This is a genomic window from Lachnoclostridium phytofermentans ISDg, from assembly GCF_000018685.1.
Classification (GTDB): Bacteria; Bacillota; Clostridia; order Lachnospirales; family Lachnospiraceae; genus Lachnoclostridium; species Lachnoclostridium phytofermentans.
On sequence record NC_010001.1, the window covers coordinates 1,891,788 to 2,007,130 of the forward strand.

A 115,343-nucleotide genomic window follows, 5' to 3' on the forward strand; every position below is an offset into this window, starting at 1 on the left:
TATGAAATATAATCCCAAAATCAATGAATACATAGCATCACTTCCTGGATTTGCGCAGATTCATCCGCTACAACCGGAGCATACGGTGCAGGGCTGCATGGAGGTATTAAAAACTACAGAGCAATATTTGTGTGAGATAACCGGGATGGACCGGATGACCTTTCAGCCAGCAGCAGGAGCCCATGGTGAATTTACCGGACTTTTGCTGATAAAAGCATATCATGAAAGTCGTGGTGACGGAAAAAGAACGAAAATCATAGTACCGGATTCTGCACATGGAACCAATCCTGCAAGTGCGTCAATGGTCGGCTATTCGGTTATTAGTATCCCATCAGGGGAAGATGGTGGAGTAGATTTAGAGGAATTAAAGAAAGTAGTTGGAGAAGATACGGCGGGACTGATGCTGACTAATCCTAATACCTTGGGACTTTTTGATAGAAATATACTGGAAATTACCAATATCATTCATGAAGCCGGAGGACTTACTTACTATGATGGAGCAAATCTAAACGCCATCATGGGGATGATAAGACCAGGAGATATGGGGTTTGATGTAGTCCATCTGAATCTTCATAAAACCTTTTCCACACCTCATGGAGGCGGAGGTCCGGGTAGTGGACCTGTAGGCTGCAAGAATCTCCTGGCTGAATTTTTACCAAATAATCTGGTGGAGGAAAAAAACGGATATCTGTTCAAAAGTCCTGTTCAAAGTACCGGACAGGTGAAAAGCTTTTACGGAAACTTTCTGATTGTGGTTAGAGCCATGACATATCTGTTCATGCTCGGAAAGGAAGGGATCCCGGAAGCTTCAAAGCATGCGGTATTGAACGCCAATTATATGATGGCAAAATTAAAGGATGTATATGACATGGCATATCCTAGAACCTGTATGCATGAATTTGTCATGAGCCTCTCCAGGCTTAAAAAAGAGAATGGGATATCAGCTATGGATATAGCAAAAGGACTTTTGGACCATGGAATCCATCCACCGACCATGTATTTTCCTCTGAACGTATCCGAAGCGCTAATGGTGGAGCCTACGGAAACGGAATCAAAAGAAACTTTAGATCAAGCAATTACTGTATTTCGCAGCTTATATGAAACAGCTAAATTAAATCCGGAAATTCTTCATCAGGCCCCTGTCAATACGTCAGTCACCAGGCTTGATGAAGTAAGAGCAGCCAGAAATTTAATATTAAGATATGACTTCTCAGATAAGGAAACAGATAAAGATGATACAGAAAATTAAATATTTAAACGGAAGCAGTAATGACCCTTATCTGAACCTTGCCATAGAGGAGTACTTATTAGAGACAGTAGAGCAGGATACTTGCTTTCTTTACCTCTGGCAGAATGAAAATACTGTTGTAATCGGTAGAAACCAGAATCCATGGAAGGAATGCAGAATTCAGGAACTTAAAGAGGATGGTGGACATCTGGTGAGAAGGCTTTCAGGTGGAGGCGCCGTATTCCATGATCTTGGGAATCTTAATTTTACGTTTCTTGTTCACAAGTGTCATTATGATCTGGATAAACAGCTGGAGGTCATTCTATGTGCGGTCAAGAAACTGGGAATCCATGCAGAAAAATCAGGACGAAATGATATTACCATATCTGGAAGAAAGTTTTCTGGCAATGCCTTTTATACCAGAGGGGAGAAGTGCTATCATCATGGAACCCTACTAGTAAGTGCAGATATGCAGAAGCTTTCTAAATATCTGCAGGTTTCAAAGGATAAGCTGGCTTTAAAAGGAGTGGATTCCGTTAGATCCAGGGTAGCTAATCTTTCTGAATATCAGACAGGGCTGACCATTACTATGCTTAAGGAAAAGCTTCTGGAGGCATTTGAGGAAACCTATGGACATAAGGCGGTTTACTGTAAACAGGAGGATTTGGATCAGGAGGCAGTGTCAAACGGAAGAAGGAAATTTTCGGATTTCTCCTGGCTGTACGGACGTACCATGGATTTTCAGTATGAACTGTCAAAGCAGTTTGCATGGGGAAATGTAAGCTGGCAGTTTCAGGTGAGCTGCGGAATCATAAAGGATTTGCAATTATTTTCTGATTCCATGGAGCCGGATCTTGTGGAAATGCTCCCTAGGTTTATAAAGGGAAGCAGATATGAGAATAAGGATATCTGTAATAGACTGAATCAGGTGTCTGCTATGACCCAAGTGCAATCAATCATAATAGAAGATTTAATTGAGTTTTTTGCTACTGCCAAAATTTAGAAGCCAATTGTGGAAATCAAGATTTTTTATGCGGATATTTGTGCCTGTATCGTTCACAGCACAAATATCCGTTACAGTTCTGCCTATAGTCATATAGTAAGTAATTTTTCTTCTATTAGTCCTGAAAGGAGACAAAGCGAAAGCGGTCTTTGAAAGAACAATAGAAGATAAGTTACTTTCAGTAAATGCACAAAGAAAGCGTAGAAAGAGAGGATAGGATGGAGAAAATATATGATTTGCTTGTTATTGGTGCAGGCCCTGGAGGATATGTAGCAGCGATTAAGGCTGCAAAGCTAGGAATGAAGACAGCAGTGATAGAAAACAGGGAAGTCGGCGGTACCTGCTTAAACCGCGGCTGCGTTCCTGCGAAAGCCATGCTGCATGCTGCAAAATTATATCAGGAGGTTCTGTCCGGAGAACAGTTCGGAATCCTCGTGGAAGAGGTAAGCTTTGATTACGGCAAAGTGATGTCCTATAAAAATGAGACTTCTGAAAGTCTCAGACTTGGAGTAGAACAGCTCCTAAAGGGAAATAAAGTGGAACGCTTACAAGGGATCGGGACGCTTTTGAAGGATGGAAGAGTTAGAATTAAGACAAAGGAAGGTGAAGAAATTCTCCAGGCGAAAAATATATTGCTGGCAACAGGATCGAAGCCTGTTCTTCCGCCCATTGAAGGAATCCATCTTCCCGGAATCATGACCAGCGATGAGATGTTTCAACTTGATCATGTACCGGAAAGTCTACTTATTATAGGCGGCGGGGTCATAGGGGTAGAATTTGCCACAGTATACTCATCATTTGGTTCCAAAGTTACATTGTTGGAGGCGGAAGAAAGACTTCTACCTGGTCTAGATAAGGAAATCTCACAGAATATAAAGCTGCTTTTGAAAAAGAGAGGCGTTGATATTCATACCAGAGCATTTGTTCAGAAAATAGAAAAGGTGGACTGTGAGTTTATCTGTACCTTTTTAGAGAAGGGAAAGGATCAAGAAAAAGCCGAGGTCCGAAAGATTCCATACTTGCTTTCAGCTACCGGACGTATCCCAAATACTCATGGTCTGCTGGAGGAGACAACATTACTGGAAATGGACAGAGGTAGGATTTTGGTAAATGAAAATTTTGAAACAAGCATGCCTAACGTGTTTGCTATCGGTGATGTTATTGGAGGAAGCCAACTAGCACATGTTGCAAGTTCTCAGGGTATCTGTGCAGTGGAACGAATGAATGGGAAAGAACCGTCAATTGATTTATCCGTAGTTCCATCCTGTGTTTATACAGATCCTGAAATTGCATGTGTTGGAATAACAGAACAGGAAGCGAAAGAGAAAGGAATCGAGACCGTTACTGGAAAGTTTTTAACACATGCCAACAGTAAATCATTGATAACAAAGGAAGAGAGAGGCTTTGTTAAAGTTGTTATAGATAAGGAAACGAACGTATTGCTGGGAGCGCAGATGATGTGCGCCAGAGCGACAGATATGATCGGTGAGATGGGAACTGCCATTTCCAATAAACTTACTGCGATGCAGCTTTTAAAGGCTATGCGGGCACATCCTACCTATAATGAGTCCATAGCGGAAGCATTGGAGGATTGTAACCATGGTGCGATTCATGCGTTACCGCGCAGGTAATTAATTTAACCTCATAAGCGGATTTCGAATATCCGCTTTGACAAATTAGATTGGGTAGACGTAATATACAGGTTCTTCTTGTTGAGGATATAGATATTACGTTTGCTTTTTTGGTGCTATGCCAATGCTAGATACTGAATAGCATATCGTTACGGTTGTTTAAGGTTCTATAGTGAAAGTTAGAATTAAATATTTCTAATTGAACACAGCTTTAGTTTCATGTATACTTATACTATATAAAGAAAATTAATGAGATTTATAAATAATCCTCTAATCACCTAAATGGGAATAGAGGATTATATTTGTTATTAGAAAAATGTTTGATAAATTAGCTTAAAGTTACAGATTGAGAACTTAAGTTAATTATTGATAGCGATATAGGAGAAACTGAAAACATGTGTGCAAGAAGAAAAGAACCCTTTGATTATAAGAATAAACAAGAATTTCAAGTGAATTTAGTTGAGTGGATTGGTGATGTGTTGTATGACCTTCTGCCTGAACATGGTTATGAGATTCGAGATGAGCAAATATTTACAGCTTTTAAAATTGCAGATGCCGTTTGCAATAAAAAAGTTCATTTAGCGGAGGCAGGGCTTGGAACAGGGAAAACATTTGCCTATTTGCTATCAGCAATTCCTTATGCTCGTTTTACTGGAAAACCCGTAGTGATTGCGTGTGCTACAACAGCACTTCAGGAGCAGCTTGCAGGCTCAGAAGGAGATATTAGAACGCTATCGAGACTACTTGGATTAGAAATCGATGCCCGGATGGCCAAAGATCCACATCAGTACATCTGTGATGTTCGAGTGGATGAAAATATGGAAGAATTCGGGGCGATGTCTAGTGAAATCAATGAGTGGTTGAGCAATACAAAGCTAGGTGAACGTTCGGAGATACCATACATCTCAGATCATGAGTGGAAGAAGATAAAATGGGTAGAATATATGGCTTGCGATATATGTTCTAGTCGAGGTTTTTGTAAACTTGTGAAAGCAAGAGAACAGTATAGACTTACAAAAGATTTGCTTATTGTGGATCATGAAACATTCTTTCATGATTTATGGACACGAGAGGAGCGATTAGCCAATGGGTTGTTGCCCATTCTTCCAGACTATTCCGCGGTCATTTTCGATGAGGGGCATAAAGTCCTTCTTCCTGCATCCATGCAAGCAGGACAACAGATTAATAAGGATGAAATTGATACTATGATTTCTGATCTTGAAGAGATACAGGGAGCTAGAGCTTCGCTAGCTTCAATAATTACTACGCTAGAAAATGCCACAAATTCATTTTTTACGCAGCTACAGCAGTCTGTAATAGTAGAAGAAAGCACAGAAAGGGTATCAATTCAAAGGAGTGACGCCTTACTAAAGGCTGCAACTACCTTTCGTAAGACCTTAGACCATCTTCTTCTAGAGATGCAAATAGAACAAGAACTATATACTGATTCATTATCATCGAATCAAATACAGGCATACGAGGGGCAGATAGAAAGAGCAATATGGGCACTAGACAAATTCTGTAGAAATCAGGGGAGTAATATAGTTTCTTGGGTAGAACAAAAGGATGGTAGCTTTTGGGTTGTTCCACGAAGGATTGGTGATATGTTAAATAAACATTTATTCCAGAAAAAAATACCAGTAGTCTTTACCTCCGCGACCTTAAGTAATAAAGGTGATTTTGATTATTTTATAAGAACACTCGGGTTAGAAGAGCCATCCAAATCCACGATTGGAAGTCCTTTTGATCTGGAAAATCAAGTCGTTGTCTACTTACCAAAGACAACGAATAAAATTAAGCACTTAGTATCTTTATTAAATGAGAACGGTGGACGAGCGCTTGTGCTTACCAATTCCTTGCATGAAACAAAAAAAATCAGAAGGAAATTACAAGGGTATCACTTCCCATTTGAAATGATATGGGAAGATACAGGGGAGCGTGGATATCTTGTCCGAGAATTTAGAGAGGAAGAAACCTCAGTTTTAATCGGGTCTAATTTTTGGGAAGGAATCGATGTACCAGGTGAGGCATTGAATTTGCTAATCATCTGGGAACTACCTTTAAATGTTCGGGATCCTCTCATTGAAATACAACGTAAGGAAGCAAGAGAACAGGGCTTAGATCCCCTTGTTATAGTTGATTATCCTGAAATGGTTCTAAAATTAAAACAAGGCTGTGGTAGATTAATTAGAACAGAGGAGGATAATGGAGCAATCGTTATCCTAGATCCTGTGATAGGAACTCCTTGGGAAAGCTACGTGATGGGAGCGCTGCCTTCGGGTGCAAGAATAGAGAAACAGTGAATAGGAAATATACTATAATATAAAAGGTGACATAGCGGTATACTTAATGAAATATTTCAAGTAATGGGAGATTTCGATATGTTTATAGGAACTGTAAAAATAACATTGTATGCGTCTTGGGTACATTCCTTAAAGGAAAAACGAATGATTGTAAAGAGTTTATGTGCGAAGGTAAGAAACAAATTTAATGTTTCAGTTGTTGAGATTGAGGAACAAGACATTCATCAAACGATTGTAATTGCAGTAGCCTGCGTTACTGGAGCTGCATCCTTAGCAGATAGTGTGATTGAGAATGTAATCCAATTTGTTGAAGATAATACGGAGGCTGAGATTACAAATATAGAAAAAGAACTAAGATAGTGAATTACAATCAATTAAAAATAAAATCGAGGGTGAAAAAAATCAAGTCACAAAATCGAATGAAAAAAATTAAGTTAATATAAAACTTGGGTAACTGAGAGAAGGAATTCACAAATCTTAATTCTTAGTTCTAAATGAAATTTTGTATAAGCACAAAACGGAAGGAGGGGAAACCCTCCTTCTTAGTACGCGACAATAAAAAGTTCGCAAGTCGTATTTAATTTTAGGCAAAAAAGCTTGCGAAGTACTTTTTCATATTTTAATAGCTATAGTAGATAAAATTAAAATACTTGCTTAATATTCTCCTTTTTAAAAACACTAGGAGATATTCCGCAGTGTTTTTTAAATTGTTTGGAGAAGGTAAATGCATCGGTATAACCAAGACGCTCTCCAATTTCTGCAATTGTAAGCTCACTAAGTAACATCGTTTTTGCAGCATACATTCGTTGCTGATTACGATAAACCATAGGAGAAATTCCGACATCTTTCTTAAAAGTTTTACGAAAATTTTCGCAGCCAAGACCTAGGATATCGGCTATGTCATGTTCTGAATAATTTACGTTTAAATTACTACTTAATAAATCTTTAGCTTTTGAAATTATTCTTTTTTGCCTGGTTGTAATTTGAGTATTTGAAAGAAGATTCAGTATACAATTTTGCATTTGTTGGGAGATAGAAAATAGCATATGATTCTCAGCATGTTTTAAAAGTGATAGCAATTCGTCAAATTCATTTTGCGTGTCTTCTGAAATAACACAATCCAGTACTGGAAAATTCGGATCTAACAGCCCCATAGATAATAAAGCATAGTAGGTACTTGAACCAAAACTAATAAAGTATTCCTTCCATTGAATATTAGTATTTATCACAATACTATGCCTGATTCCTGGTAAACGTTGAACTAATTTTCCAGGTGATAATTTGTATTTCCGACCAAACTCATCACTATATTCCCCTTTTCCTTTTAACACAATAAAGCAACTGTAGTAAGGGTTTTTTACCTCAATCTGCGTAATGTTTGATGGATTAGTTATGTAACCACAAGCGATGATTCCATCTTTTTCAGTATTACCTAAGTATTTGTAAACACTGTTACTAATACTAGACATAGTTCACCTACCTATTTTTGTAAATAGTCATGAATAACGAAAAAATTTCGTACCAAAATGGACATCCTTTGTACCAATTATAACCTATTATTTCCATGTTGTATAGTGTAAAATTATATGTGTATAGTTTGTTTATTCATTGTACGAAATAACTGTAACTAAGCGGGGTTTACAACAGAAAAATTGTTATCAGACAGGAGAAAGAATAGTATGAAGGTAAAAAAAGTTACAAGTAGTCTTTATTTTATTCAGCGGATCAGTAGTCTCATAGGTGTGATTCTTCTATTCATTCCTGCAATTAATCCTTCACGGATTAGTGGATTAATTGGTAAAAATTTATCTATTTTCACCAGTGGATTTTTTTACTCTCGATTAACCCAGAATTTTGGGAGAGCGTTTAGTAAGGGCTGGGTTGGGACAATGACTACCCAAGTTTTATTTCTTTCTAGCATGATAGTCTGCATTGGATTTATTATTTGTGCAGCAGGTGCTTGCTTATCACCGGGATGTCTTAAGATGAAAAAGCAAGGTAATATACTAAGCGTTATTGGTACAGTACTTGCTTTAATAGGAGCTTATGGAATTCGGTGGTCACAGATTGATATCAAAGGTACCTCCAATCCAGATAAGGTTCAGCCGATGGAAAGCAATGCCCTTCTAATTTTTATTGTACTTACATTACTTATTTTATTAACATCACTCTTCTTATTAATTTTATTACCAAAACCAGATAAGAATGAAAAATACGAAATGGAAACCAAATACAAGTTATTCCTATTAATAATGCCGTTTCTTATTCTTTGCTTTGTATTTTCATATTTACCGTTGTTTGGATGGCGCTATGCTTTCTTTGATTACAAAGCAGGTGATTCCTTATCTTTGGATAATTTCGTTGGATTTAAGTGGTTTACATATTTATTTCAAAATAAATCAACCAGAGGAGATATTGTAAGGGTTCTAAGAAACACTCTGGCTATGAGCGGTTTAGGGCTAGCAACCAGCTGGTGCGCTATGGCATTTGCTATATTTTTATGTGAGATTAAGAGTCTTCGTTTACGAAGATTTATTCAAACCATTACAACCATTCCTAATTTTATTAGCTGGGTATTAGTATTTGCGGTTGCCTTTTCTATCTTTTCTACAGATGGTTTTTTAAGTTCTATCTTAATTAAGTATGGTGTTATAGATAATGGTGTGAACTACTTAATGAGTAATAATCATATGTGGTTAAAGATGCTAGCATGGGGAATGTGGAAGGGACTTGGATGGAGTGCGATTATATATATTGCTGCGATTTCAGGAATTGATCAGCAACTTTTTGAGGCAGCTACGGTAGATGGAGCCGGAAGGTTTCAAAGGATGTGGCATATTACGGTTCCTTCCTTGCTACCAACATTCTTAGTACTACTTGTTATGGCGATTGCAGGTATATTAAGTAATGGTATGGACCAATATTTAGTATTTCAGAATGCCTACAATACTGACACTGTTACAGTTCTTGATTTATATGTGTATAAATTAGGTATTAACAATGGTAAGATTCCTCTTGCTACTGTAGTTGGTATGGCAAAATCCATTGTTAGTATTATCTTGTTATTTGGCGCTAATAAAGTCTCAAAAATAATTCGTGGCAACAGTATAATATAAATAGTACGAAAAAAACTCACAATAGAATTTCAATTTACTTTGCAAATATTGTGTCTGCAGTCCAAAATTTGCAGGCTATGGAAAGGCTGGTAATTAATATGGCACGACGAACAAAGCAAGAAAAGATAGAAATGAAATTAGAGATGGAATATGAAAAGAAACATAAAAAGAGATTCAAGATGACTGTAAAAGATTTGATTTTTGAAATTATCAATCATAGTTTCTTTCTTATATTTACCTTTGCATGTATTTTCCCTTTTTACTACATCTTTATTAATACAGTCAGCGATAATGATTTAGTTCGTAAAGGTGCGGTTAACTTCATACCGCAAGGATTTCATATAAAAAACTATCTGGCATTAGCGAATGTGAATGATTTAATTACTTCATTAACAGTAACCTTATCAAGAACCATAATTGGTACAATATTAATGGTTGTCGCATCTGGATTTGTTGGTTATTTGGTAACAAAAAATGAAATGTGGGGAAGAAAGATTTGGTATCGTTTTATTGTTGTTACAATGTATTTTAATGCAGGTTTGATTCCATGGTATATCAATATGTCGATGCTAGGTTTAACAGATAACTTCTTAGCTTATATAATTCCGGGGATTGTAGCGCCTTATAATATTATCTTGGTTAAGACGTACATAGAATCGATACCAGCAGAACTTGAGGAAAGTGCCCAGATAGATGGCGCAAGTTATATGACGGTATTTCGCAAGATTATATGGCCTCTAAGTAAACCTATACTAGCAACAATAGCCATCTTTGGAGCTGTTGGTAACTGGAACTCATTTATGGATTCTCTGATCTTAATGCCAAATGCACCACAGCTTCATACCTTACAGCATAAACTATACTCCTACTTAAATGCAGCTACAAACCTTAAAGGTGTTATGAGTTCCGGCGGGGGTTCAGTTTCAGGTTCTGCTTTAAATAATATACTGAATGCTAAAACAATCAAATATACCATTTCTATGGTTACAATTATACCAATTCTATTGGTCTATCCTTTTATGCAACGTTACTTTGAAAAAGGCATTATGCTAGGTGCTGTAAAAGGATAAGAGTTGCTTTCTCACGTCATCATGATGTGAGAATATATGATGTTAACATCTCAAAAGTTTTGTAGGGTTCTTTTTGAGGTGTATATATAAGATAAATAAGGAGGAATTAAGATGAAACTGAGGAAGATTTTAGCGTTAGCACTTGCGTCTACCATGGCATTTTCTTTAATTGGTTGTGGATCAAAAACGACGTCAAATCCAAGTGTTACAGACACTCCAACAGCAACACAAGCACCAAAGAGTACGGACGCTCCAGAAGCAACCGCTACACCAACACCTGAATTGACAGAGGCAGCTGATCTGTCAGATATTATACCAAAAGATACACTCACATTAAATGTATATTCACAGCTTGCAAATTATGAGGGAATCCAAATTGGATGGTTTGCAGATGTAATTCTTGAAAAATTTAATGTAAAATTAAACATTATTAACGAAGGTGACGGTGTATTTCCAACCCGTATGGAATCCGGAGATTTGGGAGATCTTGTTGTATTTGGTAATGATGGAGATCAATACAAACAGGCAGTAGATAAGGGAATGCTTTTTGATTGGGAAGACGAAGATCTTGTGAAAAACTATGGGCCATCCATTTATAAGAATATGAGTGCTGCGTTAGAAAAAAACAAGAAAGTCTCAGGCGGAAATACATATGGTTTTGGATATAATGTAGCATTAAGTGGTGGAAACTTTGGTGACTTCGATTACCATCCTGACCTACGCTGGGATTTATATCAACAGATTGGTAGCCCTGCAATTAATACATTAGAGGATTATGTTGATGTATTAAAGAAAATGAAAGAAGTATGCCCTACTTCAGATTCTGGTAAAGAAACCTATGGCGCATCCTTATTTAAAGATTGGGATGGCAATATGGCTATGTTCGTAAAGGCAACAGCAACAAACTTCTTTGGTGTTGATGAATTCCATTTCGGATTTTATAATGCAGATGATGGATCATTCCAAGATTGTTTAGCTGACAATGGTTATTATTTAAGATGCTTAAAGTTCTATAATACTTTATTCCAAAATGGTTTACTTGATCCAGACTCCATGACTCAAGGGTATTCAGGATGTATGGAAGATTATCAAGACGGTGGCGCTTTCTTCTGTATCTTTGGTTGGATGGCAGCTCCTCAATTTAACACGGATGAACACATCGCAGAAGGAAAGAAGATGCTTCCTGTAGCAGCAAAAGATCAGGACACCTTAGTTTATGGTCTTAATACCAATGGTGGTAATCGTATCTGGTCAATTGGTGCTAACACAAAATATCCAGAGCTTTGTATGGCGATTCTTAACTGGTTATGTACTCCAGAAGGTTTTATAACCTCTGAATATGGTCCAAAAGATATTTGTTGGGAGTACTTACCAGATGGTTCTGTTGATTTAACCGAGTTTGGTTTACAGTGCAGAATTAATCAAAAAACGACTATGCCTGCTCCATATACTGGATACTGGGAAGATGGATGTCAACAAATCAATAATTTAACTTGGGATAGGAACACAGAAATCCTAGGTGGTGTAAATGGTCAGACATATAATTATTTATATTGGCCACGTTACTTAAATCTTCCTGTTTCTGATGTTGATCAGAGTTGGAGAGATGCTACCAAGTCCGATAGTATTAGAGAGTATTTATCTAAATTTAACTATTCCGTAGCAAAGGCGCATACATATTCTGATAGTGTAAGAAGCGATGAACTTGATACTATATGGAATCAGGTAAAAGAATGTATTAAGAATGGTTCTTGGAAAGCTATCTATGCAAAGACAGATGCTGAATTTGATGAGATCGTTAATCAGATGAAAACAGAAGCTTACAATTATGGTTTCCAACAGTGTGCAGATTGGAGTGCGAATGAAGCTACTCTTCGTCATGCTGCAGAAAATAAATAAAAGATAAAAATTGTAGCTGCTGCATTTACTGTGGCAGCTACTTTTCGAAGGGAGAACACGATGCAATTATTTCAAGTTGACAGTCCATTGTATAAATTCTTACAGCGCTTATTAGATGTGTTAATCTTAAATTTCTGGCTGATTGTTTGCAGTATTCCGATTATAACAGCAGGTGCATCTATTACAGCAGCCTACAGTGTTGCATTAAAGATGGCAAAAGAGGAAGAAGGGTATATTACAAAATCATTCTTTCAGGCATTCAAAGAAAATTGGAAGCAAGGAACTGTTCTATGGCTTATTACTATGGTTTGTAGTTATATCATATATCTTGATTTTGAAGTGTATTTCTCATATGAAGATGGGCCAGTATTACTTTTAATAACTGGAATTTTAGCTAGTATTGCATTGTTTTGTTCTGTAATTTATGCGTATCCACAAGCAGCACGGTATGAGAATACGATTAAGCAATATATTAAGAATTCGAGGCAAATTACAATCCGTTTTATCGGAAAAACATTACTGTTAATAGTCATAGTTACGATTGAACTATTACTAGCTATCTTTAACTCGGTTACTATATTTTTTGCTATTTTAATTGGCCCGGCTATTATTATTTATACGATTAGTGGAATTTGTGTTAAAATATTTGAGGAAATTGAATCAAATGAATAAGAAAAGAGGCATATTCCATGGTGAAAGCAATATTCTTTGACTTGTTTTTTACACTAATTGTACCAAATTACCTAGAAGAAAATAACGAATATGATGTTCTTAAGCTTAGTAAAGAAGAATGGGAAAGTTATGCAGAAAATGATGTACTCTATCAAGAACGAGCGTTAGGCATTGTAAACGACGAAGTTAGTATAGTGAAAAAAATCTTAGAACTTATGTCTTATGAAGCGACAGAGGAGCAGATCACTGAGATAATAAATCGGCGAAACGATAGAATGAAAAGAGCTTTAGATACTGTGGATGAAGAAATAATTGATACCTTAAGGTCTTTAAAATCGATGGAGATTAAGATATGCCTAATCAGTAATGCAGATTGTATGGATTGTAAGTTTTGGAATCAATCCCCGTTATCAAAGTTTTTCGATTATGCTGTATTTTCTTGCAACGTTGGTATGTTAAAGCCAGAGAGTGGAATTTATAATTATGCGCTTAATCGTATCGGAGTTAAACCTGAGGATAGTTTATTTGTTGGGGATGGAGGATCAGAGGAACTATTCGGGGCAAAACGAGTTGGTATGAAAACTGTATTCACTGAATATTTAGATAAAAAAGAAGATAAAAAAGGAAAAGAATTAATGTTAGAAGCGGATTATTACATAGATAAATTTAGTGATTTATTAAAGATAATTTGAAATATAATTTGAGTTAATTTTATATCATATAATGGCAACAAAAGAAGACCCCGAGTTTGAGGTCTTCTTTTTAGGGATAAAATATAAGTAACCGATGAAAAGGTAGTAGTCTTATTATAAATATTGTTTGCAATATTTTCTGTCTGCAATATTTTCATTAGCACCGCACATAGATATCTTCCTGACGCTGTATCCGTTGTTTCCTAATTAGGGAAAACAACATTTAAAAGCATTTTAAAAGCTTCTTTCGCATAGACAGCGTGTGGCTTTTTGGCTGGCATGATAAGACTCTCACCAGTATTTAAAATATATATAGTACCATCAACAGTAAACTGACCAACACCTTCAAGGACAGTTACCATTGCATCACCACTAGAATCATGTGTACTGATTTCTTCGTCTTTGTCAAATCCAAATAAGGTAATGCTAATAGCAGAATTTTGAGCAAGAGTCTTACTCACTATCTGGCCTGGTTGGATCGATACCTCATCAGTAAGTTTACATATTTCTTCGTGTGGTAAATTCTTAATATAAACACTCATGGTATGTTCCTCCTTTAATTTGTTTTGATTGCTCCAACTGGACAATTATCAACAGCATCTAATACATCAGCTTCTAGATCTTTTGATACATCCTCATCTATCGCCTTAGCAAGCCCTTCCTCAGTCATTTGAAACACACTAGGGCAACTATTTGCACAAAGACCACATCCGATACAATCTTCATTAACATAAGCTTTCATAATATTTCCTCCTTGCAATTATTTCCTTTTATAGTTATATTATAATATGGTTTGGAAAATATTTCAGTTGCAAAAACAACAAAGTAACAAATTATACTAAGGGGGAATTATAGTGAATCATTTTGGTATTTTAATAAGAGAATATCGTGAAAGTCTTGGTATAAGCCGAAAGGAGTTATCAGAGGGCATTTGCACGGAAAAGTATATTTACCTTATAGAAAAAGGAGATCGTACACCATCCGTCGACATCCTTAGCGTTATCAGTGAGCGATTGGGTGTTGATTTGTTTGATTATTATCAGTATCTAGGGTGTAATAATCCTATCGTTGTACGTGATGCACTAAGACAATTTAATATTTGTCGTAGGAAGTTTGATTTTATTGAACTTGAGAAGATTACAAATACTGTTATTCAATATCCGGATTTTAAATCAAAACCATGGCTTTATGAGATAGAAGTCAATTATCTCTTCATTAACATATTTAAGAAGAGAAATTATATAGACGGAAAAGAAAAAATTATTAATTTGTTGAATGACATGGAAGCAAAGTATTCAAACAGTTATTATGCATTATTCCTATATACTTTATTAACGGTATGTTACGAATTTATAGATGATTTAACGAGTGCCAAAGAGACATTACAGATTGCAGAAAGAATTATTGATAACAAAGAGAATATTGATAAGTTTAATATTTTAATTATAGCAGTAAAAGTGTGCTCAATTTCAACATCCTATCATTCTGGTGAATATGAATTAGTAATACAAAAAGGAAATGAATTTCTGCTATATTTATATTCTTTAAGTGTTTATTTGTACATATATTATGCGTATTTTTATCTATCTTTTGCCTATTACAACCTTGGAAAATATGAGGAAGCAAGTGAATATTTTAAAAAAGGATTTAATAGTCTAATGGTGGAAGATAAACAAACGGATGTAAATATACTATATGAGATAGAAGAATTTAAGATGTTATTATATCGTAGTAATCTAAAGCAATATAGTATTGATGAATTTTTAAAAAGATATAAGTTAATTTAGTCAGAAATAGTTTCCATTTATTACTTCTTTTTAATTTTTAGAATGCCAAACTAGTAAATTAGTACCATTTTGGAACAATTGTTCCATTTAATGATCCTATAATTTACTATATGATGTACTTAACATCAAATATGTTACAAGGAATTACGTAACATATAATAAAGAAAGGGACATAAATAGTCAGTTTAATAGATTTTTATAAATGGATATGGGCTATCTCTTAGTAATATAAACCTCTGCAGAAAAAAGTAAACAAATGAATCTTTGAGGTAGCTTAATAAATCAAGATATTTTAGGATTTAAGCTGTTAATGATAAGATCATTTTGTTATAACTCCTTTCTATGATTTATGTTTGATATTATACCATAAATCACAGAAGGGTTTTTTTAAGCTTAAAAATAATATATCTATGTAGACTGATTATACAAAAAATTAAAAGGAGGTTACATAATGGCTTTATTGAAGAATGTAAAGAAAAAGCTATGCTTATTATTCGTTTTGATGTTGGTTGTTAATATGATTAGTAGCAATATATTAGGAAATACCAGCATAGTTAATGCAGCGACTGTGCCAGAAGACTTTCGATTAACATCTGTTGCTATGACAAAAAACGGAACAGAGATACCGTGGGATCTGCCAATTGAGATTGAAGAAAATAACAGAATTTCTCTTACACTTGCTTGGGAGATTGATAACGGTGCACCTCTGGTGAATGGAGACCAGAAGACAATACCAATACCGGATATATTCATACCAGTAGCTAGTACCCATGGGCCTATGATGATGGAAATAGATGGTGAGAATTTAGAGATTGGAACGTATTTAATAGATAATAATCTTCTTACTCTAACCTTTAATGATGTACTAGAGACAGGCGGAAGCTATGAGGATGATCGAAATGGAGAGATAATCCTCGATTTTAAAATAGATGTAACAAAGTTTAGTGATGATGCATCTAAAATAATCGATTTTGGTTATGAAGCATTTCGTTTCCCGATTACGGTAAAAAGTCCTTCAACTAAGGGAAGCCATATAACCAAGAGTGAGACACATGAACTTGAGAATCCTTTTTATGTTGATTGGACAGTTGATATCAATACTAGATTGGACATAATACAAGATGCCTTTTTATCTGATCAGATTCCAGAGGGATTATCCTTGATACCTGATAAAATTAAGGTAAATAAACTTAAGGTTTCCTATAATGGAACAGTAACCGGCATAGGTGAGGATGTGACGGATTTAGTTCAAGCTGCAAGCGGGACTTCAATTTCACCAACTGAGTTTACATTAAGTCTTGGTGAGATTAGTGAGGCATATCGAATTACTTATCGTACTAACATAACAGAGTATGGTAAAAAAGGTTATACCAATAAAGCTGAATTAAAGAATGGTACAATAGCATTAGGTACTGATTCTAAGAAAATTCCTAGTTTAATCAGAGGATCTTTGATTGAAAAGTCTGGAGTAGCTATTAAGTATGATGGTACTAATTCTAAAATAATAGAATGGACAATTGATATTAATAAGGCTGAAATGAATCTTACTAATGTACAGTTGGATGATCCTCAGATTACAGCTATCAATCAGACAATTAAAAATAGTACAATTAAAGTTTGGATGCTTAATAAGAGCGGAGGAACTTGGAGCAAAGGTACTGAAGTAACGAATACCATCAAAGTGCTTAACGGAATAGAAGGTAATGACGACTTAGCTTTTCCTATTCAGTTAGGAAATCTTGATAAGAAAGCATATCGGATTACGTTTGAAGCAGACATTGATTATCCTACGGACTACACACCAGAAATCACTTGTACCAATCAAGCTGAATTGACTGCGGATGGAGAAATAAAAGAAACAGTAAGTAATTCAGTCAAGGTAACTAGAGGTGCTCTTCTTACTAAGGAGACGACGGGAACTACCATTAACTATACTACGAAGGAAATTTCATGGAAATTGGTGGCAAATCAAGGAAAACATACGATTACAAGTGCTACACTACATGACAATTTACCAGTAGGATTAACCTTAAAGCGTAACAGTATCAAAATTAGAATAGGTGGTGTCGATAGAAGCTTATCAGAATTCAGTGTAACTCCTCCTAATGGTGATATCACTGGTAGTGCAGCTAATCCGGAATTCACGATAAATTTTGGTAACATTAGTGATGTTGTAATTATTGAATATGTTACAGAAATTAATGACCCAGAGCTTTATGGTGAAAAATTTAATAATGAAGCATGGCTCACCGGAGGTGGAATTGGCACTGGAAGCGGTCCTGGTAGTGGTTATGGGGGCTATTATGAACCTATAAAGAAAGATACTACTCCAAATATTCAGAATTACTTTACGAAACTAAAAGTAGGTAGCTTATCATCATCAAAAAAAGTTGACGGGGTAACTTATGATGGTCTGAATTATGAAACGAAGACTATGAGCTGGAAATTTGAAATCAAACCTATTAAGGAAGGAATTACGGCGTTAGTAATAGAAGATACCTTCCCTAATAAAGGGCAATACTTTTTAAAAGACACTTTGAGGTTTGAAAAGCAAGACGGATCTTTATTAGCGCTGGGAACCGATTATACGATTAGTGACCTTGATGGCACAGATGTGAATTATCAGAATGGTTTCAAATTAGTATTAAATGCAGGTGTTACTCTTAAGGACCAGGATTATTATATTTACTATAAAACAAGCTTTAATAAGAATGAACATCCTGAAATTATAGCAAATCCTTTAGAAGTAAATAGTGGAAATGCTGTTTACAATAATAAAGCTAGCTTTACTTATATCCCGGAGAATAAAACTAAAAGAACATCTCCATTTGAATCTACAGCTTACTACGACGTGAGCTATATTACCCACAACCAAGGTGACAAAAAAAGTAAAGGTTTTAGTCTTCAGGATAGATGGATTAGTTGGGAGATACTTGCTAACCATCAAGGAAGAACAATAAGTGGAAGCGAGCTTGTAGTTACTGATAAATTCTCAGAAGGTCAGGAACTTGACGAAGATTCCATACAAGTAATCCAATATAAGGTAATTGCTGATGGTACTCGTGAAGATGTTAAAACCCTAAATAAGGGAACGGACTATACGGTTGAGAAAGATTCCGATGATCTTGGTTTTACTGTGAAAATTGGAGGAACTGGTAGGAATAATCCACATCGAATCGTGTATAAAACTAAGATCGTCGGATTATCAAAACAAGAATACACTAACACTGCAACGATTGAAGGGATTTCTTATAGTGATAAGGTAACAAACCCAAAATATGATAAGTTCCTAAGTAAAACCACAGTGGATGATAAAATTACAACAGCTTATCAGGATGACGAAATTCAATGGAAAGTAGTTCTTAATGAGAGTCTTTCTGAAGTTAAGAATGCTAAGTATGTGGATAAGATTAGCGGTGGTCATGCGTATGTGATCGATAGTCTTAAGGTATATGAGATTGACCGTAACAACGGAGGGAAAAAGCTAGAGCCAGCCCTAGTGGAGGGCCCGACAACTTATTCCTTAGATGCCGTAAAAGATCCAGACACTAAAAATTGGACCCTAACCCTTACATTTAATCAAGACATCCATAAACAATATCAGATTGAGTATTCAACTGTTGTAACCGGAGGGACAGGAAGTATTGTTAATGCCGCTACATTTGAGGGAACAGAAGTTTCTTCTAGCGATTCAGGTGCACATGAAACAAAGACTTTCAATATATCTCAATCTTCCTCTGCTACAGGTACTGGTAGCAGCTCTAGAGGAAGTATAAGGATAGAAAAGGTGGATTTAGCTACAGGAAGGATAATTACCGATACTCCGGCAAAGTTTGAACTATATTACTTGCTAAATGGCGATCCGATTATTGTTGGTGAATCAGCGAAGGAAACTATTAACGGTGTGTTAATCTATGACTCTGTACCTATCAATAGAGATTATTACCTTAAAGAAATAGAGGCTCCAGAAGGATATCTTATTGATGACACACTTCAACCAATGATAATTAAAAATGGTTCTATAATAAAAAATAATACATTTACTGTTCAAGTAAAGAATGAGAAGATAGAAAAAGAATTAAGAATTACCAAAGTAGATATGGATAATTCAGCCTTAAAACTTTCTGGAGCTGAATTTAGATTATACCAAATATCATCCTCAGACCCTCTCGTAAGAACACAAGTGGGTGGAGTTTACACAACGGATGGCAGTGGCATGGTAACCATAGGCGGTCTAAAAGATGGTGACTACGAGTTAGAGGAAATTACAGCACCAGCAAATTATCAGTTACCAGTGAATCGTATTACCAAAGTCACAATTAGTAAAGAAAAGGACTATGAAGATTTGGTAAAGGATAACATAGTAAACTATACCGTTGCCAATGAGAAACAGTTAGCACTTGATATCACAAAGGTAGATTATGATGATAGCAGTAAAGGTTTAGCTGGGACTGAGTTTAAGTTATATCGAATTGATATTACTCCTGAAGTGCAAATCGGTGGAATCTATTCGACAGGAACTGATGGTAAATTGCTAATTACAGGATTAGACAATGGAACCTACCGCCTAGTTGAAACAAAAGCTTCTTGGGGATATCAGTTACCTGAAAATCCGAGAACAGTGATTATTGTTAATGCAGCACACGATATTTCATCGGATGGTGTAAAGGATTATGTCATTACTGTAGATAACATAGTGAATAAGAAACTAAAATCAGTAATAGTAAAAAAAGTGAGTGCAGAAAATCCAAGCCTTGGACTTGAAGGTGCAGAGTTTAAACTTTATGATGCTTCTAATAATCAAATCGGAGGAACGTATAGAACGGATGAATTTGGTGAGTTTATAATACATGATTTGGAAGTTGGAGTTTACAGACTCGTGGAAACAAAAGCTCCAGCAGGATATTTTCTTCCAGAGCCTGCTCTAAGAGAAACTCCTATTATCATTACTCATCATACGGACTATGACTATATTCTTCCGGGAATTACGAACCAAATGCTTAGAACTATTAAAATAGTAAAGATTGATGAAGATAGTCTGAATCCATTAGAAGGAGCAAAGTTTGATGTTTATAAGGATGGTATTAAAGTTGGAACTTTGACTACTGATGAAAATGGTGAGGCTGAAATCGATGGACTGTTATTAGGTGAGTATAGAATAGCTGAAACAACTCCACCGACAGGATATCAGTTGCCAGTAGATCCTAACACTACAGTAAGTTTAATGGCAGGTGCAGCAGCTACAGTAACAGAAACTATCACCAATAACAAGTATAGAACTCTTGAAATTACTAAGGTAGATGCCAATGACAGTGGATTACTCCTAGAGAATGTCGGTTTTGAACTTTATGATTCAAAAGGTCAGCTTGTTGGAAGAGGTGAAACAGATAAATTGGGTAATCTTACCTTTGAAAATTTGGTATTTGGTACCTATACCCTAAAAGAAGTAAAATCTCCTGCTGGGTATCAGTCAATTAGCAAACCGATTGAGATAGTCCTGGATAGAACTTCCCCGCTTCTATACGAGCTGACAGTTAAAAACAACAAGATACAGGTAATACCGGAAGTTCCTGTTTCTCCTGGAACAGGTACTCCGACGCCTACGCCAGAACCAACAAAGCCAGTAACTCCAACACCAACACCGAAGCCAGTAAAACCAGTAACACCAACGCCGACTCCAAAGCCAGCAAAGCCAGTAACACCGACACCGACTCCGAAGCCTGAGACTGAAGAGAAGGTTACTACCCCTAAGGAAGAACCAAAAGAAGGTAAAGTTCCTGTTCCAGATAAAGGGAAGCCTAAGGTTACTGAGAAACCTAAGCATGGTAAGGTAACAGTGGATGAAAAAGGTAAGTGGATTTATACTCCTAAAAAAGGATACACCGGTAAGGATAAGTTTGTAATAAAGGTTATTGATGGAGATGGAAAAGAAGAGGATTTCTTCTTTAATGTTGATGTCGAAGATGTGCCTTTAGGTAATATTGACGTAGATCATAAAGAGAAGGATAAGGGTGTTAAAGAACTTCCAAAAACAGGTGAAACTGGCATCCAGATTGAGTTTTTATTAGGTTCCGTATTGATAATACTTGGAGCTGTTATTAGAAAAAAAACTAAATAATGATGAAAATCGAGATACTCGTTAGGAAGTCAACCTATTATCTCATGATGAATCATCCTGTAAAATAATTAATGCTAAAAGAAATAATGGTAAAAGGAATAATGGAATGGAGCAATGACTATTCCATTATTCCTTACCAGAAATGATAAAAAACATGTCTTTTCTTTTTGACTTTAAAGAAATCACCTGTAAATGGAACATTAGACCTATTTCGTAAATTTTACAAAAGGTATAAAATAGAAATAAGAAAAACTACATATAGACAAAGTTGGTGCTTTCCAACGATAATAGCAAACCTAGTGAAAACTAGCGACGCAAAACTATAGGGTCTTCCTTAGATATTCTAAGATGATAGCCAGTTACCGAAAGGAGAGTTTTTATGAGCTCAAACCAAATTATAAAGAAATTATTTCTCTTCCTGTTTTCTTTTTTATTATTATTTAGCTCTGTGAAAGGACAAGCAAGTGTCATCGTCGAGTTAGATGAAAGCCATTTGTCAGAAGGCTATGTATCAACAAGTATTAAGGAAACGAAGACAACAGTAGCATATGTAATTGTGATTAGTAAAGATAAGGTATCTTACAATTATCCTGTTGTAGACGGAGGAAAATATCCTTTCACTTTAGGCAATGGAACCTATCAAATTATGATAGGTGAAAAAGTAGAAGGTAATAAATATGTAGCTACCCTACAAAAAGAAATCAAAGTAAAGATAAAGGATGAAACTACCGTATATCTTCAATCCAATGAAGCAATCAATTGGGAAAATGAAGACAGCAGAATACTTAAGAAGGCACAAGAATTAACGAAAAATGCTAATACCAATATAGATAAAGCAAAAGCAATACATAGTTATATCACAAAAAACTATTCTTATGATAATAAAAAAGCGGATAAAGTAACAAAGGATTATACCCCTGATTTAATATCTTTTTATAAAACAAAAAAGGGGATTTGTTATGACTATGTTACTTTAACAGCTGTAATGCTTCGTAGCGTAGGTGTTCCTACAAAAATAGTAAAAGGATACGAATCCAGTAATCCTGATACTTATCATGCATGGAATCAAGTATATAATGAAACTACAAAACAATGGGTTACTATAGATACTACTTATGATGCTACCTTACAGGCAGCAGGCAAAAAAATTAAATTTGAGAAGAATGAAAAAAATTATATGTTAGATAAAGCGTATTAATATAATGAAAGTAAATGGCTCTGTATTAAGTTGAAAGTGGGATTTTATTTAAACCGATCAACTAGGTACAGGGCTATTTTTATTGGTACTTTGGGAATGAAGAGGTTTTATTGGGATTAAGTCATTTTATTATTAGTACTACTAAAATGGAGCGCCACTTCATAGCTATGTATCAGCTATTTTGCGACCCTCCCTGTTTATAACTAAGAAAAATAAAACCACCAGTGTTAAATGCGAAAGGAAAGAAGAATAAGAGATAGTCCAAATGCAACTATACAGGAAAGAGCCCATGACTAGATCTTTCACTGTATGACGCTTGAGTTCTATGGAAGACCATACAACGGCAGCATAGATAAGTATACTAGGGAAAATACACCAGGTACCTACAAAATATATTAATAATATTAAAGGGCCTGTTATACTACAGGAATGACCACTAGCACGTATATGAAATAATTTATTGAAAGTGGTTAAAATAACGATAGAAATAAAATATGCCATAAAAATTAGTAGCAAATTATGAGTTACATTTTGTATAAAGCCCAATAGCAGTGCTGTAGTGTATCCAATTATATTCATGATAAAAGCAAGAGTTCGCTGGCCAGCGCGTCCCTTATCTTTAAATCTTGGAAGTGCATATTGCAACGGGTATCCAAGAATAGGAATTATACCAAGAAAAATGACAGCAATAAAGAAATTTGCATTATTCTTGAAGATATCAAATCTAGTAAAATAAAGGATAATTAGCAATACAGTTACAAGAAGGGAGGGTATGGTAGTTATCCGAATAATCTTTGCAATATGTTCTTTCCTAGTCAACACGCTCACCTCCCCAGAAGAAAAGGGCAACTGTATTAGGTCCGGTATGACTTCCAATCGTAGTACCTACATAATTTATTTCTACATTTCCAATTAAATTAGGAAATGTTTTTTGAACTAAATCGGCAACTGCTCTGGCATCTTCATAACAATCAGAATGTGAGATATAACATTTTCCAGAGTACCCCAAACCACCAGAAGCGTTTTCTACCATTTTGTTCACAATTTCCTGAATTACTTTTCTTTTTGAACGGATTTTATACCTTGGAACGAGATGTCCCTCATGATTCATATTTAGTAAAGGACATATATTAAGAATATTCCCGATCATTCCTTCGGTCTTAGAGATTCTACCACCCTTAACATAGAAAGATAAATCAGTCGAGAAAAACCAATGATGCATATGAAGTCGATTAGCATTAATCCAATCGTAGACCTCATCGATTGCCTTTCCATTATCCTTAAGACTTGCAAGTGTATCCATAATTAGTCCGTAGCCGGAGGAGGCACCTAAGGAATCAACAATGTAGATTTTACGTTCAGGGTACCGCTCAGCAAGATTGCTTCTAGCGATATTTGCAGAGTTTATTACCCCCGAAAGGCCAGACGATAAACAAATGTGTAGAATATCTAACCCATTTTTAAGAAAGGATTCAAAATAGGATTCAAATTCATCTACGTTAACTTGTGATGTTTTTGTATCAGCCCCCTGTTTCATTTTATCATAAAATATAGAAAAGGGTATTGTCTGACCTAAATCATCAAGATACTGTTTGCCGTCTAACTCATAGTGAAAACATATATATGAGATATTTCGATGATCAAGATGTTCTTTAGAAAGATCTGCTGTAGAACAACAGCTAAGGATAAATTTGTCCATATGAATACATTCCTTTCGTTGATTGTGAGTATAGAAGCTTATTTTATAGGTTATTTACTGATGATACAGTAGATATTAACATTGTGTAAGTAAAGATGTTTATATGTAGTATACGAAACTATGTCATACGTGTAATATATAACATATAGTGGTTTTGATGTCAAGATAAAAATATAAAATATGCAGAGACAAAATAATTACGAAAAACTAAAAATACTACAAAAATAATTAAGAAATGGTCTATTGCATTATTTCAATATAGTAGATTATCTTTTCACGAGCAAGTCTAAGAAGAAATCGAAAATATTTCTTTGAAAAATCAAAATATCAATGTATTAAAACAAAAGAAAACTTGGTTATATCTATTCTCTCTCTATTTTTCTCTTGCAGCTATGCTATACTTATATTAAGTTAGATGCGCGCTGACATTTATACTTCAGATAATTAATAAAAGTATAGAAAGGGATATTATGTGCTGTTATGAGCATCAAAAAGAGCAGTAAGAGTGAAAGACGCTGAGATGAGAGGTGTATATGAAAAAGGATCAATTATTGAAAGAAAGATTACCAGACACCATTAACATGACACCGGAAGGATATTTATCCGATGATTTATCATTTGAGGATTTTCAAAGAATCCATCAAGAGTTTTTTAGAAAAATCTTTGAGATTAGTACCGTTGATATATCAGACCTTCGTGGATATGGAGAGTTTACTGAAGATGCGAGCTTGCCATTTGAAACATGCAGAGAGTTCTTAATTAATACCTTTACAGAGGTTGAGGAAGGATATTGGTACCATTGGAAAGAAATGTTCCAAACTATACTATTAGAGGAAACTGTGTTTTATCGCTATTATGAAAAAATGATAGAACTTATACCTTATTGTGAGGGAAGACGATTTCTGATCTATAACAATACCTTTTTTTGCAATATGGTAACCAATGGTGAAACCGTAACAGGATTTCCGGATTGGAGCAGAGCTGGTGTCAGTGACTTTTTACTTGATTTTGCGATTATGGATTTGAATAAACCATACCTTCTTATTCCTGAATTGTTATGGGAATACTGTAAGGAAGAAGGAATTGAGATACCAAATTTTAAGGAGCGTTATCTATGCATGGCATATTTTAAAGCAATCGATTGTTTACGTTGGCACGCTTCTATCGATGATGAGGAATCCTGTATTTCTATCGTAAAATACTTAAATGAATTAGAAGAACGTATCAATAAAATATCCTAAGAGGTCCTGAAATGAGATACGAAAATGCAAAAAATATTCTACCAAAGGAGTTATTAAAAGAAGTACAGAAATATGCAGAAGGTAAGATTTTATATATTCCCTCTGGAGAAGAGAAAAAAGAGTGGGGAGAAATAACAGGGTATCGTAAGCGTTTACAAAAAAGAAATCAGATGATTTGTAACAAATATAAGAATGGTATTACGGTAACCGAGTTGTCAGAAGAGTATTATTTGTCGATTGATTCCATTAAAAAAATCTTGTATTCAAAAAAGAGGGATGAATGCGAGTATACTCCTACAGTTGCATCAGCACTTGCTTATCAAAATGCTGGCATGATAGAAGAATGGATTCATACATTTCTTCAATTTTCATGTAGTAATTGTATTATATTGGAACATTTATTCAGGGAACAGGGAGTATTTAGTACGCTTATAAAACTACCACTGAGATTGGTTCGAGTTGAGAGCGAAGAAACGGAAGTTAAGAAAGTAGAGATAGATAAAAAGGAAATACAAAGTACATATGATAATACACCACCGCTTCTAATCCTTTTTGAAAAGAAAACATTTATACTCTTAGAACAAGAGGAAGTATTTCATAGATTAAGGCGATTGCGGACGAATGCCTGGCCGGTAGTGATATGGATAAAAAAAGGGGTAGATTATGAGTTATTTCAGAAGCAATATGGAAGCATATTACGTACGTTAGGTGATTCCCAAGTTTAAAATGCTTTCTAAATCTAGATTTAGTAATTATATATTAATTCCACAGTTATTAAAAAGAACATACGGGTAGGATTTTGGAATGTGAGTTAACATTCTGAAATTACCCTGTATGTTCTTTTTTGTCTTAATAATAAATCGGCCGATTTCCACTAATCGTGTCATTAATGGAATGCTTTAGCCATTCCACCGCTTTTTCAGTTTTCCGCTCTGTAATGTAATCGCATAGGATTTCAGTATTTTTATGAAGTGCTTCTAAGCCATAGAGACAGACAAAACGTTCCCACAAAAATAGTACAGGAATCTTAAACGAAGAAAAGATTAATGGCATTAAGGTATTACCGGATAGATAAGCTAGCTCATGCTGAAAATGAAAGGCGATTTCGCTTGCAGCTTCTGGTGACTTTGCTTCACCCAACTGCTTCACATAATCTTTTAATCTTAAAATGTCTTCCTCTGTAATCTTTGGAATGCAGTGTTCTACTGCAAGGGTGTCCAAAGCAATTCTTAGTTCTAAAATCGAGCGAACTTCTCCATCACGTAAGACTCCTCCATTATAATTCAAAATAGAAATCAAGGTTTCAAGAGTACCGTTTCTGCGATAATCAGCAACAAAGGTGCCTACTCTTGGTTTTATAGTTAAAAATCCTTTCCGTCCAAGTTCGGCAATACCAGCATTGACTACCGCACGGCTAACTTGCATGGATTGAGCCAAATCTCTTTCTGGTGGGAGTTTTTCACCGATAGGTAATTTCCCGGATAATATCATTTTTTCTAATTCATGTATAAACAATTCCTTTAAGGAGGGAGCACTAAGTTTTGTAAATTCCATAGGTGGTTTCCTTTCTTATAGATTGGCTGTGGTTCAGTCACATACCATAACTGATTATATAGAAAATTAAGGTAAAATACAAGTGCAAAATATATAAAAGATTAGAAAATGCGAGTTTAATTTAGGTAAATATTGACTATAAAATGTAAATATGTTAAGATTTTATCAAATCTTTGATACTGTGGTATGACCAGAAAAGATGAGGGGATAGGGAATGGTCCATCAGTTACATTGATGTAAATTTAAATTGCGTATAAAGCAAAGGAGGAACTAAAAGTGTTTACGTTCAATTATGGAAGTGGGGCAACAGCATTATCTGTGTGGCTCGTCTGGATTCTAGTATTTGTGTTGTTATTTGCACTTAATGAATTTACCAGAAGATCCACAGTGGGAGGGTTTGTCTGTTTTATCGTTTTGCCAATCGTTCTATCGGTTCTATGGTTTACTGTATTAAGTGATACTACATATACAGACTGGTTCCATTTAGCCAAGGTATATTCCGCAACAGCAGGATGTATAGGTTTTTGGTGCATTCGTAATCTACATGGAACAAACAAAAAGACAGGTAAGGAATGGAGGTTGGCAAACAATCGTATTGCGTTATGTTTTCCACCACTAATCCTAGCAATTAATATTTTAGAAGCAGTGGCAAGAGATATTGAAATTGGACTTCAGTATTCAAAAGGCGGTATTCTAACAGATGGTTCTATGTATGTTTTAGGTGGACCTTGGAACTTCATGAATGCAGCTGCGGGTATACTAAATATCATAACAATCACTGGATGGGTTGGCATCTGTATTCGTAAGAAAACAAAGACGGATAAAAGCCAAGACATGTTATGGCCAGATATGATGTGGTTTTGGATTATCGCCTATGATTTATGGAATTTTGCTTATACATATAACTGTTTGCCAGGTCATGCTTGGTATTGTGGATTTGCATTATTATTGGCACCAACCGTATGTGCTTTCACACTAGGAAAAGGTGCATGGTTACAGCACCGCGCTCATACCCTGGCATTATGGTGTATGTTTGCACAGACAGTACCAGCATTTATCGATAAAGGTAGATTTGCAGTATCTTCGACCTACAATAGGGGAGCATTGTTTATTTGGAGTTTTGCAGCATTAGCTGTAAATATTGCGGTTGCAATCTTTATGATTTACCGCGCAAGAAAGACTAAGAGACATCCATACAAACAAGAATTGTATGTTGATATGAAGAAATTTCAGGAAGTGAAAGTGCTTGCTGATCCATCTACAGTAAACTAAGTATAGAAAACTATAGGAGATAGAGAATTAGCAAGCTTGTGTTTGCGCTGCAACCACAAGCTTGCTCTACATAAAAAGCAGCGCAGAAATGAGGTAACTTATGAAAGAATTTAAGATACTTGAAATTAAGCAAAGCGTGTTTGAAGATAATAATAAGGATGCAAATCTTCTTCGTGAGGAGTTAAAGCAAAAGGGAGTATTTTTACTCAATTTAATGTCTTCTCCAGGAGCAGGTAAGACTAGTACCTTAAAAAAGACAATTTCAATGTTAAAAGAGGAGATGCACATTGGAGTTTTGGAGGCGGACATTGACTCTGATGTGGATGCAAAAACTATTGCTGAAACAGGTGTTAAGGTAATTCAGTTACATACTGGTGGGATGTGTCATCTTGATGCAGATATGACAAGACAGGGGCTTCTCGGACTTGATACTTCAGGGCTAGACCTTGCTATCTTAGAAAATGTTGGAAACTTAGTCTGCCCTGCAGAATTTGATACAGGCTCTAGTAAGAATGCTATGATACTTAGTATTCCAGAAGGGGATGATAAACCTCTGAAATATCCATTGATGTTCTCTATTGTGGATGTGTTATTAATAAATAAAATGGATGTGTTAGAACATTTTGATTTTGACTTAGAAGCTTGTATGGAACGTGTAAGAAAAATAAACCCAGACATTAAGATTATTCCGATATCGGCTAGAACTGGTGAAGGAATTGAGATTTTCGCGGATTGGTTACGAACAGAAGTTAAGAAGTGGAAGGAAGTAGATTGAAAAATAAAAATTTTCAACCAGCGCAAAAGAAAGTGTACGGGAATAGGAATATAAAGAAAATTCTATTTGGAGGAATCGTATGATTAAAGAAAAAGTTCTAGACCTTGCCAATCATATTAGTAGAAAAAAACGTGGTTCTAAAAATGAAATTAATGCAACCGATCCAGAATATAGGATACTTGAACCGGTTGTAACTGAGGAAATGGCTGAAGTAGCCCTATGCATGGAAATAAGAAAAAAAGCAACAGCGAAAGAACTTTCCGTAAAGTGTGGTAAAAGCGAGGAAGAAACAGCTAAATTATTGTGGGAGTTAGCAGTAGCAGGTGTTTTATTCGTTAACAATATCGATGGAGTGGATCATTATTGGTATGATACCTGGGTTCCTGGTATTATGGAAATGATGGTGAATAACAAAGAAAATGTGGCTAAATATCCTCAGATAGCAGAAAGTTTTGAAGCATATGGTAGAGTGCGTGGTCCTAAAACAGCAGGTAGTTTCCCGGTAGGTGTTGGGTTAATGCGTGTAATACCAATAGAAACAGCAATACAGGGTGAAACAAGAAAAGCTTCCTATGAAGAAGTATCAAAATATTTGAATGAGAATGATATCTTTTCAGTTTCTGACTGTTCTTGCCGTACCGCAAGAGAAGTCATGGGCGAGGGGTGTGGGCATCTGAAAGAAGATATGTGTATTCAGATGGGGCATGCCGCAGAGTATTACATACGTACAGGAAGAGGAAAACGAATTACAAGAGAAGAAGCCTTTGAGATTATCAAGCGTGCAGAAGAAAATGGCTTAATGCACCAGATTCCAAACTTAGATGGCTCTGGAAAAACGCATGCGATATGTAATTGTTGTGGTTGTTCCTGTTTATCTTTAAGAACAGCAGAAATGTTTATTAATGCAGATATGGTTCGTTCCAACTATGTTTCTCATGTTGACAAAGACAAATGTGTAGCTTGTGGTGAGTGCGTACAGCATTGTCCAGTAAATGCACTACAGCTAGGTCAGAAGCTGTGTGGGAAGACACCAGTAGCAGATAAAATAATTCGTAAAGATACTCCAAGAGATACCGAATGGGGACCGGATAAATGGAATGCTGATTATCGTATTAACCGAAAGAATGTTGTTGATACTGGTACTAGCCCATGTAAAACGGAATGTCCAGCGCATATCTCAATTCAAGGATACATAAAACTTGCTTCTCAGGGAAAATTCCGTGAGGCATTGGAATTAATAAAGCATGAGAATCCATTTCCAGCGGTTTGTGGTAGAATCTGTCCAAGAAGATGTGAATCTGCTTGTACCAGAGGGGATATCGATGAACCTATCGCAATTGATGATATAAAAAAATTCATCGCAGAGCAGGATTTAAAGGAAGAGAATCGCTATGTTCCAAAGAAAAGACATGATTATGGAAAGAAAATTGCAGTCATTGGGGCAGGACCATCGGGATTATCCTGTGCATTTTATTTGGCATTGGACGGATATCAAGTCACAGTCTTTGAAAAACAACAAGTAATAGGTGGTATGTTAACTCTAGGAATCCCATCATTCCGTCTTGAAAAAGAAGTTATCGAAGCAGAGATTCAAGTGATAAAAGAACTTGGAGTAGAATTTAAGACAGGTATTGAAGTAGGACGTGACATAACTATATCGGAGTTAAGAAAACAAGGATACGAAGCCTTCTACATTGCTATTGGTGCTCAAGCTGGCAGAAAGTTAGGCATTGAAGGGGAAGATGCAGAGGAAGTAATTACAGGTATTGACTTCTTAAGAGAAGTAAACCTAAAGAAGCATAAGAATTTAAGCGGTAATGTCGTTGTGATCGGTGGCGGAAATGTCGCGATTGACGTGGCAAGGACTGCGGTTAGAGTTGGTGCTGCGAATACTAAGATGTATTGCCTTGAAAGTAGAGAAGAGATGCCAGCGTTAGAGGAAGAAGTAGAAGAGGCTCTCCATGAGCAGATAGAGATTCATAATTCTTGGGGACCGAAACGAATTGTTTTGAAAGATGGGCGCGTTGTGGGTGTTGAATTCAAACGTTGTCTCTCCGTATTTAATCAAGAACATCGTTTCCAACCAGTATATGATGAAGAAGATACTATCGAGGTACCTGCAGATTATGTTCTGCTTTCTGTAGGCCAGGCAATGGATTATGGCATGTTGCTTTCAGGTACAAACCTTGAACTTAATCCGAATAAGACGATAAAAGCAGATTCTACTACGCTACAAACAGGTGAAAAAGATATCTTTGTTGGTGGTGACGTTTATACCGGTCCTAGATTTGCAATTGATGCAATTGCTGCGGGAAAAGAAGGAGCTATTTCTATCCATCGTTATGTACAGCCTGGTCAGAGCTTAATTATTGGTCGTGACCGAAAAGAATATCATTCCTTTGATAAATCCAATACGATTACCGAAGGGTACGATACCACACCTCGTCAAAAGGCGAATGAGAATGAAGCTGTTTCTTCCTTCAAAGATTCCAGAGGGGTATTTACAGAAGAACAGCTAAGAATGGAAACCAAACGTTGTTTAGGTTGTGGTGCAACCGTTGTGGATGAATTCTTATGTGTAGGATGTGGTCAATGTACAACAAAGTGTATGTTTGATGCAATCTCTCTTGTTCGAACTTACGATGGAGAAGGAGTTGCTTTCGAAGATCTCAAACCAGTAGTCGTAAAGCAGATTCTGATGAGAAAAGGAAAGATAATGGCTAAGAATGTTAGGAAAGCATTGACGAGGAATTAAGAGAAAAATGCATGAACTAGGAGTAGTTATTGAAGTAGTGAAGACAGTGGAACGGGTTGCTCTGGAACAGAATCTTACAACAATAGATACTGTAGTATTACAAATTGGAGAGCTGTCATCTATGATACCAAAATATGTAGAGCAATGTTATCCAGCAGCGATAGATGGAACTATCTTAGAGAACACGAAACTTGAGATTGAGATTTTACCAGGAAATGCGCTTTGTAAAGATTGTAAAAAGGTGTTTCGGTTGTTAGAACATCATCATCAATGCCCAATATGCAATACTAGAAACTGGGAGTTACTGAGTGGTAGGGAGTTCTTTATTAAAGAAATTGTAGCTTACTAGGTTTTGAAGTAGAAAAATAATAGCTTCAGTTAGTAATCTAACAAAGAAAGGTCTTAATAGAATTAAAATCGTGGCTGGTAAGGATTGTAGTGTAGAATTTGACATTACGATTTCACGTGTTAAGTTTAAGGAATTAGGAATGTAAAATTCAATTCATCAGAGTTGAAAGTATGTTATTTCTTGCTATAAATGAAATGTTATATTAAAGATTAAGGTCAGCACTTTTCATGTGCTGACCTTGTTGTTATATAAACATTAATAATAGGATTTCTGTATAGTTATGACTGGTTCTCAGCATTACCCTATTGGTATCATTTCTTATGTCTGTAATTCATGTCTGTAATTTTTTATTGGGATGCAGGGAAGGAACCCCCTCTACCTATATATCCGTTTCTTTAAAAAAGAAGTCAGCTGCCAACTTAACTAACCAGAATACCAACACGCTAAACGCTGCGCCTAGTAGCAGGACTGTGATACCTGTCCCTGCAAGTGTATTAAAATCAAACATGCGTCGGAACCTAAGTACCGCGAATGTAAAAAGTACAGACAGGGATACCACTAGCCAGAACCGGAAACGGTCGAGTGGGAATGAAATAAACAACAGCCCGAACAGAGCGCAACCACCTGTCAATATGACGCTGATTGTTGAAATCTGTAGGTCGGATAGTAAGAAATAACCTGACAAATACTGCACAAACATCACGGCAAAAAAGATGGTCACGCCACCGGGAAGGGCTTTGTACAAAACGTTCCGGATAAATCGACCTGATACCCGCTTCTTGTCCGGTCGGAATGCAAGCAGAAAAGAGGGAATACCGATGGTAATGGGGCTAATCAGTGAAAGCTGGATTGGCGAAAAAGGATAGGGAGCGGGTGAAAATAGGAACGCCAACAGTAGTAAGGTCGAATAGATGGTCTTAGTCAGGAAAAGTGAGGCGGTACGCTGTATGTTGTTGATGGAGGAACGTCCTTCTTCAATGATGGCCGGAATCGCCTTAAAGGAGGAATCCAGTAATACCATATCCGCCACTGTGCGGGCCGCATCCGTTCCCTTGGCGACCGCGATGGCGCAGTCGGACTCTTTCATGGCGAGAACATCATTCACTCCGTCGCCGGTCATCGCTACCACGTGTCCACGGTCGCGCATGGCCTGGATCAACAGTTGTTTCTGGACCGGTGTCGTCCGACCGAAAACAACATAATCCTCGCAGATATTTTTAATTTCGTTATCGTCGGTCAACTCGGATAGGTCGATTGCTTTTTCAAAATTTTCTACCCCCACTGCCTGTGCAATGTGTGAGACTGTTGCAGGGTTATCACCCGAAATAATTCGTACCGAAACACCCTGTTCCTTTAGATAAGAGATGGTTTCCTTTGCATTCTTCCGGATGGTATCGCTGAGCAGTAGCAAGCAAACCGCGGTCCGATCGGGCATATCATTTAGTTCCTCGGACAAACTGCTGTTTACAGCGAGGCAAAGCACGCGGTACCGCTTGGCAAGTTCCTTCGCTTTTGCTCGAAGTTCGGGTTGGCGTTCGGTAATGATACGCTCTGGAGCTCCGAGCACATATGCCCCGGTACCTTCAAAATATGCACCGCACCACTTCTTCTTGCTGGAAAAAGGAACCGTACGTGAGGAAGGGGTAATTTCGCTTCCGATGCAGTAGATATTAATCGCGGACATTGTTTCGTTTGCATCCATTGCCATACCGAGACTGGCAAGCGCACTTAGAATCTTCGATTTATCGTCTGGAATAAAATAAAGAATATCCTCCAAGGTCATACTGCCCTCAGTCAGAGTACCGGTCTTATCAAGACAGATAACGTCGGCACGGGCGAGCATCTCAATACTGTACAGTTCGTTGACCAAAACCCGTTTGCGAGCGAGCTTGACCACAATAACAGCAAAAACAGTGCTGGTCAGCAGAATCAGTCCACTCGGAATCATACCGATCATCGCAGCAACCGTCCGTTTTGTCGCCTCGACGACATTGTTATCGAGGTTTGAAATTTGGCTATTAAAGAACAAAAGTCCAAATGGTATGATAACCACCGATATAAATTTTATGATTTTCTGCAAACCCTTGACAATCTCAGATTTTCGGGTCTTAACCTTCTTCGCGCCTGCGGTAATCTCATAGACCGCATTATCTCTACCCACCGCTTCCGCAATGGCTATACAATTGCCTGAGGAAATAAAGCTTCCGCTGTAGAGCATGTCCCCGGTTTCCTTGTAGACAGGTTCACTTTCACCGGTCAACATTGCCTCGTTGACTTCACAACCACCCTTCAAAATCTGGCTGTCGGTGACAATCTGTTTTCCAGGATTGTAGTACAGAATATCGTCCAGAACTACTTGATCCCCAGGGATAACTTCCTTTTTTCCACTACGTAGAACTTGTGCGGTGGCAGATGTGAGGATAGAGAGTTTGTCCGTAGCGCGTTTGGCGCGCAGCTCCTGAAACAGGTCGATTCCTACGTTGGTGAGCATAATGCCGGCAAATAGGATATGCTTGTACTCCCCGATGTATATGAGCGCCCCGGCGAGGAACAGGATGATAAGATTGAACAAGGAAAACGTACTGTCACGCAGAATTAGCCATATACTCTTGGTTGACGGGGCTGCGTTGATGTTGGTTCTTCCTTGGGAGATGCGCTCACGCACCTGCGCTTTGGATAGCCCGACCTTTGGGTCAGGATTGAATCTCTGTATATCGTCATAATGCTTGTGTTTCAAGCGAAACTTTTTGATAGTTTTGGGATACTCAGGCATAAAACTCCATTCTGCTGTGCAAGCAGCACAAATAGGAAGGAAAGAAGGTGCTACTGTTAACACAGCGTTTTAGTAAATTAAATTCAGCTATTTCTAAAGCTGTATCTGTTTTCTGAACTTTCTTAGGTTTGTGTATAGGTTTTCCACTTATAATTAAATATTTTAATTTATTATTTATTCAAAGTCCATTAAAATTTGATTAGATGTACATTAATGGAATCTTGTATTTTTAATTCTTCTTTTACAGTATTCCCAGACAGGAGACTAATAACTCTTGACTATAGTAGCGTTGTATGAAAAGTCTATCTGTCCCTGTTTGTGTGGCAATTAAAAGAGCGAAAGCAGTAGAATGCTTTCGCTCACTACTATAAACAGTCTAAAGTTTAGGATAAATAACCTTGCTGTATATTATAAATATGCTTTAAAAATAAATGGTACCTTCACTTGTACGAACTTTACATTGGCAACAATTATCTGTTGTTCCGCAATCGGAAGTTTCACTTGGAGTACATTCAGGAATACGAGCAAGGGTAACATTATCTACACAACGATCACGAAGTTCTGGCAATGGATGTGGAGAAGTTTGGAAGCGATAATCCTTTCCGAAACAATCAATACGTGCATCGATGACGTTATGACTTGGTACACAACAAACGTCATGATTCACAATATCTTGATATCTAAAGAATGGAGCACAAGGATCTAAGCAACCTAGTGGTACTATGCTGGAACAACTCTGGGTATTACCAGTGGTGGCTTCAATGATAGCACGAACATAGTCAATGTTAGGACGAAGACATACGATTTGAGGGAAGTCTCCACAAGGGATAACTTCTTGCCAATCCTTACCTTCATATTTGCAAAGGAGGTCTTTCGCTTTATGCAAATGTGCAATTTCATAACAGAGGAATTCCTCCCAGATACTACGAATGCAAGGATCGCACTCTGTAAGGAGGCAGGAATAGTAAAGATAACACTCGGTATATTCATGTAGTAATAAATCTTCCAGCCATGTTGCAGTCGTATCTTTTAAACTCTCATATTGGCTGACGTGTTGTTCTTCAATCAATCCGATTTCTTGATAGAGTCTGCGTCCTAAATCAGATTTATCATAAAGAGATGCTACATTCATATAGTAATTCATTGTTTGCTGTTCAGCAGCAGTAATGATACCAATGTTTAATTTGGTTAGAATATCTGCGTTTTTATTACATACATCTGGGAAGATGCTATCTATTGGATGACGATGTTCAGAGATGGTTGGTCTAGCAGGCATTATCTCAGTATATCCACCGACTAATTTTTCAGGACAAATCCCATATTCCATATCTAATAGATTTGAATATCTAAAGAGGTGATCAAAATCTTCTAGTAATGCAAAGTTTAGAGCATTTCTCACTGTACAGTCTGGTTCTTGCTTAGCTAACACAGAGGTCAAGTCAACTGCTAACTGCTCATAAGTGATGGTATGCTCTAAGATACTTTCATCCCTAGGTTTTAAGCAACTAATAAGTTTTTGTTGTTGCTGCTCCCCGCGACGGAGGATAGCCAATTCTCTTCTTAATTCATTACAAGGACAGTGTCTTGAAAAATTTCTAGAAAACCATTGAGCTTCAAATTCGGTACCATTCATTAGAACGATACGTGTCTTTGTATAAGCATCTGTTTCCTCCTTATTGTAAGGACATGGGTTAATAGCACGCCAATCCATAAAGGTTTTTTCTATAGGTATTGGTTTTTCGTCAAATGGGTTAAAATTTTGCATGATATTCCTAAAATTAATATTATCCTTATTACTATATGATTTTAGGATTTATTAGTGACAATTTAATAAGATATTGCTTGTTAAAATATAGTAATATTGTATCATTCATCATTTATCAACAATCTGTTTATAAAGTTTGGAAGAAATCTTAATGGAAAAACTTCGATATTAAGATTGAACAATCGGAGATTGCTGTTAAGTTGATTGAATGTTACAATAATCTAAGAAGACATAAGAGGAGGATAGAGTACTTAAGTTATGAGAATAATTATATCACCAGCTAAAAAAATGGTGGAAAATATAGAAGCCTTGCCCGTATGTGGAGAACCTAGTTTCATTGATCAAACCAATCAATTATTAACTTACTTAAAAAGTTTAAGTTACGAGGAAGCAAAAGAGATATGGAATTGCAATGATCAGTTAGCTACCATGAATTTTGAGAGAATCGCTAGCATGAACTTAAAAACAAAATTGACTCCTGCCATTCTGTCGTATCAAGGAATACAATATCAATACATGGCGCCAGAAGTATTAGAAAAAGACCAATTGGAGTATATACAAGAACATTTATATATTTTATCAGGATTTTATGGAATACTAAAACCGCTTGATGGTGTTACCGCTTACCGTTTGGAAATGCAGGCTAAAGTGAATTTATCTGATAAGAAGGATTTATATGAATTCTGGGGGAGTTTGTTGTACAATAAACTTCGCGAAGAAACGGATTTTATATTAAATTTAGCGTCAAAAGAATATAGTAAATGCATTGAGCGTTATGTTACAGAAGATGTGAGATTAGTAACTTGTGTATTCGGAGAGCGAAAGGGCGAGAAAGTAATAGAGAAAGGGACTTACGCCAAGATGGCCAGAGGAGAAATGGTACGTTATATGGCGGAACATAAGATATCTACAATGTCGGAAGTTAAGAAGTTCGATCGATTGGATTTTTCTTATGATGAAAATCTATCGAACGAAACGAAGTTAGTATTTTTGAAAGGAGAATCTAATGTTAGAGATAGGAAGTAAGGCACCAGAATTTACATTAAACAATCAAGAAGGGGTAGAAGTATCGTTAAAGGATTTTTTAGGGAAGAAAGTTATTCTTTATTTTTATCCTAAGGATAATACTCCAGGATGTACAGCACAAGCTTGCGGATATGCAACTTTATATCCAGATTTTATGGAGAAGGGTGCTGTTGTAATTGGAGTTAGTAAGGATTCAGTTCAATCTCACAAAAAATTTGCAGAGAAATATAATCTTCCATTTGAGCTTTTATCGGATACTGAGTTGGAAGTGATAAAAGCCTATGATGTTTGGCAAGAGAAAAATATGTATGGTAAAAAAACAATGGGTGTTGTTAGAACAACATATTTAATCGATGAAAATGGATTTATAACAGGAGTTTCAGGAAAAGTAAATGCTGCTAAAAATCCAGAAGATACTCTAAAATTAATATAAATAAGAATTACTGTATCACCTAAAAGAAGTAGAATATAAGAAATAGAATATAAGAATAAAATATGAGAAATAAAAACGCCACAAGGAAATCAGATAAGAATTTCCTTGTGGCATTTTTCACTACCTTTGAATGATAAAGATTATAACACTGATTTATTTAGTAAGGTTAAAAAGGAACCATTTTAGCTTACAATTTCACAGGTATAAGCTTCTTATAACACTAACGACGGAGCTATATAAACACGACTCCCCAATTCTTGGTCTAACATATAAAGACTCTTAGAATCATCACCATAGAGTTCCATTTTTTTAATTAAATCAGTGGCTCTCTTTTCTTCCTCGCCTTGTTCTTTTACAAACCAATCAAGGAACTGCATAGTACGAAAATCCTTCACTGTGAATGCAGCATCATATATAGTATGGATGAAGTCCGTTACGGATTGTTCATGTTCTAAAGTTGACTTTAGAGGTTCCATAGCTGAGGTGTATTCTTCTCCTGGAGAATCGATTGCTTGAAGAGATACTTTTAAGTTATTATTCTGCATATACTGCATAAAAAGCATAGCATGGTCTCTTTCTTCTTGAGCCTGAATTTTGAACCAATTTGCAAAACCATCTAAGCCTTGCTCTGTATAGTAATTCGACATGTTTAAGTATAAATAAGCAGAATAAAATTCTTCCCTAACTTGATCATTCAATAAACTGCTAACTTTTTCATTATCCATTTTCTTACCTCCTATTCTTTGGTAATTTTATTATATCATTCTATAAAACTTAAACAAGACCAATTTCTTATAAAAATAAGGATACTTTATTTATACCAGAAAGTTCGCAAAGTATACTTTTTCTTGTTCATTATTTTTTGTAAATATTACAGTAGTATGAAACATTTTTATATAACATAGAATTATAAATAACGTCATATGCTGATATAAAAGAGTGTGGGGACTAGTTATGGAAAATAAATTTAACAGCGAAAAATTTATGGATTTGATTATTCCTAATGCCTTATTAAATGTAGTTGAAAATCAAGGAACTATTACTAATATAAATGATTCGTATTCCATCGTACATATACCAATAGATAAAATTGATTTTTGTAATTTTAATGGGTTTAGCTATTCCTATTTTCCAACGTGTTATACACTAGATTCAACGGTAGCGTTAGAAAAAATAGGTTTTGTAAAAGTTAGGAATAATCCAAATTTAAGTCTATATGGTGCAGGTGTTTTGGTAGGAGTAGTTGATTCAGGGGTGAATTATCAGCATAAGGCTTTTTTGTTTAAGGATAATACCACAAAAATAAATTCAATTTGGGATCAAACAATTTATAATGAAAATACTCCGGTGAATGAAGAATTTCCATATGGTACATTTTATTCGAGGGAAGATATCAATAGAGCACTAGCACTAAAAAATCCTCTCGATGCGGTACCTTCTACGGATGAAAATGGTCACGGAACTGCAATTGCAGGAATCATTGTCGGTAATGAGGATACTGGAAATGAATTTTCTGGTGTCGCACCATTATCAGAATTAATCGTTGTAAAATTAAAACAAGCGAAAAAGGTAGTTAGACAATTTTTTGCAGTATCACAGGAAGTTACTTGCTATCAAAAGTCAGATATCATGATGGGTATTAAATACATAATAAATGTAGCTAGAAGGTTAAATCGACCACTTGTTCTATGTATAGCCATGGGATCGAGCCAAGGTGGAGATGATGGTTTAGATCCACTGAGCTATTATCTCAATGATATTTCTAGAGCACCTAGGTCCTGTGTAGTTGTGAGTGGAGGGAATGAAGGCAATAGGAGTAGGCATTATCTTGGAAGTTTTGGTAAAGGTGATGAATTTAAAGAATTTGAATTTAAAGTTGGGGAAAAAGATAAAGCTTTTTTTATGGAAATATGGATGCAACCAATTCAACGACTGTCGTTTGAAATAACATCTCCAGCCGGAGAAAAGATTAGTAGTGTATATCCAGGGATACGTCAGATAAAAAAATATAATTTTATATTTGGCCCAACGAAGTTGTGTATCAATAATATTACAACAGAAGCAGAGTCTGGAGACCAATTAATACTATTACGCTTTAATAATACGCAAAGTGGTGTATGGAAAATAAGATTAAATAATATTGATAGAACACCTTCCGATTTTAATGTGTGGTTACCTTCTGGAGAGCTTATTACAAATGAAACCTTTTTTTTACAATCGAATCCTTATCTTACAATAACTGCACCAGGCAACGCATTTGCTCCGATTACAATAGGAGCTTACGACACATTGGAGGGAGGTATTGCAACATTTTCGAGTAAGGGTTATACAAGAAAAGATGTTATCAAGCCAGATTTAACTGCACCAGGTACTTTTATAACAAGTCCATCAAATAAAGAAGGATATGTTACAGTCTCAGGAACTGGAAGCGCAGCGGCACTCACTACGGGTGTTGTGGCTTTACTATTAGAGTGGGCAATTCTGAGAGGAAATTATACCGGAATAACGGGAAGTGAGATAAAAACTTTTCTAATCCGTGGGGCACGAAGAGAATTGAATGTAGATTATCCTAATAGAACTTGGGGCTATGGGCAGATTGATTTATTTGGAACTTTTGAGAAGTTAACTTTATAAATAAAAATCATATGATAATAAAAGAAGTTTAGGTGATTAAGATATTAATCTTGTTATCAAATCTAAAGGATGGATTCTATGGAGAATAAATTTATCAGTGAGAACTATATGGAAATAATTATACCAAATCGATTAGTAGATACTTTAGAAATTGGTACTAGCGTAACCTATGTTAACTCGAAACATTCCATTGCGAATATACCACGTGATCAGATTGATTTTTGTACTCTTGGAACATTTAATTATTCTAATTTCCCATCTATATTTACCTTAGATTCTAGTTTAGCTTTAGAACAAATTGGTGTGACTAGACTTCAAGCGAATCCTAATTTTTCTTTGTATGGGACTGGTGTATTAATTGGAATTATCGATAGTGGAATTAACTATCAAAATCCTGCTTTTTTATATAGTGATAAGAGTACCAGGATTTATACGATTTGGGATCAAACAATTACGGATGAAAATGCTCCAGTAAATGAGGATTTTCCATATGGAACAATCTATTCAAAAGTAGATATAAATCGTGCTCTGAAATCACCAACTCCATTAGAAATTGTTCCTACGAATGATGAAATAGGTCATGGTACTGCTATAGCAGGGATAGCAGCCGGAAGTACGGATACGAGCAATGATTTCGCTGGCGCAGCGCCATTATCTGAATTAGTGGTAGTCAAAATGAAACAAGCGAAAAATATTACGAAGCAATTTTTCTCTATCCGAGAGGATGCTATTTGTTATCAAGAGACAGATGTTATGTTGGGAATTAAATTTTTAGAGTCAATAGCCAGTGAATTAAATCGCCCTTTAGTACTTTGTATAGCTTTCGGCACTGGTCAGGGACCGCATGATAGTTTGGGTTCAACTAGTACGTATTTGGCAAATATTACGAGTTTACCGAAGACTTGTGTAGTAATCTCTGCTGGTAATGAAGGAAATTCTCAGAGGCATTATTCTTATAACATTAGATCTGGTGTGCCTTTTGATGAATTCGAAATGGTCGTTGGAGAAAATGATAAAAAATTTTTTATGGAAATATGGTTAGAACCTATTCAACGAATTTCACTTGAGATTACATCGCCATCTGGGGAGACGATAAGTAATACCAATCCTGCAATAAGACATTCAAGAAGATATTCCTTTGTATTTAGTCCTACAGTAATATGCATCAACAATATAGCTACAGTTTCAGAAACTGGTCTTCAATTGGTTTGGTTACGATTTGAAAATGCTCAAAGCGGACCATGGAGATTTCGCTATAATAATATAGATAATACTAGTTCAGTGATAAATGTATGGCTCCCATCAGGGGATATTATCTCAACCAGTACTTATTTTCTGCAAGCAGATCCTGAAACGACAGTTACTTCGCCAGGAGATGCCGTTGCACCTGTCACAATAGGTTCGTATAATACGTTAGAAGGAGGGATATCATACTTTTCAGGAATAGGTTATACAAGAAAAGGTGAAGTGAAACCTGATTTGGCTGCTCCAGGGACGGATATAAAAGCTCCTTCTGGTAATACCGGTTATTCTGCTGCTACTGGAACAGGAGCTGCAGCAGCTCTAACAAGTGGAGCGGTAGCCCTACTTTTAGAATGGGCAGTTGTACGAGGAAATTATACGATTATAACGGGGCGTGAAGTTAAAACGTTATTAATACGTGGTGCTAGACGAGAGACTTCTGAAGAATATCCAAATCGATTTTGGGGTTATGGAAAAGTTGATATTTATGGTGTATTCGAAAAACTCATCATATAAGAATCCCGAAACGATATAGGAAAACCTCGTTAATACGAATTTGTGCTGTCGCCCAAATTCGCAGGACTGCGACAGAATGGAGTGTTTACATGGAAAACCGATTTATCAGTGAAAATTATTTCGACTTACTAGTTAATAACTCATACTTATATACTCTAGATCCCAATACAGTTGTTACTACAATAAATAACAGTTATTCTATATATCAACTTCCATATGAAGATATAAATAAATGTGATTTCCAAGGTATCACATATAGCAATGTACCAAGGTGCTATACTTTAGAATCAACTTTTGCACTAGAGGTAACAGGCGTTAAAAGAGTTCAAAGTAATCCTAATTTAGCTCTTATGGGGACTGGTGTATTAATTGGAATCATTGATACTGGTATCAATTATCTTCACTCTGCATTTTTATATAATGACAATACTTCAAGAATTACTTCCATTTGGGATCAAACAGTTAATATTGATCCACCAGAAATAGGTCAAGAATTTCCATATGGAACAATTTATACGAAAGAAGATATTAATAAAGCCTTAGAGCAACCATACCCTTTAGAGGTCGTACCAACCGATGATCAAATCGGACATGGAACAGCAATTGCTGGTATTGCAGGTGGAAGTACTGATAGAGCAAATGACTTTTCTGGAATAGCTCCTTTGGCGGAATTTGTGGTTGTGAAACTTAAACAAGCAAAGAGAATAACCAAAGACTTCTTGTCCATACCAAATGAAACAATTTGTTATCAAGAGACAGATGTTATGATGGGGGTTAAATACGTAGAAAGTGTTTCGGAACAATTAAATCGGCCACTCGCTTTATGTTTAGCAATGGGTTCCAATCAAGGAAGTCATGATGGTTTAGGAGCGCTTTCTAGTTATCTAAATGATCTATCAGAATTACCAAGAACATGTGTTACTATTAGTGCGGGAAATGAAGGGAATTCTAGAAGACATTTCTCACGATATGTAAGAAGTGGAGAAGAATATACGGATGTTGAACTAAATGTTGGAGAGAAAGATAAAAAATTTTTTTTAGAAATATGGACAGAGCCTATCCTAAGAATTTCACTTGATATCATAACCCCTTCTGGTGAAAGAATTGAGAATTTAACTCCAGGATTTAGCCAGACGACTATTCATACGTTTGTATTTGGGCCTACTAAATTATGTGTAAAGAATGTTCCCACGGTTCCAAGAACTGGAGACCAGTTGATATGGCTTCGATTTGATGACGCTCAAAGTGGACTCTGGAGACTTCGAATTCATAACATTGATAGAGTAAATGCACAGTTTAATGCATGGTTACCATCTGGAGATATTGTTTCTAATGATACCTACTTCATAGAATCGGATTCTTATATAACAATTACTTCGCCAGGGAACGCAATTGCACCAATCACAATAGGTTCCTTTGATACAAACACAGGAGGCATTTCTATTTTTTCTAGTAAAGGTTATTCTAGGGCGAATGAAATAAAACCAGATTTAGTTGCCCCTGGGACAGAACTTACTGCACCAACGAGTACGAATGGGTATGTAGATGTCTCAGGAACTGGGGCCGCCGCAGCAGTAAATACTGGTATTGTGGCACTTTTATTTGAGTGGGCAATTACTAGAGGATTTTATACAGGAATCACAGGAGTGGAAATTAAGACATTTTTAATAAGAGGAGCGGATAGAGATATATCATTAGATTATCCGAATAGAATCTGGGGGTATGGTAAGGTAGATTTATATGGGGTATTTGAAAAGGTAATAATATAAATTCAATTTTTATAGATTTGAATTATTAGTGGTGAAGTTAAAGCAAGCAAAAAACATAATAAAGGATATTTTTTCAGTAAATTGACAGCCCAATATCATATAGGAAACTCGAAACGATAAAGAAAACTCATAGAAGATTAAATTCAATCATACTTTATTATAACTATAAAGAAGTTATATTGAAAGTAGAAAATTATTTTAATAATCTAATTTTATGTGTTCTAAAGCACGGAGATGGGAGTTTATATATGGAAAACCAATTTATCAGTGAAAATTATTTCGATTTGTTAATTCCTAACGCAAGCGTGGGAACTCTAAATCCTAATATAGTTGTTACTAGAGTAAATAACACATACTCTATATTTCACCTTCCATACGCAGATATAAACAAATGTGATTTTAATAGTTTTGGTTATAACAATATACCAAAGTGCTTTATCTTAGAATCAACTTTTGTACTAGAGGTAACAGGTGTAAAAAGAGTTCAGAGTAATCCTAATTTAGCTCTTATGGGGACTGGGGCATTAATAGGAATCATTGATAGTGGCATTAATTATCTTCATCCCGCTTTTTTATTTAATGACAATACTTCAAGAATTATTTCCATTTGGGATCAAACAGTAAATCCGAATGATCCACCGGTCATGACTCAAGATTTTCCATATGGAACAATTTATACGAAAGAAGATATTAATAGGGCCTTGGAGCAACCATACCCTTTAGAGGTGGTACCTACCGATGATCCAATCGGACATGGAACAGCGATTGCTGGTATTGCAGGTGGGAGTGCGGATAGTGCAAATGATTTTTCAGGAGTAGCTCCTTTAGCTGAATTTGTAATTGTGAAAATGAAACAAGCAAAGAACATAGCCAAAGACTTCTTGTCCATATCAAGTGATGTAATTTGTTATCAAGAAACTGATGTTATGATGGGGGTTAAATACGTTGAAAAAGTTGCTCAACAATTAAACCGGCCGCTAGCCCTATGTATAGCACTAGGTTCCAATCAAGGAAGTCGTGACGGTTTAGGACCGCTTAGTAGTTATCTAAACGATCTATCAGAATTACCTAGAACCTGTGTTACTATTAGTGCGGGAAACCAAGGGAATACTAGAAGACATTACTCTAAAGTGATAAGAAGTGTAGAAGAATATATAGATGTTGAATTTAATGTTGCAGTGAACGATAAAAAATTTTTTTTAGAAATATGGACTGAGCCAATTCTAAGAATTTCACTTGATATCATATCTCCTTCTGGTGAAAGAATTGAGAATTTAACACCAGGATTTAGCCAGACGACCTTTCGTACATTTGTATTTGGACCTACTAAATTATGCGTGAAAAATGTTCTGACAGTTCCAATAACTGGAGATCAGTTGATATGGCTTCGATTTGAGGACACTCAAAGTGGACTCTGGAGATTGCGAATGTATAACATTGATAGAACAAATGCAGAGGTTGATGCATGGCTACCGGCTGGATATACTATTACTAATGATACTTACTTCATAGAATCGGATTCTTTTACAACCATTACTACACCAGGGGATACAGTTTCACCAATCACAATAAGTTCCTATGATACGTTAACCGGAGGTATTTCCGTTTTTTCCAGTAAAGGATATACTAGGGTGAATGAAATAAAACCAGACTTAGTTGCTCCTGGAACAGAACTTACTGCCCCAACGAGTACGAATGGTTATGTAAATGTCTCAGGAACTGGGGCCGCCGCCGCAGTAAGTGCTGGTATTGTAGCACTTATATTTGAGTGGGCAATTACCAGAGGATTTTATACAGGAATCACAGGAGTGGAAATTAAGACCTTTTTAATTAGAGGAGCGGATAGAGAGCTATTATTAGATTATCCGAATAGAACCTGGGGATATGGTAAGGTTAATTTATATGGGGTATTTGAAAAGTTGATACTATAAATTCAATTTTTATAGTCATTTCAAAAATTAATTGTCTTATATAATGAAAGCTATATAGTAGATACATTGATCAAAATTGCAACTATATGATTGTTAAGAAGTAGAGGAAAAAGGTGTGTTGTATGGTAGATAAAATCATTAATGAGGAATACATGGATTTGATTATACCGAATGCTATCTTAGATAGTTATAGCTATGCTGTTAATAAGACAAATATTAACGCAAGATATACTCTTATCAATGTGCCAAAAAAAACTATTGATGTTTGTGAGCTTGGAGATATTTATAGTTTTGTACCAGCGATATATACTACGGAATCTACAGTAGCACTAGATGAAATTGGAGTGACAAAAGTCAGATATGAACCAGAATATGAACTTAATGGGACCGGCGCATTGATAGGAATCATTGATAGTGGGATAAACTATCTTCATCCTGCATTTCGTTATAATGATAATACAACCAAAATACAAGCAATATGGGATCAGACAATAAACGAGGGCGCTACATCTGGTAAAGATGCCGATTTCCCATATGGTACAATTTATTCGAAAGACAAAATAAATTATGCATTAAAACAATCAAATCCTCTTGCTGTAGTGCCAACGGATGATAAGCTAGGTCATGGAACAATGGTTGCAGGTATAGCAGTTGGAAGTGAAGATGAGGAGAATGAATTTTCAGGAGTGGCACCCTTAGCAGAATTATTAGTGGTGAAGTTAAAGCAAGCAAAAAAAATAATAAAAGATATTTTTTCAGTTCCTGATGATAAAATTTGTTTTCAGGAATCAGATATTATGATGGGGATCAGGTTCGTTTTAGAAAAAGCGAAAAAATTACAACGACCTTTGGTAATATGTATAGCACTTGGAACCAATCATGGCGGAGAATATGGTAGTGGTCCATTAACTAACTTCTTAGACCTAATTACTACATTTCCAGGGGTCTGTTCCATCATTTCAGGTGGTAACGAGGGAAACACAGGAAGACATTTTTTTAGTAAATTGACAGTCCAAAATAGTACCAAGGATATTCTTTTTCATGCAGGGGAGAAAGATAAGAACTTTTTGATTGAGATTTGGCCGCAGTTTTATCAGAATATATCTTTTGAATTAGTATCTCCATCAGGAGAAACAAAGACAAATATAAATATAACGATTGATTATAGAAACCTAGATATTTATAAATTTTATATGGGTGAGACTTATATTTGCATCAATGATGTTTTAGCCGAAGTAACGAGAGGAAGACAATTAATTTTAATACGATTTGTGAATATACAAAGTGGTTTATGGACGATTCGCTTTCATAGCCTCGATAAAATTAATTCAGCATTAAATGCCTTTTTGCCATCCGGAAATATTCTATCAGAGGATACATATTTTATTGATGCAGATTCTTTTACAACGATTACATCACCTGGAAATTCGACTGCCCCAATAACCATAACGTCCTACGATAGTGTTACCGGAAATATTTCAGCATTTTCTAGTAAAGGATATTCAAGAGCTAATGAAATAAAACCTGATTTAGTAGCACCTGGTGAAGATATTACTGCACCGTATCAAAACAATAGTTATGTAAGTATATCTGGTACTGGTGCAGCTGCAGCCATTGTTTCAGGTGTCATTGCACTCATTTATGAATGGTCAATAATAAAAGGAAATTTTACTAATTTAAGCGGAACAGAAATAAAGACACTATTGATTCAAGGTGCAAAAAGAGATCCAAACGTGGAATACCCAAATAAGACCTGGGGGTATGGTAAAGTCAACTTAGTTGGTTTTTTTGATAAGTTGACAAGATAGAACTTGAAAATTAACCGTAAATAACCAAGCGATAACAGGATACATATCATCAAAATTACAACTATTTGATTATTAAAAAGTAGAGGATTAAGGTGTGTTATATGGTTGATGAAATTATAAATGAGGATTACATGGATTTGATTATACCGGATGCTCTCTTAGAGAATTTTAAGTATGCTACCAATAAGTCATACATTACCGATAAATATACTCTTGTCAATGTGCCTAAAGAGACCATTGATGTTTGTAACCTGGGAGAGATATATACTTTTGTACCAAAGATTTTAACCACGGAATCAACAATAGTATTAGATGAAACAGGAGTGACAAAGTATAGATATGAACCGGAATATGAACTTTATGGGACCGGGGTATTGATAGGAATCATTGATAGTGGAATTAACTATCTTCATCCTGCATTTCGTCATAATGATAATACAACTAAAATACAGGCAATCTGGGATCAAACCTTAAACAAGGAAGCTACCTCCGGAAAAGATACTGAATTCTCATATGGTACGATTTATACAAAAGACGATATAAATTATGCATTAACACAACCTAACCCTCTTGCTATAGTGCCAACAGATGATGAGTTAGGCCATGGAACTATGATTGCAGGTATTGCAGTTGGCAGTGAAGATGAGGAGAATGAATTTTCAGGAGTAGCACCCTTATCAAAAATAGTTGTGGTTAAGTTAAAACAAGCAAAAAACATAATAAAGGATATTTTTTCAGTTCCCAATGATAAAATTTGTTATCAAGAGTCAGATATAATGAAGGGAATAAGGTTCGTTTTTGAAACTGCGAAAAGATTGGATCGACCATTAGTTATATGTATTGCACTAGGAACTAATCAAGGTGGAAATTATACTTTAGGACCTTTAACTGACTTCCTAGAATTTATAACATTATTTCCTGGGCTTTGTTCCGTTATTTCTGGTGGTAATGAGGGAAACACAGGAAGACATTTTTCTAGTAATTTAACTGCCCAAAATAGTATCATTGATATTCTTTTTCAGGTTGGAGAAAAAGATAAGAACTTTTTACTTGAGATTTGGCCACAATTTAATCAGAGAGTTTCTCTTGAATTAATATCTCCTTCAGGAGAAATAAAGACAAACATAACGCTGGATTTAATAAACATTTTAGAGCATAAATTTTATATGGGTAAGACTTTTATTTGTATTAATGATATCGTATCCGAAAGAAGGAGAGGAAATCAACTAATTTTGATACGGTTTGAAAATATGCAAAGTGGTTTATGGACCATCCGCTATAGTAACCTTGATAAATTCGATACGGAATTAAATGCCTTTTTTCCATCAGGAAATCTTTTATCGAATGATACATATTTTATTGATTCAGATTCTTTTACAACGATAACATCTCCTGGAAATTCGATAACACCTATAACTATAACATCCTATAATAGTATTGATGGCAATATTTCTGTATTTTCTAGTAAAGGGTATTCAAGAGATGGAGAAGTAAAACCTGATTTAGCAGCACCTGGAGAAAATATTACCGCACCGTTTCAAAACGATAGTTATGTGAATACGAATGGTACTGGTGCAGCTGCAGCCGTTGTTTCAGGTATTGTTGCACTTATTTTTGAATGGTCAATTACGAAAGGAAATTATACTAAATTAAGCGGAGCAGAAATTAAAACCCTCTTGATTCAAGGTGCACAGCGCGATCCAAATATGGAATACCCAAATAAGACCTGGGGGTATGGTAAAATTGACTTAGTTGGTTTCTTTGATAAGTTGACAATATAATATAGCTCCCCTCGATTATTGAAATATTTTTTGATTTCAATAATTATGATTTTGATTTCGAAACATAAGTATATCCTTATCAACTTTGGATAAACTAACGATAACAAAAATATTGTATTTGGGTTATGAAGAAAGAAGCGGTGCAGTATGAAGTCAAAAGTTGGCAAGGTGTTAAAAAATGTCACAGAAGATGTAGTAAAAGCTGGCGGTGTTGCAGCAAAGAATAGTGGCGAATTTATTGGTAAAGCAGGAGAAAAAATAGGTGTGCCAAAAGAAAAATGCGATCGCATCGAAAATGCTGCACATTCCTTTGGTAAGGATGTATATTATAACAGCCATAAAGCTGGTAAAAAGGTTGAGAAATTTACGAACGAAGTCATTGATAAGACAAAAGGTTTATACGAATCTATCACAAATAAAGATGAATAGTTTTTAATTAAATAAGAAATGAAAAGCGGGAGACTAAATCTTTTCATAAGAGATAAAAAATTCTTATGTAATGTTTAGTTTTCCCGTTTTTTGTGTTATAATGTGGACATAAAGATATGGCAATTCTTAAATTGTCCAAAATGATAAAGAATATTTCATATGATTCCATAATTAGTTAATCCAGTGAGGAGAATGAGAGTATGAAGATTGGTGCACTAGAGGCAGGCGGTACAAAGATGGTATGCGCTATCGGAGATGAGAATGGCAATATAATAGAACGAATCAGTATTCCAACAGAAACCCCTGAAATTACAATGCCTAAAATTATTGAATTTTTTAAGGCCGCTAAAGTTGAAGCAATCGGTGTTGGATGCTTTGGCCCAGTAGATCTAAATAGAGCTTCTGCTCAGTACGGTTATATTACTTCCACTCCGAAGTTATCTTGGAGAAACTTCGATATCTTAGGAAATTTGAAACGGGAACTTAATGTACCTATAGGTTTCGACACAGACGTTAATGCGTCTGCTTTAGGGGAAGCTACATATGGAATCACAAAAGGATTAGATGTAAGTATCTATATAACGATTGGAACTGGAGTAGGGGTTGGAGTCTTTATCAATGGACAATTACTACATGGAATGTTACATCCGGAAGCTGGTCATATCCTCTTAGAAAGACATAAAGAGGATACATTTGGTGGAAGTTGCCCTTATCATCAAAATTGTTTCGAAGGGCTGGCGTCAGGACCAGCAATCGGAAAACGTTATGGAAAGAGTGCAAATGAGTTAAGTGATTGCGATGAAGTATGGAAGCTAGAAGCTTACTATATAGCTCAGGCACTTTATAACTATACCTGTATGTTTTCTCCAAATAAGATAGTCTTAGGTGGAGGAGTAATGCATCAAAAACAACTTTATCCGCTTATCAGGGAAGAATTCAAGAAAATAATGAACGGTTATATTGATACTAAGGAAGTACGAGATCTAGAAAATTTTATAATTGCCCCAAGTTTAAATGATAACCAAGGTATCTTAGGATGTCTGGAATTAGCAAATAGAGAAATGCGTTTATTATTATAAATAAAGGTTAAAAGAGAGAATAGTATAAAAAGAATGTAATAAAATTTGATGTATAAGAATGTAGTAAAAAGGTTGATATAAAAAAATACAATTAAAAAGAATGGAATAAAAAAAGTTTTCATTTGGGTAAAATCATAATGAAACTTTTTTTATTTTCTTTTGGTCTAATGATATGTAGCTATAAATTTGAAGGGATAAGGAACAGACATATGTCGGCAAAAGAAACAAGAGAAGAACGGTGTGTTCAGGAATTGTTGATTTCAAATTACAAAAAGTATTATCGGGTTGCTTATAGTTATTGTTTTAATCCGAACGATGCCATGGACATCGTTCAGGAGAGTGCATACAAGGCAATAAAATATAGCAATTCTTTAAAACATATAGAGTATGCAGATACATGGATATGTAAGATTGTAATCAATACAGCAATAAAAATGATTAATAATAAAAAAAACGTAATATATGAACTTGATGAATCTATCCCTTACGAGGAAAATTTCGAACAAATTTATATGAAAGATTTAGTCTCGAGTTTAGAGGAACCAGAAAGAAGCATTGTAATGATGCGCTATTTTGAAGATTATAAACTAGAGGATATTAGTAAGGTACTTGATATGAATTTAAGTACGGTTAAGTCAAAATTATATCGCGGACTTCGTAAACTTAAAAAAGAATTGGAAAACAAAGAAGATAGGAGTAGTGTGAATGAATAACAATTTAGATGGAGCCCCCCTGACGGAAGATTTAACGAAATTAGAGGATAATCGTCACTTGCTTGCATTAAAAAAAGCATATCATCAAATAGAAGTTCCAATGGATGCGGTTGAAAGATTAAAAGATACCATTCACGAAGCAAATGCAAAGAAGAGAAGAAGAAGTTGGTTTCAAGGCAGTGTTACTATATTAGCTGCTGCATGTCTTTGTATCGTTTTTCTGTTAAATAGTAGTGCTACAATTGCACAAGCGATGAGTAGAATACCGGGTTTAGGAGGTTTATTTGAAGCAGTAACCTTCCGTCATTATGAAAATTCTACCGATGATTACTATGCGAAAGTGGACATACCAAAGATTGTCTATTATGGTATGGATGAATCAGAATCAATTACGGCGGTTAATCAAGAGATCAAAGGTTATGTCGAAAGATTAATAGCCAAATTTGAATCAGATATTAAAGTGGATGGAAGTATTCATCAAAGTATGGAAGTTACGTATCATGTAATATTAAATAATGATCATTGGTTTTCTCTTCGTATTGATGTGGTGGAGGCAATAGCTTCTAGTTATGAACATACACTTTTCTATCATATCGATAAATCAACTGGTGAAATGATTCAGCTTAAAGACATGTTTCTTGAATCCAGTGATTATACCAGTGTCATTAGCGAAGAAATAAAACGACAGATGAAAGAAAATATCAAAAATGGAACAGATGTGTATCTATTAGGTGATGATGATAATAACGTTGATGACTTTATGATAGATAAAAACCAAAGCTTTTACATCAACGATTCACAGGATATTGTAATTCATTTTGATGATTATGAAATTGCACCAGGTTCGGAAGGAAGTAAAGATTTCGTTATTTCGAAAGATGTAGTGAAAGATATTTTAAAATAAGTCGTGAAACGTAATTTAACCCATCAATGTAGTTGCGAATGGGTTACGAGTGAGTAGTAAATTACGAGAATCTTTTGAAACGGTCTATATATAATAGAGTTAAAAGGCAGTAAGCAAAGTTATAAGGTACTTTGCTTGCTGCCTTTTTATTCATGACAAGGAAAAGTTTGAGAAGCATAGCCTAAAACGTACTCATGACAAGGAAAAATTTGAGAAACATAGCTTAATTTATTCATGAATGTAAAGTATGCTAAGCGTACTTTTTCTTAATTTCTTCATAAAAGGTTTTCATAAAAAATTAAGAAAAATAGTAATAATTAACAAAATATGGTATAATGCTGTTAGATTGTTAGACATTATACCAGTATCTTGCAAAACGAATGCACGAAGACGGTACAAAGTGCTGTATACTATAGGGAATATTAAATCAATTTTAGGAGATGAGAAGAATAATTAAACGAAGGAAGATACCAATACGCTTAATCATTTGTGTAATATCAGTTTTATTTATGCTCACAGCAGCAATTACAACTATGCTAATTTTTAAAAATCAAATAGAGAATGTTGTTAGGCAAATGGATGTTCTTACTGCAAAAGAATATGATTCCTATTATGCCATGATTGTTGGAGACCAGTCATCTTCTTTCTGGAAGTCGGTTTATCAAAGTGCTAAGTCAGCTGGTGAGGAAGATAATACATTAGTAGAATTTATGGGAGACGAGCTAGCAAGTACATTTTCAAAAGAAGAACTTATGCAGATAGCAATAGCGTCCAAAGTTGATGGCATCTTTTTAGAAGCGGATGAAAGCGAAGCATTAACAACTCTGATTGATGAAGCAGTGATGCAAGGTATCCCGGTAATTACGGTATTAGGGGACAATACCGAAAGTAATCGACTTAGCTATGTTGGAGTAAATAATTATAATCTTGGAAAGATGTATGGTAAGCAAGTATTAGATATTGCTAATGGAGAGGAATGTAATGTCCTTGTATTAATGTCAAATAATACAGAGGACTGGGGACAAAACATACTATATGCTAGTATTTATGAGACATTGAAGACTGTAACAAATGCAGATAATTTTATTCATATGAGATCGATTAAGATAGAGGAAGAAAGCACTTTTGCAGCGGAAGAATCCATTCGAGATATCTTTGTAAAAGAAGGGAGTATACCGGATATACTGATTTGCCTGAATGAATTAAATACAACATGCGCTTATCAGGCAGTTGTAGATTACAACAAGGTGGGTGAAGTTAATATCTTAGGGTATTATGATTCGGATGTCATTATAAAAGCAGTAGAAAGAAATGTTATCTACTCTACAATAAAAGTGAATACGGAGCAAATCGGACGCTACCTAATCGAGGCTATGAAAGAATATCAGATGACTGGACATGCTAATGAATATTATACAGTAGATACCGCATTAATTACCTCAGATAATTTGAAAGAATTTACTTTAGGAGGGAAAGATGGGAAGAAAGAATGAGTTTGTTGGGATATCGTTACAGGTAAAGCTAATGTTAGCCTTTGCTGCGACGATTGTTCTGGTCTTTGGAATGAATGCATATATGTATGTGAATATCAACAATTTTATCAATCGATTGGATTCCATCTATGTTAGTAATATTAATTTGAATGAGTTGGAAGAGGAACTTACGAATGTTCAAACCAGTATGACTAAGTTTTTAAATACGAAGACAACAGATGCGATGGAAGAGTATTATAAACATGAGCAAAGTTACAGAAATGCAATCAAGTCATTAAAAGATGAGAAATCTTCTGATAAGTTAATACTCATGGAACGAAATATCAAGAAGATGTCAGAGCATTATCTATTGTTAACAAATCAAACCATAGAGGCTAAGCGTGGTCGAAATGTTGAGAAATATAAAGTTCGGTATGAGAATGCAACGGCATCCTATACCTATATTAGTACATATATTTATAGTTTAAATAATGGATTGTTTAAAAATAACTCGATGAATTACTTAGCTCTTTCTAATTCGATACGATCGTTAGAACGTTTGAGTACATTTCTAATCATGTCCATTGCTTCTGGTAATATCATTGTTATTCTAATCCTAACGCAAACGATTACCAGACCTCTGAAAATACTGGCTAAAACAGCGAACCAGGTTGCAGAGGGAAATTTTGATGTAGAAGTAGTTGAAGTCAGTAGTCATGATGAGGTAGGAGTTGTGACCAAAGCGTTTGATCAGATGGTGATAAGCATTCGTGATTATATCACTAGACTGAAAGAAAGCGTAGAGAATGAACGAAATTTAAAAGAGCGGGAGTTACGAATGGAATCACATCTAAAAGATGCTCAATTAAAATATCTTCAAGCTCAGATTAATCCACATTTTTTATTTAATACATTAAATGCTGGTGCTCAGCTTGCAATGTTTGAAGGTGCAGAATCCACCTGTGAATATGTTCAAAATGTGGCTGAATTCTTTCGTTATAGTATTAAGAAAAATCATGAGGTGGTAGCACTTCATGAGGAAATCGAACTGGTTGACCATTATATATATATTTTAAATGTGCGATTTTCTGGAGCAATCCATTATGAGAAACACATTGATGATAGATTGACTGAAATCACAGTTCCAAGTATGATTTTACAGCCTATTGTTGAGAATAGCTTCCAATATGGATTACGTGATATTGAATGGGAAGGGAAAATAGTACTGTCGGTATACTTAAATGAAGAAGAGGTTTGCGTCAGTATATTTGACAATGGTATTGGTATGGATGAAGAACAGGTGAAACAAATTAATACCAGAAAAACAAGAGAGAATGTGGGGGATAAGGACTCGAATGGCATTGGACTTAGTAATGTTATGGAGAGATTGTCGCTTTATTTTAACCAAAGTCAAATAGTAACTGTATCAAGCGAGGGGAAGAACTGTGGAACGGAGGTAACATTTCGCTTACCATGGAAGCAGGAGGAGAAACATGTATAAAATTATGCTAGCAGATGATGAGGGAATTGTAATTGAGTCATTAAAATATATTATCAAACATAATTTTGGAGATGAATGTACGGTAGAGTCTGCAAAGACTGGGCGGAATGCGATTGAGCTTTCGGAAATCTTTCGGCCAGAGATTGTCATCATGGATATTAAAATGCCTGGAATCAATGGTATTGAAGCAATGAGAGAGATTAAGAAATATTTTCCGGGCATGATATTTATTGTAATGAGTGCATATGATAAATTTGACTATGCAAAAGAGGCAATTAATCTTGGCGTTTTAGAATATTTACATAAACCTGTGAGCAAAGAACGAATTGTCGAAGTTTTGCGAAGGGCTATGCAACTCATTGATATGGAACGAAAGAAACGTAGTAATGAATTAATAGTTCGTGAAAAGATGGAAGCGGTCATACCTATCCTTGAAAATGGATTTATTTATACCCTTTTATTACAAGAGTTTGAAAGAGAAGATGTTGCTAATTTTAAGAACTTACTTGAAATTCCTTATGATTATGGTTATATGATGGTTCTGGATTGTGGAGAAGAGCAGATTGGTTCTCAAATGACGAATGCCATAGGAACCAGTGTTAGTATTCAAAATCATTACAAAGAAATTAGAGAATATATCCGTAGTGTTATTGAATTAGGGGTTGTGGGGCCCGTTATGGCGAATAAAGTAGTGATATTCATACCATATGAAAATATGATTATGGATTATGAAGAGCGAATTCGAGTAATTGAACAAGCAAGAGTTCTAATTCGCCAGTTAAAAAGCCACATGGATATCCGTATTCGAATTGGAATTGGTTCTGTCTATTTTGTGTCCGATGCAGTAAAGTCTTATAGCGAGGCCCTTAAATCATTGCTTGAAACGACAGGTTCCATAGCCCATGTGGACGATTTACCATTAACTTGTGTCTATGAAGAGGATTACCCAATTATTATAGAAAAAACAATCTTTGAAGCGATACAAAAAGGTGATGTAAAACTTGCAGTTACCTCTACCCATCAATTTTTTGAATGGATGGTAAAGACATATCCAGATTGTATGACAGATATTAAATTAAAGGTTATTGAATTTGTGTTATGGGCAGAGCATATTGCCTATGAGAATGGTGGAATGATTTATGAATTTCGTTCCAGAAGAGACTACTTACCAACCATTGTTGAAATTGAGCAATACGATGCACTTCGTCTTTGGTTTGCAGAACGTATTGAGATTGCCTGTCGGAATGTGGAGAATAAGAAAAAAGTAACTTCGATTAGTACCGTAGAGAAGGCAAAACTATACATAAGGGATAATTATCAGAAAGATTTGTCATTAGAAGAAGTATCTAGGCAAGTGGATATTAGCCCATATTATTTTAGTAAGGTGTTTAAAGAAGAAACAGGAACTAATTTTATTGATTATCTTACGGAACTTCGGATGTCAGTCGCGAAGCAATTACTTCTTGAGTCAGAACGAAGTATGAAAGAGATCGGTATTATGGTGGGGTATAGTGATCCAAATTATTTTAGCAGGTCATTTAAGAAGAATATTGGTATCACACCAACAGAGTATAAAGAGGGAGGGGGAGCGTGAAGAAAAGTATTGCATTACTATTCTTAAGTTTTATTCTCCTATTCTCTGGATGTAACAAAGGTCATCGAGAAATTGAGGAAACAAAGAAGGAGGAACCCAAAAAAATACAAATTGGAATGAGCTTTGACTCCTTTGTGATTGAAAGATGGCAGAGAGATCGTGATATATTTGTTGCAACTGCCAATGACCTAGGTGCAGAAGTCAATGTTCAAAATGCCAGTGGGGATGTGAATGAACAGGTACGGCAAATAGAATACTTCATTGAAAAACAAGTGGATGCGATTGTAATCATTGGAATTGATTCCGAGAAACTTTCCACAGTTGTAAAAAAAGCAAAGGAAAAAGGAATTAAAATCATTGCATATGATAGGCTGATTATGAATGCAGATGTAGATCTCTATATTTCCTTTGATAATGAAGCTGTTGGGAAGATGATGGCGTCAGCATTTGTCGAGAACGGGCTAACGAAAGGGAAAGTACTTATGTTTTGCGGCCCAATGACTGACAATAATGTTTCAATGATTGAAAAAGGATTCCAAAGTGTCATCAAGGAACATGATATTGAGATTCTAGACATACTTCATGCGGATAATTGGAGAGCAGAGGAAACTAGAAAGTATGTAAATGAACATATCGATGTAGTAAAAGAAGCAGATGCCATTATGTGTGGTAATGATGGTCTTGCAGGACAAACGATTTACGATTTGGCAGAACTTAGATTAGCAGGTAAGGTCATGGTAGTCGGACAAGATGCAGATCTTGAGGCATGTCAAAGGATAGTAGAGGGAACGCAGTTAATGACTGTTTATAAGCCAGTTGCAAAACTTGCTCAAGCGGCTGCAGAGGATACGATTAAACTAGTACTAGGCGAAGAGCTAGGCGCTACCTCTGAGATTAATGATGGAAGTTACGATGTTCCTTATATTGCTCTTGAAACAATTGCTGTTACTGCAAAGAATTTAGAGGAAGTAATCATAAATAGCGGATTTCATCTAAAGGAGGATGTATATCTGAATGTTCCAGAAGAAATGCCAAAATAAGTACTTAATAACCTAGAATATTTTAAGCAAGAAAAAAATAATCACAAAAAAGTACTAAAGGTTCTTTATAGAGTGCAGCGAATCGTAAAAATATGCTGATGGTCGCAATCAAGTCCTAGTATGCCTATGATATAGTAAAAGTATGAAAAAGGTAAAACTTTTTCATGATATTAAAATTGGTAGGAGGAATAAGGATGAAAAGAATGTTATGTTTACTTTTAAGTCTCATGATGGTTGTCTCACTTGCAGGTTGTGGTTCAAAGGCGACATCCGGAAAAGGATCTGACAAATTAGTTGGTGTTGCAATGCCAACAAAAGATTTGCAACGTTGGAATCAAGATGGCTCCAATATGGAAAAGCAATTAAAGGATGCTGGTTATGAAGTTGATTTACAATACGCAAGTAATGACGTCCAGACTCAGGTATCTCAGATAGAGAATATGATATCAAATGGCTGTAAGTTATTAGTTATTGCTTCGATTGAAGGAGATTCTTTAGGTACCGTACTTGCACAGGCAAAGAAGAAAGGTATCTCAGTTATTGCTTACGACCGTTTAATCATGAATTCTGACGCAGTTTCGTACTATGCAACTTTTGATAATTATATGGTTGGTACAAAGCAAGGAGAGTACATAAAAGAAAAATTAAATCTTGAAACAGCAAAAGGCCCATTCAATCTTGAGATTTTTACTGGTGATCCAGGTGATAATAATGCAAGATTCTTCTACGGCGGAGCTATGGATGTATTGAAACCATATGTTGATGGCGGTGTTCTTGTTGTAAAATCAGGTTCTGTTGCTTTTGAAAAAGTTGCTACTGCAGGCTGGAGTACTGAGACTGCACAAAATAGAATGGATGCAATTATCGCTTCCTATTATGCAGATGGTACGAAACTAGATGCAGTTCTTTGCTCAAACGATTCAACAGCACTTGGTGTAACCAATGCATTAACAGCTTCCTATAAAGGAGAATGGCCAATCGTTACTGGACAGGATTGTGATATTGCAAACGTTAAAAATATGCTTGATGGAAAACAGTCCATGTCAATCTTTAAAGATACTCGTACTTTAGCATCTCAGGTTGTTAAGATGGTAGATGCAATTATGAAGGGTGGAGAAGCTCCTGTCAATGATACTAAGAGTTATGATAATGGAAATGGTATCGTACCTTCCTATCTATGTGAACCAGTATTTGCAGACGCTACGAACTATAAAGAATTGCTAATTGACTCCGGTTACTATACAGAAGATCAGTTGAAATAAAGATAGATAAGTCAAAGTACTTGTCAGGACAGCAATAAATTTCGAAACGGTTGGAGTTAAGCTACTAAGGGAAGAAAGAGCTTATCCCCAACCGTTTTATCAATATTTCGTAGTTTTTCATGTAATCTTTCTATAGTTAACACACTGATTTAAAGGAGAGGAAAAGCTTGGAAAACATAATATTAGAGATGAGGAACATAACCAAAACATTTCCCGGAGTTAAGGCATTAGATAATGTTAACTTAAAAGTAAAAGAGGGAGAGATACATGCACTTGTAGGTGAGAACGGTGCTGGAAAATCGACCTTAATGAATGTACTTAGCGGTATCTACCCATATGGATCGTACGAGGGAGAAATTATATATCAAGGAGAGTTATGTAAATTCTCAAAAATAAAAGACAGTGAAGAAAAAGGAATTATTATTATTCATCAGGAATTAGCTCTCGTTCCTTATATGAGTATTGCGGAGAATATGTTTCTTGGCAATGAACGAGGAAAACCATACGCAATCAACTGGAACGATACTTATGGTTATGCAGATGAATTGCTTAAAATTGTAGGATTAAAGGAATCCTCAAGAACCCTAATAAAAGATATCGGAATTGGAAAACAACAATTAGTTGAGATAGCCAAAGCACTTTCAAAAAAAGCGAAACTATTAATCTTAGATGAACCGACCTCATCATTAAATGAATCGGAATCAAAGAGTTTGCTTGATTTATTATTATCTTTTAAAAAAGAAGGAATGACATCAATCATTATCTCTCATAAGTTAAATGAGATTTCTTATGTTGCAGATAGGATTACGATACTTAGAGATGGTTCAACTATTGAAACACTAGATAAATCAAAGGATGATATTTCGGAAGAGCGAATTATTAAAGGTATGGTAGGCCGTGACATGACGGTACGTTTTCCAAAACGTGACTCGCTAATTTCAAATGAAAATGTTCTAGAAATCAATGACTTTACAGTTCACCATCCAATGACTCCGGAACGTAAAGTAGTAGACCATGTTAGTCTAACTTTAAAAAAAGGAGAGGTAGTAGGTATTGCTGGACTTATGGGTGCCGGTAGAACAGAACTCGCTATGGGGCTGTTTGGAAAAGCTTATGGTAGAAATATATCAGGAGAAGTTAAGATTAACGGAAAAGAAGTAACACTTCGTAAGGTAAAAGATGCGATTGAGAACAGGCTTGCTTATGTAACGGAAGATAGAAAAGGAAATGGGTTAATACTAAGCAAATCGATTGCCATGAATACTACGTTATCAAGCTTAAAAAAAGTTAGCTACAAAGGAGTATTAGATCGGGACAAGGAATATGAGGTGGCAAGTAATTATAAAGAAAAGTTAAAAACAAAGTGTCCAACAGTTTGGCAAAATGTAGGAAACTTAAGTGGTGGAAACCAGCAAAAGGTATTACTTGCAAAATGGATGTTTGCAAATCCAGATATCTTAATTCTTGATGAACCTACCAGAGGAATAGATGTAGGTGCAAAGTATGAAATTTATTGTATTATTAATGAATTAGTTGCAGAAGGAAAATCCGTCATATTAATCTCATCTGAATTACCAGAAATACTTGGAATGAGTGATCGAATTTATGTCATGTGTGATGGTAAGATGGTTGGAGAACTAGGAAAAGAAGAAGCAACCTCTGAGACAATTATGTCATTGATTCTGAAAGCTAGCAATAAAGGAGCGTGAGATATGGATAAAGAAAAAGTAATGAATTTTACTAAAAAATATACAATGATCATTGCATTAGTTTTGGTTACTATGTTCTTTTTCATAAAAACAGGAGGTAAAGTCCTCTGGCCACAAAATGTGAGTAACTTGGTTTCTCAGAATGCCTATGTATTTGTCTTAGCTTCCGGTATGCTGTTTTGTATCTTAACTGGCGGAAATATTGATTTATCCATTGGCTCCGTAGTTTGTTTTGTGGGATCCATCGGTGCCACGATGATGGAGACTAAAGGATTAAATTTTGTTGTATCAATCATCATTATGATAAGTTTCGGATTATTAATAGGAGCATGGCAGGGATTTTGGATTGCATATGTAAGAATCCCCCCATTTATCGTAACTTTGGCTGGTATGCTAGTATTTCGAGGGTTATCAAATATCGTATTGCAGGGACTTACCGTACCACTTACGAATCAGACTTATATAAAGTTATTTGGTGGTGGTGCAGAATGTTATGTCCCAGATATTTTTGGTATGAAGGGTTTTAACTTAACTTGTATGCTATTTGGTATTCTTATATGTATTATTTATATTTTATTACAATGCAAAAGCCGTATAAACAAAACGAGAAAGGGCTATGAGACAGAACCACTACATACAATGCTACTCAAAGTAATAGTAATCTGCTTGACTATCTTAGCATTTTTCTTCCGTCTTTCTCAATATGAAGGTATTCCAACCGCTTTAATTTGGGTACTAATTGTTGTTCTAGTATATGGTTATATTTCATCAAAAACAACCGTGGGTCGTCACTTTTACGCTGTTGGTGGTAATGAAAAGGCAACAAGACTTTCTGGCATTAATACAAATCGTGTCTATTTTCTCGCCTATTTAAATATGGGATTTTTATCAGCGATTGCTGGTATGTTAACGATTGCAAGATTGACCTCAGCACAACCAACCTATGGAGCGAACTATGAGATGGATGCGATAGGTGCCTGCTTTATTGGAGGGGCTAGTGCTTATGGTGGTATTGGTACGATTCCTGGAGTAATTGTCGGAGCGGTATTAATGGGTGTGATAAATCTAGGCATGAGTATTATGAGCGTAGATGCAAACTATCAAAAGGTTGTAAAAGGCTTAGTGCTACTTGCAGCAGTAATATTCGATGTTGTTTCAAAGCGTAGCGAGAGAAAAGCTTAAATTAAAATTGATAGAGATTTAAACGAAGAGTCTAACATACTAGACTCTTCGTTTTTCACCTCTTACTTCCACTTTTTATAAAGGAAGTATTGACCTATATTAAGTCCTTATTTCTAAAGGAATTAATAATGAAATTCCAATTAGGACAGTGTAGGATTGACTATAGAGCCAACTTATGCTATTGTTTTTAAATGCGAAATTAGAATAGAAAAAAATGAGGGAGAAGACAGAACTTCCTCATTTTTATGTTAGGATTAGGCTTGGCCTAAGGATGAGAGGAGTAACAATGAGTTCAAATAGTAATATACCCCAGATGAAGGAGAATTTAACAAAACTGGTAAATGGGAAAAAAGAAGTAACACTCTCAGAGTGTCTTTCCTATAGTACCCGCGATGAATTGGTGCAGATTGCAGCAGAAAATGGCTATGCATTGAAGAAAAGCTTACGCAAACAAGAAATGATCGATGTTTTAGTAAGTGAAATTACCAAAGCGTTTTCCGCCATGTTAGATGGTATGATTATGGCTCAATTCGAATCAATCATTTTTGCATTACGGTCTCACCAATCTAAGATTATGCCTTCGGATAATTTATACTACTTAACAAATCGTGGTTTTGTTTATTGGATGGCAGCAGGTAGTAAAAGTGAGGAAGCGCCAACTTTATTATTTCCAAGTGAGTTAATACAATTAGCTCTTGCTTCATTTACAGAAGAGGGAATGTCTGAGGTAACTGAGCGTGAAACAATTTATCTAATGCTTCAGGCGATGTGTAATCTATATGGGACATTTCCTGTTAAGCTATTACATGAGCTTTATCAAAAGTATAATGATAATACGAAAATGAATGAGAACGTTCTGGCAAAGGTACTTGAACCTTCCCTAGATCGCTTTCAGGAATTTTATCAGATGAATGATTATATTGTGCCTGAATTCTTGGTGGAGGAAGAGGCATATCAAACTATTTTAAGTCAGTCGGAAGGTATGGAGTATTACATACCGACATTTGAGGAACTGCTTTATTATGCTAGTCATGAAGTAGATGAGGAATGTGAACAATACAAAGATGTCTATTCCTTTTTCCAAACAAAGACTAAGGATAGCAATACACTTGATAAGCTCATGAAGGGATTGGGATGTCTTTGTGTACAAGATGCTATGCCTAGCTATATGATGAGTGAAGTAAATAATGCGGGTGTTATTTTTGAAGATATTGAGGAAGCAAATCAATTGCTCTGCTTATTGACTGATTTATCAAATCATACAATTAAGTGGGTATATAAAGGAAATACTCCAGTTGCAGTTGGCAAATTAAATGCTTATCCAAACCCTCTTACTAAGAAGAATGAACCAGTCGTTAAGGATGAACCTAAAGTATATCCAAACGACCCATGTCCTTGTGGAAGTGGGAAAAAATATAAGAAATGCTGTGCAAGATAACATAGGATCTAAAAAATGCTGTGCAAGATAAAATAGAATCTAAAAAATGGTGTATTGAGATAAAATAGAATCATAAAAGATTCTGTGTAAGATAACATAGACCTAAAAATTGCTGTAAAACAAAGATCCTAAAAAGAGGAGTACCGAAAGAGGAGTCAACCATCTTTCGGTACTTTTTATATTATGAAGATTTAGCAAAGTTTAATATAAAGTTAAAAATAATGGTTAAAAATAATTATTGCTAACCAAGATATTTTATCATATTAGCTTTTAATTTTCTACCTTATTTTGTAATATTTTAGTTTCTATATGGAAATATTATATCTTTTGGTATAAGTTTACTTGTGAAGCAAATAACGTTGTCTATTCTTAGTTGCTGTTGTCTACGGATGGGGTTTTATTTGAGATACATTTATGGTGATTAAATATCGTCCGTGCACGATACAAAATAGATTACATAGTATATTATGAATAAAATTTAGACTGTATAGATTTGTGCATATTCTAAGATGCGCAAGAATGCATAGTTCTGGAGATAAGAGTGGAAAATAATCACTAAGCAGTTTGTGTTTACGATTAACACGAACTAAAAATGCGCAAAGTCTGTGCAGAAATGAGGTTAACTATGATAGGAAAACTAAAACATTATTTTGCCTGTGGAAATACTGCGAGAGGCTTTCAAAACTTTTTTGAATCAAACTTAGCAGATTTAAAAAAGGTTTATATATTAAAGGGTGGCCCTGGAACAGGAAAATCTACCTTGATGAAACGAATTGGAACTCAATATTTAAAAGAAGGATATGATATTGAATATATTCATTGTTCCTCGGATCCAGATTCTCTTGATGGAATGATCGTTCGTTCTCTTTCTTTTGGAATTGTAGATGGAACGGCTCCACATGTAATAGAGCCAACGGTTCCAGGTGCTGTGGAGGAGTATGTGAATTTAGGAGTTGCTTGGGATACTCAACTTTTAAAAAGAGCAACTCGTAATATTAAGGATATAAAGGAACAGATTACAGAGTGCTATAATAATGCATATGAGAGATTCCATAAAGCTTTAGAGATTCACGATGAATGGGAGAAGATTTATATTCAAAATATGGATTTTGGAAAAGCAGAAGAAATGGGTGATTACTTATTAGAACAAATATTTTCTTCTGTGGAATCCAAGGAGAAGGGTAAAATCTATCATCGATTTTTGGGCGGTTCTACCCCTTATGGAGCAATGGATTATGTGGAAAATTTGACGGAAGGGTTAAATACCAGATATTTTATTAAGGGTCGTCCAGGCTCAGGGAAATCTACAATGTTAAAAAAGCTTCTAAAAAAAGCAGAGGAATTAGGACTTACCACGGAAGTTTATCACTGTGGATTTGACCCAGATAGTTTAGATATGCTCATTTTCCCGGAACTTAGCCTGTGTATTTTTGATAGTACAGCGCCTCATGAGTACTTTCCAGCGGATGATCATGACATCATTATTGACATGTATGAAGATTGCATTAAGCCAGAGACAGATGAAAACAATGCGGAGGCGTTGGAAGATATTAAGAAAAGATATAAAGCGATGATAGATGAGGGAATATATTATTTGGCGAAAGCAAAAGCTTTGCATGATGAGTTAGAGCAATATTATGTTCGTGCAACCGACTATGAGGTAGTAGATGCCATTGTAGGAGATTTAATTGAAAATATAGAAGATCATATAGAGGAAGAAAACAACAAGTAAAAGTAGGCTTCTTGAATTTTTATTTGTTAAAAAGCACGTATTGCAATCTTTTTCTTGCATGAATCATAGGCTACGCAATTATGGAACCGCCCTATAAAAATGATAGGGGCGGTTCTTAATTAGCTGTAGCCATATTTTTGTTGAATTATCATTAAAAGTTATTTATGATAATGATAGAGAAGGGGTGTGGTAATTTGAAAACAGTGATTGGTGCGAAAATTAGAATGGAGCGCCTTAAATTAAATTATTCGCAAGAAGGATTATGTAAGGGGATCTGTACTGTTTCTTATCTATCAAAGATAGAACAAGGACAAGTTGAAGCAGGAGAGAATATAATTCAGTTACTATTTCAGAAGCTTCATATTAACTTTCATATGGACGAAGAGTTTGTAAAAGAAGCTAGTCAATTGATTGATAATCTTTATGATGAGCTTTACTCTTTTGAAGACATGACACTATTATTAAAGGAGTTGAATGAGAGAAAAGAGGAGTATTTAAATAGCCCATATTTACTTGATACTCTATTATTTCTCGAGTCGGACTCACAACAACAAGGAGAAGAATTAAATCCCTACGCTTCGTGTATGGAACAAAGACAATACGAAATTTACCTTTATATACAGTGTTTACAAGGGATTGATAAGTCTCAGGAATTATTGCACCTTAATCCAAATGCATACTATACGACGCATTTAGGGATCATGCGGTGCCAAAGAGGTCAATTTGTAGAGGCACTAGAATTATTAATAAGAGGTTGTGAATTATGCGCAAAAGAAGGTTATGTGAAAGGAATGTTACATGCACAGACCTTCTTAGGCAATAGCTATTCAGGATTAAATAATAATGAATTAATGTTTCGTAGTTATAAAGTAGCTGCCCGTATCGCAAAATCACTGAAAGAAGTGAAAATTATTAGTGAAATAAATTACAATATTGGTTCGTCTTTGTTAGAGTGGAATCAGGTGCAGCAAGCAAAAGATTACCTAGAGAAGTGTACTTATAGAAGTGTTTTGTTTTATCAGAAATATGCGATTTGTCTTGAAAAATTAGGAGATTACGAGCAAGCGAAGAAGACATTACAAGAAGGTTTTCTGAAGCTTCAACAAGCAATAGAGGAGTCAATAGAGGAGTCAAAAGAGGAGTCAAAGGAGGAGTCAAAAGAGGAATCAAAAGTGGAATTAAAAGAGGAATCAAAAGGGGAATTAAAAGAAGAATTAATAGAGGAATCAAATAAAGAATCAAATAAGGAATTAAAAGAGGAATTAAAAGAGGAAGCGGATGCAGAATCAATAGAGAAAGCAAAAGAGGTATTGCAAGCTTGGCTGAAGATGTATGAAGTAGTGGATTATCGGTTAACTCACAAAGATTATATCAATGAAGCGGAGTATGAAGAAAAATTATATGACTGTATGACATACTTAAAAGGGTTGTTACCAATTGGTTATGTAAAGTTTCATATTCCATATTATATTGAAGTGTTAGAAAAGAAACGCAGGTATAAGGATATTTATAGGATTTTAAAAGAATTTTCCTAAAATATAATAAAATATATGATTAAGACGGTTGCATGAGTAGTAATTTTCTCAAATATACCGTCTTTTACTTATTTAAAATATTCGGTATACTTACATTAGCGTGATTATGAAAAAATATAGTCCTAACTAGAATTTACACCCAAAGTTAGCGGGCTATGGAAAGGCATGGTTATTAATTTGAATACTAAAAAATCTACCTTATGGACTCCTAATTTTACAATTATTACATTAGGAACCATCATCAGTGCAATTGGAGGAGTGGCAGTTAATTTTTCCTTTTCCTTTGTCGTTTTAGACAATACTCAAAGTACATTATTAGCAGGAATATTTCTTGCAATATCAATGATACCAGGTACTCTTCTCCCGATTTTAATATCTCCTTATCTAGACCATTTTAAAAGAAAACCAATTATTGTTGGAATTGATGCATTTAATGGAATTTTATATTTGGCTTTTGGCGTTTATTTGATGGTTAATAAATATAATTTTCTTAGCTTTACGTTATTTTCTTTAGTGACAGGGTCTACTGGAACAATTTATCAATTGGCTTATACAAGCTTCTATCCAAACCTAATTCCTGAAGGGTATGCACAGAAGGGATATACAGTTTCCAGTATGATTTATCCTACTGTTATGATAGTTATGAATCCAGTTGCAAGTTTACTATACAAAAATTTTGGTATGGGTTGGGTTTGCATGATAGAAGGTGTTTTATTATTATGTGCTTCCCTAATGGAGACTCAGATAAAAGTAAAAGAAATGGTTTCTCATAAAGGTCATTTTTCTTTAAAAGAATACTGTAAGGATTTATCGGAGGGAATCCGTTATCTAAAAAAAGAAAAGGGTTTACAAAGAATTTATTCGTATATGCCAATTACTCAAGGAATCAGTCAAGGTAGCGGTAACTTGATTAAGGCATATTTTATGACGACGCCAGGTCTTGGGATAACTCTGTATTCCATTTTTACGATTGCAGAATTTATTGGAAGAACGATAGGAGGCATTATTCACTATCGAGTAGAGATCAAAGCGCAGAAGAGGTTTCGCTTTGCATTTCTTGTCTATCAGATGTATAGCTTTATGGATATGATTTTATTATGGATTGGTTATCCATTTATGCTATTGAATCGTTCGATCTGCGGATTTCTTGGAATTAATAGTGCTACATTACGTGAAAGCAGTGTTCAAAATTACATACCAGATGATAAGAGAGCGAAACTTAATGCAGTATTTCAAGCTACATTCTCACTTTCAGGAATGCTTTTTAGTGTTATTATCGGTGGATTAGGAGAGATTGTGAGCTACCGAATGGCGATTGTTATTATGTCGCTCATCAATATGTCGCTATGTTATTTCATTATGTATCGTGGTAGAGAAAAGGTAAAAGAAATATATAATCATATTTATTAAGTTAATTTGTAAAATAAGAAAGTTGAAATATAAATAATAGAGTTGGGATATCAAAAAAAGTTTCCAAATAACTCTCGGATAAGTCTACACATTTATCTATAAGAAATTTATTTTATTTATGACAGAAAAAGTTTGTGAAAAGCGAACTTTTTCTTGTTTTTGAGATTACTTTTAAAAACTATATAATACATAATGTTTCTAGATTTGCTTATACTTCTATAATAGAATTGATTGATTTTTTTATAGTATGAGGAGGCAAAATGAAAAGAAAGAAATGTTCTTGTACAGAAATTGCAGCATTTTTAACGATTACAACAGTGACTGCTCTTTGTACAAAAAAATGTTTTAATAAAAATCGAAAAAACACTATGAAACGGTATTTTGATCTTAAAGATACGTTAGATACGGATCGAGATGTTTATTTTGTTGGAGGCGGTTTGGGGTCTTTAGCAGCTGCAGCGTATCTGATTAGAGATTGTAGGATGAGTGGCAATCGTATTCATGTTATAGAAGCCCTTCCTATACTTGGAGGAAGTAATGACGGAGCAGGAGATGACCATTCCGGCTTTATTTGTCGAGGTGGTCGTATGTTAAATGAAGAAACTTACGAGAACTTCTGGGAGCTATTTCAAAGTATACCGTCGATTGAAATGCCAGGAAGAAGTGTAACAGAAGAGATATTAAATTTCGATCATTTACACCCAACCCATGCTCAGGCAAGATTAATTAATAAAGATGGAAAAATTTTAGATGTTCATAGTATGGGATTTAATACAAAAGATCGACTCCTATTAGGAAAACTAATGCTTATGCCAGAAGCAAAGCTTGATGATATGACGATTGAAGAATGGTTTAAGAACAGCAAGCACTTTTTTACTACAAATTTCTGGTACATGTGGCAAACAACATTTGCATTTCAAAGGTGGTCAAGCTTGTTAGAATTCAAGCGATATATGGAACGAATGATTTTTGAATTCTCTAGAATTGAAACGTTAGAAGGTGTTACAAGAACTAGGTTTAATCAATATGAATCTGTCATTTTACCACTAAAGACCTATCTAGAAAAACATGGTGTAGATTTTAGTATGAATGCGGCTGTTGAGGATATTGATTTTGCAGAAGGAGAAAAGATAACAGCAACTAAAATTCATACTCGTAGAGATGGAATAAAGGAAGCGATTACTTTAAAATCGACAGACCTCTGTATTATGACCAATGGTTGCATGTCAGATAATTCAACTAATGGTGGGCTTCATACACCAGCAAAGGTAGATTTTTCTGCTGCACTATCTGGGAAACTTTGGGCTCGTGTCGCTAGTAAAAAGCCTGGACTTGGTAATCCAGAACCTTTCTTTGACCATCCATATGAGACAAATTGGGAGAGCTTTACGGTAACATTAAAAGGAAATATCCTTTTAAGAAAAATAGAGCAGTTCTCCGGAAATATACCTGGTAGTGGTGCTCTTATGACGCTTAAAGATTCCAGTTGGTTAATGAGTATCGTAGTTGCTGCACAGCCACATTTTAAAAACCAACCAATGGATACTACAATCTTTTGGGGCTATGGCTTGTATACTGACCACATTGGCGATTATGTAAAGAAGCCTATGAGAGAATGTACTGGAGAAGAAATCTTAATCGAGTTGCTGCATCATCTTCATTTTGAAAAGGATGAACAACGTATTCTTAAGGATGTTATTAATGTGATACCTAGCATGATGCCATATATAGATGCTCAGTTCCAACCAAGAAAAATGAAGGACAGACCTTATGTAGTACCAAAGAACTCCACTAACTTCGCTATGATAAGCCAGTTTGTTGAGATTCCAGAGGACATGGTCTTTACGGAAGAGTATTCTGTTCGTGCAGCACGCATTGCAGTCTATACCTTAATGAAATACAAAGAAAAGAAAATTTGTCCAGTTACACCATATAAAAAACAACCTAAGGTATTGTTAAAAGCGATAAAAACTGCATATCGTTAGTTATGAAATAAATTATAAGATAGATGCGAAATAAATTATAAGATAGATGCGAAATAAATTATAAGATAGATGCGAAATAAATCTTAAAAATAATGTTTATGATATCATAAAATAAAATAGAATTATTTCATGAAAAGTGATGTGAGTGAATTCGTAAAATGAGTATGGATAATTTCATAAAACAGATATAAATTAAGCAAGAAAAAGTTCCCTAATTTTCTTTGTCATGAATCAAAAAAGCAGATGGCATGAGTTGTTAATATACAATTCATGCCATCTGCTTTTTTATGAAAAATATCTGATTTATGATAACTTCAACTATGAATTAATCTCTTGTATATTCGCATTTTTACAACGAGCATTCAAATGTTTGTTAAATACTTTAAGAAATACAGTTGTTGTTACAATAGCACAAATCGTATCACTTAGCGGCTCTGCATAGAATGCGCTTTTTGCTGTAAATAATGAGGTTAATAATAGCATGTATACTACATACGAGCTTTTACGGAATAAGGATAAGGCTAGAGCAGTTTTTGTACGTCCCAAAGCTGTTAGACCATCGATCAGTGCATATTGAAAAGAAAGAGGGATGACACCAAGTGTAAATGCTTTAATACCCCAAACAGATAGATGAGTTAAGGAAGTATCCGTGGTAAAGATTCTTACAAAGTACTGCGGAACACTACGGGAAACTAGAAACATAAATGAAGTAAATGCAAGGCATAACATCAATATGATACGTTCTGCTTGTTTGATACGATCAGCACGTGCAGCTCCGTAATTATAAGAGATAATAGCTTGTGTTCCACCAGTTATTCCAACCAAAGGGCCTGTGATTAATAACATATAACTTTGTACAATAGTAGCGGCTGATATTAATAAATCACCTTCGCTAGGACCACCGGAATACTGTAATACAGCATTCATAATAATGATAATAATACTATCCGATGCTAATATAAGAAATGGTGATAAACCAATGGAAATTATCTTCTTCATGATTGCTTTGGAGTATCCACCAAAGGTTATGCGTATAGGTACTTGCTTACGGAATAGAAAAATTAATGCAAATAGACAAGAAAACATCTGCGCAATGACAGTAGCAATCGCAGCCCCAGCAACCCCCATATGAAATCCGAAGACGAAGACGGAATCCAGTATAATATTGCTAATAGCGCCGATTATAACGGTTGTCATACTAACCATCGAGTAACCCTGACATGTGATAAAATAATTCAGGCCAATACTTAGTAAAGCAAAAAAGGTTCCAGCGGTATAGATTGTCATATAAGTATTAGCATAAGGGAATGTTACATCACTTGCTCCGAATTGATAGAGAAGGAAATCTTTAGAAAGTAAAAAAATCAGAGTTAAAGTTCCAGAGAGAATAAGTAACATTAAGAAACTATTCGCTAATATTTGCTCAGCTTCCTTCTTTTTTTGTTCTCCCATTTTCATAGCCATCAAAATGGACCCACCTAATCCAACCAAAGTACCAAAGGAGGAGAGTAAGGTTACGATTGGACCACATACCCCAACACCTGCTAATGCTATGTCGCCGATTTCAGGGATATTTCCAATATACATTCGGTCAACAATACTATAGAGCACATTAACTAACTGGGCAATCATCGTAGGGATTGCAAGCCTAAAAACCAATGAGGAAATATTATCTTTCCCCAAATCATTTGTCTTTTTCATAGATAAGATTCTTCCTTTATTCATGACAAGGAAAAGTTCGCGAATCGTACTTTTTCTTGTTTGTATGTTATAGATGCAATTACAAAGGTTTTTTAATCACACCAAAGTAATATAGTAGCATAAAATAGTAGATTATCAAGTAAAAAATAGAAAATTCTCTTAGGTAAATAATAACTTTATGAAATATTATAAAAATATTAAAAAATTTGTTATAAAATCTATAAGTAATATAACCTTTCCTCTCATATCTAATGCTTAGATATTTTTCGTAAACATATAGTATAAAAAAGATTGATATTTTGGAGGAATCCATGAAAAGGAAAGAATCAACAAAGACCTCAACGTATCTATTGATCTTTTTACTAATGATTTCAATGGGATTTCATCTTTATGATCATAGTAGTTATGGCCAAATTGCAGTGAGTGCAGAGGAAGTGGACCGATATAAGGTACATACAGAATTATTGTTAGAAGCAGTGGAAGAGCTAGGGGTATGTACTCCTGATGCCGCGTTAGATGTATTTATTAAAAGTATCAAGGAAAGAAATGGAGCAATGATGTTTTCTATCCTATGCGATTCTTTAAAAAAGAACTATCTATCCCGACTAGAAGAAACCGATCCTTACTGGGTTACTGGAGTTTCTAGTCCTTGGGTATCACAAGTAGATATAATAAAAGAGACAAAGAAGAAAGACGGAAGCTATGAATATGAGTTATTGGTAAAGACATTAACCTCTGCAGGTCCAGACCGAGAATATAAGGGGGAACTTACCATAAAACGTGTTGGAGATTTTTATAAGATTTGTCGAATCTTTTTTGAGAAAGACTTTGGAATATATACAGGGATAACTTTATCAGGGAATTCTCTGTAATCAACGTAACAATCGAATTATAGAAACTATTTTGGGAAAATATGAAAAATTATAAATAGCATAAAAAATGTCGAAAAAGATAACATCCTCTAGTTGAGAACTTTCTATTTTCGTTGTACAATAGAAAGGTAACCTTTTGAATTGTGTCGTTAAGGTTATTACAGTAAGGAGGACTTGTATATGATACCTGGAATAGTAGCAGAAGCAAATAAAGCAATAAAATATGGGGATTACATGGCAGCAGTTCGTTTATTAGAGCCTGAGGATGAGGCAAATCCATACGTATTATCTACGTTAGGAAAAGCATTTTTCTTTCTAGGAAGATTTGAAGAATCCTATAAAATATATCATCGTCTTTTTTGTGAAGACATTGTAAAGCAGGAGGAAGCTGAAGTACCATTTGATGAATATGATCCAGATGGAAGAGAGATGATGGTATCGATAGAAAATCTCGGTATCCCCCAGATGACGGAGAGACTTCCAAAAGCGGTGAGCTTTTTATATCCTCAGAGTGAGGAGTCTCCAAAAGAAATCTATGAGGAAAGTAAAAAGCTTCAGGAATTGATGGATGAATGTGCCCTAAAGGCAAAGAATGACGAGAAACTTGCAATGAAGCTTATCCTTGATAAGATCGATGTGTTACTTAATTCAAAAGATCAGAGAGAAGTAGCGCTTGGATGGTTCTATCACGGTGAATTAAATTATCGCCGCAAGGATTATATGGAGGCGTATAAATGCTACTTAAAAGCAGCGACCACCGAGGTTCATAAAGCTCTCTATTATGGTTATGCTGGCAATATGCTTATGAAACTACGTGAACAAAATCCGAATCTCCTTGGTATTGCTTCGATTTTAACTAATCGCGCTATAGAGTTAGATTTTAGTAATGCAAAATGGCATTATAACCAAGGTCTAATACTAATGGGCTTATCGAAAGTATTTGGAATTGGTGGAAGCGGACACCAAGCATTTTTAAAGGCTGCAAAAAAAGAGTTTGCATTTGCTTATGAAGCTTGCCGAATAGAACAATTAAAATTACGAGATGAAATTGAAACCATCTATAATGATGTTAGACAATTAATTTATTAAAAAATACGAGGTGTTGATACGTTTTTTGTAGCAACACCTTTTTTATATATTAGAATTTACAATCCCCAATGAAAACATGCTGGACCGAGAGGTATTTATCTGTTAGATTTATTTTTCTCATAACCTTCATATATTGTTGGTGCGCTGGCTCTGCTGCGGCGATGCCGGTGTGACTGGGATTTTTTTTGCTGAATGCATTGACTATTCGGAGTTTTTCTGCCACGATAGTAGTCAGTTAGTTTTTGTTTTTTGTTCTGATAGCTCTTTGTTTGCATGGTGCAACGAATATATATTTAAGGGTTTAGAATATGCAAGACAAACAATGGTAGAAGAAAAATTTGAGTTTTTGATGTTAAAAATCAATTATGGATTGAAGATACCGAAAATCAAGGTATAATTTTTACACTAATGAGGAGATAATTAAATGAAAAAAACAATGCCCACAAACTCCAGTGCCGCTTCTGTGTTGCAAGATGTTTTCCAAGTGGCTTATGACATCGTTGTTGAAAGTTCTTTGTTATTCAAAAACAACAACAATGCCTTACCGCTAGACGTATCAAATAATAAAGTTGCCATTTTCGGTCGAACTCAGGTAAACACAATCAAGGGTGGAAAAGGATCCAGTGATGTTAACATTGATAATGCGGAATATGTAAATATCATTGACGGTATCCGTACCAGGGGCGTAATTGATTATTTTGAACCTCTTGCCCGGCTTTATGAAACATGGGCCAAGGAAAATCCGCCTGAAATAGACAATGAAGGTGTTTTCACCAATTCGGAAATGCCGCTAGCTGCTTATCCAGACATAGTTGAGGATGCGGCCGTCTATACCGATACAGCCATTGTGATTATTGGAAGAAGCAGCGGAGAATTTCACGACCGCACAGATAGCGATTATTATTTAACGCAGGAAGAAAGGAACATGCTTCAGACCGTATCCGATAACTTTGAAAAAGTTATCGTGGTGTTAAATATCGCTTCCTTCATTGATATGCAGTGGGTGAACGACTATAATCCGGACGCTGTGCTCAATGTATGGTTGCCTGGTCATAAAGGTGGACTCCCGGTAGCAGATCTATTATCAGGTACGGTGTACCCATCCGGCAAGCTGACCGGCACTTGGGCAGTTGATATTAACGACTACCCAACCCGCAACGCTATGGTAAACGCCAATATGGAAAACGGCAACGGCACTTGGGGTCAACTTAACGTAAATCCAGTTTATGTGGAAGATATTTATGTCGGTTACCGTTACTTCGAAACCTTTGCCCCTGAAAAAGTGGCTTATGAATTTGGCTATGGCATGTCATATACTACATTTGAGCAGGAAATTATCCGCTATGATGATTCCATTGAAGGAACAATTTCTGTTGAAGTAAGAATCTCGAACACCGGCATAAATGCAGGTAAGGAAGTTGTTCAGGTGTATTTCAGTGCACCACAGGGAAAATTGGGCAAACCCGCAAAAGAGCTGATTGCTTACAAAAAAACAGATGAAATTCAGCCAGGTGAGGAGCAAAGAGTTAAATTGTCATTCGACGTTTCGCAGATGTCATCCTACGATGATTCTGGTGTTACAGGATACCCATACGCTTATGTTATGGAAGTGGGAAATTATGAGATCTATGTCGGCAATTCTGTTAAAAACGTGGAACTGGCGGGTACTTACTCATTATCTTCTAGGGACAACATTCCTGTTATGGTTGAACAGCTTTCGCAGCAGGCTGCTGTAGAAGAGAGAGATGTGTTCCAGAGACTGACCGTAGGTGAAAACGGAGAAATTGCATTTGAGACCGTTCCCACAAGAGAAATTCCATTGGAAGATATAGTATATAATGACCCACCTGAGATTTTGCAAACGGGAGATGTGGGGCTTAAATTGTCCGACGTACTTATAGACCCAAATCTGATGGACGCTTTTATTGCCCAGCTTACAGACGAAGAAATGGCTTGGCTCACCTGCGGAAATCCTTCTGTCCGCTTTCAGGATTATGGTCCTATAGCGGGTGGGTTTGGCGGTTGGAATGGTGAAGATCCATCTGGTTCCGATCTCAGTAAATATGGTGTTACTTTAACAGCGGATGGTACCATAGAGGCGGGGGTTGGCAATCAGAATGCGAAAGCTGGTCCCGATCTCACTACTTATGGAATTAATGCTGTTAAAACAGTGGATGGTCCCGCAGGTATCCGCTTCGTCGTCGTACCCTTACTGCCACCACCGACACCAAACATTCAGTTCCCAAGTGCCACTGCGGTAGCCGCTACCTTTAATATTGCTCTGATTGAGCAAGAAGGCGTAACGATTGCCAGGGAAGCCAACTCATATAATATTGATATCTGGCTTGCCCCAGGCATGAACATCCACCGTGATCCGCTCAGCGGCAGAAACTTTGAGTATTATTCCGAAGACCCACTGGTAAGCGGTATGTCTGCGGTGGCGGTAACGCAGGGCGCGCAGTCCCAGGGCATGCAGGTGATCTTAAAACACTTTGCGGCCAACAACCAGGAAATAGACCGAAAAACTTCTAATTCGATATTATCTGAAAGGGCATTGCGCGAAATTTATCTGAAAGGATTTGAAATTGCGGTTAAAAAAACCAATGCATCAGGTATTATGGCAGCCTACCCCATGATTAATGGAAGCCACGGAGCATCCAACTATGAAACTCTCACAAACATACTGCGGGGGGAATGGGGATTTGACGGTTTGGTTATGAGTGATTGGAACCCAAATTTTGACAACGGACAAGGATCTATGGTTCGTGCCCAATGCGAAGTACGCATGCCTGAAGGATATGGAGGAAACGCCAGCCAAGTTTTAGAGGCTCTTAGCAATGGCTTGTTGACCCGCGGTCAGCTGCAAAGAGGCGTTAAAAACATCCTGAATACTATGATGAGATCCAATACGTTCCGTGATGCGAACGGCTATGAACGCAACCTGATGACATATAATGATGATGACGAAAATATTCTGGGTTAGCGATTCTGGCTTTTTATTCGCTGCTAAGAGTTGTGTAGCGAGTAAATAGTGACATGCCCGAATAGTTATATTCATTTTCACATAAGAAATCGATAAGCATTCTTATAAGAATATAGATTTACGAATATTAGTAAAAAGGCAGACGAAACACTTAATTAATGTTTCTTCTGCCTTTTTTGGTGACATGCGATAGACAATGGCGGGGGGAATCTTGTAAATCAATTAAAATCTGTTATAATACAGAGAGATATTAGATACAGCTGGCACTTACATTAGTTAACTTATTATAAAAGTAGACGTAGGAGGACAAAACAAGATGAGAATCCAGTATGACGATATGGTAAAAGAATTCACGAGAGTATTAATCAAATATGGTTTTTCTGAAGAAAAGGCTAAGCTTAGTGCAAAATTGTTTGCTGATAACAGTTTGGATGGAGTGTATTCACATGGTGTTAACCGCTTTCCAAGGGTTATTTCCTATATAGAAAAAGGATATATTAAACCTGAACAGACCGCAGCGAAGACTGAAGCATTCGGATGTGTGGAACGTTGGGATGGCAATCTTGGAATGGGAAATTTGAATGCTCAGATTTGTATGGATCGTGCAATTGAGCTTTCCAGAACACATGGAATCGGCTGTATTGCCATTAAAAACACGAATCATTGGATGAGAGGCGGTGCATACGGCTGGCAGGCTGCCAATGCAGGGTGTATAGGAATTTGCTGGACAAATACGATGCCTAATATGCCTGCTTGGGGTGCTAAGGACCGACGTATTGGTAATAATCCTTTTATTGTTGCAATCCCTAGAAGTAGTGGAGCCCATGTTGTAGCAGACTGTGCGATGTCACAATTTTCATACGGTAAGGTAGAAGAATATAGATTGAACGGTAAAAAACTCCCTATTCCAGGCGGTTATGATGAAAATGATGAAATCACTAATGATCCTGCGGCAATTGAAAAAACGAGTCGTATACTGCCAATGGGATATTGGAAAGGTTCAGGATTGTCAATTGCTTTTGATTTGATAGCAACCGTCCTTTCTGGTGGTAATTCGGTTACGGAGATTGGTAAGCTTGGGGAAGATGAATTTGCGATTTCCCAGGTAATGATTGCAATAGATCCATCACATTTTAATGATGTTGCTTTAACAGACGAACTTATAAATAATGTTCTGGACGATATCAAAGCTTCTGTTCCTGTTAAGGAAAATGGTTCAATTTATTATCCGGGTGAGAGTTCTCTCAATACAAGAATTGAAAATACGGAACATGGAATACCTGTACAGGAAGAGATTTGGGAAAAAATCCTGTTGATGTAAGAAATTTGGATAAATATAGTTGATATAATGGATTTGGAAAAAATCAGGTCGATGTAAAAGATTTGGCAAAAATCAAGTTGATGCAATAGAAAACCGTTATAAGAGTTCAATTGCAGGTATCTGGAAACAATAGGAGTAAATTGTTTTTGGATACCTGTTTCTATATAGTTCTCTTTTTGAGATAGCTGTGAGTTAATCCTTTTTAGTCATAATAAGTTTAATATCTTTAGTGATAACAAATTAAATGTATAATTGTTATAGCAAATTAATGTATATATACGCAATCCAAATTTAATGTATAATTAACGCAAATAAAATTAATGAATCATAGATACAAATAAAATTAAATGTATAATTTGACATAAAGTATTTACAATAGTATAATGTTGATAGAAAAGAAAAAGGTGGTATAAGAGAACATGAATATATAGTGACTGAACAAAGTAATTGGTAGATGAAGAGTAACTTTGCCGAGTAGTATAGGTAAAGTCTATTTATGTTTCCATTTCGTTTAGTCATGAGACATTCTATTGGTATCGGAAGATACTGGAATAGTCATGTTCAGAATATCACTTGGTATAACCATATTCATTTGAGATGGTTATATTTAAGAAACGATGTTTTAGATCCGTTCTGAACGAAGTGGTGTTTAGGAGGGATTTTTTTTATGCTATTATATGGACAGAATATAAAAAAAGAGTATGGCATACAAAGTGTGTTAGATATAAGTAAACTTGCAATTGAAGATGGAGATCGTATTGGTCTAGTTGGAAGAAATGGTGTTGGCAAAAGTACCTTATTTGGTATATTAAGTGGAAGAATCGACTGTGATGAGGGAGTTATAAAGAGAGATTGCGAAATCGCTGAAATATTACAAAGCGGTGAGACCGATGGTGATGCAGAAGGTAGTCTACGAAGTAGATTTAAGTTAAAAGATAGTGCGGTAAAAAGTGGTGGAGAAAAAACAAGGCTTGCAATAGCGTCTGCTTTCTCAAAACATGCACCATTGCTATTTGCAGATGAGCCTACTACCAATTTAGATGTAAAAGGAATTGAACTCCTAGAGAAGATGCTATGTGGATATCGTGGTGCAGTTGTTCTAATTTCGCATGATAGAGAGTTATTAGACAAAGTGTGCAATCAAATTTGGGAGCTAGAAGACGGAGAGCTAAAGATCTTTCAGGGTAACTATACTTCTTGGTATGAACAGCGAAAGAGAGAGCGTGAATTTGAACAATTTGAGTACCGTCAGTATGTGAATGAGAAAAAACGGTTAGAAAAAACAATTTCAGAGGTAAAGCAGGAAGCAGTTAAAGTAGGAAAGCCTCCAAAACGAATGAGTTCCAGTGAATGGATGTTATATAAAGGAACCGCTTCCATTCAACAAGGTCATGTTCAAGGAAGGGCCAGTGCTTTAATTAGTAGACTCAGTCATATGGAGAAGAAAGAAAGGCCAAAAGACCTGCCTGAAGTGTCAATGAAACTTGGAGAAATGTCAAAGATAAAGGCAAAGGTTGCAGCAAAAGCTGAGGATATCTCGATTTCTTTTGGAGCCCGTTCCATATTAGAGGACACCAGTATAGCAATAGAAACTGGGAAGAAGACCTTTTTATTAGGTGAAAATGGAACTGGAAAATCTAGTCTGATTAAAGCCATTCTACAAGAGAATGAGCATACCTTTATAACCAAAGATGCAAAGATAGGATATTTTTCGCAGGAGCAGGAGAATTTAAACTATGAGGAAACAGTCATAGAGAATGTAGTATCAACTTCTGTAGTCCCACGTCATATTTGTAGAGCTGTACTGGCAAATCTCTATATGAAGGAAAATGATATTGAGAAAAAAGTACGAGTTTTATCAGGCGGGGAGAGGGTGAAGACAGCAATAGCGAAAGTCTTAGTGTCTGGTTGTAATTTCCTTGTTCTAGATGAACCAACTAATCATATGGACATTTATACAATGGAAGGTTTGGAACAATTATTATCAAGTTATGATGGAACATTATTTGTGATATCACATGATCGAAAGCTCGTTGAGAACCTAGCGGATATTGTATATGAAATTTCTGATCAAAAGATTCGTAAGTTAGATATTTAAAAGATTTTTATTCAAACAAGGGAAAGTACGCAAAGCGTACTTTTTCTTGTTTTTTAGGGCAGAAAGATTTCTATCTTTGGCCCTATTTTTTTGCCTGATAAAATTCTGAAAGGTGAGACATACAATCATGAGCACTGTGCTTATGTAGCCACTGCTTTTATATTTTAAATTCTGCATAGAAAATCAAAAATCCGCACATTTTAGCTAACATCTGAAATAATATTACATATTATATTATTAGTAAAAACATGTTACCAATGAATTCTAACATTCTTATAGAAGTAGGCATGAATCATTAGTTTCTTAACATATACATAGAATAGGTCATGTTAAGGTAAGAAAAAGGGACAACTTCTTCTCCTTACATTGGAGGGTGATATGAAAGAAATTATAATATTAATCATTGCGTTGTTGCTTGCTGGAATAGCATACACTTGCCTAAGGCAGAGAAAAAATTCCTGTAATCAGTATTCTAGGTTTCAGAAAAAAGATGGGGCAAAAGTGAAAAAGGATTCCTGGTTTCAAAATATATGGGGGGAGAAAAAGGAAGCGCAAGAGGAAAAACAAGTGGAAAAGAAGCTAATTTTTAAAGAAAGACAAACGAAAGAAGTAGAAAATATAATCAAAGAGTATTCAGGGAGTAATGAAATAAGAAAAGAAAATCCAATGGTAATGAAGCAAAAGATTATAGAAGATTACATGGAAGTATATCAAAAATGTGAAGATTATAGGCAAGAGGAGAACTATAATAAATTACTGATTAGTATAGTACCTTCCATCCAAAGAAGTTTAGGATTATGTCATTATATCTTACCAAAAAAAGAATTATGCTCAGATGTTCCTAGATTAACAAGTGAAATAAAAGAATCCTTAGTGAGTAGTATAAAAGAAGCTGGATTTTTGCTCAATTCTTCCGGTAAGTTTGTTATTTCTTCAATTGATTCCGAATTGGAGCGTACAAGACTAATGCAATTAAACATTGAGGATTTAAAAGAAAGACTCAAGAAGAAAAAATCAGAAGTAGCAACAATACATCGGTATAATGAAATGAAAAAAATTTGCAAAGAATCGGCATCATGGATTTCTAGATTACAGATTATCCTTGAACAGATTGTAGAACAAGAAGAAGTATTGGAGACTTATCGTAATGAGTTTAATGATATTTGTGCCATGTTGGAACAAATATTTGAACAAAATGGATTTCAATTTTTATACTATGAAGATTTGGTGGAAGAGTCTAAAATAGCAAAAAGTTTTCGAAACTTAGAGGACTGTTCTTATTCATATCCAGCATTGTGTAGAAAAATAGAACAAATTGGGTTTCAGATTTATCTCAATTATTGCGGCTGCTATAAGGAGTTTTAAATTATAATAGACATATGTTCCTATAGGAGTATTCTGCTTTTTGATTTAGTTAGAAAAGTAAGTATAATATAATCAAGTAAAAGTATGCTTCTCGAACTTTTACTTTCTATGAAGAATGGTGGTGAATCGAAAGAAGGATTCACCACCAATTTTTGAATCTAAATATTTATTGGGAACATAAAAAAGCAAATAGGATACAATGTTACCCCAAAATCTTTAAATTGGCATATTGTATTTAGTTGGTAAATAATTCAATTATTTAACGAAAGAGAGTTTAGGTAATAGTGTAGGATAACGTTCAGATAATCTTCAAACGTGCGGGATAAATATGAATATACTATTATTGCACTAACAATCAAATAGGTATTTATATTTGAAATATAATATGTTATGCTACTGTTATTTTCTTATGACGAAAAGAGAAAATTAATGTGAATAAGGTAAAAACTATTCTATATTTGGGTTCCAAAAGGTATTTAGTGGAAAGTTCAAAACTTTAATTGGAGCATTGGGGAACTAACATCCGCCATTGGATTAAAATAATAGGAAAATACGCAAAGCAGATCCCTGCCGACACCGGTGAGAGAAGCATACTGCTAGAAAGAGAGGAAGGTAAGCAATTATGTTAACTATACTTCTATGTGATGACAATAAGGAAACCCTTAGCCAATACGCCGGACTGACCCAAAAAATAGCCAGGAAAAATAAAGTTGAAGTTGTAATTTCTGCTTTCAGTTCCGGAGAACAGTTGCTGTTCCATCTGTCTGATAACCCAGATAAAGCTGATATCATCTATCTGGATATTCTCATGAGTAAACTAAACGGGTTGGATACTGCTAGGAAGCTCAGGGAGCTTGAATGCAAAGCGGAGATAGTTTTTCTGACCACAAGTGAGGATTATGTTTTTGATGCTTTTGATGTCTCACCTGTTCAGTATTTGATAAAAGCGACAATGTCTGCAGAAAAATTTGAGCAGGTATTTCTTAGGGCTTTGGCATTGGTTCAAAAAAAAGCAACCGATATGTTTCTATGTGAATCAGCGAATACTCAAACGGTTATCCCAATTAAGGATATCTCTTTTTTTGAAATCTGGAAACGGGTCGTAACTGTCCATTACAACAGAACGGAGACCATCAACTTTTATTCAAAAATGGAAGAACTTGAAAAACAGCTGCTTAATAAGGGATTTGTCCGGATACACCGCTCTTATATTGTGAACCTGACTTATATTTCAAAATTCCAGCAGAACAGCCTGTATCTAAAGACCGGCGAAAACGTACCGATAGGCGTTACATACATGAAGCAGGTCAGGCGGGCATTTTTTGATTATATTAGCAGTGCCAGCATTCATAGATTCTGATGATAAAGAGGTAAAAAAGTATGCATCTGTTAGTATTCGCTTTTCTAGTTCTTATTTATGATATCTATATGTTCAGTTACTTCATTCACATGTTTCCAGCGAAAAGAAACTATTGTCTTTTTTATGCAGCTGCAGTTGCTATCAATATCGGCATAACCATTCCAGCCTATATGTATCTGGACCACCGTATCGCAGTCTTTTTTATGATGGGTTCGATTATGTTAGGATCTCATTTGTTATTTCGCGCTAACTGGGTGCAAATCATTTATGCAAGCAGTGTTTATATGTTTTCTTTATATAGCAGCAGAGGGATTGTCTGTTCAATCTATTCAATCGTTTTGCAAACCAGCGTCAAAGATGTTCTCCAGCATGAAATTTATTATGATTTGGTAGCCGCATCGGCTGTATTCCTTTCGATACTGAGTATCCAGTTTGTACGTAAGGTAATTGTTCCGGATAGTAAGGCTAAGCTAGCGCTTTATAATAGAGAACATATTAGATTTACCGTTATATATATGATATTCCATATGGTATTTCTAATGATTGTAAATGACGGGCGTTATTTTGATGATGTAAGATCTGCTTGGTATTCATTCTTGTATTTAGGAGCTTGTATCATAAGTAAGCTATGTCAGCAACTTGTTTTTCAACATATAGCCAAGGTATCAGAACTTCTTGAATACCAGAAACATTCCCATAAGTTACAGGAACAGCTATCCTATCAAATACGCCATTATCAATCATACTGCAGATTTACAGAGAGCTACCGGATATTCCGACACGACTATGAGAAGATGATGACTTCTGTGAAAACTTTATTAAACAGCAAAGAGTATGAGCGGGCAACACGAATGCTTGATAATATTCATGACACGATGCAACGAGATGTACTTATTCATAAAACCTACTCCAACAATGTCCTGTTGGATGCCATTTTGCAGAATGCAGCCAAAGCAGGTGAGGAAAAGGGCATCCGCTTTTGGGCACATGCACATCTTCCAGAAGATGTTCCGATGTCAGAGCTAGATATCGTCCGTGTTTTTTCAAATGCAATTGATAACGCCTTAGAAGCCTGCAGTAAAATATCAGGGAAAGAACGGTTTATTGAGATAACAAGTTCCGGAAGTAAGGAGTGGGCAACTATTGAGATAGGCAATTCTTTTAATGGTGAACTTTCAATGGTAGGCGGTGAACAGGAAACCTCGAAAGATGATAAGGATTTTCATGGATTTGGGTTACGAATCATAAAGGAAGTGGTTGAAGATACTGGTGGATTGGTATTGATAGAACTTGATCAGGAAAAAAAGATCTTTAAAATCAGAGTTTGCATTCCCAGAGTTTCATCTCAAAATATTATATAAGTATATTTATGCTTCGAATTGTACGAAAGGTGATAATTACTGACTTTTTTCGTTAACTCACTTTTACCGCCTCCTTTGGGGAGGCGGTATTGTACTATATTGCGATGTTTTTCAGGACTTTAATATCTTAGTAGACGTTTTTTAGAACTAGGTTTTTTATTGGGAAAAAAATCACTTTAAACTCATAGATCCCAATAGTTAAAATTAATTTAAGTTTTTAATTTTTTGTTTTTATATTGATACATCTTTTGATCGGCTAATTCCAGTAGGTCAGTAGCCTTATAGGTAGAATCGGAAGAAAAAGGTACAATACCGTAACTAAAGGACAGCATGTAGGGTTTTCTATTGCTGTTGTTCATATTGTCCAGTATCTCGTACGTTCTCATGATAATTTTATTCGCAGCTTCTTCCGAACAGTTTTTGAAGATAATAAAAAATTCATCACCGCCAAACCGGCAGACGATATCTGAATCGCGTACGGTTGAGAGAAGTACCTTGGCAATATTCTTTATTGTATAATCCCCTTCATTGTGACCATAGGTATCATTGATGGTTTTTAAGCTATCGATATCGATAAAGGATATGCAATGTGTTTTTCTTGGGTCCCTATGGGCTAGGAGATTTTCCAGTTCCTCAAGCCCTGTTTTACGGTTATAGGCAGATGTCAACGTATCTTTCATTGATGACAGTATCAATTGATTTTCTTTAATTTTCCACTCATTAACATTTTCAATCATATGTATGTATAATATTTGTCCGTTGGGAAGCAAAATCCTGTCAGATGTGATCTGGTACCATGTTCTGCTGCCGTTCTCATAAATCTCCTGAAGAGCAGGGAAGGTATAGTCCTCGCTGCTGAATCTTTTAATAACCTCTAATACCTTGCTTTTTCTACACTCTGAAGAAATATATTCCATTTCACCTAATATTTCCTTTGCCGAGTGGTTCGCATACATCACTCGGCCATTGCTGTCTATTTCAAGTACCAGAATATGAAGCATATTAAGGGCCTGGAGTATCTGATGATAACGCCAACTGTTAAAGGAAGGTATATCGGAAACGACGCTGTTTCGTTCCTGTGTAGAAGCAGCTACCACCTGATCAATTAGTCCGTTAAAGGCATCAAACAATTCCCCGGTATACTCAAGTTTACTGACTACATATCCTGATTGTAGCTGACACATGTTCCATTTCAGAATGGATAGTTGGGAGTGAAGCTGCTTTAGTGGGCTAGCCATGTAGTTATATCGGGAAGGGAGGGGACCGTCCAGCTTACCTTGTGAAAGGTCAATTGTCAAGCGGTTCATTTCATTCATATTTTGAATCAGCTTATTTATCAGCTTTGAGAGATTCTGCAGTTCTAGTATCTGAGAAGGTTCTTCCATTGGCTCACACTGTTTTCCGGACAGTAGCTCTTTAAAGATATTTTGCATGGTGGCAAGTGTCATCTGAATTTTGTCATCCATTCTCTGGCATCTCCTTTCCGGACCTTCTAGTAAGGCGTGTCCTACTTATTTTAATTCAGCGGAAAACCGACAGGTTCTAGCACCGGTTGCCCAGCAGTCGACCTCCCTAACCGTAAAAGGTTGCCCACTATACGTTTCAAGAATGCCTGCAATAAAACCTTCATCATAATCACATACGGTTTCTCCATAAAGTGGTAGCCCCGAACAATCTAGATCTTCTGAAACCGTCAGGGTAAAGGAAAATGCATCCAGATCGGCTTTTTCAATACGTAGTATACCGATTTTCAACTCTTTTAGCTTGTTGGTTAGGTTGGCGACAAAGAAATCAAAATCGCCGGAAAGATCTAAGATATTTTTTGCCAGTTCTGTACCAGCCAGATGACCAGCTGCCCGGTACAAGTTATTGGAAGTCTCTTCGTCATATTCTCTGTCCAGGATATCCTTTAGGGTGAATTGGAACAGTCGGTACACGAATACCGGCATGTCCGGCCCCAAAGTACCTCTTCCTGCGTCAATATCTCCAAGCCCCTCCCAAGTAAACTTGGTTGGTTTGTTTTCATAATTCATTTGATTTCCTCCTTCAGCGGTTGCATGAATTGGTATACATACCTGTATCCTTGTTTATAAAAGTATAAAATAGCTCAGGACAGATTTGTCATACGGTGTACTTTATTTGCCTTTTTTTGTTCCCAATTTTGATTTTAGATTTCTATCTATCAATCGGGCTATTGAATAGGCATAGAAAGAGAACAATATGCTTAAAAAGAGTTTTCATTATATTTCACATGAATTCTATTGGAAATTGCCTGAGTACCATTATTGGGATCAAAAAAAAGCCAATTGAATACAAGATTTCCCTGAAAAAGGGAAAAAATAGAATAATATGTTGTAGCCGATTTTAAATTAGGTCTTATACCGATGAATAAAGATGATCACAATAAGTATTTAAAAATGTAATAAAGGAGAATAGAATATGGATTTGTACTTTGAAACGAGAGCTGCCACCAAATAGGGAGAGAAAAGTATGATAAATGATCAGAAAAATGAAGAGAATATCAAGGAAAAGCATCCAAATAGTACTATTTCAAAAAATCTTATTAATGATAACCACTTAGAGGGCATTCTAACAAAAAGGGAATTAGTGATAGCCACATCAATAGTGCAAAATGAAACAAATAAATACATAGCCCACAAACTTCATATTAGTGAGGGAACAGTAAAGCGCATGGTGTATAATATCTATCAAAAGTTAGGTATCACCAGCCGTGTGGAACTTACAAAGCTATTCTATAATTGTATGGATGAGTAAATAATCATATGTTATGAAAAATGGTGATGAATCGAAAGAAGGATTCATCACCATTTTTTAGAATCGGTAATCTGAGCAAATAAATTCTGTTTCCGTGAGTTGAATTTTTCTGAGGGTTGATAAAAATTTTTCGTTTAATTCTTGTAAACTATTTATTTTAATTTTAATATAATTTAATATTGACTTTAATAAAATTAAAGTATAAACTTAATAATATTAAAGGAGTGATTACATGGCAATCGAAGTTGTACCAGAATGGATGTTAAATTTAGATGATGAAGACATTTCATTTATTAAAAAATTTTTACTTGCCTCTGGTTCATTAAAAGAAATAGCGAATCAATATAATGTTACTTATCCTACAGTTAGATTGAGACTAGATAAATTAATACAAAAAATTAAAATTAGCGAAGACACTACAAATGACCCTTATGTTGCTTTGATTAAACGACTTGCTGTGAACGATAAGGTCGATTTTGATACAGCTAAGATATTGATTTCTGAATATAAAAAAATTGAGAAGGGGTATTAAGAATGTCTAAATTGTTTTTTTTATTATTGTTTTTTGTAAGTTTGGTTTTATTACAGGTATTTCTTTCAAAGAGAAAAAATAAATGGTTAGGATTAATTCTTCCGTTACTCTGTATGTCTTTTTCAGCAGTAGCTTTCCTGAATGGAATAATATTTAATCAAGTAAGAGCAATGTCGACGAATGCTACTGTGTTAGATACTATACTCCAATGGTTGCTTCCTTTATTTATTATGAATATACCAACTATTGTATCTCTTGCAATTTATTTCGCATGTAGAGAACAGTTTAAAAAGAACAATGAACTAGAGAAGATGAATATTCAAGATTTAGAGTAATTCAAGCTATTTTGATGAAAAGACGAGAAGTTAAACTATTACATTCAACTTCTCGTCAAACTAGAATTTATTTTATAGACTTACCAATATGTTTATCTAATCGCCATTGTGGGGCGGATCCATCATCTCCCCAGTATTCATCAATAGAAATAATTTTGTCATCTTTAACTCTAATAAATGAAGTAACATGAAAAGAAAGTGGCTTGTTAACAGCATATACATGTGTAACAGTAATAATTAAATCACGAATTTCCTCAACTCTTTCTACTTCTCCATCCCATTTATCGGGATACTCACAATTTGCTTGAATAAACTCATCAACTGTAAAATGTTCATTAGTATTATGCCATCTTACATAAGCATCTGCATGAAAATATGTTCTCATAGTAGAAGCATTCTGTTTTAAGGTTGTGTTCCAGAAACTATATATATCCATAAGTTCCTCCAGTAAAAATTCTAGTTTATCCATTTTTTAGATTATTTCAATTATACAAAAAATGAAGATACAAGTCATTCTTTTTATCTACTATAAAGAACGTTTAATTATATTTAAATTCAATACCAATCAACATCTCCAAAATCATCTAATATAATTTTTCACACTATCCACCCATCGATTTAAAATATTTAATTGATTAGTAAAAGCAACTAGAAATAGTTGCTGTAATAGAATAATATATAATTAATAAGGTCAAAGTATTGATTAAAATAATTTTAAAGCTTAAAATGATTAGAGTACTAGTAAGAGAGGTAAGTGATCGTATGAAATTAACTGCAAAAGAAGTATTTAATATTCCAAATATTTTATGCTATATCCGATTCCTATTAGTTCCATGTTTTGCAATTAGTTATTTAAAAGCAGATAAGCCTGGAGATTATTATTTAGCAGCATCCTTTTTATTGATTGCAGGAATTACCGATCTTTTGGATGGGTTTATTGCAAGAAAGTTCAATCAGATAACGGAGCTTGGTAAAGCAATTGACCCGATTGCAGATAAACTCACACAAACTGCAATACTATTGTGTACGATGTTTCACGTAAAAGGTATGTTTTTACTAGTGATATTATTTGCTGTAAAAGAATGTACGATGGGAGTTTGTGGTTATCTTCTATTAAAGAGAAACAAAAAACTAGATGGTGCGATGTGGTTTGGCAAGGTTTCTACTGCTGTATTTTATGCTACCATGTTAGTTCTAATAGCATTCCCAAATTTAAATGTTGTCTGGATTAATTTATTGATGATAATTACAGGAGCTTTTTTAGCTTTATCGTTTATACTCTATATTCCGGTATTTGCTAAGATGTTTCATGAGAGTTAATGGAAACTAAAGGGGGAGTAGAAAGCCAAGATAAATCCATAGGAGAATACAAACCCATGGAAGAATATAGAACCTAAAAGAGAATATAGAACCCAAAGGAGAACTGGGAATCTAAAGAAGAATGGAATAATACAATGAAAGAATAGAAAACCAAGGCATGAATTGGATTTCTATTCTTCTTTATTTCTAAGGGTGCATTTTTGGTTTAAACGATTAAAATCATTATTTGGCTCAATCACAGAATAAAGGTGATGTATAATTGAAATTATGAAAATGTAAATGAACGTAAATTTCTATGTTTTCTCGATTTTTATCTGTATTTCAGTAACGTACTCTTCGGATTTTTTAGTAGTTAAGCTATCTAAAATACAATATTCATAGGATGGGGAGGCTATCTGATAACCTTCTTTTTTTATATATTCAATAAGGAATTGATAAGTATCAGTAATATTTTTGTAAGGTCCTTGGTGGTAACATTTCGCATAGGTTCCTTTTACTTTCTTGTGATAAGTACCTTTTTCTGGTGCTACTTGTAGTGGAAGAAATGCATATTCAAAGCTGATATAATTGCCTAATAGCAGATTTTCTTTAGAAACCATATCACCTATTTGATAATAATATGGATAGTTATGATTATTCGCTTTTGTTAACAATCTCTTTATGGCTAAATCAACGTCTAGAAGTCCGTTAGGAGTTGTTACCGGTTCTATTGCCAAGTATTCTGTTTTTTCTAATGTAGTTATCTGAACACGCTCACTATCACGGTCAAATTCTTGTAAAGTTCTTAATTTATAATCCAATCTATTTTCGATTAAAGAAAGTTGTTTTATCTTTTGTTTTATTTCCTTTTGTTGATTTTTTAGTAAGGCAACAGCGTTATCACTATTACGATGATTCATAAAATCTTTGATTTCTTTTAAGGATAATCCAATTTCCTTAAGAATTAGAATGCTGTCCAATACTTCAATTTGATCTGCAGTATAGTAACGGTAGTTATTATTGGAGTCGACTAATTTGGGTTTAAATACATTCTCCTTATCATAGTAGATAAGGGTCTGTTTGGATAATCCGCTCAATTTAGCGATTTCACCGACTGTAAACTTCGTATTCATTAATGATAAATACCTCCAATATTTTTCTTGACAATATAGTTACTATATCCTTTATAGTAAATCATGTCAAGGAAGTCATACGTATGGATTTCTTATTTTTATGAGAAAGTTTCTTTGAGTTGTTTATGAATAAAATACCATCTAAGAAATTTACGCTTTATCTGTGGGGGTTCAGCACGACGAAGTATCTTTGCTTAGCCAGAGTGTATCCGTCCATAAGATAAAAATTATAGGAGTCTAGAGCAGAGAAGATACTTTGATCTTAACTAAATTTAGAAATATAGAAAAATTAATGAGTTTCGTGGAGGTTGTAATGAAGAAATTTAACATAAGAAAAGATACAATCAAGCATTATAGCATTCTTTTATTAGGTGTTGCTATATTAGCTTTTGGTTTGTTTAATGTACATAGCCAAAGTAACATTACAGAGGGTGGTGTACTTGGAATGATTTTGTTATTAAAACATTGGACAGGAATCTCTCCAGGAATTACAGGAATATGTCTAGATTCCTTGTGTTATTTTATTGGATTTAAGTTATTGGGTAAAGAATTTTTAAAAAATGCTTTGATAGCCAGTGTAGGGTTTTCCTTCTTCTATAATATTTTTGAACATATTGGCTTTGTTATTCCTGATTTAAGTAGTATTCCTTTACTTGCAGCTATAGTAGGTGGATTATTTGTTGGTGTCGGTGTCGGTCTTGTAGTCCGTATGGGGGGTGCCTCTGGTGGTGATGATGCCCTGGCGTTGATTATTGCACAACTTTCTGGATGCAATATCTCAAAAGCATATTTTGCAACTGATTTTGTTGTATTATTATTGTCACTTAGCTATATACCAGTACAAAAAATATTTTATTCTTTGATTACTGTCACTCTATCCTCTTATATAATAGGACGTATACACAAGGACAACAAGAAGGATAACAAAGAGGTTGCTACCTGTTAGATCTGATATCAAAACCGATTCTTGCAGAGTTCTATCGCCAGATAGATAACGAATGAAATTGATAAATACCAATTAAAGCTGAATTTCTGAAAATGATTACTCATGATATAATAATTAAGTATCGTTCTATTGAATATGTTTTTGAACAGATTCAATTAGACTGTCCGAATAATGACATTCGTAGAGGCTTAGCATTGATAAGAAGAGTTGAACAGCAACAACAAAAAGCTATCGCTTCATTAAAGCCTAAGGATGAGACCATTTTAGAGCATACCATAAGCTATGAACAATTAGCAGTTGATCTTACCGCTGAGTTAGCGAAGAGAGAGCCAGATAAGAATGTAAAAGCTGCCCTTGATTTTGCATTGCTAGAAGACTTTGACCATTTATATCGTTATTCGGATTTGTTAGAGGCTACGATGGGGGTTAAGTCAGAGGAATTGGTTGGACATTATGCTGAGATTATGCCAGGTCGTCCTACCATTTCTGAACATCGCTATCCATTTGACAATGTAAGATTTTTTATAAATTGTAAATCAGCTGTACCAATCACGAAGTTAAATGTTGCTATTATTACAGCAGCGGAGCAGCAGACGATGAACTATTATATGAATGTAGCTGCTTTATATGATCATGATGATCTTGGAAGGCAGTTATATCAAGAAATAGGACTAATAGAGGAACAACATGTTACTCAATATGGTAGTTTGTTGGATACCAAGACAACATTCTTAGAAAATTTGCTAATGCATGAGTATACGGAATGTTATCTTTATTATTCTTGCTTTGAGGATGAAACTGACCTTTGTATCAAAGGCATTTGGGAAGAGCATTTTCATCAGGAAGTTGCTCATCTTCATATGGCAGCAGACATGCTAAAGAAATATGAGAAAAAAGATTGGCAGGAAGTAATACCAGACGGAAATTTCCCTCAACTATTAACGTTACACGAAAATAAAGCATATGTACGTGATATTCTTGCAAATACTGTTCAAAATACCTCTAAAAAAGAAGAGTATGTTGATGTAGCATCCTTAAGTAGTGATGCTGATTTCTTTAAATTCCAGAAGGCTGTAAATGAGCCAGTGGAAGAAGTGCCAACGCATATAGTGATTCAATCCTATATAGATTCTAAGGGTGAGGATTATCGTTATCAGGATACGGATCATCCAGTACCAGCACTTGGAGATCGCACAAAGGATAATGTTACAGTTGGTCGTGAGGCAAATGCAAATGAGTAATTGAATATGTGCCAAGTGCTGTGGTGAGGTACCTTTGGAACTCGCCTCGATACTAGAGACAGGACTTTTTTTAGGAGAGGGCTATGATAGATTAGCCTTTTCCTATTTTTTGTGAAAATGAAAGGCTTATCAATTCATCTTGTTTTACTTTAATCAACACTATATTTCTACATCAAATTTAACATCATGAATGTAGCGTTACATAGGTTTATTTCTCCTATTTTTACAATTTTATATACGAATTAAAGGTTGACTATGACAGTATGTCAACCTTTATACTAGATTTTGTTCCAATGATTAATAATGTATATGTAGGAGGGTTTTCTAATGCAAAAGTTGAATTTGAAACGATGGATAGCGATGTTCTTAACTGCATTAATGTTGCTAATAACAATTATACCATCGCCGTTAAGTATGGTTGCTAAAGCATCTAGTACTAACATTGACCTAATCGAAAGTAGTGGATGGTTAGAATCCGCATATGTGAAGTGGATGCCTATGGACGGGGTAGACGGATATGTAGCGTATGTTAAGGGTGCTTATGAAGAGGATACCGCTTATGTTAAGTTAGATAATGAATTAATAAGAAAATATCCAACTTACTATAGGGCGGATGCCGTAGGGCTTGCAGCAGGTATTTATGTCATTAAAGTTGTCCCTGTTATATCTGGGATAGAAGTTGAGGAGAGTGCAGAGGTAACTGGTACTTTATTTGTATCAGCACATACAAGAGAAGGTTTTGCATTTTCAGAGTTTTCAACGTACAAAACAGGATCCGGTGGTTATAATAACGATGGAACTGTTAGAGATGGTGCACAGATTGTTTATCTAACCAATGAAAATAAGGATACTGTTACCTTGGGCGTAAACACAGGTAGCAAGGAGGAAACTTGTACCGGTATTGTTGACATTTTGTCAAAGAGAGAAAAGGGAAAAGATTTAAGGCCACTTATCATACGTATCATTGGAAAAGTAGAAACTCCTGCTGGAGTGAGTGGTTCTTTGTTAAATATAAAGAAAACTTCCAACGTAACATTAGAAGGTATCGGAGACGATGCAACAGTCTATGGCTGGGGTATTCTAGTTCGAGAAGGTAAAAACATTGAGATTAGAAACTTAGGAATCATGTGGTTTGGTGATGATGCAGTTTCATTGGACACTAAAAATGAGAATATATGGGTTCATAACAATGATTTATTTTATGGAAAACCAGGGAGCGATTCTGACCAGGTTAAGGGAGACGGTTCCATAGATGTAAAAGCTTTTTCTACCAATGTAACGGTTTCTTACAATCACTTTTGGGATTCAGGTAAGTCTAGTCTAGCAGGAATGAGTGAAAGTCAGGAATTTTTTATTACTTATCATCACAATTGGTTTGACCATTCAGATTCACGTCATCCACGAATCAGACTTGGAAGTATACATATCTATAATAACTATTTTGATGGCGTTTCAAAATACGGTGTTGGAGTTACAATGGGAGCTTCTGCATTTGTAGAAAATAATTATTTTAGGAATTGTCAATATCCAATGCTTTCTTCTGGACAAGGTACCGATAAATACGATTCTAATACAGGTAACTATACCAATAAGGGAACTTTCTCTGGAGAAAATGGTGGTATAATTAAAGAATTTGGAAACTTCATGGTCGGTGAGAAACGATTTGTAAATCAATATACAACACCAGATGCGGGACAAATTGATGCCTATACAGTGGAGAACAGAGAGGAGCAAATCCCAGCTGATGTAGTAACTGTACAAGGGGGAACAAGTTACAATAACTTTGATACCAATCCAAGTAGAATATATTCTTATTCAGTAGATTCTGCAGAAGTGGCAAAAATTAAGGTTGAATCTTTTGCAGGACGTAACAACGGTGGAGATTTTAAATGGTATTTGAGTGAAGCAGAAGATACGAATTCTGAAGTAATTCCTGAGCTACAAGTGGCAATTATGAATTATACGTCTAGGTTAGTTTCCGTTGGTGGATTAGGAGACAATAATGAAGGGCCAACTACAGAACCCACACAATCACCAACAGAACCAACCATAGCACCAACACAACCGCCAACGAGCGAAGATTATTCACATAATTTCACAACACAAAGACTTACAAGTTCTTTCTATTCGTTTCCAGGATTAGCTAATTTGGCAAATAATAAAGGAACCGTTACATACAATGGTATGAATCTTACGGATTGTTTAAAGATGGAAACGGGAACACAGATAGTTTTTACCTCACCGGCAGATGGTATTTATACCATGGTCTTTAATCCTTCAACTGGTAAGGTGAATGCAAAAGTGAATGGTGCAAAGTATACAGGTGATGATCAAACAGGTATTCTAACAATTCCTGTTTTAGCTGGAACAAAATATACAATAGATAAAGCAGATACCGCTAATTTATTTTATATGAGTTTATCTTTGGATGATAAAGAAGTACCAACAGTAACACCAACCATAGTACCAACGGAAGCACCTAAGCCAACAGAAATACCAACAGTAATACCAACAATAACACCAACTATAGTGCCTACAGGAACACCAACACCTCCTGAATCTGTTGTAGAGGGAGACATCTTTGTATCACCAAACGCATCAGAAACTGGAGAAGGTACATTTGATGATCCAATTAAGCTTATCGTTGCTCTAACCAAAGTAAAAGCTGGTAATACTATCTGGATGTTGCCAGGAAACTATAAGTACAGTGAACCGATTGTTGTAGAAAAATGGAACAGTGGTAGTGCTGGTGCTTATAAGACAGTAAGAAACTATATGGGTGGTAAGGTTATTTTAGATTTTTCGGAGCAGGAGTATTTACCTAGCAACCGTGGTCTAGTACAAGATGCAGATTACTGGAAATGGTATGGAATCGAATTTAAAGGCGCCGGAGATAATGGTATGTTACTCTCTGGAAATCATAACATAATTGAAATGTGCCAGTTTTATGAGAATAGAGATACTGGTTTACAATTAAGTCGTTATGATACTACAGCTGCAACCATAGATCTATGGCCAAGTTATAACTTAATAAAGAATAGCACATCCTTTAACAACAGCGATGCAACAGGAGAAAATGCAGATGGCTTTGCAGCAAAGTTAACTTGTGGTGAAGGTAACGTATTTGATGGTTGCATGTCTTATAATAACAGTGATGATGGATGGGATTTATATGCTAAGTCAGAAACTGGTCCAATAGGAGTAATCACTATTAGAAATTGTATTGCTTTTAGAAATGGTAAATTAACGAACGGATCAGGTAGTGCAAGCGGAGATATGAACGGATTTAAACTTGGTGGTTCGGGAATTGCTACACCACACATAGTTGAAAATTGTATGGCATTTAAAAATGGTGCACATGGTTTTACAGATAACAATAATCCTGCACCGCTCACATTTAAAAACATTACAGCATTTAATAACAGCAATCTTAGTGGAAGTAAAAAGGCTAATTTCCAGATTGATCGTGCAAACAGACCAACTGTTTACAATGCAATCGGAATAAGCACGAGAAAAATCGCTTCGGATAAGATTACATCAGCGATTGGATCAAAAATCGTATATATGAACAGTGATAAATATTACGAATATGAAGGAAGTATAGGTGGAACCTTCGATTCAACGAGTAAAAGTGGAACAGTGATTACACCAGTTGCTACTGATATTTTTGTGAGTATCGTTGCACCAGATCTATCTACTGATTTCCATACTGCATGGAGAAACTCAGATGGTTCCATTAATACTCATGGTTTTCTGCAAATTAAGGAGAATAGTAAATATGCAACATTCTCAACGAATGGCGGTTTTATTGGTGCAGTTTTTAAAGATGAGGTTATTGTAGAGCCTACCCCTGAACCAACGCCAACCCCTGAAGTAACACCAAAACCAACACCAGAGGTAAAGCCAAGTCCAACACCAGGGGGGAAACCAGATCCAGTACCAGACGTAAAACCAAGTCCAACACCTGAACCAACACCGAAAGTGGCGTTAATTGATCAGATTAATGTAAATTCCGAAAAAAATATTTATATTGGAGGAACAATGGATTGGGAATGGGTAGGCTTACGTTACCCAAGTACACTAAAAGTTGTAAAGGACTTTACAAGCTCCAATACTAATATTTCCGAAGGTGAAATGATGCTTAGTTATAAGTCTGGTAATACCAAGATTGCTATAGTAAGTCAAACTGGAAAGATTGTTGGTAAGAGTAAAGGAAAAACCATAATTTATATTACAGTTACTTTGTCAGACGGTAAAACAAAGCAATTACAACAACAAGTCACAGTAAATGAAGCGAGCATTACGTTTAAGAGGGCAGCTTCATCCATGGTGATAGGTGATAAAAACTCATTTACATTGGAAGTCAATGGCTATAGAAATGAAGAAATTGTATGGAAAACTACAAAGCGAGATATTGCTATCGTTGGCAAAAATAATGGTAAATTAACCGCTGTAGTATCAGCAAAATCTGTAGGGGAAGATTATGTCGTTGTTAGTGTGAAAGATAAAAATGGCAAATTACTTTCTATCAAAACCAAAGTGCAAGTTTATAAATAGGTTATTATAGACAATATAAATAAAGAAAATTTATTCCATTTCTAGTAGAGGGTGAGATTCTAAGTAGTCTCACCCTTTTATCATTCATGATAAGTGAATCTTCGTAAAAAGTGCGTTTTCTCTTTAGGTGAGGAAAAGTATGTAAAGTAGACTTTTACATGTTTGGTATTGGATTTTTAGTAAAAATATTCGATCTACTAATCTAATTTTATGTTATTTTGAAAAATTTAGATTTAAATAACATAATATACCAAAATAACATGAATAAATAATAATAAATAAACAAAATGACGGGAAATTGACAAGCAAAAGCATTATGTTATAATATAATTATTACAATTAAGATGAAATATTACATGATATTTTGGGGGATTTCCATGAAATATAAGATTAGTGAATTAGCGAAATTATTAAATGTGTCAACTAATACAGTAAGACGATATGAGGGATATGGGCACATTAAATCGAAACGAGATAAAAATAATACATATAGATATTATAATAAAGGTGATCTCACTAGGTTAATGACAGTTAGGGCATTAAGAAAATATGGATTTACACATACTGATATTATTGAAATGAAAGATTATAGTATTCAAGAATTAATTCAGCAGTATAAAAAACAAGATCAAAATATGCAAGATGAAATAGCTTATTTGACGAATCTAAGACATCGATTAAGTGATGACCTGATTCTTTTGGAGAAAACGAATAGTATTTATCAACATCTTTACATCAGAGATTGTATTGCATATTCCTATGTATTATATCAAAGTGGTGAAAATTTATTGTTGGAAGAAAATCGTACTAGAAAGATTCATGAATACTTATATTTGGCACCAGAAGTACAGATGGTATACATAATTAAAAAAGAAGATATTGAATGTGATGAAATAGATATCAATATGGGATGGGCTGTAAAGGTATCAGATTTAAAACAGTTTAATATTGAGGAAAATGAGTATACAGAAAGATATAATACAAGAAAAACTCTCATGAGCTTGGAAAAACTACCTGTCAATATTGATAAAATAAATAAAAACACTTTAAATTATAAGAAAGCTATATTTCAAGAACCATTTTCCTATATGAGAGAACATAATCTTAGGTTAGATGGTGATTTATTAGGAGTTAAAATAGCTACGATAACTGAAAATAATGAAGAATTGGAGTATGTCCTGTTCAATATTCCAATTGCTGTAAATAATTGAGAAATAATAGAATGAGTAATCCCGTATTATGGCAGTAATCAAGATAAAAAGAAGCAGTTGTATCTTTCTTAGAAAGTCAAAAACTAAATAATGTTTCAGGGATGTAATAAAATATTAAAGTAGTAATAAGAAGCAGGCAAGATTTATTTTGTCTGTTTCTTATTTTATATAAAAGGAATCATTATTATGTTTCAATATTACATAAATGTAAGCTATCTGTAAGATGAATCGATGGATGAAAAAAATTCTCCATGATATAATTTCATCATAAAATACGGAGGAGACGCTAATCCTCAACTAGACAGTTTTAAATAAACTTATTATATTTCCATTATACAAGGAGGAATATATGAAGAAGAAATTTATTTGGATATTTAGTTTAATAATTCTTTCAACCATTATATTATGCTTTACTAAAGCTATGCCAGTCATTTCAAGTGGGTATAAAATGTACCAAAATGCAGTAAAGGAAAATAGCGTGGAAAGCGTTGTTGATAATATCAAAGAAAAAGAAGGGTATTTTAGTCTTGATACAATTCCAGAAGACTATATTAAGGAGTTGTTACAATCAGAGGATAAACGATTTTATTATCACTTTGGAATAGATCCAATATCCACTACGAGAGCAATGTTTAATAATGTAATGGCAGGTTCTTTTGTGCAAGGGGGAAGTACGATTACTCAGCAGCTTGCAAAGAATATGTACTTTTCTTTTGAAAAAAAGTTAGATAGAAAAGTGGCTGAAGTGTTTGTTGCTTTTGAATTAGAAAGAAATTATTCGAAAGATGAAATTTTAGAGCTTTATCTTAATGTTATTTATTTTGGAGAAGGCTGCTATGGGGTGAAGGAAGCAGCAAATCATTATTATGGCGTTGAACCACAATATTTAAATGAAGAACAGATTGGAGAGTTAGTATTTACGATTAAGAGCCCGAATAATTATAATCCTAATGTTTATGTAGGGGAAGGGGTTTAGGGGAGTGATTAATGAGAGGTTGAGGTGCGTTTTAGATGAGTACTAAAAGGTAGAGGATAGGATTTATACTTATATGAAGAGGCAGTCTCAAAATGAGTCTGCTTTTTTTGTAATAGTATATGTTTAATGACATAAAAGCTTGAATATGGTAAAATTGGACTATATTGTTACATAGAAGTTAGAGAATATAAGGGAGTTTACATAATGAGTAAAGAAATAGAAATTCAAAATGGCTTAAATACAGCGTTTATTAATCAGTATACATACTCTAATTTAGCTTACCGTCCTGAATTTATTGCAAATGATCATTTAAGTGGTAAAAAAGTTTTATCAACAATAGAGAATGAATTAAATGATTGTGAAGAATTTTTTATTAGTGTTGCATTTATAACCATAGGTGGAATAACACCATTATTACAGACTTTAACAGAACTTGAGAAGAAAAATATTCCTGGTAGGATACTAACAACTAATTATTTGACATTCAGTGAACCTGAAGCTTTAAGAAAGTTAGCAGAATGAATTTCAGATAATAGTTATCGATGAAGTTCATCGAGCTGGGGCTGCAAGTTACCAAGTAATAATGAATTATTTTAAGCCTAAATTATGGCTTGGAATGACAGCTAGTCCTGATAGACCAGATGGATATAATATATATGAATTATTTGATAACAATATAGCATATGAGATACGATTACAAAAAGCATTAGAAGAAAATTTGTTATGTCCGTTTCATTATTTTGGTATAACAGATCTATTAATTAATGGGGAAGATTTTACGGATACTCTTGGATTACGAAACTTTAATAAATTGATATCTGATGAAAGAGTTAATTATGTGATTAAAAAAGCAAAATATTTTGGTTATAGCGGAGAACGAGTAAAAGGCCTAGTTTTTTGCAGTTCGAACGATGAAGCTCGAGTTTTGTCAGAAAAGTTCAATATGCGAGGATATAATACAACTTATCTATCTGGTGACAATTCTGTTATTGAAAGAGAGGAAGCCATAGATAGATTAGTTAGCAAATCAACAGTAAATAAGCTAGATTATATCTTTACAGTAGATATCTTTAATGAAGGAGTGGATATACCAGAGGTAAATCAGGTAATCATGTTACGTCCTACGGAATCACCAATAGTATTTATTCAACAGTTAGGTAGAGGGTTAAGAAAAGCTGATAATAAAGAATTTGTTGTAATATTAGATTTTATAGGAAACTATACCAATAATTTCATGATTCCTATAGCTTTATCTGGAGATAGAAGTAGGAATAAGGACAGTTTACGTAAATTTATTGCTGAAGGTACACGTATTATTCCTGGATCTTCAAGTATTCATTTTGATGAAATATCTAAAGAAAGAATTTATAAGTCAATAAATAGATCAACTTTAAACAAAGTTGAAGATATTAAATATGAATATAGATGTTTAAAAAATAAACTGGGTAGAATTCCTACATATAACGATTACGAGGAATATAATACGATCGATATAGAATGTATCTTCGAAAATAATTCTTTAGGCTCTTATCATAATTTTTTGAAAAAATACGAGGTTGATTATTTATATAAAGATGCACTTAACGAAACACAAGAAGAAATGCTAGTATTTATATCACAAAAGATTGCTAGTGGAAAAAGAGTTGATGAACTACTTTTATTAAAGCGACTTATCACGTATAAATATTATTTAAGAAAAACATATGAGAATGACTTGGCGAATTATTATGGAGATTCACCTAGTAGAAATAGACTCCGAAATATATATAAAGTATTAACAAATGATTTTGTTCCAAGTGAACCACAAAAGAAAAAGTTCTCAAAGAGTTTATTTATAAAAGATATGGAAGTAGAAATTGTACCTACGGAGCAATTCGCATTAGCGATAACTGATGATATTTTCTTTTTGCTATTAAATGAATTACTGGACTATGGAATAAAACGTTATAAGAAGTATTTTAGTAATAGGTATAGAGATACAGATTTTGTTTTATATCAGAAGTATACAAAAAGCGATGTCTGTAGATTATTGAATTGGGATAAAAATCAAAATCCACAAAATGTAGGTGGGTACTTTTATGATAAGGAAACTTGTACCTTACCAGTATTTATCACTTATGAAAAAGATGAAGGTATCAATGATTCACAAAAATATAAAGATAGATTTGTATCACCAGTAGAACTTATATCAATATCAAAACCAGGAAGAAATTTAAACTCACCAGAAATGAGCTACTTTTATTCTAATAAAACATCGATATTTTTGTTTATGCAGAAAAATAGTAATGATAAAGGGGCAAGTGAGTATTATTTTATGGGACAAGTATTTAATACAGGTGAAAAGAAAATGGTTCGCAGAGAAGAAGTAGGGGATACCGTTTTAGAGTTTAGATATAAACTTGATATACCTGTTAGAGAGGATTTATACCAGTATTTTGTCAATGATAATGTACCTGTAGGAGATAATAATTAAGTTGTAAGGTTGAAATACAAATCTGGTGCTATGATTAGTCAATATGAATCATTAACTTGACTAGGTACTTTTTTTGATGTAGTTTATAAATGAAAATAAGTTACGTATGACTATATTATGATAATTATGCAAAAGGAAGATTTAAGATGAAAACAATAAAAGTAGTAGCCGCTATCATAGTGAATAATAAGAGAATTCTCGCTACACAACGTGGTTATGGTGATTTTAAAGGCGGATGGGAATTTCCTGGTGGTAAGATTGAAGAAGCCGAATCATCAGAAGTAGCACTTAGACGAGAAATAAAAGAAGAATTAGATATCGACATTGAAATTATAGATTTCTTAACTACAGTTGAGTATACTTATCCTAATTTCCATTTATCTATGCAATGTTATTTCTGTGGTATCAAGGCTGGAGAGGTAAAACTATTAGAGCATGAAGCATCTAAATGGTTAGCAATTGAAGAACTGGATTCTGTTCTATGGCTTCCTGCTGACATTGAAGTTGTGGAAAAAATTAAAGAGAGTTACCTTAATCATAACTAAGAAATAATATATTATTATTACCGACTGCCCGCACCGCCTTCACACTAGTTAAAAGCTAGAGTGGAGGCGGTTTTATATCTTCCCATTACTCGTCAAATAGTGTAAGATAACCTTACATACATAAGATAGGAGACAAAAGCATGAGTACATATTACATTAACCATAACACACAGATTGATACTAGTCATTTAGCAGAAAATGAAGTCACAATACCAATCATGCTTGCAATTAAAAGATTTTATCGTGACATGGAAAATACTCTTTGTGAATCAGATGATACAGGAATGAATATCGTTCTTTATTTGAAAGAAGGTGAAGCGGAAAGTTTTCGATTCTTTGGTGAGGAAAAGTCTATTATTCTAGAGGCAGCAGATGAACTTGGTTTTATTTATGCGCTCAATAATATAAGTGAAAATACACTTGGTGTTACACCTCTATGGTTCTGGAACGACCAGATATTTACGAAGAAAGCTTCGGTCACCGTATTATCTGGAAAAGAAGAAATTGTATCTAAGAAAGCAAAAGTAAGATATCGAGGATGGTTTATAAATGATGAAGTTTTAATCTCAACATGGAAGGTGGATGGTAGTCCATCCTATGCTTGGGAGATGGCGATGGAAGCATTACTTCGCTTTGGTGGTAATATGGTGATTCCGGGAACGGATTCAAACTCTAAGATTTATCGCAAACTTGCTTCAGATATGGGATTATGGATTACGCATCACCATGCAGAACCTTTAGGTGCAGAGATGTTTGCAAGGGCTTACCCGAACTTAAATCCTTCCTATGATGAGTATCCGGAATTATTTCAGAAACTTTGGAGAGAAGGAATTGAAGCGCAAATTGAGGATAAAGTTATCTGGAATCTTGGTTTTAGGGGGCAAGGAGATCTTCCTTTCTGGGAAAGCGATCCTAAATATGCGACACCAAAACAAAGGGGAGAATTAATCAGTTCGCTAATAAAGTTACAGTATCAGATGGTTTCTGAAAGAGTAAAGAATCCTGTATGTTGCACGAATCTCTACGGTGAAATTATGGAGTTATATCAAGAGGGCATGTTAGATTTACCCAAAGGTATAATTAAGGTGTGGGCAGATAACGGATACGGAAAAATGGTTTCAAGAAGACAGGGAAATAACAATCCTAGAGTATATTCTTTACCTAATAATGATAAGTTGGAAGCAGTAGGTTTTACTCATGGGATTTATTATCATGCCTCCTTCTATGATTTACAGGCTGCAAATCACATGACGATGTTACCAAATTCTATGGAGTTTATCGGAAGAGAATTAGAGCATGCATTTAGCATAGGTGTAGATGAATTCCTCATTGTGAATTGTTCTAATATAAAACCACACGTTTATCCACTGGACTGCCTTCATGTTCTATGGACGGATGGTACAATTGATGCGAATAAACATAGAAAGCAGTATATTAATCAGTATTATGGTTCTCACGTGGAAGATATTGCAGAGTGCTTTTCAGAGTATGCAAATTGCATGGTACCCTTTGGAGAAAAGGAGGATGAGCATGCGGGAGAGCAGTTTTATAATTACACTGTCAGACAGTTTGTTCATCACATGATGAAAGGGGAAAAAGAATCACCAGTTAAAGGGCTTCTTTGGCTAAATCTTGGAGATGAGAAGACGCTTACTATTTCAAAGCAAGTCTCTTGGTTTCATTCTCGAATGCTAGAAGCGAGGAGCAAAATGCAAGTACTATTTTCTAAATGTGAAGTAATAGTGAATGACCTAACCCAAACGGATTTAAAGGAGAATCAATATTCTGAATCGGATGAAGTGGAGAATAATAATACGATTCAGGCTTTAGATAGAAATATATCAGCAAAAACATTAATATTGGATAGTATCTGGCTACAAGTAAAGTTACATTTGCTCTGTGTTGAAGGTTCCATTTCCTTTTGTGAAGGATATCATTGTTATGAACAAGGAGAGTTAAAAGAAGCATTCTATCACATTGGGTTAGCAGCAGAGAAATTCCAGAATGCAAACGATAATCTTCGAGCGAGAGAGTATGGAAAATGGAAAGGTTTTTATGCAAATGACTGCCTTTGCGATGTAAAACAAACTGCTTATGTGCTTCGACATCTGATGGGATATCTAAGAAACCTTGGGGATGGACCACACTTTTATGAATGGCAACGTTATTTTTTATATGCGGAAGAGGATCGTAGAGTTGTGTTGATTACGAATATGGAAAATCATATGACGGATGATGAGTTGTTTGATTGTATGAAAGTTTGGATGGAAAAAGAGAATAAATAAACAGGTGTTATCCAATATGACAGAGGAGAAGATTGCATGAAAAATAAAGTTGGAATTATATTATATACTGGTGATCAAGAATCCGTTTCTTCTTACCTTTATTAAGAGAATTATTGGAACAATAGCGAAAGCATTGATTAAATAGCCAGATAGAAAAAGTTTTCTATCTGGGCTATTTAAAGTTAATAACCTTATTTTTATCCCTATATTGAGATTGTAGTATTAGGAAAAGTCTCTTTTTCAATAATTAGGATGATATTGAAATGATTTCGTTCATATTTTAGATTAGTCTTATTCGTATTGTATATAATCTTATAAGTCTGTCGGTGGTGAATATTTGTATTTCTCTACTGGTTTAATTCTCTTTCCACATTGTGGACAAAATACATCGCTTAAAGGAATTCTATTGAGTAAACGTCCGCAAAAAGGACAACAATTATAATAAAGACCTGCAAGTGAGTATCCTATCGATATTAAAGCTCCCAAGCCCATTACGGCTATACCCAGATATATATGAACTATTGTGAGTAAACACCCAAGAAAAAAGATAGCAATCATAGGGATAGAAAGCTTATATGCTATTTTTCTATATTTCCAAATTGTTTCTATTTTCTGGTTTTCTTCTTCAAATACTTCTTGCTCTGGTCTAGGACGTCTTGTTGCGCGTCCACCACAAGGGCAAACGGAAGTAGCACTATCCAAAGAACGCCCACAAGTTAAGCATATGAATTTTGAGTCATTCGTATTATCAACCATAGTTTTTCTCCTTATGCGCTGCATTTTGTGTATGCCAAGTTTGTGTATGCAATGAAACACAAACAATCCAATTCATTGGAAGAATGGCTAGCATGTTTTTTATCTTTTTCTATAGTATATCTGTTATATTATGGATAATCAAGGATAAGATATCCATTTATACAACATATCAAAATTAATAGTACATGAAAGAAATTTAGCATGCATCAATATGAATGATAAAAGAGGAGACTTTGAACTATTTTATAGTATAATAATTATGCTATAATTTAAGATTCATTTAAGGTTGACCTCTTAAAATATAGTAATAAGGAGCATACCACAACTCAAAAATTCTAAAACTTTTTTAGTTGATTAAGGTTAGGAAAACATAACAATGAGAATATTATTGATTGAAGATGAAAAATACATGGCAGAAGCTGTGGCGCAGGTTTTACGCAAGAACAATTATACTGTCGATTTAGCCCATGATGGTGAGTATGGGCTTGATTGTGCGTTGTCAGCTATCTACGATATCATTATACTTGATATCATGTTGCCTAAAATGAATGGGTTGGATGTTCTAAAGTCTTTACGTAGAGAAAAAATTGCCACTCCTGTAATACTACTATCCGCCAAAGGGGAAACCGAAGACAAGGTAAGAGGACTGGATACCGGTGCGGATGATTATCTACCAAAGCCATTTAAAACCGAAGAGCTTCTTGCTCGTTTGCGTGCGTTAGGGCGCAGAAAGGGTGAAATTATTCCGGAAGGTATATTGTCTTATGGTGATATAGAACTTAATCCCAATACGCTGGATGTGTATTGTGGTAAAAAAACATACAAATTAACCCTAAAAGAAAGCCAGCTTTTAGAATTACTTATGAACATGAAAGGTATGGTTATCTCAAAAAATTACATTATCGAAAAGCTGTGGGGCTTTGATGGTGAAGCAGAAGATAACCATGTGGAGGTATACATCTCTTTTCTGCGTAAAAAACTGGCTGCACTAGGTTCAACGAATACAATTCAAACTATACGAGGTCTTGGATACATGTTAAAAATGGTAAAGGAAGAATAAGGATTATGTTTAAGAAATTACGAAACAGATTTATAATGCTTAATATGGTAATCATTTCGGTAATGATGCTTGCTGCCTTTGCTGTAATCTATATCATGACCTATACGAATATACAAAATGAAAACAATGCAAAACTTCAAAAAGTTTCCGCTACTTACACCGTTGGCAAACAAGCAATTCTTCCTAACACAATGTTTGGAGGACGTATTGCAAATGGTACAATCCCAACCGACTATACCCTTTCTTTTAATATTATCATTGACAGTGATGGCAGCCCTGTCAGTATACATTCTTTTGTCGATATGCCTGAAAAGATGTATATAAAAGCTGCAGAGCTTGCGCTTTCCACAGGAAAACATGCAGCGAACATATCGCTTGATGGAAAGCGGTGGATGTTCCAAATCAATGAGATAGGGAATCTAGCAATGAGGGGATTTGAGGACAACGGAACAGGGAAAGTTGTTCAGTTAATAAATTGCAGTAAGATATCTTTTTTAGATATCACGGAGTCACAGGGAATATTGACTAATCTTTACATTACATTTGCTGTAATCGGTTTTCTAATGCTTTTTGTTATCTTTGGCATTAGTGTGTTTTTTGCCAGACGATCTGTTGCCCCTGTTGAAATAGCGTATATGAAACAAAAGCAGTTTGTTACGGATGCCTCTCATGAACTCAAAACACCCATTGCATCTATTGGCGCTAATACCGACGTTCTCCTGGCAAACAAGCAGGAAACCATCGAAAGTCAAAAAAAGTGGGTGGAATATATCAAGGCCGAAACCGATCGTATGGGGAAACTCGTGGGCAATCTTTTATATCTTGCCAAAACTGATAACGTTGAAATCGGCATGGATAGCTTACCATTTAATATCAGTGATACTATCCGTGACACCGTGTTATCTATGGAAGCTGTGGTATTTGAAAAAGGCTTGATGCTTACGCAAAGTATTGAGCCAAATATCATTATAAATGGCGACAGTGATAAGCTGGTACAGGTAGTGAAAATACTGTTTGACAACGCCATAAAATATTCAAATAAAAACGGTAGTATTGATATTGTACTAGAACAAACAAGACATCAAGTGGTGTTTACGATAAAAAACACTGGAGATGGTATTTCTTCAGAACATCTACCAAAGATATTTGATCGTTTCTATCGCACCGACCCGTCAAGAGCACATGATGGTAGTTATGGATTAGGGTTGTCCATTGCCAAGGCAATAATCGACAACACAGGTGGTAAGATTTATGCTACAAGTGTGGAGGGAGAAAGTACTACCTTTATGTTTACGTTAAATAAAAATAATTCTTAACGATGAAAGGTTCTCGGGTGAAAATCCGAGACTTTTTGGCTCTGTACTATGTATTTAGGGAGATTCATTGAAACTCACAAAAATACTTAGTGCAGAGCTTTTTTGATTTAAAAAGAAATACCGTATATAAAAATTCTTCATTTAAGGTTCATTAAAGGTTGTTCTCTTATAATAAATACAAACTTAATTCAATGGAGGATTCATATGAAGAAGAATGCGATAACCATAATCATATTAGGTCTGTCTGGTATTATCCTCGCCTTAGGTATTTGGCAGCTTGTGCTATACATACCTGCACAGCTTGACATGCTTGCTGACGCTACAACACAGGGTGCTACTGCAGAGCAAATATCAGAATATTACTGGCAACAATTCATGCCGCAGGTGCTTAGCTATGTTATCACGACACTTGGTTTTGCTTCCGTATTATTTGCGGCTGGTATGCTTTATCGAAAGCATGGAGCATCAACAATTGCGGTAAGTAGCCCACAAATCGGGGAAATTCCACCAAAAGCAATCGAAGTTTTCAACAATCCTGATGATTTCTTTGAGGAATTTGAAATTGTTACAGACGAACAAGAACAGTAACAAAAATTATGAAAGGTTGATTGAAGGTTAAGTAGCTACCATATTTGCGTAGTCAGTTGCTACAATCACAGAAAAGGAGCTAGAAAAAATGTACATTATACAAAATGCACTTAAAAACTTAGTGCGCAACAAGGGTAGAAACATCATGATAGGGTCGATTATCTTCGCTATCATCTTGACAACGGTGATATCCCTAATCATTAACAATACAGCCACTTCTGTCATTGAAGATTACAAGGATCGTTTTGGATCGGAAGTGTCTATTACACCGAATATGCAAAAAGTTCAGGAAGAAGCAATGAATAATTCTACTGACGGTAAGGTGAGAATGATGCGACCGGAAATTTCGTCCGAACTACTCATTCAATTTGCTGATTCTGAGTATTTGAAAGAAAGTATTGCAACCGGTTCTGTCATGGGAAATTCAACCCAAATAAATGCGATTGACCAAACTGATGATGATGGAACAGGTACCACAGGCGGACAAATGGTTAGGATGGCTGGAGGAAATGGCAATTATTCATTGTTGGGTGATAGCTGGTCAGACTTCTCGGATGGACTACGTAGCATTGAAAGTGGTAGATTACCAGAAGAAGATGGTGAATGCGTAATCAGTATGGATCTGCAGGAAGAAAATAATATTTCGGTGGGTGATACGTTACTATTTACCGCTCATATGAGAGTTCCTACTCCTGATGATATTGGAGATGTGAATGACGAAGATACAATCGAAGTTAATGGAATCGAATATACTGTTTCAATTTCTGGACTAGGTACTGTGAACCTACAACGAGAAGTGGAATATTCTCTTAGTGTTGTGGGTATTTACAACGATTTGACAGATGAATATTCAAACTCTAATATGCCGAAGATGGCAGCATTGAACCGCCGTAATGAGATTTTGACCTCACTTAGTACTTTACTAGCACAGCGTGGTGTTGATGAAAGCGGTGTATCAGTAAATGTGACCTACTATCTGAAAGATCCTAGTATGTTATCAGCGTTTGAAACAGAAGTTAGAGCAAAGGGCTTATCAGATTTATTTGATGTTAGTACCGATGCCGCTTCATACGATAGCATTGTAAAACCAGTATTAGGATTAAAAAGTATCTCTATTACATTTATGATTGTGGTAATGGTACTGGGTGGCGTTATTCTACTACTCCTTACCTCCATTTCCATCAGAGAACGAAAGTATGAAATCGGTGTACTTCGTGCAATGGGTATGAAAAAAGCTAAGGTAGCACTTGGAATTTGGACGGAAATCTTCGCAATTACTTGTGTATGCCTTGTCATTGGATTAGGTGTAGGTACAGTAGTGGCGCAACCTGTGTCCGATGTATTGCTTAAATCACAGGTGGCAGCAGCGGAAACCAACACCGACACACATCAAGGTCAAAATGGAATGTTTACAGGTGGTGGTCGTACAGCGGGTGCTTTTATGATGGGATCAGGTGGCGGAATTAACTCATCCAATGAAAAACCGCTTTCTGAGATGAAGATAACGCTTGATCTGATTACAGTACTTGAGATTATTGCAATCTCTATCTTACTGGCTTCGTTAGCAGGACTGGCTTCCATCAGTAAGATTACAAAATACGAGCCGATTAAGATACTCATGGAAAGGAATTAGGTGGTAGCAATGAACGTATTGACACTAAACAATGTGACTTACAGATATGAAGGAACGAAAAAGAATGTACTGAAAGGCGTAGATGCTTCCTTTGAAGCTGGAAATGTCTATACCATAGTCGGAAAATCCGGTTCTGGCAAGTCCACTTTTCTTTCTTTGATTGCTGGACTGGATGTTTGTACGGAAGGGCAAATTTTACACGGTGAGCAGGAATTGAAAAAGCTTGATCGAGACGAATACCGCGCCAAAGGTATTGGAGTAGTGTTCCAGAGTTTTAATCTCTTAACAAATGCATCTGCCGTTGAAAACATTGTGCTATCTATGAATATTAGTGGAAGTAAAGAAGCCAATAAAAAAACATTTGCCTACTCCTTACTTGAAAAGGTAGGTATTGACCGTGAAACAGCGGACAGAAAAATCCTCAAACTCTCCGGTGGAGAACAGCAGCGTGTAGGTATTGCAAGAGCAATCTCACACGATCCTGACATTGTCATTGCTGACGAGCCAACAGGTAATCTTGATAAAGATACCGAGGAGGAAATCCTAAAAATCTTTACCTCCCTTGCTCATAATGAGGGTAAATGTGTTATTCTCGTCACCCACTCTAAAAAAGTAACTACCATAGCTGATATGATTTATGGCATGAGTGATGGTAAGATGATAGAGATGAAGCAAAAATAAACGAACAGGCAACGTTAAGTATAGGCTGTTGTCAAGTAGCATCAGGGATAACTGAGATGGTGAATAACCATTAAAGTTATCCCTTTTTTAGTGTTCCATTGTTCTATAGCTTTGTGAAAGAAGTGAACTAATTTTAATTTCTGAATAAACAAGTCCACATAAAATCCAAACCTTGTATTGTGTCTGGAACACCGTTCCTATATTTTCTGATTTCAACAATTTCAAAATGAGGTGCAAATAGCTCAACTAGTCTTTCTTTTGTAAAGGCAACACCGACACGTTTTCTCTGTTGGTAGAATTCCCAATCATCAACTTCATCTGCACAATTTTCACCCCAAGCGAAACATACAAGACCAAAGTATCCACCTGGTTTCAGAACAGACTTTATTAATTCTATGTATGTTATTCTTCTATGTGGAGGCAAATGGTGAAGCATTCCTGAATCATATGCAAAATCATATTTGCCGTTTATGCACTCTTTAAGTACATTTTGACATCTGAAATCGACACTAACACCCTTCTGTGTAGCAATTCTATTTGCATTTTCAATAGCAGTGGATGAAATATCTATAGCTGTTACCGATACACCATGTTTAGCCATAAAAATAGCATTTCTTCCTTCTCCGCAACCAAATTCAATAGAAGAGGAAATAGGCACGCCTTTCCCGAAAAATTCTACTAAATTTTCATCAGGTACATCATTTTGGATGATAAAATTCGCTGGGTGTTTTCTTGATTCATAAAATTCATCCCAAGATACATTTTCAGCTTGACTATCTAATAATTCCATTATGTCATCATAATTATTAATAAATGGTTTCATACTGCTCCTCCCGATTTTAATTACATCACAATTGAAAGCAAATATGAATCATTTGCTATATAAATTATAAATTAAATTACACAAATTTACCATGTTAAATTCAATTTATTTACTGTGGATTTTATTATTAAATGCTAGTTATTCTTCCGAAACCATTACTCAAAATAAACTTTTATTTTACAAAATTTGCATTTTAATCATTGAATCTGATATAATATTGTAAACAAGATAAAATTAACCAGTTATATTTTATGGTAAAGATATGAAGGAATAAGAACATAATAATGCCAAAGGAGGAGATTTTAATAAATAACTTACAAAAGTTATATCAAACAAAAAAAATATATGATTTAGAAGGTACGGAACGATATTTTGTTGCTGCCATCAAAGATAATATGGAGTTTCATAATCAGCATTGCAAGCGTTATGCGAAGATATTAAAAAAACAAGGGATTACAAAAGATGATATACAGTCTATCGAAGACTTACATAGAATTCCACCACTTCCAACGTTGTATTATAAAAAAATAAGAATTGCATCCTTACCTAGTAAGAAGATGGCAATAAAAGCAACATCTTCGGGAACAAGCGGGGTAAAAAGTAAAATAGGCTATGATGCAAAAGGGCTATATTATGGGGCTCACATGGTGTACCGTACTGCAAAGTATCATAAACTCTTATCAACGAAACCAACTAATTATATCCTCCTTGGATTTAAGCCGTGGAAAGAAAATCAAGCAGTAACAGCAAAGACTTTGCTTGGTTCAACTTATTTTGCACCAGCGAAAGAGAGAGTATATGCACTACAATATATTAACGGTAACTATGAACTTAACATAAAAGGAGTGTTAAAAGCTTTAGTTAAGTTTAGTAAACAGTCAAATCCTGTTCGTATCATTGGATTTCCTGCTTATGCTTTATTTTTGATCAATGAATTAGAAAAAAGAAAAAAACGTTTTATATTACCGAAGGGCTCCAAGGTTATTCTTGGTGGTGGTTGGAAGCAGTTTTATTCAGACCAGGTAGATAAGGAAGTATTATATCAAAAAATTCAGAGGACTCTTGGAATTGAAGTAGAAAATATTCGTGAATTTTATGGTGCGGTGGAACATCCTATGATATATTGCGATTGTAAAAATCACCATTTTCATGTACCTATCTATAGTCGTGTATTGGTAAGAGATGTGGATACTTTATTGCCAGTGCCAAACGGTAAGGTTGGTATTCTAAATTTTCTTTCTCCGTTGCTTTCTAGTATGCCATTAACGAGTGTTATGACAGATGATTTAGGTGTGCTACATGATGGAGCTGAATGCGGGTGTGGAATTACAGCACCTTACTTTGAAGTTCTAGGAAGAGCCGGACTTCGAGACATACATACCTGTGCACAGGGAGCAGGAGAGTTGTTGGGAGGTAATAGTAAATGATATTATGCGGTGGTGAAGTACTAGAATCAAGTCAAACAAAACAGGTATTAAAAGACTTATACCCTCGAATCCTATTAACACTGAAACGAGGTATCTTACCTTCTAAAGTAGTGATTATGGCTTGCCATCAATTATCTAAGCGTATTATTGCGGGTGAATATCAAGAATTACTTGGAGGATTTTTAACAGAGGATCAGATAGCAAAGACTGCACAAATGTTATCCGCGGAGTGTTTAGTAAGTAAGATTCGAATCGAACTTGGTGCAGCAATTGGAGAATGTCTCCCTGAAACTTCTCATCAGATCATGCCTTTGGGTGTTTTATTACATATCGCAGCTGGTAATATGGAGGGGCTACCTGCCTATAGTGTTATTGAGGGACTTTTAGCGGGAAACATCAATATTGTTAAACTACCAGCCACAGATTCGGGAATTACCATTAAGTTATTACAGGAGTTAATTAGCATTGAACCAAAGATAAAAGATTATATCTATGTATTCGATACTCCATCCAGTCATCTGGAAGAATTAAAGGCTATGGCTAATATGGCAAATGGTATAGTAGTCTGGGGTGGAGATGAGACGATGAAATCCATAAGAAATCTAGCTTCTGTTGACACTAGGCTGATTGAATGGGGACATAGAAAGAGCTTTGCTTATCTTACGAAAGATGCCATTACAGACAAGGCATTAATGGAGCTTGCGACTCATATAGTAACTACGAAGCAAATACTTTGTAGCTCTTGTCAGGGAATTTATTTAGATACAGATGTGATGGAGGACTTGGAGAATTTCTGTGAAAGATTTTTACCGATCCTAGAGAGTGCGGTTGCAAAAGAAGAAACTCCTAGTATGTGTACGAGAGCACAGATTTCGCTTCTTCTGTATCATGATGAGTTAATTGAGTCAAAAGGCAAATTATACAGAGGGAAACACTGTAGCCTAAAGGCGTTACCGGATGTTTTGCTAACATCTTCTTATACCCATGCGAATCTGTGGGTAAGAGGACTTAAGAGAAATGATATCATAGAGAAATTACACAAGAACAAAGGATACCTACAGACTGTAGGTTTGGTTTGTCAGGAAAATGAATGGAATGAATTATCGAATTACTTTTTCCTCGTAGGAGCGACCAAAGTGACAGTTCCTAAATTTATGTCTTATATGGATGTATTTGAAACCCACGATGGAGAATATCCACTGAGAAGATACGTAAGAATTGTAAATGGGAGAGTTCTATCTTAGGAGGATTTGCGATGAGTTCATTTCAAGATTTGCGAATTGTGGATAATTTTTATCAAACGTCAGCATTTTTCCCCATGCCGACAGTTTTAGTAAGTACCTTAGCGGAAGATGGAAAAACATCCATTGGTTCATATTCTCTTTGCTTTCCTTACTACATAGCTGGTAGAGAGTATTATGCTATGCTCTTAGAATGCAGGAATTCCTCGAATACAGCGCAGAATATCTTAAGAAGTGGTACTTGCGCTCTTAATTTTATTGAAGATAGCCTAGATGATTTTAAAGAAGCAGTTCGATTAGGATTTCCAGGAGAAACGGCAGCAGAAAAGATGGAG

At 35.2% G+C, this 115,343-nt stretch carries 88 protein-coding genes and 1 riboswitch (2 of these 89 cut by a window edge); of the genes, 72 read left to right on the forward strand and 16 right to left on the reverse strand.

Annotation, left to right across the window (positions count from 1 at the left end):
• From gcvPB to CPHY_RS08040, 5 genes are all read left to right on the forward strand, one after another.
• Nucleotides 1-1,249, forward strand: the 3' portion of a protein-coding gene (gene gcvPB, locus CPHY_RS08020; RefSeq protein ID WP_012199569.1) for an aminomethyl-transferring glycine dehydrogenase subunit GcvPB. Its footprint begins 212 nt before the window's first position; only the last 1,249 of its 1,461 coding nucleotides appear in the window; its start codon lies off the left edge, out of view; the stop codon is at nucleotides 1,247-1,249.
• Entirely contained in the window at nucleotides 1,233-2,231 is a 999-nt protein-coding gene (locus CPHY_RS08025; RefSeq protein ID WP_012199570.1) for a lipoate--protein ligase, read from the forward strand. The genes gcvPB and CPHY_RS08025 overlap by 17 nt, the downstream gene beginning before the upstream one ends.
• 218 nt (nucleotides 2,232-2,449) lie before the next feature.
• On the forward strand, nucleotides 2,450-3,862 hold the full coding sequence (gene lpdA, locus CPHY_RS08030; protein WP_012199571.1) for a dihydrolipoyl dehydrogenase: 1,413 nt from the start codon (nucleotides 2,450-2,452) through the stop codon (nucleotides 3,860-3,862).
• A 395-nt stretch (nucleotides 3,863-4,257) separates the two neighbouring features.
• Nucleotides 4,258-6,165 (forward strand): ATP-dependent DNA helicase, encoded by a 1,908-nt coding sequence (locus CPHY_RS08035; RefSeq protein ID WP_012199572.1) that lies wholly within the window; start codon nucleotides 4,258-4,260, stop codon nucleotides 6,163-6,165.
• A gap of 78 nt (nucleotides 6,166-6,243) precedes the next feature.
• On the forward strand, nucleotides 6,244-6,525 hold the full coding sequence (locus CPHY_RS08040; protein ID WP_012199573.1) for a DUF503 domain-containing protein: 282 nt from the start codon (nucleotides 6,244-6,246) through the stop codon (nucleotides 6,523-6,525).
• Nucleotides 6,526-6,806: 281 nt separating this feature from the next.
• Here CPHY_RS08040 and CPHY_RS08045 read toward each other — a convergent pair whose 3' ends face one another.
• Nucleotides 6,807-7,634 carry an AraC family transcriptional regulator gene (locus CPHY_RS08045; RefSeq protein WP_012199574.1) on the reverse strand — a complete coding sequence of 276 codons (828 nt, stop codon included), beginning with the start codon at nucleotides 7,632-7,634 and terminating at the stop codon, nucleotides 6,807-6,809.
• Nucleotides 7,635-7,844: 210 nt separating this feature from the next.
• On the opposite strand from CPHY_RS08045, the gene CPHY_RS22425 reads away from it, so the two are divergent.
• The 5 genes from CPHY_RS22425 to CPHY_RS08070 all read left to right on the forward strand — a co-directional run bounded on the left by CPHY_RS22425 (nucleotide 7,845) and on the right by CPHY_RS08070 (nucleotide 13,614).
• The gene (locus tag CPHY_RS22425) at nucleotides 7,845-9,281 is read left to right on the forward strand and encodes an ABC transporter permease subunit (RefSeq protein WP_012199575.1); all 1,437 of its coding nucleotides are present in this window, start codon (nucleotides 7,845-7,847) and stop codon (nucleotides 9,279-9,281) included.
• 98 nt (nucleotides 9,282-9,379) lie between these two features.
• On the forward strand, nucleotides 9,380-10,351 hold the full coding sequence (locus CPHY_RS08055; RefSeq protein ID WP_157668681.1) for a carbohydrate ABC transporter permease: 972 nt from the start codon (nucleotides 9,380-9,382) through the stop codon (nucleotides 10,349-10,351).
• A 111-nt stretch (nucleotides 10,352-10,462) separates the two neighbouring features.
• Nucleotides 10,463-12,250: a type 2 periplasmic-binding domain-containing protein gene (locus CPHY_RS08060; protein WP_012199577.1), complete on the forward strand. Its 1,788-nt coding sequence runs from the start codon at nucleotides 10,463-10,465 to the stop codon at nucleotides 12,248-12,250.
• 60 nt (nucleotides 12,251-12,310) lie between these two features.
• Complete coding sequence (locus tag CPHY_RS08065) at nucleotides 12,311-12,922, forward strand: YesL family protein (protein ID WP_012199578.1); 612 nt, start codon at nucleotides 12,311-12,313, stop codon at nucleotides 12,920-12,922.
• 17 nt (nucleotides 12,923-12,939) lie between these two features.
• Nucleotides 12,940-13,614 (forward strand): HAD family hydrolase, encoded by a 675-nt coding sequence (locus CPHY_RS08070; protein WP_012199579.1) that lies wholly within the window; start codon nucleotides 12,940-12,942, stop codon nucleotides 13,612-13,614.
• A gap of 203 nt (nucleotides 13,615-13,817) precedes the next feature.
• On the opposite strand, the gene CPHY_RS08075 is transcribed toward CPHY_RS08070, so the two are convergent.
• Nucleotides 13,818-14,156 carry a cupin domain-containing protein gene (locus CPHY_RS08075; protein ID WP_012199580.1) on the reverse strand — a complete coding sequence of 113 codons (339 nt, stop codon included), beginning with the start codon at nucleotides 14,154-14,156 and terminating at the stop codon, nucleotides 13,818-13,820.
• Nucleotides 14,157-14,170: 14 nt separating this feature from the next.
• Entirely contained in the window at nucleotides 14,171-14,356 is a 186-nt protein-coding gene (locus CPHY_RS08080) for a ferredoxin (RefSeq protein ID WP_012199581.1), read from the reverse strand.
• Between the two features lie 112 nt (nucleotides 14,357-14,468).
• Here CPHY_RS08080 and CPHY_RS08085 point away from each other — a divergent pair, with 112 nt between their 5' ends.
• The 3 genes from CPHY_RS08085 (at nucleotide 14,469) to CPHY_RS08095 (ending at nucleotide 22,717) form a co-directional block, all read left to right on the forward strand.
• On the forward strand, nucleotides 14,469-15,401 hold the full coding sequence (locus CPHY_RS08085; RefSeq protein ID WP_012199582.1) for a helix-turn-helix domain-containing protein: 933 nt from the start codon (nucleotides 14,469-14,471) through the stop codon (nucleotides 15,399-15,401).
• 451 nt (nucleotides 15,402-15,852) lie between these two features.
• Entirely contained in the window at nucleotides 15,853-21,519 is a 5,667-nt protein-coding gene (locus CPHY_RS08090; RefSeq protein WP_012199583.1) for a SpaA isopeptide-forming pilin-related protein, read from the forward strand.
• Nucleotides 21,520-21,798: 279 nt separating this feature from the next.
• A riboswitch (cyclic di-GMP riboswitch) is annotated at nucleotides 21,799-21,886 on the forward strand.
• A gap of 12 nt (nucleotides 21,887-21,898) precedes the next feature.
• A complete protein-coding gene (locus CPHY_RS08095; RefSeq protein ID WP_012199584.1) occupies nucleotides 21,899-22,717 on the forward strand; it encodes a transglutaminase-like domain-containing protein in 819 nt (272 codons plus the stop codon).
• A gap of 165 nt (nucleotides 22,718-22,882) precedes the next feature.
• Here CPHY_RS08095 and CPHY_RS08100 read toward each other — a convergent pair whose 3' ends face one another.
• Entirely contained in the window at nucleotides 22,883-23,539 is a 657-nt protein-coding gene (locus tag CPHY_RS08100; protein WP_012199585.1) for a hypothetical protein, read from the reverse strand.
• Nucleotides 23,529-24,416 (reverse strand): DegV family protein, encoded by an 888-nt coding sequence (locus CPHY_RS08105; protein WP_012199586.1) that lies wholly within the window; start codon nucleotides 24,414-24,416, stop codon nucleotides 23,529-23,531. Before CPHY_RS08105 ends, CPHY_RS08100 begins: the two co-directional genes overlap by 11 nt.
• A gap of 533 nt (nucleotides 24,417-24,949) precedes the next feature.
• On the opposite strand from CPHY_RS08105, the gene CPHY_RS08110 reads away from it, so the two are divergent.
• Both CPHY_RS08110 and CPHY_RS21930 read left to right on the forward strand, forming a co-directional pair.
• On the forward strand, nucleotides 24,950-25,657 hold the full coding sequence (locus CPHY_RS08110) for a hypothetical protein (protein ID WP_012199587.1): 708 nt from the start codon (nucleotides 24,950-24,952) through the stop codon (nucleotides 25,655-25,657).
• An 11-nt stretch (nucleotides 25,658-25,668) separates the two neighbouring features.
• Entirely contained in the window at nucleotides 25,669-26,382 is a 714-nt protein-coding gene (locus CPHY_RS21930; protein WP_012199588.1) for a CD3324 family protein, read from the forward strand.
• 124 nt (nucleotides 26,383-26,506) lie between these two features.
• Here the strand turns inward: CPHY_RS21930 and CPHY_RS08120 are convergent, their stop codons facing one another.
• Nucleotides 26,507-27,211, reverse strand: a complete 705-nt coding sequence (locus CPHY_RS08120; RefSeq protein ID WP_012199589.1) for a FadR/GntR family transcriptional regulator — start codon at nucleotides 27,209-27,211, stop codon at nucleotides 26,507-26,509.
• A gap of 276 nt (nucleotides 27,212-27,487) precedes the next feature.
• Here CPHY_RS08120 and CPHY_RS08125 point away from each other — a divergent pair, with 276 nt between their 5' ends.
• The 4 genes from CPHY_RS08125 (at nucleotide 27,488) to CPHY_RS08140 (ending at nucleotide 32,362) form a co-directional block, all read left to right on the forward strand.
• Nucleotides 27,488-28,483: a DUF5692 family protein gene (locus tag CPHY_RS08125; protein ID WP_012199590.1), complete on the forward strand. Its 996-nt coding sequence runs from the start codon at nucleotides 27,488-27,490 to the stop codon at nucleotides 28,481-28,483.
• 100 nt (nucleotides 28,484-28,583) lie between these two features.
• Entirely contained in the window at nucleotides 28,584-29,258 is a 675-nt protein-coding gene (hypB, locus tag CPHY_RS08130) for a hydrogenase nickel incorporation protein HypB (RefSeq protein WP_012199591.1), read from the forward strand.
• A 79-nt stretch (nucleotides 29,259-29,337) separates the two neighbouring features.
• A complete protein-coding gene (locus CPHY_RS08135) occupies nucleotides 29,338-32,013 on the forward strand; it encodes an FAD-dependent oxidoreductase (RefSeq protein WP_012199592.1) in 2,676 nt (891 codons plus the stop codon).
• Nucleotides 32,014-32,020: 7 nt separating this feature from the next.
• Nucleotides 32,021-32,362: a hydrogenase maturation nickel metallochaperone HypA/HybF gene (locus CPHY_RS08140; protein WP_012199593.1), complete on the forward strand. Its 342-nt coding sequence runs from the start codon at nucleotides 32,021-32,023 to the stop codon at nucleotides 32,360-32,362.
• Nucleotides 32,363-32,741: 379 nt separating this feature from the next.
• Here CPHY_RS08140 and CPHY_RS08145 read toward each other — a convergent pair whose 3' ends face one another.
• Together CPHY_RS08145 and CPHY_RS08150 are read right to left on the reverse strand one after the other, a co-directional pair.
• On the reverse strand, nucleotides 32,742-35,135 hold the full coding sequence (locus CPHY_RS08145; RefSeq protein WP_012199594.1) for an HAD-IC family P-type ATPase: 2,394 nt from the start codon (nucleotides 35,133-35,135) through the stop codon (nucleotides 32,742-32,744).
• Nucleotides 35,136-35,556: 421 nt separating this feature from the next.
• Nucleotides 35,557-36,900 (reverse strand): hypothetical protein, encoded by a 1,344-nt coding sequence (locus tag CPHY_RS08150; RefSeq protein ID WP_012199595.1) that lies wholly within the window; start codon nucleotides 36,898-36,900, stop codon nucleotides 35,557-35,559.
• A gap of 258 nt (nucleotides 36,901-37,158) precedes the next feature.
• Between CPHY_RS08150 and yaaA the strand changes: the two genes are divergently transcribed.
• Nucleotides 37,159-37,926: a peroxide stress protein YaaA gene (gene yaaA / locus CPHY_RS08155; protein WP_012199596.1), complete on the forward strand. Its 768-nt coding sequence runs from the start codon at nucleotides 37,159-37,161 to the stop codon at nucleotides 37,924-37,926.
• Nucleotides 37,907-38,359 (forward strand): thioredoxin-dependent thiol peroxidase, encoded by a 453-nt coding sequence (gene bcp / locus CPHY_RS08160; RefSeq protein ID WP_012199597.1) that lies wholly within the window; start codon nucleotides 37,907-37,909, stop codon nucleotides 38,357-38,359. The genes yaaA and bcp overlap by 20 nt, the downstream gene beginning before the upstream one ends.
• 212 nt (nucleotides 38,360-38,571) lie before the next feature.
• Here bcp and CPHY_RS08165 read toward each other — a convergent pair whose 3' ends face one another.
• Entirely contained in the window at nucleotides 38,572-39,084 is a 513-nt protein-coding gene (locus CPHY_RS08165) for a ferritin (protein WP_012199598.1), read from the reverse strand.
• A gap of 229 nt (nucleotides 39,085-39,313) precedes the next feature.
• Between CPHY_RS08165 and CPHY_RS08170 the strand changes: the two genes are divergently transcribed.
• The 22 genes from CPHY_RS08170 to CPHY_RS08280 all read left to right on the forward strand — a co-directional run bounded on the left by CPHY_RS08170 (nucleotide 39,314) and on the right by CPHY_RS08280 (nucleotide 71,025).
• The gene (locus tag CPHY_RS08170) at nucleotides 39,314-40,993 is read left to right on the forward strand and encodes a S8 family peptidase (RefSeq protein WP_012199599.1); all 1,680 of its coding nucleotides are present in this window, start codon (nucleotides 39,314-39,316) and stop codon (nucleotides 40,991-40,993) included.
• A 78-nt stretch (nucleotides 40,994-41,071) separates the two neighbouring features.
• Complete coding sequence (locus tag CPHY_RS08175; protein WP_012199600.1) at nucleotides 41,072-42,751, forward strand: S8 family peptidase; 1,680 nt, start codon at nucleotides 41,072-41,074, stop codon at nucleotides 42,749-42,751.
• Nucleotides 42,752-42,840: 89 nt separating this feature from the next.
• The gene (locus tag CPHY_RS08180) at nucleotides 42,841-44,520 is read left to right on the forward strand and encodes a S8 family peptidase (RefSeq protein ID WP_012199601.1); all 1,680 of its coding nucleotides are present in this window, start codon (nucleotides 42,841-42,843) and stop codon (nucleotides 44,518-44,520) included.
• Between the two features lie 248 nt (nucleotides 44,521-44,768).
• The gene (locus tag CPHY_RS08185; protein ID WP_012199602.1) at nucleotides 44,769-46,451 is read left to right on the forward strand and encodes a S8 family peptidase; all 1,683 of its coding nucleotides are present in this window, start codon (nucleotides 44,769-44,771) and stop codon (nucleotides 46,449-46,451) included.
• A gap of 122 nt (nucleotides 46,452-46,573) precedes the next feature.
• Complete coding sequence (locus CPHY_RS08190; RefSeq protein ID WP_012199603.1) at nucleotides 46,574-48,259, forward strand: S8 family peptidase; 1,686 nt, start codon at nucleotides 46,574-46,576, stop codon at nucleotides 48,257-48,259.
• Between the two features lie 101 nt (nucleotides 48,260-48,360).
• Nucleotides 48,361-50,040 carry a S8 family peptidase gene (locus CPHY_RS08195; protein WP_012199604.1) on the forward strand — a complete coding sequence of 560 codons (1,680 nt, stop codon included), beginning with the start codon at nucleotides 48,361-48,363 and terminating at the stop codon, nucleotides 50,038-50,040.
• A gap of 147 nt (nucleotides 50,041-50,187) precedes the next feature.
• Nucleotides 50,188-50,469, forward strand: coding sequence for a hypothetical protein (locus CPHY_RS08200; protein WP_012199605.1), 282 nt, complete (start codon nucleotides 50,188-50,190; stop codon nucleotides 50,467-50,469).
• Between the two features lie 200 nt (nucleotides 50,470-50,669).
• Nucleotides 50,670-51,548 carry an ROK family protein gene (locus tag CPHY_RS08205; protein ID WP_012199606.1) on the forward strand — a complete coding sequence of 293 codons (879 nt, stop codon included), beginning with the start codon at nucleotides 50,670-50,672 and terminating at the stop codon, nucleotides 51,546-51,548.
• Nucleotides 51,549-51,757: 209 nt separating this feature from the next.
• On the forward strand, nucleotides 51,758-52,261 hold the full coding sequence (locus CPHY_RS08210) for a sigma-70 family RNA polymerase sigma factor (RefSeq protein WP_012199607.1): 504 nt from the start codon (nucleotides 51,758-51,760) through the stop codon (nucleotides 52,259-52,261).
• Entirely contained in the window at nucleotides 52,254-53,165 is a 912-nt protein-coding gene (locus CPHY_RS08215; RefSeq protein ID WP_012199608.1) for a DUF3298 and DUF4163 domain-containing protein, read from the forward strand. The genes CPHY_RS08210 and CPHY_RS08215 overlap by 8 nt, the downstream gene beginning before the upstream one ends.
• Before the next feature lie 533 nt (nucleotides 53,166-53,698).
• Complete coding sequence (locus tag CPHY_RS08225; protein WP_157668683.1) at nucleotides 53,699-54,658, forward strand: sugar ABC transporter substrate-binding protein; 960 nt, start codon at nucleotides 53,699-53,701, stop codon at nucleotides 54,656-54,658.
• Nucleotides 54,642-56,138, forward strand: a complete 1,497-nt coding sequence (locus CPHY_RS08230; protein ID WP_012199610.1) for a sensor histidine kinase — start codon at nucleotides 54,642-54,644, stop codon at nucleotides 56,136-56,138. Before CPHY_RS08225 ends, CPHY_RS08230 begins: the two co-directional genes overlap by 17 nt.
• Nucleotides 56,131-57,732, forward strand: a complete 1,602-nt coding sequence (locus CPHY_RS08235) for a helix-turn-helix domain-containing protein (protein ID WP_012199611.1) — start codon at nucleotides 56,131-56,133, stop codon at nucleotides 57,730-57,732. Before CPHY_RS08230 ends, CPHY_RS08235 begins: the two co-directional genes overlap by 8 nt.
• Nucleotides 57,729-58,772 (forward strand): substrate-binding domain-containing protein, encoded by a 1,044-nt coding sequence (locus CPHY_RS08240; RefSeq protein WP_012199612.1) that lies wholly within the window; start codon nucleotides 57,729-57,731, stop codon nucleotides 58,770-58,772. Before CPHY_RS08235 ends, CPHY_RS08240 begins: the two co-directional genes overlap by 4 nt.
• A 194-nt stretch (nucleotides 58,773-58,966) precedes the next feature.
• On the forward strand, nucleotides 58,967-60,034 hold the full coding sequence (gene chvE, locus CPHY_RS08245; protein ID WP_012199613.1) for a multiple monosaccharide ABC transporter substrate-binding protein: 1,068 nt from the start codon (nucleotides 58,967-58,969) through the stop codon (nucleotides 60,032-60,034).
• Nucleotides 60,035-60,201: 167 nt separating this feature from the next.
• Nucleotides 60,202-61,743, forward strand: a complete 1,542-nt coding sequence (gene mmsA, locus CPHY_RS08250; protein ID WP_012199614.1) for a multiple monosaccharide ABC transporter ATP-binding protein — start codon at nucleotides 60,202-60,204, stop codon at nucleotides 61,741-61,743.
• Between the two features lie 3 nt (nucleotides 61,744-61,746).
• Entirely contained in the window at nucleotides 61,747-62,925 is a 1,179-nt protein-coding gene (mmsB, locus tag CPHY_RS08255) for a multiple monosaccharide ABC transporter permease (protein WP_012199615.1), read from the forward strand.
• A 286-nt stretch (nucleotides 62,926-63,211) separates the two neighbouring features.
• On the forward strand, nucleotides 63,212-64,363 hold the full coding sequence (locus CPHY_RS08260; RefSeq protein WP_012199616.1) for a YecA family protein: 1,152 nt from the start codon (nucleotides 63,212-63,214) through the stop codon (nucleotides 64,361-64,363).
• A gap of 625 nt (nucleotides 64,364-64,988) precedes the next feature.
• On the forward strand, nucleotides 64,989-66,095 hold the full coding sequence (locus CPHY_RS08265) for a PRK06851 family protein (RefSeq protein WP_012199617.1): 1,107 nt from the start codon (nucleotides 64,989-64,991) through the stop codon (nucleotides 66,093-66,095).
• A gap of 203 nt (nucleotides 66,096-66,298) precedes the next feature.
• Entirely contained in the window at nucleotides 66,299-67,630 is a 1,332-nt protein-coding gene (locus CPHY_RS08270) for a helix-turn-helix domain-containing protein (protein WP_242657994.1), read from the forward strand.
• Nucleotides 67,631-67,795: 165 nt separating this feature from the next.
• Nucleotides 67,796-69,040: an MFS transporter gene (locus CPHY_RS08275; RefSeq protein ID WP_012199619.1), complete on the forward strand. Its 1,245-nt coding sequence runs from the start codon at nucleotides 67,796-67,798 to the stop codon at nucleotides 69,038-69,040.
• 260 nt (nucleotides 69,041-69,300) lie between these two features.
• Nucleotides 69,301-71,025 carry an oleate hydratase gene (locus CPHY_RS08280; RefSeq protein WP_012199620.1) on the forward strand — a complete coding sequence of 575 codons (1,725 nt, stop codon included), beginning with the start codon at nucleotides 69,301-69,303 and terminating at the stop codon, nucleotides 71,023-71,025.
• 318 nt (nucleotides 71,026-71,343) lie between these two features.
• Here CPHY_RS08280 and CPHY_RS08285 read toward each other — a convergent pair whose 3' ends face one another.
• Nucleotides 71,344-72,726, reverse strand: coding sequence for an MATE family efflux transporter (locus CPHY_RS08285; protein ID WP_012199621.1), 1,383 nt, complete (start codon nucleotides 72,724-72,726; stop codon nucleotides 71,344-71,346).
• A gap of 311 nt (nucleotides 72,727-73,037) precedes the next feature.
• On the opposite strand from CPHY_RS08285, the gene CPHY_RS08290 reads away from it, so the two are divergent.
• The 8 genes from CPHY_RS08290 (at nucleotide 73,038) to CPHY_RS08325 (ending at nucleotide 85,175) form a co-directional block, all read left to right on the forward strand.
• Nucleotides 73,038-73,598 carry a hypothetical protein gene (locus CPHY_RS08290; protein ID WP_012199622.1) on the forward strand — a complete coding sequence of 187 codons (561 nt, stop codon included), beginning with the start codon at nucleotides 73,038-73,040 and terminating at the stop codon, nucleotides 73,596-73,598.
• Nucleotides 73,599-73,778: 180 nt separating this feature from the next.
• Nucleotides 73,779-74,687, forward strand: a complete 909-nt coding sequence (locus tag CPHY_RS08295; RefSeq protein WP_012199623.1) for a hypothetical protein — start codon at nucleotides 73,779-73,781, stop codon at nucleotides 74,685-74,687.
• Nucleotides 74,688-75,111: 424 nt separating this feature from the next.
• On the forward strand, nucleotides 75,112-77,670 hold the full coding sequence (locus tag CPHY_RS08300) for a glycoside hydrolase family 3 protein (RefSeq protein WP_012199624.1): 2,559 nt from the start codon (nucleotides 75,112-75,114) through the stop codon (nucleotides 77,668-77,670).
• Between the two features lie 316 nt (nucleotides 77,671-77,986).
• Entirely contained in the window at nucleotides 77,987-78,991 is a 1,005-nt protein-coding gene (gene yiaK, locus CPHY_RS08305; RefSeq protein ID WP_012199625.1) for a 3-dehydro-L-gulonate 2-dehydrogenase, read from the forward strand.
• Between the two features lie 667 nt (nucleotides 78,992-79,658).
• Nucleotides 79,659-81,089 (forward strand): ribosomal protection-like ABC-F family protein, encoded by a 1,431-nt coding sequence (gene abc-f / locus CPHY_RS08310; protein ID WP_012199626.1) that lies wholly within the window; start codon nucleotides 79,659-79,661, stop codon nucleotides 81,087-81,089.
• Between the two features lie 378 nt (nucleotides 81,090-81,467).
• On the forward strand, nucleotides 81,468-82,454 hold the full coding sequence (locus CPHY_RS08315; RefSeq protein WP_012199627.1) for a hypothetical protein: 987 nt from the start codon (nucleotides 81,468-81,470) through the stop codon (nucleotides 82,452-82,454).
• A 622-nt stretch (nucleotides 82,455-83,076) separates the two neighbouring features.
• Nucleotides 83,077-83,814 (forward strand): LytR/AlgR family response regulator transcription factor, encoded by a 738-nt coding sequence (locus tag CPHY_RS08320; RefSeq protein WP_012199628.1) that lies wholly within the window; start codon nucleotides 83,077-83,079, stop codon nucleotides 83,812-83,814.
• Nucleotides 83,815-83,834: 20 nt separating this feature from the next.
• A complete protein-coding gene (locus CPHY_RS08325) occupies nucleotides 83,835-85,175 on the forward strand; it encodes a sensor histidine kinase (protein ID WP_012199629.1) in 1,341 nt (446 codons plus the stop codon).
• A gap of 209 nt (nucleotides 85,176-85,384) precedes the next feature.
• Here the strand turns inward: CPHY_RS08325 and CPHY_RS08330 are convergent, their stop codons facing one another.
• Entirely contained in the window at nucleotides 85,385-86,641 is a 1,257-nt protein-coding gene (locus tag CPHY_RS08330; protein ID WP_012199630.1) for a sensor domain-containing diguanylate cyclase, read from the reverse strand.
• 45 nt (nucleotides 86,642-86,686) lie between these two features.
• Entirely contained in the window at nucleotides 86,687-87,208 is a 522-nt protein-coding gene (locus CPHY_RS08335; RefSeq protein ID WP_012199631.1) for a V4R domain-containing protein, read from the reverse strand.
• Nucleotides 87,209-87,665: 457 nt separating this feature from the next.
• Here CPHY_RS08335 and CPHY_RS08340 point away from each other — a divergent pair, with 457 nt between their 5' ends.
• The 3 genes from CPHY_RS08340 (at nucleotide 87,666) to CPHY_RS08350 (ending at nucleotide 88,817) form a co-directional block, all read left to right on the forward strand.
• Complete coding sequence (locus CPHY_RS08340; RefSeq protein WP_012199632.1) at nucleotides 87,666-87,950, forward strand: response regulator transcription factor; 285 nt, start codon at nucleotides 87,666-87,668, stop codon at nucleotides 87,948-87,950.
• 232 nt (nucleotides 87,951-88,182) lie between these two features.
• Entirely contained in the window at nucleotides 88,183-88,482 is a 300-nt protein-coding gene (locus CPHY_RS08345) for a DUF2089 family protein (RefSeq protein WP_012199633.1), read from the forward strand.
• A gap of 2 nt (nucleotides 88,483-88,484) precedes the next feature.
• A complete protein-coding gene (locus tag CPHY_RS08350; RefSeq protein ID WP_041703374.1) occupies nucleotides 88,485-88,817 on the forward strand; it encodes a hypothetical protein in 333 nt (110 codons plus the stop codon).
• A gap of 67 nt (nucleotides 88,818-88,884) precedes the next feature.
• Here CPHY_RS08350 and CPHY_RS08355 read toward each other — a convergent pair whose 3' ends face one another.
• The gene (locus CPHY_RS08355; RefSeq protein ID WP_012199635.1) at nucleotides 88,885-89,253 is read right to left on the reverse strand and encodes a nuclear transport factor 2-like protein; all 369 of its coding nucleotides are present in this window, start codon (nucleotides 89,251-89,253) and stop codon (nucleotides 88,885-88,887) included.
• Between the two features lie 263 nt (nucleotides 89,254-89,516).
• On the opposite strand from CPHY_RS08355, the gene CPHY_RS08360 reads away from it, so the two are divergent.
• Nucleotides 89,517-90,137, forward strand: a complete 621-nt coding sequence (locus CPHY_RS08360) for a CDP-alcohol phosphatidyltransferase family protein (RefSeq protein ID WP_330370897.1) — start codon at nucleotides 89,517-89,519, stop codon at nucleotides 90,135-90,137.
• 293 nt (nucleotides 90,138-90,430) lie between these two features.
• Here CPHY_RS08360 and CPHY_RS08365 read toward each other — a convergent pair whose 3' ends face one another.
• Nucleotides 90,431-91,249, reverse strand: coding sequence for a MerR family transcriptional regulator (locus CPHY_RS08365; protein WP_012199637.1), 819 nt, complete (start codon nucleotides 91,247-91,249; stop codon nucleotides 90,431-90,433).
• A gap of 313 nt (nucleotides 91,250-91,562) precedes the next feature.
• Here CPHY_RS08365 and CPHY_RS08370 point away from each other — a divergent pair, with 313 nt between their 5' ends.
• From CPHY_RS08370 to CPHY_RS08405, 9 genes are all read left to right on the forward strand, one after another.
• Nucleotides 91,563-92,195 carry a YitT family protein gene (locus CPHY_RS08370; protein WP_012199638.1) on the forward strand — a complete coding sequence of 211 codons (633 nt, stop codon included), beginning with the start codon at nucleotides 91,563-91,565 and terminating at the stop codon, nucleotides 92,193-92,195.
• A 92-nt stretch (nucleotides 92,196-92,287) separates the two neighbouring features.
• A complete protein-coding gene (locus tag CPHY_RS08375) occupies nucleotides 92,288-93,436 on the forward strand; it encodes a hypothetical protein (protein WP_012199639.1) in 1,149 nt (382 codons plus the stop codon).
• A 327-nt stretch (nucleotides 93,437-93,763) separates the two neighbouring features.
• Nucleotides 93,764-97,993, forward strand: coding sequence for a pectate lyase family protein (locus CPHY_RS20740; protein ID WP_012199640.1), 4,230 nt, complete (start codon nucleotides 93,764-93,766; stop codon nucleotides 97,991-97,993).
• Nucleotides 97,994-98,370: 377 nt separating this feature from the next.
• A complete protein-coding gene (locus tag CPHY_RS08385) occupies nucleotides 98,371-99,204 on the forward strand; it encodes a MerR family transcriptional regulator (protein ID WP_012199641.1) in 834 nt (277 codons plus the stop codon).
• Nucleotides 99,205-99,553: 349 nt separating this feature from the next.
• Complete coding sequence (locus CPHY_RS08390) at nucleotides 99,554-100,180, forward strand: biosynthetic peptidoglycan transglycosylase (protein ID WP_012199642.1); 627 nt, start codon at nucleotides 99,554-99,556, stop codon at nucleotides 100,178-100,180.
• A 204-nt stretch (nucleotides 100,181-100,384) separates the two neighbouring features.
• Nucleotides 100,385-100,702: a phospholipase D-like domain-containing protein gene (locus CPHY_RS22430; RefSeq protein ID WP_049762329.1), complete on the forward strand. Its 318-nt coding sequence runs from the start codon at nucleotides 100,385-100,387 to the stop codon at nucleotides 100,700-100,702.
• Between the two features lie 61 nt (nucleotides 100,703-100,763).
• Nucleotides 100,764-102,653 carry a DUF3427 domain-containing protein gene (locus CPHY_RS08395; protein ID WP_049762330.1) on the forward strand — a complete coding sequence of 630 codons (1,890 nt, stop codon included), beginning with the start codon at nucleotides 100,764-100,766 and terminating at the stop codon, nucleotides 102,651-102,653.
• A 146-nt stretch (nucleotides 102,654-102,799) separates the two neighbouring features.
• Nucleotides 102,800-103,198, forward strand: a complete 399-nt coding sequence (locus CPHY_RS08400; protein ID WP_012199643.1) for a (deoxy)nucleoside triphosphate pyrophosphohydrolase — start codon at nucleotides 102,800-102,802, stop codon at nucleotides 103,196-103,198.
• Between the two features lie 140 nt (nucleotides 103,199-103,338).
• A complete protein-coding gene (locus CPHY_RS08405) occupies nucleotides 103,339-105,483 on the forward strand; it encodes a glycosyl hydrolase 115 family protein (protein WP_012199644.1) in 2,145 nt (714 codons plus the stop codon).
• 312 nt (nucleotides 105,484-105,795) lie between these two features.
• Here CPHY_RS08405 and CPHY_RS08410 read toward each other — a convergent pair whose 3' ends face one another.
• Nucleotides 105,796-106,239, reverse strand: a complete 444-nt coding sequence (locus CPHY_RS08410; protein ID WP_041703377.1) for a hypothetical protein — start codon at nucleotides 106,237-106,239, stop codon at nucleotides 105,796-105,798.
• A gap of 376 nt (nucleotides 106,240-106,615) precedes the next feature.
• Here CPHY_RS08410 and CPHY_RS08415 point away from each other — a divergent pair, with 376 nt between their 5' ends.
• The 5 genes from CPHY_RS08415 to CPHY_RS08435 all read left to right on the forward strand — a co-directional run bounded on the left by CPHY_RS08415 (nucleotide 106,616) and on the right by CPHY_RS08435 (nucleotide 111,517).
• Nucleotides 106,616-107,299, forward strand: coding sequence for a response regulator transcription factor (locus CPHY_RS08415; protein WP_012199646.1), 684 nt, complete (start codon nucleotides 106,616-106,618; stop codon nucleotides 107,297-107,299).
• Between the two features lie 5 nt (nucleotides 107,300-107,304).
• Nucleotides 107,305-108,615, forward strand: coding sequence for a sensor histidine kinase (locus CPHY_RS08420; RefSeq protein ID WP_012199647.1), 1,311 nt, complete (start codon nucleotides 107,305-107,307; stop codon nucleotides 108,613-108,615).
• 204 nt (nucleotides 108,616-108,819) lie between these two features.
• Complete coding sequence (locus tag CPHY_RS08425) at nucleotides 108,820-109,203, forward strand: hypothetical protein (protein ID WP_012199648.1); 384 nt, start codon at nucleotides 108,820-108,822, stop codon at nucleotides 109,201-109,203.
• Nucleotides 109,204-109,291: 88 nt separating this feature from the next.
• A complete protein-coding gene (locus CPHY_RS08430) occupies nucleotides 109,292-110,836 on the forward strand; it encodes an ABC transporter permease (RefSeq protein WP_012199649.1) in 1,545 nt (514 codons plus the stop codon).
• Nucleotides 110,837-110,845: 9 nt separating this feature from the next.
• Nucleotides 110,846-111,517, forward strand: coding sequence for an ABC transporter ATP-binding protein (locus tag CPHY_RS08435; protein ID WP_012199650.1), 672 nt, complete (start codon nucleotides 110,846-110,848; stop codon nucleotides 111,515-111,517).
• Nucleotides 111,518-111,650: 133 nt separating this feature from the next.
• Here the strand turns inward: CPHY_RS08435 and CPHY_RS08440 are convergent, their stop codons facing one another.
• Nucleotides 111,651-112,340: an SAM-dependent methyltransferase gene (locus CPHY_RS08440; RefSeq protein ID WP_012199651.1), complete on the reverse strand. Its 690-nt coding sequence runs from the start codon at nucleotides 112,338-112,340 to the stop codon at nucleotides 111,651-111,653.
• Nucleotides 112,341-112,624: 284 nt separating this feature from the next.
• Between CPHY_RS08440 and CPHY_RS08445 the strand changes: the two genes are divergently transcribed.
• The 3 genes in view from CPHY_RS08445 to CPHY_RS08455 are tightly spaced (at most 11 nt apart) and all read left to right on the forward strand, a layout consistent with a single transcriptional unit that may run on beyond the window.
• Nucleotides 112,625-113,767 carry a LuxE/PaaK family acyltransferase gene (locus CPHY_RS08445; RefSeq protein WP_012199652.1) on the forward strand — a complete coding sequence of 381 codons (1,143 nt, stop codon included), beginning with the start codon at nucleotides 112,625-112,627 and terminating at the stop codon, nucleotides 113,765-113,767.
• Nucleotides 113,764-115,011 (forward strand): acyl-CoA reductase, encoded by a 1,248-nt coding sequence (locus CPHY_RS08450; protein ID WP_012199653.1) that lies wholly within the window; start codon nucleotides 113,764-113,766, stop codon nucleotides 115,009-115,011. Before CPHY_RS08445 ends, CPHY_RS08450 begins: the two co-directional genes overlap by 4 nt.
• Nucleotides 115,012-115,022: 11 nt before the next feature.
• Nucleotides 115,023-115,343 carry the 5' portion of a hypothetical protein gene (locus CPHY_RS08455; RefSeq protein ID WP_012199654.1) on the forward strand. 609 nt of this gene lie beyond the right edge of the window, so 321 of the gene's 930 nt are visible here — the first part of the coding sequence; its start codon is at nucleotides 115,023-115,025; the stop codon falls past the right edge of the window.

Bases quoted from the DNA above. Each gene is read 5' to 3' on its own strand.
- CPHY_RS08080 (WP_012199581.1), bottom strand. From the start codon at position 14,356: ATGAAAGCTTATGTTAATGAAGATTGTATCGGATGTGGTCTTTGTGCA.
- CPHY_RS08135 (WP_012199592.1), top strand. From the start codon at position 29,338: ATGATTAAAGAAAAAGTTCTAGACCTTGCCAATCATATTAGTAGAAAA.
- CPHY_RS08165 (WP_012199598.1), bottom strand. From the start codon at position 39,084: ATGGATAATGAAAAAGTTAGCAGTTTATTGAATGATCAAGTTAGGGAA.
- CPHY_RS08280 (WP_012199620.1), top strand. From the start codon at position 69,301: ATGAAAAGAAAGAAATGTTCTTGTACAGAAATTGCAGCATTTTTAACG.
- CPHY_RS08230 (WP_012199610.1), top strand. From the start codon at position 54,642: ATGGGAAGAAAGAATGAGTTTGTTGGGATATCGTTACAGGTAAAGCTA.
- CPHY_RS08180 (WP_012199601.1), top strand. From the start codon at position 42,841: ATGGAAAACCGATTTATCAGTGAAAATTATTTCGACTTACTAGTTAAT.
- CPHY_RS08210 (WP_012199607.1), top strand. From the start codon at position 51,758: ATGTCGGCAAAAGAAACAAGAGAAGAACGGTGTGTTCAGGAATTGTTG.
- CPHY_RS08145 (WP_012199594.1), bottom strand. From the start codon at position 35,135: ATGCCTGAGTATCCCAAAACTATCAAAAAGTTTCGCTTGAAACACAAG.
- CPHY_RS08120 (WP_012199589.1), bottom strand. From the start codon at position 27,211: ATGGAATTTACAAAACTTAGTGCTCCCTCCTTAAAGGAATTGTTTATA.
- CPHY_RS22430 (WP_049762329.1), top strand. From the start codon at position 100,385: ATGAGTAAAGAAATAGAAATTCAAAATGGCTTAAATACAGCGTTTATT.
- CPHY_RS08095 (WP_012199584.1), top strand. From the start codon at position 21,899: ATGAGCTCAAACCAAATTATAAAGAAATTATTTCTCTTCCTGTTTTCT.
- CPHY_RS08260 (WP_012199616.1), top strand. From the start codon at position 63,212: ATGAGTTCAAATAGTAATATACCCCAGATGAAGGAGAATTTAACAAAA.
- CPHY_RS08035 (WP_012199572.1), top strand. From the start codon at position 4,258: ATGTGTGCAAGAAGAAAAGAACCCTTTGATTATAAGAATAAACAAGAA.
- CPHY_RS08330 (WP_012199630.1), bottom strand. From the start codon at position 86,641: ATGGATGACAAAATTCAGATGACACTTGCCACCATGCAAAATATCTTT.
- CPHY_RS08290 (WP_012199622.1), top strand. From the start codon at position 73,038: ATGAAAAGGAAAGAATCAACAAAGACCTCAACGTATCTATTGATCTTT.
- CPHY_RS20740 (WP_012199640.1), top strand. From the start codon at position 93,764: ATGCAAAAGTTGAATTTGAAACGATGGATAGCGATGTTCTTAACTGCA.
- CPHY_RS08070 (WP_012199579.1), top strand. From the start codon at position 12,940: ATGGTGAAAGCAATATTCTTTGACTTGTTTTTTACACTAATTGTACCA.
- CPHY_RS08065 (WP_012199578.1), top strand. From the start codon at position 12,311: ATGCAATTATTTCAAGTTGACAGTCCATTGTATAAATTCTTACAGCGC.
- CPHY_RS08390 (WP_012199642.1), top strand. From the start codon at position 99,554: ATGAAGAAGAAATTTATTTGGATATTTAGTTTAATAATTCTTTCAACC.
- CPHY_RS08090 (WP_012199583.1), top strand. From the start codon at position 15,853: ATGGCTTTATTGAAGAATGTAAAGAAAAAGCTATGCTTATTATTCGTT.
- CPHY_RS08435 (WP_012199650.1), top strand. From the start codon at position 110,846: ATGAACGTATTGACACTAAACAATGTGACTTACAGATATGAAGGAACG.
- bcp (WP_012199597.1), top strand. From the start codon at position 37,907: ATGTTAGAGATAGGAAGTAAGGCACCAGAATTTACATTAAACAATCAA.
- CPHY_RS08405 (WP_012199644.1), top strand. From the start codon at position 103,339: ATGAGTACATATTACATTAACCATAACACACAGATTGATACTAGTCAT.
- CPHY_RS08225 (WP_157668683.1), top strand. From the start codon at position 53,699: ATGCTAATTTTTAAAAATCAAATAGAGAATGTTGTTAGGCAAATGGAT.
- CPHY_RS08430 (WP_012199649.1), top strand. From the start codon at position 109,292: ATGTACATTATACAAAATGCACTTAAAAACTTAGTGCGCAACAAGGGT.
- CPHY_RS08295 (WP_012199623.1), top strand. From the start codon at position 73,779: ATGATACCTGGAATAGTAGCAGAAGCAAATAAAGCAATAAAATATGGG.
- CPHY_RS08150 (WP_012199595.1), bottom strand. From the start codon at position 36,900: ATGCAAAATTTTAACCCATTTGACGAAAAACCAATACCTATAGAAAAA.
- CPHY_RS08285 (WP_012199621.1), bottom strand. From the start codon at position 72,726: ATGAAAAAGACAAATGATTTGGGGAAAGATAATATTTCCTCATTGGTT.
- CPHY_RS08060 (WP_012199577.1), top strand. From the start codon at position 10,463: ATGAAACTGAGGAAGATTTTAGCGTTAGCACTTGCGTCTACCATGGCA.
- lpdA (WP_012199571.1), top strand. From the start codon at position 2,450: ATGGAGAAAATATATGATTTGCTTGTTATTGGTGCAGGCCCTGGAGGA.
- CPHY_RS08320 (WP_012199628.1), top strand. From the start codon at position 83,077: ATGTTAACTATACTTCTATGTGATGACAATAAGGAAACCCTTAGCCAA.
- CPHY_RS08195 (WP_012199604.1), top strand. From the start codon at position 48,361: ATGGTTGATGAAATTATAAATGAGGATTACATGGATTTGATTATACCG.
- CPHY_RS08440 (WP_012199651.1), bottom strand. From the start codon at position 112,340: ATGAAACCATTTATTAATAATTATGATGACATAATGGAATTATTAGAT.
- CPHY_RS08265 (WP_012199617.1), top strand. From the start codon at position 64,989: ATGATAGGAAAACTAAAACATTATTTTGCCTGTGGAAATACTGCGAGA.
- yaaA (WP_012199596.1), top strand. From the start codon at position 37,159: ATGAGAATAATTATATCACCAGCTAAAAAAATGGTGGAAAATATAGAA.
- CPHY_RS08215 (WP_012199608.1), top strand. From the start codon at position 52,254: ATGAATAACAATTTAGATGGAGCCCCCCTGACGGAAGATTTAACGAAA.
- CPHY_RS08415 (WP_012199646.1), top strand. From the start codon at position 106,616: ATGAGAATATTATTGATTGAAGATGAAAAATACATGGCAGAAGCTGTG.
- CPHY_RS08170 (WP_012199599.1), top strand. From the start codon at position 39,314: ATGGAAAATAAATTTAACAGCGAAAAATTTATGGATTTGATTATTCCT.
- CPHY_RS08395 (WP_049762330.1), top strand. From the start codon at position 100,764: ATGAATTATTTTAAGCCTAAATTATGGCTTGGAATGACAGCTAGTCCT.
- CPHY_RS08385 (WP_012199641.1), top strand. From the start codon at position 98,371: ATGAAATATAAGATTAGTGAATTAGCGAAATTATTAAATGTGTCAACT.
- CPHY_RS08045 (WP_012199574.1), bottom strand. From the start codon at position 7,634: ATGTCTAGTATTAGTAACAGTGTTTACAAATACTTAGGTAATACTGAA.
- hypB (WP_012199591.1), top strand. From the start codon at position 28,584: ATGAAAGAATTTAAGATACTTGAAATTAAGCAAAGCGTGTTTGAAGAT.
- CPHY_RS22425 (WP_012199575.1), top strand. From the start codon at position 7,845: ATGAAGGTAAAAAAAGTTACAAGTAGTCTTTATTTTATTCAGCGGATC.
- CPHY_RS08235 (WP_012199611.1), top strand. From the start codon at position 56,131: ATGTATAAAATTATGCTAGCAGATGATGAGGGAATTGTAATTGAGTCA.
- CPHY_RS08325 (WP_012199629.1), top strand. From the start codon at position 83,835: ATGCATCTGTTAGTATTCGCTTTTCTAGTTCTTATTTATGATATCTAT.
- CPHY_RS08400 (WP_012199643.1), top strand. From the start codon at position 102,800: ATGAAAACAATAAAAGTAGTAGCCGCTATCATAGTGAATAATAAGAGA.
- CPHY_RS08350 (WP_041703374.1), top strand. From the start codon at position 88,485: ATGTCTAAATTGTTTTTTTTATTATTGTTTTTTGTAAGTTTGGTTTTA.
- CPHY_RS08185 (WP_012199602.1), top strand. From the start codon at position 44,769: ATGGAAAACCAATTTATCAGTGAAAATTATTTCGATTTGTTAATTCCT.
- CPHY_RS08355 (WP_012199635.1), bottom strand. From the start codon at position 89,253: ATGGATATATATAGTTTCTGGAACACAACCTTAAAACAGAATGCTTCT.
- abc-f (WP_012199626.1), top strand. From the start codon at position 79,659: ATGCTATTATATGGACAGAATATAAAAAAAGAGTATGGCATACAAAGT.
- CPHY_RS08055 (WP_157668681.1), top strand. From the start codon at position 9,380: ATGGCACGACGAACAAAGCAAGAAAAGATAGAAATGAAATTAGAGATG.
- CPHY_RS08140 (WP_012199593.1), top strand. From the start codon at position 32,021: ATGCATGAACTAGGAGTAGTTATTGAAGTAGTGAAGACAGTGGAACGG.
- CPHY_RS08335 (WP_012199631.1), bottom strand. From the start codon at position 87,208: ATGAATTATGAAAACAAACCAACCAAGTTTACTTGGGAGGGGCTTGGA.
- CPHY_RS08300 (WP_012199624.1), top strand. From the start codon at position 75,112: ATGAAAAAAACAATGCCCACAAACTCCAGTGCCGCTTCTGTGTTGCAA.
- CPHY_RS08445 (WP_012199652.1), top strand. From the start codon at position 112,625: ATGCCAAAGGAGGAGATTTTAATAAATAACTTACAAAAGTTATATCAA.
- CPHY_RS08025 (WP_012199570.1), top strand. From the start codon at position 1,233: ATGATACAGAAAATTAAATATTTAAACGGAAGCAGTAATGACCCTTAT.
- CPHY_RS08105 (WP_012199586.1), bottom strand. From the start codon at position 24,416: ATGGACAAATTTATCCTTAGCTGTTGTTCTACAGCAGATCTTTCTAAA.
- CPHY_RS08345 (WP_012199633.1), top strand. From the start codon at position 88,183: ATGGCAATCGAAGTTGTACCAGAATGGATGTTAAATTTAGATGATGAA.
- CPHY_RS21930 (WP_012199588.1), top strand. From the start codon at position 25,669: ATGAGATACGAAAATGCAAAAAATATTCTACCAAAGGAGTTATTAAAA.
- CPHY_RS08450 (WP_012199653.1), top strand. From the start codon at position 113,764: ATGATATTATGCGGTGGTGAAGTACTAGAATCAAGTCAAACAAAACAG.
- CPHY_RS08075 (WP_012199580.1), bottom strand. From the start codon at position 14,156: ATGAGTGTTTATATTAAGAATTTACCACACGAAGAAATATGTAAACTT.
- CPHY_RS08110 (WP_012199587.1), top strand. From the start codon at position 24,950: ATGAAAAAGGATCAATTATTGAAAGAAAGATTACCAGACACCATTAAC.
- CPHY_RS08375 (WP_012199639.1), top strand. From the start codon at position 92,288: ATGATTACTCATGATATAATAATTAAGTATCGTTCTATTGAATATGTT.
- CPHY_RS08410 (WP_041703377.1), bottom strand. From the start codon at position 106,239: ATGGTTGATAATACGAATGACTCAAAATTCATATGCTTAACTTGTGGG.
- mmsB (WP_012199615.1), top strand. From the start codon at position 61,747: ATGGATAAAGAAAAAGTAATGAATTTTACTAAAAAATATACAATGATC.
- CPHY_RS08420 (WP_012199647.1), top strand. From the start codon at position 107,305: ATGTTTAAGAAATTACGAAACAGATTTATAATGCTTAATATGGTAATC.
- CPHY_RS08340 (WP_012199632.1), top strand. From the start codon at position 87,666: ATGATAAATGATCAGAAAAATGAAGAGAATATCAAGGAAAAGCATCCA.
- CPHY_RS08425 (WP_012199648.1), top strand. From the start codon at position 108,820: ATGAAGAAGAATGCGATAACCATAATCATATTAGGTCTGTCTGGTATT.
- CPHY_RS08190 (WP_012199603.1), top strand. From the start codon at position 46,574: ATGGTAGATAAAATCATTAATGAGGAATACATGGATTTGATTATACCG.
- CPHY_RS08040 (WP_012199573.1), top strand. From the start codon at position 6,244: ATGTTTATAGGAACTGTAAAAATAACATTGTATGCGTCTTGGGTACAT.
- CPHY_RS08275 (WP_012199619.1), top strand. From the start codon at position 67,796: ATGGTTATTAATTTGAATACTAAAAAATCTACCTTATGGACTCCTAAT.
- CPHY_RS08315 (WP_012199627.1), top strand. From the start codon at position 81,468: ATGAAAGAAATTATAATATTAATCATTGCGTTGTTGCTTGCTGGAATA.
- CPHY_RS08370 (WP_012199638.1), top strand. From the start codon at position 91,563: ATGAAGAAATTTAACATAAGAAAAGATACAATCAAGCATTATAGCATT.
- CPHY_RS08200 (WP_012199605.1), top strand. From the start codon at position 50,188: ATGAAGTCAAAAGTTGGCAAGGTGTTAAAAAATGTCACAGAAGATGTA.
- CPHY_RS08365 (WP_012199637.1), bottom strand. From the start codon at position 91,249: ATGAATACGAAGTTTACAGTCGGTGAAATCGCTAAATTGAGCGGATTA.
- CPHY_RS08175 (WP_012199600.1), top strand. From the start codon at position 41,072: ATGGAGAATAAATTTATCAGTGAGAACTATATGGAAATAATTATACCA.
- chvE (WP_012199613.1), top strand. From the start codon at position 58,967: ATGAAAAGAATGTTATGTTTACTTTTAAGTCTCATGATGGTTGTCTCA.
- CPHY_RS08205 (WP_012199606.1), top strand. From the start codon at position 50,670: ATGAAGATTGGTGCACTAGAGGCAGGCGGTACAAAGATGGTATGCGCT.
- yiaK (WP_012199625.1), top strand. From the start codon at position 77,987: ATGAGAATCCAGTATGACGATATGGTAAAAGAATTCACGAGAGTATTA.